This window comes from Phaeobacter sp. QD34_24, assembly GCF_028890115.1.
Taxonomy (GTDB): Bacteria; Pseudomonadota; Alphaproteobacteria; order Rhodobacterales; family Rhodobacteraceae; genus Phycobacter.
Map to the genome: position 1 here is coordinate 56,454 of NZ_JARCJD010000009.1, position 107,019 is coordinate 163,472.

General features: G+C 63.8%; 78 protein-coding genes, 1 tRNA gene and 1 pseudogene (1 of these 80 cut by a window edge). 46 read left to right on the forward strand and 34 right to left on the reverse strand.

From position 1 onward, the window contains the following. The 4 genes from PXK07_RS09135 to PXK07_RS09150 all read right to left on the reverse strand — a co-directional run. Positions 1–348: the beginning of an ABC transporter ATP-binding protein gene (locus PXK07_RS09135; protein ID WP_274847915.1), read on the reverse strand. 408 nt of this gene lie to the left of the window's left edge; the window shows 348 of its 756 coding nt (coding positions 1–348); its start codon is at positions 346–348; the stop codon falls past the left edge of the window. A gap of 12 nt (positions 349–360) precedes the next feature. Next, on the reverse strand, positions 361–1,563 hold the full coding sequence (locus tag PXK07_RS09140) for a branched-chain amino acid ABC transporter permease (protein WP_274847916.1): 1,203 nt from the start codon (positions 1,561–1,563) through the stop codon (positions 361–363). 4 nt (positions 1,564–1,567) lie between these two features. After that, complete coding sequence (locus PXK07_RS09145) at positions 1,568–2,599, reverse strand: branched-chain amino acid ABC transporter permease (RefSeq protein WP_274847917.1); 1,032 nt, start codon at positions 2,597–2,599, stop codon at positions 1,568–1,570. A gap of 145 nt (positions 2,600–2,744) precedes the next feature. Then, positions 2,745–4,091 carry a substrate-binding protein gene (locus tag PXK07_RS09150; RefSeq protein ID WP_274847918.1) on the reverse strand — a complete coding sequence of 449 codons (1,347 nt, stop codon included), beginning with the start codon at positions 4,089–4,091 and terminating at the stop codon, positions 2,745–2,747. A 232-nt stretch (positions 4,092–4,323) separates the two neighbouring features. Between PXK07_RS09150 and PXK07_RS09155 the strand changes: the two genes are divergently transcribed. From PXK07_RS09155 to PXK07_RS09175, 5 genes are all read left to right on the forward strand, one after another. Further along, the gene (locus tag PXK07_RS09155) at positions 4,324–5,622 is read left to right on the forward strand and encodes a helix-turn-helix transcriptional regulator (RefSeq protein ID WP_274847919.1); all 1,299 of its coding nucleotides are present in this window, start codon (positions 4,324–4,326) and stop codon (positions 5,620–5,622) included. Between the two features lie 95 nt (positions 5,623–5,717). Further along, entirely contained in the window at positions 5,718–6,098 is a 381-nt protein-coding gene (locus PXK07_RS09160; RefSeq protein ID WP_274847920.1) for a response regulator transcription factor, read from the forward strand. A gap of 82 nt (positions 6,099–6,180) precedes the next feature. Further along, positions 6,181–6,582, forward strand: a complete 402-nt coding sequence (locus tag PXK07_RS09165) for a hypothetical protein (protein ID WP_274847921.1) — start codon at positions 6,181–6,183, stop codon at positions 6,580–6,582. Next, positions 6,582–9,269 carry a sensor histidine kinase gene (locus PXK07_RS09170; protein WP_274847922.1) on the forward strand — a complete coding sequence of 896 codons (2,688 nt, stop codon included), beginning with the start codon at positions 6,582–6,584 and terminating at the stop codon, positions 9,267–9,269. The genes PXK07_RS09165 and PXK07_RS09170 overlap by 1 nt, the downstream gene beginning before the upstream one ends. Before the next feature lie 82 nt (positions 9,270–9,351). Continuing rightward, on the forward strand, positions 9,352–10,728 hold the full coding sequence (locus PXK07_RS09175) for a FliM/FliN family flagellar motor C-terminal domain-containing protein (RefSeq protein ID WP_274847923.1): 1,377 nt from the start codon (positions 9,352–9,354) through the stop codon (positions 10,726–10,728). Positions 10,729–10,868: 140 nt separating this feature from the next. On the opposite strand, the gene PXK07_RS09180 is transcribed toward PXK07_RS09175, so the two are convergent. From PXK07_RS09180 to PXK07_RS09195, 4 genes are all read right to left on the reverse strand, one after another. After that, entirely contained in the window at positions 10,869–11,294 is a 426-nt protein-coding gene (locus PXK07_RS09180; RefSeq protein ID WP_274847924.1) for a TIGR01244 family sulfur transferase, read from the reverse strand. Between the two features lie 9 nt (positions 11,295–11,303). Next, positions 11,304–11,732, reverse strand: coding sequence for a DUF6691 family protein (locus PXK07_RS09185; protein ID WP_274847925.1), 429 nt, complete (start codon positions 11,730–11,732; stop codon positions 11,304–11,306). Beyond that, a complete protein-coding gene (locus PXK07_RS09190) occupies positions 11,732–12,160 on the reverse strand; it encodes a YeeE/YedE family protein (protein WP_274847926.1) in 429 nt (142 codons plus the stop codon). The genes PXK07_RS09185 and PXK07_RS09190 overlap by 1 nt, the downstream gene beginning before the upstream one ends. Positions 12,161–12,266: 106 nt before the next feature. Then, positions 12,267–13,130 (reverse strand): MBL fold metallo-hydrolase, encoded by an 864-nt coding sequence (locus tag PXK07_RS09195; RefSeq protein ID WP_274847927.1) that lies wholly within the window; start codon positions 13,128–13,130, stop codon positions 12,267–12,269. A 296-nt stretch (positions 13,131–13,426) separates the two neighbouring features. Here PXK07_RS09195 and PXK07_RS09200 point away from each other — a divergent pair, with 296 nt between their 5' ends. Beyond that, positions 13,427–13,642 (forward strand): hypothetical protein, encoded by a 216-nt coding sequence (locus PXK07_RS09200; protein WP_274847928.1) that lies wholly within the window; start codon positions 13,427–13,429, stop codon positions 13,640–13,642. 80 nt (positions 13,643–13,722) lie between these two features. On the opposite strand, the gene PXK07_RS09205 is transcribed toward PXK07_RS09200, so the two are convergent. After that, positions 13,723–13,941, reverse strand: coding sequence for a hypothetical protein (locus PXK07_RS09205; RefSeq protein ID WP_274847929.1), 219 nt, complete (start codon positions 13,939–13,941; stop codon positions 13,723–13,725). Between the two features lie 192 nt (positions 13,942–14,133). Between PXK07_RS09205 and PXK07_RS09210 the strand changes: the two genes are divergently transcribed. The 5 genes from PXK07_RS09210 (at position 14,134) to preA (ending at position 18,609) form a co-directional block, all read left to right on the forward strand. Next, a complete protein-coding gene (locus PXK07_RS09210) occupies positions 14,134–14,397 on the forward strand; it encodes a DUF2312 domain-containing protein (RefSeq protein ID WP_192966339.1) in 264 nt (87 codons plus the stop codon). A gap of 212 nt (positions 14,398–14,609) precedes the next feature. Next, positions 14,610–15,008, forward strand: coding sequence for a RidA family protein (locus PXK07_RS09215; RefSeq protein ID WP_274847930.1), 399 nt, complete (start codon positions 14,610–14,612; stop codon positions 15,006–15,008). Between the two features lie 107 nt (positions 15,009–15,115). After that, the gene (locus tag PXK07_RS09220) at positions 15,116–15,760 is read left to right on the forward strand and encodes a cupin domain-containing protein (RefSeq protein WP_274847931.1); all 645 of its coding nucleotides are present in this window, start codon (positions 15,116–15,118) and stop codon (positions 15,758–15,760) included. A 152-nt stretch (positions 15,761–15,912) separates the two neighbouring features. After that, positions 15,913–17,247: an NAD(P)-dependent oxidoreductase gene (locus tag PXK07_RS09225; protein WP_274847932.1), complete on the forward strand. Its 1,335-nt coding sequence runs from the start codon at positions 15,913–15,915 to the stop codon at positions 17,245–17,247. 57 nt (positions 17,248–17,304) lie between these two features. Then, the gene (gene preA, locus PXK07_RS09230; RefSeq protein WP_274847933.1) at positions 17,305–18,609 is read left to right on the forward strand and encodes an NAD-dependent dihydropyrimidine dehydrogenase subunit PreA; all 1,305 of its coding nucleotides are present in this window, start codon (positions 17,305–17,307) and stop codon (positions 18,607–18,609) included. Between the two features lie 75 nt (positions 18,610–18,684). Here preA and PXK07_RS09235 read toward each other — a convergent pair whose 3' ends face one another. Then, positions 18,685–19,296 carry a TetR family transcriptional regulator C-terminal domain-containing protein gene (locus tag PXK07_RS09235; protein WP_274847934.1) on the reverse strand — a complete coding sequence of 204 codons (612 nt, stop codon included), beginning with the start codon at positions 19,294–19,296 and terminating at the stop codon, positions 18,685–18,687. A gap of 256 nt (positions 19,297–19,552) precedes the next feature. On the opposite strand from PXK07_RS09235, the gene PXK07_RS09240 reads away from it, so the two are divergent. The 7 genes from PXK07_RS09240 (at position 19,553) to PXK07_RS09270 (ending at position 26,542) form a co-directional block, all read left to right on the forward strand. Then, positions 19,553–20,803 (forward strand): Zn-dependent hydrolase, encoded by a 1,251-nt coding sequence (locus tag PXK07_RS09240; RefSeq protein ID WP_274847935.1) that lies wholly within the window; start codon positions 19,553–19,555, stop codon positions 20,801–20,803. Positions 20,804–20,842: 39 nt separating this feature from the next. After that, on the forward strand, positions 20,843–21,163 hold the full coding sequence (locus PXK07_RS09245) for a hypothetical protein (RefSeq protein WP_274847936.1): 321 nt from the start codon (positions 20,843–20,845) through the stop codon (positions 21,161–21,163). A 40-nt stretch (positions 21,164–21,203) separates the two neighbouring features. Then, positions 21,204–22,658, forward strand: coding sequence for a dihydropyrimidinase (gene hydA / locus PXK07_RS09250; protein ID WP_274847937.1), 1,455 nt, complete (start codon positions 21,204–21,206; stop codon positions 22,656–22,658). A 69-nt stretch (positions 22,659–22,727) separates the two neighbouring features. After that, positions 22,728–23,540 carry an ABC transporter ATP-binding protein gene (locus PXK07_RS09255; RefSeq protein WP_274847938.1) on the forward strand — a complete coding sequence of 271 codons (813 nt, stop codon included), beginning with the start codon at positions 22,728–22,730 and terminating at the stop codon, positions 23,538–23,540. 33 nt (positions 23,541–23,573) lie between these two features. Continuing rightward, a complete protein-coding gene (locus tag PXK07_RS09260) occupies positions 23,574–24,491 on the forward strand; it encodes an ABC transporter permease (protein WP_274847939.1) in 918 nt (305 codons plus the stop codon). Beyond that, on the forward strand, positions 24,488–25,333 hold the full coding sequence (locus tag PXK07_RS09265; RefSeq protein WP_274847940.1) for an ABC transporter permease: 846 nt from the start codon (positions 24,488–24,490) through the stop codon (positions 25,331–25,333). Before PXK07_RS09260 ends, PXK07_RS09265 begins: the two co-directional genes overlap by 4 nt. A gap of 222 nt (positions 25,334–25,555) precedes the next feature. After that, on the forward strand, positions 25,556–26,542 hold the full coding sequence (locus tag PXK07_RS09270) for an ABC transporter substrate-binding protein (RefSeq protein WP_274847941.1): 987 nt from the start codon (positions 25,556–25,558) through the stop codon (positions 26,540–26,542). Positions 26,543–26,615: 73 nt separating this feature from the next. Here the strand turns inward: PXK07_RS09270 and PXK07_RS09275 are convergent, their stop codons facing one another. From PXK07_RS09275 to acs, 8 genes are all read right to left on the reverse strand, one after another. Then, positions 26,616–27,128 (reverse strand): flavin reductase family protein, encoded by a 513-nt coding sequence (locus PXK07_RS09275; protein WP_274847942.1) that lies wholly within the window; start codon positions 27,126–27,128, stop codon positions 26,616–26,618. Positions 27,129–27,227: 99 nt separating this feature from the next. After that, positions 27,228–28,649 carry a 3'-5' exonuclease gene (locus PXK07_RS09280; protein ID WP_274847943.1) on the reverse strand — a complete coding sequence of 474 codons (1,422 nt, stop codon included), beginning with the start codon at positions 28,647–28,649 and terminating at the stop codon, positions 27,228–27,230. Further along, on the reverse strand, positions 28,650–29,168 hold the full coding sequence (locus PXK07_RS09285; RefSeq protein ID WP_274847944.1) for a hypothetical protein: 519 nt from the start codon (positions 29,166–29,168) through the stop codon (positions 28,650–28,652). Positions 29,169–29,193: 25 nt separating this feature from the next. Next, positions 29,194–31,017, reverse strand: a complete 1,824-nt coding sequence (locus tag PXK07_RS09290; RefSeq protein ID WP_274847945.1) for a DUF294 nucleotidyltransferase-like domain-containing protein — start codon at positions 31,015–31,017, stop codon at positions 29,194–29,196. Between the two features lie 129 nt (positions 31,018–31,146). Continuing rightward, positions 31,147–32,928 carry a sodium:solute symporter family protein gene (locus PXK07_RS09295; RefSeq protein ID WP_274847946.1) on the reverse strand — a complete coding sequence of 594 codons (1,782 nt, stop codon included), beginning with the start codon at positions 32,926–32,928 and terminating at the stop codon, positions 31,147–31,149. A gap of 3 nt (positions 32,929–32,931) precedes the next feature. Then, the gene (locus PXK07_RS09300) at positions 32,932–33,216 is read right to left on the reverse strand and encodes a DUF4212 domain-containing protein (RefSeq protein ID WP_274847947.1); all 285 of its coding nucleotides are present in this window, start codon (positions 33,214–33,216) and stop codon (positions 32,932–32,934) included. Positions 33,217–33,434: 218 nt separating this feature from the next. Next, a complete protein-coding gene (locus PXK07_RS09305) occupies positions 33,435–34,118 on the reverse strand; it encodes an adenylate kinase (RefSeq protein WP_274847948.1) in 684 nt (227 codons plus the stop codon). A 4-nt stretch (positions 34,119–34,122) separates the two neighbouring features. Next, positions 34,123–36,084 carry an acetate--CoA ligase gene (gene acs, locus PXK07_RS09310; protein ID WP_274847949.1) on the reverse strand — a complete coding sequence of 654 codons (1,962 nt, stop codon included), beginning with the start codon at positions 36,082–36,084 and terminating at the stop codon, positions 34,123–34,125. Between the two features lie 499 nt (positions 36,085–36,583). Here acs and PXK07_RS09315 point away from each other — a divergent pair, with 499 nt between their 5' ends. The 5 genes from PXK07_RS09315 to PXK07_RS09335 all read left to right on the forward strand — a co-directional run bounded on the left by PXK07_RS09315 (position 36,584) and on the right by PXK07_RS09335 (position 41,621). Further along, positions 36,584–37,600, forward strand: coding sequence for a C4-dicarboxylate TRAP transporter substrate-binding protein (locus tag PXK07_RS09315; protein ID WP_274847950.1), 1,017 nt, complete (start codon positions 36,584–36,586; stop codon positions 37,598–37,600). Positions 37,601–37,680: 80 nt separating this feature from the next. After that, positions 37,681–38,352: a TRAP transporter small permease subunit gene (locus PXK07_RS09320; RefSeq protein WP_274847951.1), complete on the forward strand. Its 672-nt coding sequence runs from the start codon at positions 37,681–37,683 to the stop codon at positions 38,350–38,352. Positions 38,353–38,361: 9 nt separating this feature from the next. Then, positions 38,362–39,765 carry a TRAP transporter large permease gene (locus PXK07_RS09325; protein ID WP_274847952.1) on the forward strand — a complete coding sequence of 468 codons (1,404 nt, stop codon included), beginning with the start codon at positions 38,362–38,364 and terminating at the stop codon, positions 39,763–39,765. A gap of 362 nt (positions 39,766–40,127) precedes the next feature. Further along, a complete protein-coding gene (locus tag PXK07_RS09330; RefSeq protein ID WP_274847953.1) occupies positions 40,128–40,535 on the forward strand; it encodes a protoglobin domain-containing protein in 408 nt (135 codons plus the stop codon). A gap of 48 nt (positions 40,536–40,583) precedes the next feature. Continuing rightward, complete coding sequence (locus PXK07_RS09335) at positions 40,584–41,621, forward strand: methyl-accepting chemotaxis protein (RefSeq protein ID WP_274847954.1); 1,038 nt, start codon at positions 40,584–40,586, stop codon at positions 41,619–41,621. 211 nt (positions 41,622–41,832) lie between these two features. Here the strand turns inward: PXK07_RS09335 and PXK07_RS09340 are convergent. From PXK07_RS09340 to PXK07_RS09365, 6 genes and pseudogenes are all read right to left on the reverse strand, one after another. Beyond that, positions 41,833–41,922 (reverse strand) — tRNA-Ser (locus PXK07_RS09340). Positions 41,923–42,116: 194 nt separating this feature from the next. Continuing rightward, a complete protein-coding gene (locus PXK07_RS09345) occupies positions 42,117–44,375 on the reverse strand; it encodes a penicillin acylase family protein (protein WP_274847955.1) in 2,259 nt (752 codons plus the stop codon). Continuing rightward, positions 44,372–46,003, reverse strand: a complete 1,632-nt coding sequence (locus PXK07_RS09350; protein WP_274847956.1) for a hypothetical protein — start codon at positions 46,001–46,003, stop codon at positions 44,372–44,374. The genes PXK07_RS09345 and PXK07_RS09350 overlap by 4 nt, the downstream gene beginning before the upstream one ends. Further along, positions 45,997–46,827: a hypothetical protein gene (locus PXK07_RS09355; RefSeq protein WP_274847957.1), complete on the reverse strand. Its 831-nt coding sequence runs from the start codon at positions 46,825–46,827 to the stop codon at positions 45,997–45,999. The genes PXK07_RS09350 and PXK07_RS09355 overlap by 7 nt, the downstream gene beginning before the upstream one ends. Before the next feature lie 424 nt (positions 46,828–47,251). Continuing rightward, positions 47,252–47,479, reverse strand: a complete 228-nt coding sequence (locus PXK07_RS09360; protein WP_274847958.1) for a hypothetical protein — start codon at positions 47,477–47,479, stop codon at positions 47,252–47,254. Between the two features lie 218 nt (positions 47,480–47,697). Next, positions 47,698–48,999: pseudogene (locus PXK07_RS09365) on the reverse strand (metallopeptidase TldD-related protein); the annotation flags it as partial. Between the two features lie 41 nt (positions 49,000–49,040). On the opposite strand from PXK07_RS09365, the gene PXK07_RS09370 reads away from it, so the two are divergent. Then, positions 49,041–49,868, forward strand: a complete 828-nt coding sequence (locus PXK07_RS09370) for a GNAT family N-acetyltransferase (RefSeq protein ID WP_274847960.1) — start codon at positions 49,041–49,043, stop codon at positions 49,866–49,868. After that, positions 49,865–50,188, forward strand: a complete 324-nt coding sequence (locus PXK07_RS09375) for a hypothetical protein (protein ID WP_274847961.1) — start codon at positions 49,865–49,867, stop codon at positions 50,186–50,188. Before PXK07_RS09370 ends, PXK07_RS09375 begins: the two co-directional genes overlap by 4 nt. A gap of 17 nt (positions 50,189–50,205) precedes the next feature. Here PXK07_RS09375 and PXK07_RS09380 read toward each other — a convergent pair whose 3' ends face one another. Together PXK07_RS09380 and PXK07_RS09385 are read right to left on the reverse strand one after the other, a co-directional pair. Next, complete coding sequence (locus tag PXK07_RS09380) at positions 50,206–51,027, reverse strand: aldo/keto reductase (protein WP_274847962.1); 822 nt, start codon at positions 51,025–51,027, stop codon at positions 50,206–50,208. A gap of 3 nt (positions 51,028–51,030) precedes the next feature. Next, positions 51,031–51,951, reverse strand: coding sequence for a formylglycine-generating enzyme family protein (locus tag PXK07_RS09385; RefSeq protein WP_274847963.1), 921 nt, complete (start codon positions 51,949–51,951; stop codon positions 51,031–51,033). 128 nt (positions 51,952–52,079) lie between these two features. Here PXK07_RS09385 and PXK07_RS09390 point away from each other — a divergent pair, with 128 nt between their 5' ends. The 6 genes from PXK07_RS09390 (at position 52,080) to PXK07_RS09415 (ending at position 76,784) form a co-directional block, all read left to right on the forward strand. After that, complete coding sequence (locus PXK07_RS09390) at positions 52,080–62,561, forward strand: non-ribosomal peptide synthetase (RefSeq protein WP_274847964.1); 10,482 nt, start codon at positions 52,080–52,082, stop codon at positions 62,559–62,561. Beyond that, positions 62,558–64,156, forward strand: coding sequence for a radical SAM protein (locus tag PXK07_RS09395; RefSeq protein WP_274847965.1), 1,599 nt, complete (start codon positions 62,558–62,560; stop codon positions 64,154–64,156). The genes PXK07_RS09390 and PXK07_RS09395 overlap by 4 nt, the downstream gene beginning before the upstream one ends. Beyond that, positions 64,153–66,891: a non-ribosomal peptide synthetase gene (locus tag PXK07_RS09400; protein ID WP_274847966.1), complete on the forward strand. Its 2,739-nt coding sequence runs from the start codon at positions 64,153–64,155 to the stop codon at positions 66,889–66,891. The genes PXK07_RS09395 and PXK07_RS09400 overlap by 4 nt, the downstream gene beginning before the upstream one ends. Beyond that, positions 66,888–74,564: a non-ribosomal peptide synthetase gene (locus PXK07_RS09405; RefSeq protein ID WP_274847967.1), complete on the forward strand. Its 7,677-nt coding sequence runs from the start codon at positions 66,888–66,890 to the stop codon at positions 74,562–74,564. The genes PXK07_RS09400 and PXK07_RS09405 overlap by 4 nt, the downstream gene beginning before the upstream one ends. A 95-nt stretch (positions 74,565–74,659) precedes the next feature. Continuing rightward, the gene (locus PXK07_RS09410) at positions 74,660–74,854 is read left to right on the forward strand and encodes an MbtH family protein (RefSeq protein ID WP_274847968.1); all 195 of its coding nucleotides are present in this window, start codon (positions 74,660–74,662) and stop codon (positions 74,852–74,854) included. 19 nt (positions 74,855–74,873) lie between these two features. After that, the gene (locus tag PXK07_RS09415; protein WP_274847969.1) at positions 74,874–76,784 is read left to right on the forward strand and encodes a RiPP maturation radical SAM C-methyltransferase; all 1,911 of its coding nucleotides are present in this window, start codon (positions 74,874–74,876) and stop codon (positions 76,782–76,784) included. Positions 76,785–76,857: 73 nt separating this feature from the next. Here PXK07_RS09415 and PXK07_RS09420 read toward each other — a convergent pair whose 3' ends face one another. Next, positions 76,858–79,491 carry a DUF2339 domain-containing protein gene (locus PXK07_RS09420; RefSeq protein WP_274847970.1) on the reverse strand — a complete coding sequence of 878 codons (2,634 nt, stop codon included), beginning with the start codon at positions 79,489–79,491 and terminating at the stop codon, positions 76,858–76,860. 381 nt (positions 79,492–79,872) lie between these two features. Between PXK07_RS09420 and dusA the strand changes: the two genes are divergently transcribed. Then, a complete protein-coding gene (dusA, locus tag PXK07_RS09425) occupies positions 79,873–80,871 on the forward strand; it encodes a tRNA dihydrouridine(20/20a) synthase DusA (protein ID WP_274848000.1) in 999 nt (332 codons plus the stop codon). Here the strand turns inward: dusA and PXK07_RS09430 are convergent, their stop codons facing one another. From PXK07_RS09430 to ccmI, 3 genes are read right to left on the reverse strand one after another with little or no spacing between them, the layout of a single operon-like run. Further along, on the reverse strand, positions 80,872–81,138 hold the full coding sequence (locus PXK07_RS09430) for a DUF1289 domain-containing protein (protein ID WP_274847971.1): 267 nt from the start codon (positions 81,136–81,138) through the stop codon (positions 80,872–80,874). It lies immediately after the preceding gene. Next, entirely contained in the window at positions 81,131–81,604 is a 474-nt protein-coding gene (gene ruvX, locus PXK07_RS09435; RefSeq protein ID WP_274847972.1) for a Holliday junction resolvase RuvX, read from the reverse strand. The genes PXK07_RS09430 and ruvX overlap by 8 nt, the downstream gene beginning before the upstream one ends. After that, positions 81,601–82,845 carry a c-type cytochrome biogenesis protein CcmI gene (gene ccmI, locus PXK07_RS09440; RefSeq protein ID WP_274847973.1) on the reverse strand — a complete coding sequence of 415 codons (1,245 nt, stop codon included), beginning with the start codon at positions 82,843–82,845 and terminating at the stop codon, positions 81,601–81,603. The genes ruvX and ccmI overlap by 4 nt, the downstream gene beginning before the upstream one ends. Positions 82,846–83,076: 231 nt before the next feature. Here ccmI and PXK07_RS09445 point away from each other — a divergent pair, with 231 nt between their 5' ends. The 5 genes from PXK07_RS09445 (at position 83,077) to PXK07_RS09465 (ending at position 88,971) form a co-directional block, all read left to right on the forward strand. Further along, positions 83,077–84,321 carry a sarcosine oxidase subunit beta family protein gene (locus PXK07_RS09445; RefSeq protein WP_274847974.1) on the forward strand — a complete coding sequence of 415 codons (1,245 nt, stop codon included), beginning with the start codon at positions 83,077–83,079 and terminating at the stop codon, positions 84,319–84,321. Between the two features lie 133 nt (positions 84,322–84,454). Then, entirely contained in the window at positions 84,455–84,784 is a 330-nt protein-coding gene (locus PXK07_RS09450) for a sarcosine oxidase subunit delta (RefSeq protein WP_274847975.1), read from the forward strand. 49 nt (positions 84,785–84,833) lie between these two features. Then, positions 84,834–87,863, forward strand: a complete 3,030-nt coding sequence (locus tag PXK07_RS09455; protein ID WP_274847976.1) for a sarcosine oxidase subunit alpha family protein — start codon at positions 84,834–84,836, stop codon at positions 87,861–87,863. Then, positions 87,856–88,425: a sarcosine oxidase subunit gamma gene (locus PXK07_RS09460; protein ID WP_274847977.1), complete on the forward strand. Its 570-nt coding sequence runs from the start codon at positions 87,856–87,858 to the stop codon at positions 88,423–88,425. Before PXK07_RS09455 ends, PXK07_RS09460 begins: the two co-directional genes overlap by 8 nt. 135 nt (positions 88,426–88,560) lie before the next feature. Further along, entirely contained in the window at positions 88,561–88,971 is a 411-nt protein-coding gene (locus tag PXK07_RS09465; RefSeq protein ID WP_274847978.1) for a hypothetical protein, read from the forward strand. A gap of 21 nt (positions 88,972–88,992) precedes the next feature. On the opposite strand, the gene PXK07_RS09470 is transcribed toward PXK07_RS09465, so the two are convergent. Continuing rightward, on the reverse strand, positions 88,993–89,763 hold the full coding sequence (locus PXK07_RS09470; RefSeq protein WP_274847979.1) for an FkbM family methyltransferase: 771 nt from the start codon (positions 89,761–89,763) through the stop codon (positions 88,993–88,995). Between the two features lie 134 nt (positions 89,764–89,897). On the opposite strand from PXK07_RS09470, the gene PXK07_RS09475 reads away from it, so the two are divergent. Together PXK07_RS09475 and PXK07_RS09480 are read left to right on the forward strand one after the other, a co-directional pair. Beyond that, a complete protein-coding gene (locus tag PXK07_RS09475; protein WP_274847980.1) occupies positions 89,898–90,497 on the forward strand; it encodes a superoxide dismutase in 600 nt (199 codons plus the stop codon). Between the two features lie 140 nt (positions 90,498–90,637). Next, positions 90,638–91,093, forward strand: a complete 456-nt coding sequence (locus PXK07_RS09480; RefSeq protein ID WP_274847981.1) for a host attachment family protein — start codon at positions 90,638–90,640, stop codon at positions 91,091–91,093. 65 nt (positions 91,094–91,158) lie between these two features. Here PXK07_RS09480 and PXK07_RS09485 read toward each other — a convergent pair whose 3' ends face one another. Further along, positions 91,159–91,704 carry an LOG family protein gene (locus PXK07_RS09485; RefSeq protein ID WP_274847982.1) on the reverse strand — a complete coding sequence of 182 codons (546 nt, stop codon included), beginning with the start codon at positions 91,702–91,704 and terminating at the stop codon, positions 91,159–91,161. Positions 91,705–91,826: 122 nt separating this feature from the next. Between PXK07_RS09485 and PXK07_RS09490 the strand changes: the two genes are divergently transcribed. The 3 genes from PXK07_RS09490 to PXK07_RS09500 all read left to right on the forward strand — a co-directional run bounded on the left by PXK07_RS09490 (position 91,827) and on the right by PXK07_RS09500 (position 96,750). Beyond that, positions 91,827–93,680, forward strand: a complete 1,854-nt coding sequence (locus PXK07_RS09490) for a LysM peptidoglycan-binding domain-containing protein (RefSeq protein WP_274847983.1) — start codon at positions 91,827–91,829, stop codon at positions 93,678–93,680. 141 nt (positions 93,681–93,821) lie between these two features. Next, the gene (locus tag PXK07_RS09495) at positions 93,822–95,639 is read left to right on the forward strand and encodes an ABCB family ABC transporter ATP-binding protein/permease (RefSeq protein WP_274847984.1); all 1,818 of its coding nucleotides are present in this window, start codon (positions 93,822–93,824) and stop codon (positions 95,637–95,639) included. A 37-nt stretch (positions 95,640–95,676) separates the two neighbouring features. Then, a complete protein-coding gene (locus PXK07_RS09500; protein ID WP_274847985.1) occupies positions 95,677–96,750 on the forward strand; it encodes an endonuclease/exonuclease/phosphatase family protein in 1,074 nt (357 codons plus the stop codon). A 49-nt stretch (positions 96,751–96,799) separates the two neighbouring features. Here the strand turns inward: PXK07_RS09500 and PXK07_RS09505 are convergent, their stop codons facing one another. Beyond that, complete coding sequence (locus PXK07_RS09505; protein WP_274847986.1) at positions 96,800–100,594, reverse strand: efflux RND transporter permease subunit; 3,795 nt, start codon at positions 100,592–100,594, stop codon at positions 96,800–96,802. Then, on the reverse strand, positions 100,591–101,862 hold the full coding sequence (locus PXK07_RS09510; RefSeq protein WP_274847987.1) for an efflux RND transporter periplasmic adaptor subunit: 1,272 nt from the start codon (positions 101,860–101,862) through the stop codon (positions 100,591–100,593). The genes PXK07_RS09505 and PXK07_RS09510 overlap by 4 nt, the downstream gene beginning before the upstream one ends. 270 nt (positions 101,863–102,132) lie before the next feature. Between PXK07_RS09510 and PXK07_RS09515 the strand changes: the two genes are divergently transcribed. The 4 genes from PXK07_RS09515 to PXK07_RS09530 all read left to right on the forward strand — a co-directional run bounded on the left by PXK07_RS09515 (position 102,133) and on the right by PXK07_RS09530 (position 106,945). Beyond that, positions 102,133–102,807 (forward strand): hypothetical protein, encoded by a 675-nt coding sequence (locus PXK07_RS09515; RefSeq protein ID WP_274847988.1) that lies wholly within the window; start codon positions 102,133–102,135, stop codon positions 102,805–102,807. A gap of 80 nt (positions 102,808–102,887) precedes the next feature. Then, positions 102,888–104,222: a PQQ-like beta-propeller repeat protein gene (locus PXK07_RS09520; RefSeq protein ID WP_274847989.1), complete on the forward strand. Its 1,335-nt coding sequence runs from the start codon at positions 102,888–102,890 to the stop codon at positions 104,220–104,222. Positions 104,223–104,295: 73 nt separating this feature from the next. Further along, positions 104,296–105,762 (forward strand): ribosome biogenesis GTPase Der, encoded by a 1,467-nt coding sequence (gene der, locus PXK07_RS09525; RefSeq protein ID WP_274847990.1) that lies wholly within the window; start codon positions 104,296–104,298, stop codon positions 105,760–105,762. A 229-nt stretch (positions 105,763–105,991) separates the two neighbouring features. Next, complete coding sequence (locus tag PXK07_RS09530; protein ID WP_274847991.1) at positions 105,992–106,945, forward strand: fatty acid desaturase; 954 nt, start codon at positions 105,992–105,994, stop codon at positions 106,943–106,945. The last annotated feature ends 74 nt before the right edge of the window (positions 106,946–107,019 follow it).

Below are 107,019 nucleotides of genomic sequence, written 5' to 3' on the forward strand. Positions count from 1 at the left end.
GATGGCATTCAACTCGAACGCACCGTCCCGTTTTGCAAAGCAGGGGATCAGCATGTTTTCCATCACCGTGAGATCGCCAAAGATCTCGGGCGTCTGGAACACGCGGGAAATGCCCATCTGGTTGATTTCATAAGGCGCACGCCCCAGCACGGACTGGCCGTCGAACATCACCGATCCGGTGTCGGGGATCAGCTTGCCGACGAGGCAGTTCAAGAGGGTCGACTTGCCCGCCCCGTTCGGGCCGATGATGGCATGAACGGAGTTTTCCTTGACGCTGAGGTTCACATCCGACAGCGCCTGAAGGCCGCCGAACCGCTTACCTACGTTTTTGACTTCTAGGATACCCATTGGTCAGTCTCCTTATTCCGCAGGTTCGGTTTTGTTGCCGGTCGAGCCCTGGCCGGACTTGCGCCGCTTGGCCCAGGCCGCGATGCGCTGACCACCTTCGACCAGACCACCCGGCAGGAAGATCACAACCATCATGAACAGGATGCCCAGGGTCAGGTGCCAGCCCTTGCCGATGAAGGGGTAGAGCACGGCGACGATGAAATCCTCAAGCCCATCGGGCAGGAAGGCAAACCATTCGTGCAGGATGGTGGCGTTGATCTTGGAGAAGATGTTCTCGAAGTACTTGATGAAGCCCGCGCCCAGAACCGGGCCGATCAGGGTGCCGGCACCGCCAAGGATGGTCATCAGAACAACCTCACCCGAAGCGGTCCACTGCATGCGCTCGGCGCCTGCCAGCGGGTCCATCGAGGCCATCAGGCCACCGGCGAGACCGGCATACATGCCCGAGATCACAAAGGCCGCAAGGGTATAGGGACGGGTATTCAGACCGGTGTAGTTCATCCGCTGCTGGTTCGACTTCACAGCCCGCAGCATCATGCCGAAGGGCGAACGGAAGATGCGGATGGCCAGGTAGAAGGCGGCGATCAGCACCAGCGCACAGAAGTAGTAGCCGATGTTGAAGGTGAAGACCCAGCTGCCGATGGCGAGATCAAAGCTGTCGCGCATCTCCAGGCCAAAGAGGCCCGGCACCGGGATGTTGCCTTCTGCCGTCTGGCTCTGGCCAAGGATCCGAGGATCGTCGAGCGCCAGCTGCAGGCCGGTTTCACCGCCGGTGATCGGCGTCAGCACCGAATAGGCCAGGGCGAACATCATCTGCGCAAAGGCCAGCGTCAGGATCGAAAAGTAGATGCCCGAGCGCCGCAGGCTGACAAAGCCGATGAGCAGCGAGAACAGGCCGGCCACGATCACCGACAGGATGATGGCGGGGATGACGTTCATGCTCAGCAGTTTGAACATCCAGACCGCCGCGTAGGAGCCGACCCCCAGGAAGGCCGCGTGTCCGAAGGACAGGTAGCCGGTGAGGCCGAACAGGATGTTGAAGCCGATGGCGAAGATCCCGAAGATCACGAAACGCTGCATCAGGTCGGGGTAGCCCGCGTTGAACTGCGCCATGGCGCTGTCGGCGGGGAAGGGGTTCAGGATGAAGGGTGCGAACAGTGTCAGCACCGCCACTGCGATCAGCAGGGTAAGATCGGATTTTTCCAGATTACGCATTGTCTTAGTCCTCCATCACGCCTTTACGGCCCATCAGGCCACGCGGACGGGTCAGCAGAATGATGATGGCGACCAGATAGATGATGACCTGGTTGATGCCCGGGATGATGTCGATCACTTCGCGCATGGAGGCAAAGCTTTCGAGGACCCCCAACAGGAAGCCGGCCAGAACCGCGCCGGGCAAAGAGCCCATGCCGCCGACAACCACCACCACGAAGGAGAGCACGAGGAAGTCCATCCCCATGTGATAGTTGGGGGAGTTGATCGGCGTGTACATGACACCGGCAAGCCCCGCCACGGCGGCGGCGATGCCGAACATGATGGTGAAACGGCGGTCGATGTTGATGCCCAGAAGGCCGACGGTTTCGCGGTCGGCCATGCCTGCGCGCACGACCATCCCGAAGGTGGTGAACTGCAGGAAGGCAAAGACGCCACCGATGATCACGGCTGCAAAGGCGAAGTAGATGATCCGCCAGTAGGGGTAGATGATGATATTGGGATCAAAGCCGATCATCGCGCCGAAATCGAGCGAGCCCTTGAAGGCCTCGGGGGCCGGGGTCGGGATCGGGTTTGCGCCGTAGAAGTATTTGATCACTTCCTGCAGCACGATGGCGAGGCCGAAGGTCACCAGGATCTGGTCCGCATGGGGGCGCTTGTAGAAGTGCTTGATCAGCCCGCGTTCCATGATGACCCCCACCAGGATCATGATCGGGATCGCAAACAGCACCGAAAGCGGTACCGCCCAGTCTATGATGGCATCGCCAGTGGATACTCCGAAGATGTCGTGCACGTAGGGTACGTCCACTTTCAGCGGATTGCCGAGGAAGTCTTTCTGGGTTTCGTCGATGATCGTGTGGCTCAGTGTCAGGATACGGCTCAGCGTCACGGCACAGAAGGCACCGATCATGAACAGGGCGCCATGGGCGAAGTTCACAACGCCCAATGTGCCGAAGATAAGTGTTAGCCCCAGCGCAATCAGCGCATAGGCCGAGCCCTTGTCGAGCCCGTTCAGGATTTGAAGGATTATGGCGTCCATTGTCCCACCCTTGGAAAGTGTGAGTGCATAAAGCGAAAATGCCCGGGGAGAGGGCGTCTTTGGGGGAAGTGGTCAAAGAGGGCGGGGGCCGTCAGAAAAGAGAGCCCGCCGCCCGTTTGTACACGTTCAGTTCAAGGCGCGGAGATTAGGCGCCGTTGTTGCAGGTACCCAGAGCACCGCCTGCGAACTGCGGGTGGTTCGGATCATAGGTGACCTGAGCCGCCGGGGTGACTTCCACGATCTCCAGAAGGTCGAATTCGGAGGTCGGGTTCTCTTTACCCTTCACGACCAGCACGTCCTTGAAGCACTGGTGGTCGGCGCCACGATAGAGCGTCTTGCCGTTGCCCAGACCGTCGAACTCGAAGTCTTCCAGTGCTTCGGCAACCGCGCAGGGTGCGAAGGAGCCGGCGCGTTCACAGGCGTCAGCATAGAGCAGGGTCTGCACATAGGTGGTGTGTGCGGCCTGGCTCGGCGGGAAGCCGTATTTGGTGCCGAAGGATTTCACGAAGGCCTTGGAGCCTTCATCCTGCAGCGACCAGTGCCAGTTGGTGGAGCCGAAGATGCCCTTCACGTTGGCGCCCGCACCCTTTGCCATCAGGCGGGAGTAGAGCGGAACCACGATCTCGAACTGCTTGCCGTTGACGATCTTGTCGCGCAGGCCGAACTGAACCGCGTTGGTCAGCGAGTTCACCATGTTGCCGCCATAGTGGTTCAGAACCAGAACGTCGGCGCCGGACTGCAGAACCGGTGCGATATAGGACGAGAAGTCGGTCTGCGTCAGCGGAGTCTTCACTGCTGCGACGGTTTCCCAGCCCATGGCCTCGGTCGAGGAGCGCACGGCTTCTTCGGTGGTGTAACCCCAGTTGTAGTCCGCGGTCAGGTGATAGGCCTTGCGGTCTGCGCCATAGGCGTTCTTCAGAACCGGTGCCAGTGCTGCGCCGGACATGTAGGAGTTGAAGAAGTGGCGGAAACCGTTGGCGCGCTTGTCCTTGCCGGTGGTGTCGTTGGAGTGGGTCAGACCCGCCATGAAGATCACGCCGGCTTCCTGGCACAGCGCCTGCACGGCCACGGCCACGCCGGAGCTGGAGCCGCCGGTGATCATGATGGCGCCGTCTTTTTCGATCATCGACTTGGCCGATGCGCGGGCGGCGTCGGATTTGGTCTGGGTGTCGCCGGTGACGTATTTGACTTCCTTGCCGAGGATGCCGTTCCCTTTCAGCGCCTTGGAGCTGAAGGTGTTCATCATGCCGCCGTCGCCGCCGCCGTTCAGGTGCTCAACCGCCAGCTGGTAGGCGCGCAGTTCGTCGGCGCCTTCGTCAGCATAGGGGCCGGTCTGCGGCACGTTGAAGCCGAGGGTTACGGTGCTGCCGGTCGGCTCGTTGGTGTAGGCATGCGCGCTTTGCGCGGTGAAGATCGTCGGCAGTGCCACGCCGGCACCCATCAGCGCACCGGACTTCAGTACCCCGCGACGCGAGACATCAGATTTGGACATATAATCCTCCCTTAAGATTTTAACGCCAGGCAGCTCCTCACTTCCGCGCGGCGTTGGCACGGTTTTCGTGCAAAATCAGTATGACGGCAGCTTGTAAAATCGCGCAATAAATCCCTTGTAAATCAGAGTTATTGTGTAAATAAATGAACAGTATTCCGTGGTGTGCTGTAAACTTTTTTATGCCGCGTCGCGGAAAGCCTTTGAAAAACGGTTGTTTTGGGAAAAGCCTGCAATGACACGGGATACGCTGACTGGCAGCAGAATTCGCGAGCGCCGACTCATCCTGGGGATGCGTCAGGCGGAACTGGCCCGCGCGGCAGGGATTTCCGCATCCTATCTCAATCTGATCGAACACAACCGCCGCAGAATCGGCGGCAAGCTTCTGGTGGATATCGCACAGGTGCTTGGGGTTGAACCTTCAATGCTGAGCGAAGGGGCGGAAGCGGCCCTGATCGCCAGCCTGCGCGAGGCGGCAGTGGACAGTGGCGTGCCGGTGGTCGAACTGGATCGGGCCGACGAACTGGCCGGTCGGTTCCCGGGCTGGGCCGAGGTCCTGTCCTCCAGTCACCGGCGGATCGCCACATTGGAGCGCACGGTGCAGACCCTGTCGGACCGGCTCACCCATGACCCCAATCTGGCGGCCTCGCTGCACGAGGTCCTGTCCACCGCGGCGGCGATCCGCTCTACCGCCTCCATCCTGGCGGAAACCGGCGAGTTGGAGCCGGAATGGCGCGACCGGTTCCACAAGAACCTCAACGAGGATTCGCTGCGCCTCGCCGAAAGCAGCCGCTCGCTGGTCAGTTTCCTGGATGAAAGCAACACCGGAGCCGACCGTCGTGGCGTGCCCCATGAGGAGGCTGAAGCCTATTTCCTGACCGAAGGCTATCATTTTCCGGAACTGGAAACCGGTGCGGCGACCCCCGAGGATCTGGTTGCCGGGGCGCCGGATCTGGTCAGCGATGCGGCACGTCTGATCGCGCGCGGCGCCTTGGAGCAGTATCAGCGCGACGCCCGGCTCTTGCCGCTGGAGCCGTTGCGGGTGGCCTTGCAGGAGCATGGCGTGCGGCCCGGGCTGCTGGCCCGTCAGTTCGGATGTGATCTGCCGACGGTGCTGCGCCGCATCGGGTTGCTGCCCTTTGATGTCTTGGGGCAAGAGGCCGGGCTGGTCATTTGCGATGCCTCGGGGTCGATCCTGGTGCGTAAACCCGTAACTGGCTTTGCGCTGCCGCGGTTCGGGGCCTCCTGTCCCCTTTGGCCGATCTACACGGCGCTGTCGCGGCCGCATGTGCCGGTGCGGCGCAATGTGGTGCAACAGGGGCGCTCGGCGCTGGCCTTTGAATGCCTGGCGGTGGCCTGGGAGCGCACGACACCGGATTTTGACAGCGATCCCCTCTATCATGCGGTGATGCTGATCCTGCCACAAAGCGAGGTGCCGGAGGGGGCGCAACCGGTCGGGGCAAGTTGCCGGATCTGCCCGCGGCGTGGCTGTTCGGCCCGCCGCGAGCCGTCGATCCTGAAGGAAGAGTTTTGACAGCCGGAGGGCTGCGAGGGTAGTCTGGCTCGAAGTTGACGTATGCGCTGGGGTCAAATTGGCCGGGGGAGCGGCGCAGGGAGGACATTCTGCCAATGAGCAGACACGTGATTCTGATTGAGGATGAGCCCAATATCACCGAGGCGATCCGGTTTCTCCTGACGCGCGACGGCTGGAGTGTGGATGCCCATGCAGATGGCACCGACGCCGTGCAGGTCATCGAGGCGGCGGCGCCGGATCTGGTGATTCTGGATCTGATGCTGCCGGGCAAGAGCGGCCTGGAAATCATCCGCGAGCTGCGGGACATCGACCGTTTGAAGACCCTGCCGGTGCTGATGCTCACTGCGCGGGGGCAGATGAAGGACCGGGAGATGGCCGAGCGGGCCGGTGTCACCCGCTTCATGACCAAACCTTTTTCCAACGCCGAGGTTCTGACGGCGGTGCGGGATCTGCATGCCCAGGCCAGCCGCGGATGACCCTGCCGTGGATGACACTGGAGGCGGTCTACACTGGATCTGCGCTGCCGATACGTCCCGCTCCGGCTGAATGGAGCGCCGCATGATCCGCGGGGACGGGGCCGGGCGGCAGGATGAGATCACCGCACCCTTCGTGGAGCGGCGCACCTATCGCCGACGCCGTCTCATGGATATTGCCAGGCTGTTGCCGATCCTGGGGGCTGTGCTTTTTGCGGTACCATTGATGTGGCCGGATCCCGATCCCTACCCGGCGCCGGGCAGCCAGGGGGGGATGCGGATGTCCTCGGCCATCACCTATGTGTTTCTGGTTTGGGCCGGGCTGATCGCCATCAGTCTCGCCTTCGGAGAGGCCGTGCGCCATTGGGCCGAGCATTGGACCGCCGGGGGCACGACCGAAGGCGAAACCGACCCCGCCGCGCTGGCAGAGGACCATGCACATCTGCCAGAGGCCTCCGACCCGGCGCCCGGGATGCGCCGCGACTGATGGCGTCGCTGAACGTTCTTGCGCTGGTCTGCTTGGCCTATGTGGCGCTCCTGTTCCTTGTCGCCTTCCTGGCCGACCGGATGGCCAGCCGGGGGATCAGCGCGTCCTGGATGCGCTCGCCGCTGACCTACACCCTGTCCTTGTCGATCTATTGCACCGCCTGGACCTTCTACGGTGCCGTCGGCTATGCGGCTCGCGCGGGCCTGGAATTCATCACCATCTATTTGGGGCCGACCCTGGTGATGATTGGCTGGTGGTGGGGGTTGCGCAAGCTGGTACGGGTCGGGCGCAGCCAGCGGGTGACCTCGATCGCCGACCTTTTGTCGGCGCGCTATGGCAAGTCCAATATGTTGGCCATCGGCGTGACCTTGCTCGCGGTGATCGGGGTGACGCCCTATATTTCCCTTCAGTTGCAATCGATTACACTGTCGTTTTCGATCTTCGCCGAAGCCGACCCTCTGCGCAGTTTCAACGAGACCACCACGGTTCTTTGGGTGGCGGTGGGGCTTGCGGTCTTTGCGATCCTGTTCGGGACACGCAACCTCAACGCAAACGAGCGCCACCATGGCGTGGTGACGGCCATCGCGCTGGAGGCGGTGGTGAAACTGGTGGCTCTTCTGGCGGTGGGGATCTTTGTGGTCTGGGGCATTGCCGGGGGCGTGACGGAGACCTTCACGCGCATCGATGCCTCGCGCATCGGCCAGTGGCAGGTGGACGGCGGGCGTTGGGCAACGATCACCTTTCTGTCCGCTGCAGCCTTTGTCTGCCTGCCGCGGATGTTCCAGGTCATGGTGGTGGAAAACGAGGACGAACGCCATCTGCGCGTCGCCGCCTGGGCCTTTCCCCTGTATCTCTTGCTGATGTCGCTGTTTGTGGTGCCCATCGCGGCCATCGGGCTAGAGCTGCTGCCGACCGGCGCCAATCCGGATCTTTTCGTTCTGACCCTGCCGCTGCATCAGGGCCAGCAAGGGCTGGCGATGCTGTCATTCCTGGGCGGGTTCTCTTCGGCGACCTCGATGGCGATTGTGGCGGCCATGGCCCTGTCGACCATGGTATCGAACCATATCGTGATGCCGATCTGGTTGCGGATGCAGGGGCCGGGGGCTTCGGTATCCGGCGATGTGCGCAACGTGGTGCTTTTTGCACGCCGGATCACCATCGCGGTGATCATGCTGCTGGGGTATTTCTACTACAAGCTCTCGGGCGGTGGTGCGGCGCTGGCGGCCATCGGGTTGATTTCCTTTGCCGGGGTGGCCCAGATCTTGCCGGCCTTGGTGGGCGGGCTGTTCTGGCGCGGCGCCACCCGCAGCGGTGCCCTGGCCGGGTTGAGCGTTGGCTTTGCGATCTGGGGCTATACGATGCTTCTACCGACGCTGGGGGGCGGGGTGCTTCCCGAAAGCGTCCTGGCAAACGGTCTGTTCGGGCTGTCCTGGCTGCGCCCGCACGCGCTGTTCGGGATAGAGGCGCTCGATCCCACCGTGCATGCGGTTCTCTGGTCGATGAGCCTGAATGCGCTGGTGTTCTGCGCGGTGTCCCTCGCCAGCTTCCCAAGCCCGATAGAGCGCCTGCAGGGGGCGCAGTTCGTCAATGTCTTTGACCATTCATCCGGGCCGCGCGGCTGGACCGGATCCGTGGCGCAAAGCGAGGACCTGATGGTGATGTCGCAGCGGATCCTGGGCGCGAGTGAGGCGCAGGCCTTTTTCCAGCGCGAATTGGCCAGGCAGGGTGGGCGCGGCAGCCTGCCGGAGCCGACGCCTGCCTTTCTGGAACGGCTGGAGCGGGAGCTGAGCGCCTCGATCGGGGCGGCGGCCGCCCATGCGATGATCGGGCAGATCGTTGGCGGCTCTTCGGTTTCGGTCGAGGATCTGCTGGCGGTGGCCGATGAGACGGCGCAGATGCTGGAGTATTCGAGCCGGTTGGAAATGCAATCGGCCGAACTCTCACGAACTGCTCGGAAGCTGCGAGAAACAAACGAAAAACTTACTCAGATTTCAGAGCAGAAGGATGCCTTCCTGAGCCAGGTCAGCCACGAGCTGCGCACGCCGATGACCTCGATCCGGGCCTTCTCGGAGATCCTGCGTGATGACGAGATGCTGGATCATGCAGGCAAGGCGCGCTACGCGAGCATCATCCATGATGAGGCCCTGCGCCTGACCCGCCTGTTGAACGATCTGCTGGATCTCAGTGTGCTGGAAAGCGGTCAGGTCAGTCTCAACGTGACCCGGACAACGCTGAAGGAGGTGCTGGATCACGCGGTCTCTACCGCCTTGGCGGGCTTTGATCGACCGATCCGGGTTCTGCGCGACTGCGAGATCGAGGAGGTGCAGATTTCATCCGACATGGACCGGCTGGCGCAGGTGTTCATCAACCTGATCGCCAATGCGCAGAAATACTGCGATGCGGCAGAGCCGGAGCTGCGCATCGATGTGACGCTTGGCACTGGTCAGCTGATGGTGGATTTCATCGACAATGGCAGCGGTATCGCACCGCAATACCAGCAGATGATATTCGAGAAGTTTTCGAGGGTTAGCCCGGAGCGGGCCGGCGGGGCCGGGCTGGGATTGGCGATTTGCCGCGAGATCATCCAGCGTCTGGACGGTGATATTTCCTATCTCGCCGGGGTTTCGGGCGGCGCCTTTCGGGTCACGCTGCCTGCATTGGGCGATAATGCCACCAAAGTCTCATAAGTAGTCGATAGATAAAGGTATTGGTAACCCTCTGCGGGCTACAACGGGTGCAAGAGGCGGCAAGGTTTCAGGTTCACCACGTATGTCTGATACGACAACACAGGATTCAGCAAGCGGCAAGGCAGGGGGCCTTGCGCGAAAGCTGGCAGCAAACAAGGAGGGGTCAGGTGCGCTCAACGGGTCGCTGACTCTGAAGGCCCTGCGCCGGTCCCTTGCGCGCGCGGCTGCGGAGCTGTGCGATTTGCCCTTGGCAGTCCTGGCGGCACGGCAGGCCAACCGATCTCCGGAAGAACTGCACGAACACCTGTCTGACAAGCATCTTCTGGTGATCCTGGATGGTCCGGGTGGCCGTATCGGGGCCGCCACCATGGATGCCGCGCTGGTCACCGCGCTGATCCAGAAGCAGACGATCGGCCAGGTGATGGGCAAGACTCCCACCGAGCGCCATTACACCCCAACCGATGCCGCGATGACGGCAGAGTTTCTTGAAACCGCGCTGAAGAAAGTCGTGGCGATGCTGGACGGGCAAAAGGACCAGTCCACATTCGCCGGCTATCGATTCGGTGCGCAGATCGAAGACGTGCGCAGTCTTGCCCTGGGGCTGGAGGCGGATGACTATCGCGTGCTGTCGCTGACCGTCGATCTGGCCATCGGTGCGATGCAGGGTGAATTGAACCTGATCCTGCCGGAACCGACCCTGGAAGAACTGGGGATGTCTGGCTCCTCCGGGCCGTCTTTGGGAAGCAACCTGGGGTCGATGCGCGCCGAACTCTCGGCCGTGCTGTGCAAGATGCGCGTGCCTTTGAATGAGTTCTCGGGATTGAAGATTGGCGACGTGCTGCCGCTCGATCAAGCCTTCCTCTATGAAACGGATTTGCAGGCGGTCAGTGGTCAATCCATTGCCCAGGGACGCCTTGGGCAATTGAACGGGGCGCGTGCCGTGCGTCTCAATCAACCCCGCACCCGGCTGGTCGGCGACGCGGATGCGGGCGAAATGGGCTTCTCCGACGGCGTCGGTGCCGATGCCTTGCCATCCCCGGATGAGATGCCGACCATTGATCTGGGCATCGCCGCCGAAGATTTGCAGGATCCGCTCGACAACAGCCTTGGCGGTGGTCTTGGTAGCGAATTTGGCACCGGCGGTCTTGGGGATATGGGCGGCGAACTTGGTGCCGGGCTTGGTGGTGACCTCGGGGGTGACCTGGGCGGCGATCTGGGCGGTGATTTCGGTGGTGGCCTGGGGGCGGACTTGGGTGGTGATCTGGGGGCCGGATTGGGCGGCGACCTGGGTGGCGACCTGGGCGGGGGGCTCGGTGCAGATCTCGGGGGCGACCTCGGTGCTGATCTGAGCGCGGGTCTGGGCGACCTGCCTGCACTGCCAGAGGCGAACCTGGACGGATTTGACCCGGATGATGCTGCTGCGGAAATCTCCAAACTTGCTGGTCTGGGGTCGGGCTGACCGTTTCCGGGCCGCAGGGTCCTGGCCGCGATGGGCGGCCAATGCTCACCAATAGAATCAGAAAACCTCGGGGCTGGCCCCGAGGTTTTTGATGTGGGGCAGGTGGGTTCTCAGTTTCCCTCGAACCCGGTGCCAGGAGGTTACTGGCTGGCCAGAGCCTCCAATGCCGGGCGCAACCCGTCCAGCGCGTAGCCTGCCGCTGCCGTCTTGGCGAGCACCTCGTCGGCGCCCAGGTCCGCGGCATGCCCCAGGGCCCAGACCACCGAACTGCGGGTGCCAGAGGCGCAATAGGCAAGCACCTGACCTTCGGCGCCTTCAAACAGCGCCTTTTGCCGGGCGACATTCTCGGGTGTCATGGTCTGATGGGTCAGCGGCAGTTCTTCGAAGGCCAGACCGGCCGCTTCGGCGGCGGCGCGAATGGTGGCGGCCTGATGGCTGGGCGGCACCTCGCCGTCGGGGCGGTTGCAGATCACCAGCTTGAAGCCGGCCTCTGCGATTGCGGGGATGTCCTCGACCGAAATCTGCGGCGAGACGGCGTAGCGGGGGGTGATTTCACGAGCTTGCATGGCCATCCTTTACGCTTTTGCGGCCAGTCGGTCTAGCTGTCTACCAACGGGCGCCGAGATCAACATGCCCGCGGACATGGCAGCCAGGAACAGAAGGCCTGCCCAGCCATTATAGGTCAGCGAGGCAAGCGCCGGTCCCGGGCAAAGCCCTGCCAGGCCCCAACCCATGCCGAACATCACCGATCCGGTGACCAGGCGGTGATCCAACTCCGGGCGCGCGGTGGGAAATTCACCGCCAACCAGCGGCTGGCGACCGCGGGTCAGGCGCCAGGCAAAGAACATCGGGATAACCGCGCCGCCCATGACAAAGGCCAGGGTCGGATCCCAATTGCCGAAGACATCAAGCCAGCCCTGCACCTTGGTGGTGTCGGTCATGCCGGAGATGAACAGGCCGCCGCCAAACAGGCTGCCCGCGATCAGAGAGAGAATAAGACGCATCAGATCAGCCCCAGAACGTGACGGAAGATGGCAAGGGTCAGACCACCGGCCAGGATGTAGAACACGGTTGCAACGATACCGCGCAGCGAAAAGCGGGAGATGCCGCAGACGCCGTGGCCCGAGGTGCAGCCATTGGCGATCCGGGTGCCCACACCCACCAGCAGACCGGCGGCGATGATGACCCAGACATCGGTGGTCATATGGGTGTCGATCTCGACATTGTAGAGCGGCCAGAGGATCAGCGGCGTGACGATCACGCCAACCAGGAAGGCAAGGCGCTCCCACAGGCTGTTCCAGCCGCTGCCGTCGATGAGGCCTCCGAAAATGCCGCTGGCGCCCATGACGCGGCCATTGCCGAGCAAATAAACGGCGCCGCCAAGGCCGATGATTCCGCCCCCGACGAGGCCCCAGATCCAGTCTGTTTCCATTCTTCGCGTTTCCTTGATGTGCGACGCTGCATCTCTTGACGTGCTGGCAGCGCCTGACCTGTCTTGGTGGCGCAGCGCCCTTCGCGGGGCGCTGCGCTGTGCTGTGTTAGATCTTGTTGACGGGGATCTTCAGGAAGACATCGCCCTGTTCATCCGGTTCCGGCATCTGGCCTGCGCGCATGTTGACCTGCAGCGAGGGCAGGATCAGCCGAGGCATGCCGAGCGTGGCATCACGGGCGTCGCGCATGGAGGTGAAGTCCTCGATGCTCTTGCCTGCGCCGATATGGATATTGAGCGCCTTCTGCTCGCCGACCGTGGTTTCCCAGGCATATTCGTCGCGGCCCGGCGCCTTGTAGTCGTGGCCGACAAAGATGCGGGTGTCATCGGGCAGGGCCAGGATCTTCTGGATCGACTGGTAGAGCGTCGTGGACGAGCCGCCTGGGAAATCGCAGCGTGCGGTGCCGAAATCGGGCATGAACAGCGTGTCGCCCACGAAGGCGGCATTGCCGACCACATAGGTGAGGCAGGCAGGCGTATGGCCGGGCGTGTGCAGCACTTCGCCGCGCAGCTGGCCGATCATGAAGGTATCGCCTTCCTTGAACAGTTGGTCGAACTGGCTGCCATCGCGCTGGAACTCGGTCCCTTCGTTGAAGACCTTGCCGAAGGTGTCCTGAACGATGGTGATATTCTCACCGATGCCGATCTTGCCGCCCAGGCGTTCCTGCAGATAGGGCGCGGCGGACAGGTGGTCGGCATGCACATGGCTTTCAAGGATCCACTCGGTCTTCAGACCTTCTTCCTTGATCCAGGCGATGATTTCATCCGCCGATTGGGTGTCGGTACGACCTGCCGCGTGATCGAAGTCCAGCACCGAATCGACAATCGCACAGGCGCTGCCGTTGGGGTCGCGGACGACGTAGGAGACGGTATTGGTGGCTTCGTCGAAGAAGGCTTTGACGATTGGATTCATGGTGGGACACTCCCTTGCGTTTCCTATTCATATGTTGAAATTGGAATGTGTTTCAAGTCTCGCCGCGCATTTTCCGCAAACATTCCTGTTTTCCGGCGCCATAGGGTGAGCATAGCAGGCTAAAGCGCGACAACGCTGGCAAATCGGTCTGCGCTGCGGGCGGATGGGCCGACTTTTGCGGAAAATATCGGCGCATTGACGCTCAACCGCGGTATCAAGGTGCGAATTTCGGGGCTTCTGCTTTATTTCTGTTTCAATTCCCTGCCACAGTGGCAGGGCAAAGGGGAGGACTTGCAATGAAGACTGCTAATCTGCTGCAAAATGCTGAGCGGATCGAAAAAGAGTTGCGCACGGTGTCCGGACCGACCCGTGACAAGCTGGAACGGGAGTTTCTCAGCATTCTGGCACAGCTGCGCCAGAGCGGTGCCAGGATTTCAGCGCATCTGCGCAGTGTCGAGCACGCGCTGGAAGAAGACGCCACCGAGCGACAGTTCGACAATATGCCGGTCTGAGATCTGAGCTCGTCTGAAATTTAGGCCTGCCTGAGAATTTGGGCGCCGTCGCCAAAGGGCGCGGGGATGGCTGCGGCGTGTCAGGACAGGAAGATGCCGAGCATCACCAGCATCAGCCCGATCACCGACAGGAACAGGGCGCCCAGATTGTAGGGCAGCACCGATTGCACCACGGCGCGCAGCGCCTCGTCGTCCAGTTTCTGACGGCGTGCCTTGGCGACGCGCAGAATGCACCAGATCAGGCCCAGTAGACCGGCGACGGACAGGGCCGCACCGACCCAGACGAGGATTTCAAACATGCCGGTCTCCCGCAGTTGACTGCCGCTGCGCCTAAAGGATTGGCGTAGATGATGCAAGGCCGCGAGGGCGGCCAGCGGGTGCAAATCAACGCGGTAGGCGGGCGGGGCAGCATTCCAACCTTGCGATGATCCCGCCGGGGCGCTATCCCCTCTCTTCGACTGCACTGACATGCCTTGCTGACGGAGCCGGATATGGATCTGACCGAAGACGAAAAAAGCGAAAACTACCGCGTAACCGCTGGAGAGCTGCGCCAGTTCATCGAGCGTTTCGAACGCCTGGACGCCGAAAAGAAGGACATCGCCGATCAGCAGAAAGAGGTGATGGCCGAGGCCAAGGCGCGCGGCTATGACACCAAGGTCATGCGCAAGGTCATCGCCCTGCGCAAGCGTGACAAGGACGACATTGCCGAGGAAGAGGCGGTGCTGGACATGTACAAAGAAGCGCTTGGTATGTAAGCGCCGCTGCGCCAGCACGAATGATCTGCACCAAAAGCATCGCCGCGTTTCCCGCTTCGGGGCGCGGCGTTTGTCTTTCCGGGCCCGTGCCGGTCATTGGGATGCTGAGGGCGCGATACGTTTCAGGTATGAAATTTTAAGCTTGAAGTATTTGACGCTCTGTCGGATATTGGCATGCAACTGTTGACCAGAACCGAGTGAGGAGACATCCCATGCCCGCAATCAACGTGCATCCCGAAGGCTGGAAACCGGCCAAGGGCTATGCCAATGGCATGGTGGCCGAAGGCAAGCTGCTGTTTGTCGGTGGCCAGATCGGCTGGAACGCGGACCAGGTGTTCGAGACGCAGGATTTCATCGGCCAGATGAGTCAGGCGCTGCGCAACATTCTGGACGTGGTGACAACGGCAGGCGGGCAGGCCAGCGACATCACCCGGCTCACCTGGTATGTGACCGACAAGGCGGAATACGTGGCCCATCAGGCGGAGGTGGGCAAAGCCTACCGCGATGTCATGGGCTATCACTTCCCGGCGATGACCATGGTTGTGGTCTCGGCCCTGGTCGAGGACGAGGCCAAGGTCGAAATCGAGGCCACCGCCGTTCTGCCCTCCTGACCCTCGCCAAGAGGCCTGCCGCGCGTGCGGCTCCTCAGAAATGCGTGAAGGCCATTTGAAAACCGCGAGGGATGCCCCACCTGTGTTGCAATCAGATGGAGGGTCTCATGCGGATCAATGCCGATTTCACCAAACGCGTCGCCGTACATTTCGACGACACTCCCTGGGTGCCAAGCCCCGCCGCCGGGGTCGAGCGCAAGATGCTGGATCGTATCGGTTCGGAGGTCGCGCGGGCGACAACCATCGTGCGCTTTGCGCCGGGCTCTTCCTTCACGGCGCATACCCATGACGGCGGTGAAGAGTATTTCGTTCTCGACGGTGTGTTTCAGGACGAGGATGGTGATTTCCCCGTTGGATCCTACGTCCGCAACCCGCCGACCTCTCGTCACACTCCGGCGGCCAGGGATGGCGCCACGATCCTGGTGAAGCTGCACCAGTTTGATCCCGAAGATCGTCAGCTGGTGCAGATCGATACGACCAAGGCAGGGGAAGAGCCACTGCACCTGTTCAGGGACGCGCGGGAAGAGGTGCGGCTGCTCACCTGGGGGCCCGGTGAGGAGGTTTCACTGGATGCACCGGGCGGGGCAGAGGTCTTCGTGCTTGAGGGCGCCTACCGCGAAAGTGGCGAGGATTTCGCCCGCTGGGACTGGTTGCGCCTGCCGCCAGGGGGCACATTCGAGGCGACCGCTGGTCCAGATGGGGCGCGCATCTGGATGAAAACAGGGCACCTCGCGGAAATGCTGAATATCTAAGCACGGCTCTTTATCTCTAAAGATCAAAGTCTTGTCGGTCGTTCTATCGGGGCGGCCGATTTTTTTGCCTGCTTCAAAAATTTTACCAGTTGATAAAAAATCAATCTGTGGCAGTCTGAATCGCAGAAAAAGAACAAACAGGGAGACACCCAATGGCGATGAGCCATCAGGCATCCGGTATCCAGGCTGGACGTTTGTCCGCCCCAGAGATCGCCGATAATTTCGGAGATCTGCATGCCCCATACGATCAGCACGAGGCCGCCGTGGCCGCTGATCGCTGCTATTTCTGCTATGACGCGCCGTGCATGACGGCCTGTCCGACCTCGATCGACATCCCGCAGTTCATCCGCGAGATTCAGGCGGGTCATCCGGTGTCGGCCGCTAAGACGATCCTGGAGCAGAACATCCTGGGCGGCATGTGCGCCCGCGTCTGCCCGACCGAGACGCTGTGTGAAGAGGTCTGCGTGCGCGAAACCGCGGAAGGCAAGCCGGTCGAGATTGGACGTTTGCAGCGCTATGCCACCGATACGCTGATGGCCCGGGGGGTGCACCCCTTCACCCGCGCCGAAGCGACGGGCAAGCGTGTTGCGGTTGTCGGTGCGGGGCCTGCGGGCCTGGCGGCAGCGCACCGGCTGGCGATGCTGGGCCACGACGTGGTGGTCTATGATGGCAAGGACAAGGCCGGCGGGCTCAACGAGTTCGGGATCGCCGCCTATAAATCCACCAATGATTTTGCCGCGCGCGAGGTCGAGTGGTTGCTGCAAATCGGCGGCATTTCAATGGAGTACGGCAAGAAGCTGGGGCAGGATCTGTCGCTTGATGCGCTGAAGGGTGACTTTGACGCGGTCTTCCTGTCGATCGGTCTGGGCGGCGTAAACGCGTTGCGCAGTGCAGGCGAAGACAAGGATGGCGTGCGCGATGCGGTGGACTTCATCGCCGAGCTGCGCCAGGCCGAGGATCTGAGCGCGCTGCCCGTTGGGCGCAACGTGGTCGTGATTGGTGGCGGCATGACAGCGGTGGACGCCGCGGTGCAGTCCAAGCTGCTTGGTGCCGAAAACGTCACCATCGCCTACCGTCGCGGCCGCGAGGCCATGGGCGCCAGCCGGTTCGAACAGGATCTGGCCGCCTCGAAAGGCGTCAAGCTGATGTTCAACGTGATGCCCAAGGCGATCCATGGCAACGGTGCCGCAGCCGAGATCGAGCTGGAATACACCGAGGTGAAGGGCGGCCGCGTGAGCGGCACCGGCGAGACGGTGCGTCTGGTGGCCGATCAGGTCTTCAAGGCCATCGGCCAGACCCTGGAAGGCCAGCCCGAGGGGCTTGAGATCGAGGGTGGCAAGATCAAGGTCTCCGAGACCGGGCAGACTTCGGTCGCCGGTGTCTGGGCCGGGGGCGACTGTGCCTCGGGCGGCGAGGACCTGACCGTGACCGCCGTGGCCGAAGGCCGCGATGCCGCAATGGACATTCATTCCAGCCTGATGGGCTAAGCCAGCCAGCTGTCCCTGAAACGGGGACGGCAGGCGAGCATGAAAAGGAACAGATAAATGGCTGATCTGACAACTGAATTTCTGGGGATCAAATCTCCGAACCCGTTCTGGCTGGCCTCGGCCCCGCCGACCGACAAGGAATACAACGTGCGCCGCGCCTTCGAGGCCGGCTGGGGCGGCGTGGTCTGGAAGACCTTGGGCTCCGAAGGGCCGCCGGTGGTCAATGTCAACGGGCCGCGTTACGGCGCGATCTGGGGCGCGGACCGGCGTCTCTTGGGCTTGAACAACATCGAGCTGATCACCGACCGCAGCCTTGAGACCAACCTCGAGGAAATTACCCGCGTCAAGAAGGACTATCCCGACCGCGCGGTGATCGTGTCGATCATGGTGCCCTGCGAGGAAGAGGCCTGGAAGGCGATCCTGCCCAAGGTCGAAGCCACCGGTGCCGACGGGATCGAGCTGAACTTCGGCTGCCCGCACGGCATGGCCGAACGGGGCATGGGCTCTGCCGTGGGGCAGGTGCCGGAATACATCCAGATGGTCACCGAGTGGTGCAAGAAATACTACTCCAAGCCGGTGATCGTGAAGCTGACCCCGAACATCACAGATGTGCGCTTCCCGGCCCGCGCGGCCAAGGCGGGCGGCGGCGATGCGGTCAGCCTGATCAACACCATCAATTCGATCGTGTCGGTCGATCTCGACAGCATGGCGCCCGAGCCGACCATCGGCGGCAAGGGCACCCATGGCGGCTATTGCGGCCCGGCGGTGAAGCCGATTGCCATGAACATGGTGGCCGAGATCGCCCGTGATCCGCAGACCCATGGCCTGCCGATTTCCGCCATCGGCGGCGTCACCACTTGGAAGGACGCCGCAGAATTCATGGCGCTGGGGGCTGGCAACGTGCAGGTCTGCACCGCGGCCATGACCTATGGTTTCAATGTGGTCAAAGAGATGATCTCTGGCCTGTCCAACTGGATGGATGAGAAGGGCTACACCTCGACCCAGGACTTCATCGGCATGGCGGTTCCCAATGTGACCGATTGGCAGTATCTGGATCTGAACTTTGTCACCAAGGCCAAGATCAGCCAGGACGATTGCATCAAATGCGGCCGTTGCTATGCGGCTTGCGAGGATACCTCGCACCAGGCCATCGCCATGAGCGAGGACCGCACCTTTACCGTGAAGGATGAGGAATGCGTGGCCTGTAACCTTTGCGTCAATGTCTGTCCGGTCGAAGGCTGTATCACCATGGAAGAGGTCCCCGTGGGCGAGGTGGATCTGCGCACCGGCAAGGTGGTGACCGGCGAATATGCCAATTGGACGACCCATCCTAACAATCCATCGGCAACCGCGGCTGAATAAGCTTCGCTCTGCAAGATGTTGATAAAATGTAAAAAGGCGCCCCGTTCGGGCGCCTTTTCTGGTTTGGGCTCTTGCTTAAGCGGGGGTCAGCATCCGCCGGTAGAATGTGTCCAGGAAATCCGGTGCGGCGTCGAACGGATCCTCTGATCCCATCAGCGTGCGCACCTGAACGTCGAAATCGGCGTAATGCTGGGTCAGCGACCAGATCGAAAAGATCAGATGCTTTGGATGCGACGGCTTCAGCCGACCTGCTGTCATCCAGCCTTCGATCACGGCGGCTTTTTCCTCGACCAGGTCTTTCAGGTCGGTGGACAGGGCCTCCAGCATACGGGGGGCGCCTTGGACAATTTCATTGGCAAAAAGGCGGCTTTCGCGCGGGAAATCCTGGCTCATCTGCAGCTTGCGCTGCACATAGGCGAGCATCTCTTCCAGGGGATCTCCTTCGGGATCAAGGGCGCGTAGGGGATCCAGCCAAGTGTCGAGAAGTTCGGACAAAAGTGCTGTGAAAATCGCCTCTTTCGAGGGGAAATAGTAGAGCAGGTTGGGCTTTGACAGCCCGGCCTCGCTGGCGATCTGATCTACCGTTGCGCCCCGGAACCCATGGGCAGAGAACACTTCCAACGCGGCCTCCAGGATGGCGGCGCGATTCTTTTTCTGGATACGGGTGGCGGGGCGATCCTTGGGCATGGGCGACTGTTGGGGTCCTTGACTGGCGCGGCATCTGCAGATCGCCTGTATTTCACACATTTCAACAGTAAACCAAGTGTTTTCGCCTATGATCTGACGCAATTTCTTGACTGACTGTGCCCGGATGGTAGCTTGAGTTTGACCAGTTGGTCAAATCCGGTCGGCACAAGATCGGGGCCAACCAATCAAAGCCACCGATAGGGCGCAAAGCCAAAATAACCCGCGCATAGACGGGATTGACAGGAAGGAAGCTGCGATGACGTCGCTTGGACAGAATTTGAAGATCAACGGCGATCGGCTGTGGGACAGTCTGATGGAGATGGCCAAGATCGGCCCCGGTGTTGCCGGCGGCAACAATCGCCAGACCCTGACCGATGAAGACGCCGAAGGGCGCGCCCTGTTCCAGAAATGGTGCGAGGATGCGGGCTGCACCATGGGGCTGGATCAGATGGGCAATATGTTCGCCCGTCGCGAAGGCACCGACCCGGATGCGCTGCCGGTCTACGTGGGCTCGCACCTGGATACCCAGCCGACCGGTGGCAAGTATGATGGTGTTCTTGGTGTGCTGGGCGGGCTTGAGCTCATTCGCTCGCTCAACGATATGAATATCAAGACAAAACACCCCATCGTGGTGACCAACTTCACCAATGAGGAGGGCACCCGCTATGCCCCGGCGATGCTGTCGTCGGGCGTGTTTGCTGGCATTCACACGCAGGACTGGGCCTATGATCGGGTCGATGCCGAGGGCAAGAAATTCGGCGATGAGCTGAAGCGGATCGGCTGGCGCGGCGAAGAGGAAGTCGGGGCGCGCAAGATGCATGCCTTCTTTGAGCTGCACATCGAGCAGGGTCCGATCCTGGAGGCCGAGGGCAAGGATATCGGCGTGGTCACGCACGGCCAGGGCTTGAGCTGGACGCAGGTCACCATCACCGGCAAGGATGCCCATACCGGATCGACCCCGATGCCGATGCGCCGCAATGCGGGTCTTGCCATGGCGCGGGTTCTGGAAACCGTGGATGAAATCGCCTGGTCCCATGCACCGCATGCGGTGGGGGCGGCCGGGCATATCGATGTCTATCCGAACTCTCGCAATGTGATCCCGGGCAAGGTTGTCTTTACCGTCGATTTCCGCAGCCCGGAACTGGCAGTGATCGAAGACATGGAAAACCGCCTGCGCCAAAAGGGCCAGGAGATCGCCGATGCCATGGGCGTTTCGATCGAATTCGAAAAGGTTGGCGGCTTTGATCCGGTGAAATTCGACGACGCCTGCGTCACCGCCGTGCGCAGCGCTGCCGAGCGACTGGGCTATTCCCATCTCGACATCATTTCCGGCGCGGGCCATGATGCGTGCTGGATCAACCGCGTGGCACCGACCGCCATGGTCATGTGCCCCTGTGTCGACGGGCTAAGCCACAATGAAGCCGAGGAAATCAGCAAGGAATGGGCCGAAGCCGGGGCGAATGTCCTGTTCCATGCCGTCGTCGAAACTGCTGAAATCGTTGAGTAACCCGGTGAAAGACGTGCTGTCGCAGCGGGCTGATCTCCAGTGATCGAATCCGGCCTCTCCATCCCCGATCGGATCAAGCATCTGATCGAGACGGAGATGGCCGAGTTCAATGTCACCAGCGAGGTCGGCCTTGCGACCCTCTATGCCTTTCGCGCGGCGCTGTGCGAGCCGGAAGCGGTGACGGTGAATTTTTCCGGCGGTCTGACGCAGGAGTGCTGGGCCGTCACCCATCCCAACGGCGACTACCGGGTCATCTATCTGCCACTGGCGGGGTATTTCTCGCTCTGTGTCGACTCGGTTTTCGGCCCGCTCGACATCGGCGTCCATGGACATGCAATCGGCTGTTTCAGCTCCGTCTGAGAAAGGCCGAATACAACAATAAAACAGGGAGTTAATAGACATGAGTAAAGTCATCAAGAACGGGACGATCGTCACGGCTGATCTCACCTACAAGGCGGATGTTCTGATCGAAGACGGCGTGATCACCCAGATCGGCGCCAACCTGAAAGGCGACGAGGAGTTGGACGCCACCGGCTGCTACGTGATGCCGGGCGGGATTGACCCGCATACCCACCTCGAGATGCCCTTCATGGGCACCTATTCCTCGGATGATTTTGAAAGCGGCACCCGGGCCGGCCTTGCGGGCGGCACCACCATGGTTGTCGATTTTGCCCTGCCGAACCCGGGCGAAAGCCTGCTGGATGCGCTGAAGCGCTGGGACAATAAATCCACCCGCGCCAACTGCGATTACTCCTTCCACATGGCCGTGACCTGGTGGGGCGAGCAGGTCTTTGACGATATGAAGACCGTGATCGAAACCCGCGGCATCAACACCTTCAAGCACTTCATGGCCTATAAGGGCGCGCTGATGGTCAATGATGACGAGCTTTACGCCAGCTTCCAGCGTCTGTCTGAACTTGGCGGTATTGCCATGGTCCACGCCGAAAACGGCGATGTGGTGGCGGAACTCAGCGCCAAGCTGCTGGCCGAGGGCAACAATGGCCCAGAGGCGCACGCCTATTCCCGCCCGCCGCAGGTCGAAGGCGAGGCCACCAACCGTGCCATCATGATTGCCGATATGGCGGGCGTGCCGCTTTACGTGGTGCATACCTCCTGCGAGGAAAGCCACGAGGCGATCCGCCGCGCCCGCATGCAGGGCAAACGCGTCTGGGGCGAGCCGCTGATCCAGCACCTGACCTTGGATGAAAGCGAGTATTTCAACCAGGATTGGGACCATGCCGCGCGCCGCGTGATGTCGCCGCCCTTCCGGAATAAGCAGCACCAGAACAGCCTGTGGAACGGTCTCCAGTCCGGTTCCCTGTCTGTGGTGGCGACCGACCACTGCGCCTTTACCACCGACCAGAAACGCTATGGCGTGGGTGATTTCACCAAGATCCCGAACGGCACCGGCGGCCTTGAGGACCGGATGCCCATGCTCTGGACACACGGGGTGAATACCGGCCGTCTGACGCCGAATGAATTCGTTGCCGTAACCTCAACAAACATCGCCAAGATCCTGAATTGCTATCCGAAAAAAGGTGCCGTTCTGGTCGGTGCCGATGCCGACCTGGTGGTCTGGGATCCCGAAAAGACCAAGACCATTTCGGCCGCGTCGCAGCAGTCCTCGATCGACTACAACGTCTTTGAAGGGCATGAGGTCAAGGGCCTGCCGCGCTTTACCCTGACCCGCGGCCATGTGGCGGTGCATGATGGTGAGATCCGCACCCAGGAAGGCCATGGTAAATTTGTCGAACGTGAGGCAAACACCACCGTGAACAAGGCGCTTTCGACCTGGAAGGAACTGACCGCCCCCCGCCCGGTGGAGCGGACCGGCATTCCGGCGACAGGCGTGTAATCTGGCTATAATCCGAAGGCGGGCCGCCCCAGGTGGCGGGCCGCACTTCCGTCCGACTAAGGCAATGACATGACAAATGAAACGACACCCCAGGCCAGTTCATCCCAGGCCGTCGTAGAGGCGCGCGATCTGAACCTCGTGTTCGAGACCAACGATGGTCCGGTGCAGGCGCTGAAGGATGTGAACCTCACCATCAACAAGGGCGATTTCGTCAGCTTCATCGGCCCTTCGGGCTGCGGCAAGACGACCTTTTTGCGGGTGATGGCGGCGCTGGAACACCCCACCAGCGGCTCGATCACCGTGAACGGCATGACGCCGGATGAGGCGCGTCAGAAGCGGGCCTATGGCTATGTGTTTCAGGCGGCGGGGCTGTACCCGTGGCGCAGCATTGCCAAGAACATCAAGCTGCCGCTCGAGATCATGGGCTATTCCAAGGAAGAACAGGATAAGCGCGTCGCACAAGTCCTTGACCTGGTGGAGCTTTCTGGATTTGGCGGCAAATACCCCTGGCAGCTGTCGGGCGGCATGCAGCAGCGGGCCAGCATTGCCCGCGCGCTGGCATTCGATGCCGATATCCTGTTGATGGACGAACCTTTCGGGGCGCTGGATGAGATCGTGCGCGATCACCTCAATGAGCAGCTCTTGAAGCTCTGGGCGCGCACGGACAAGACCATCGGTTTCGTCACCCACTCGATCCCCGAGGCGGTGTATCTGTCGACCAAGATCGTCGTGATGTCGCCGCGCCCGGGCCGGATTACCGATGTGATCGAAAGCACCCTGCCAAAGGAACGGCCGCTCGATATCCGTGACAGTCAGGAATTCATCGACATCGCGCACCGGGTGCGCGAGGGTCTGCGCGCGGGGCATAGCGATGATGCATAAGCGCGCGTTTATCCCGAACCGGGAGGGCAGGGCATGAAGAATATCCTCGCCGTTCTCACCGTTGTCGCCGCCATCATCGCCTTCTGGTATGCGGCTTGCGTACCGATGAACATCAAGGGCGTTCTGGATCAGGCCGAGCGGGCAGGGGCCACAGTCACCCCCGCCACCGCCAAAGAGCGCCGCGACATGGGCAGTTTTGGGCTGGTAGCCACGAACACCTTTGCCATTGCCGATACCTGGGCGCAGGACCGCCCGCGTCTGCCCGCGCCGCATCAGGTCGCGGTGGAGCTGTGGAAGACCACGGTGGAGAAGAAGATCACCTCCAAACGCAGCCTGATCTACCATGGGCAGGTGACGCTTTCGGCGACGCTCTTGGGCTTTGCCATCGGCACCGGGCTCGGCATCCTGCTGGCCGTCGGGATCGTGCATTCCAAGGTGATGGATATGTCGGTGATGCCCTGGGCCATCGTCAGCCAGACCATCCCGATCATCGCGCTGGCGCCCATGATCATCGTGGTTTTGTACTCCATCGGGGTGCAGGGGATTTTGCCCAAGGCGATCATCTCGGCCTATCTCAGCTTCTTCCCGGTGGTTGTGGGCATGGTGAAGGGGCTGCGCAGTCCCGATCACATGCAGCTGGATCTGTTGAAGACCTACAACGCCTCCACTTCGCAGGGGTTCTGGAAGCTGCGGCTGCCGTCCTCGCTGCCTTATCTTTTTGCCTCGCTCAAGATCGGTATCGCCGCTTCCTTGGTGGGTGCCATCGTGGGCGAGCTGCCAACCGGCGCGGTTGCGGGCCTTGGCGCGCGCCTGTTGGCGGGCAGCTACTACGGGCAGACGGTGCAGATCTGGTCGGCCCTGTTCGCAGCGGCCATCCTGGCGGCGCTACTGGTGGCGCTGCTGGGGCTGATTGAACGTCTGGTTCTCAAACGCATGGGGATGAGCGCATGATCGAAGTTCTCTTTGCCGTTATCGCCTGGCTTGTGGGCTGGTGGATCAACAGCCGCCTTGCCAATAGTCCCGCCGCCAAGACCAGGCCTGTGAAACTGGCAGTGCCGCTGATCTTTGGCGTCACCATCCTGATTGTCTGGGAGCTCTTGGTGCGGGGGCTTGAGGTCTCCATGGTGATCCTGCCGGCACCCACTGTGATTGCCGAACGCTTCGCCACCTCGATCCCGATCCTGTGGCAGGATTTTGCGCAGACCTTCATCAAGGGGGCGCTGTCGGGCTACCTGATGGGCTGCATTGCCGCCCTGGCCATGGCCGTGGCGGTGGATCGCAGCGATTTCCTGCGCCGGGGTCTGTTGCCGGTGGGCAATTTCGTGGCGGCCCTGCCCATCGTCGGCACCGCGCCCATCCTGGTGATGTGGTTCGGCTTTGACTGGCAGTCCAAGGCGGCCGTTGTGGTGGTTATGGTGTTCTTCCCGATGCTGGTGAACACGGTTGCGGGCCTGAGCGAGACCTCTGCCATGCAGCGGGACCTGATGCGCACCTATGCGGCCAGCTATTGGCAGAGCTTTTTCAAGCTGCGCCTGCCCGCCGCCTTGCCGTTTATCTTCAACGGGTTGAAGATCTCCACCACGCTGGCATTGGTTGGCGCGATCGTGGCCGAGTTCTTCGGCTCGCCCACCGTTGGCATGGGCTTTCGCATTTCAACCAGCGTTGGCCAGCTGGCGCTGGACATGGTCTGGGCCGAGATCCTGGTCGCCGCGCTTGCCGGATCGGCCTTCTATGGCGTGATCGCCCTGATCGAGAAATCACTGACCTTCTGGCACCCCTCGCAGCGGGGGTGACAGCCGCAATTTCATCGCTCCGGGCAGGGTGTTCGGGGCGATGAGACCACAGGGCAACGGCCCGGTCTTTCCCAGCCCGAAGGAGGCATAAGGGAGGCATCAGACCAGCGCCCAATGCTTGCGCAGACCGACAAAAAGCCAGGCAATGGCACAAGAAAAATCTTTGAACAAATGGTCAAATTCGCGCAAGCTGCAACCATAACCAACAGGGAGAACCTACCAATGAAACACATTCTGACAGCCGCCGCGCTGGCCCTTGGTGCCGCCGGAGCCGCTCAGGCAGCAGACGACGTCAAGCTGCAGTTGAAATGGGTGACACAGGCACAGTTCGCTGGCTACTACGTGGCGCTCGACAAGGGGTTTTACGAAGAAGAAGACCTGAACGTCACCATTCTGCCCGGCGGTCCGGACATTGCCCCGACCCAGGTGATCGCAGGTGGCGGTGCCGATGTGACCGTCGAATGGATGCCCGCCGCACTGGCTGCCCGCGAAAAGGGCCTGCCGCTGGTCAATATCGCCCAGCCGTTCAAATCCTCGGGCATGATGCTGACCTGCTGGAAGGACACCGGCATTGCCGAGCCCAAGGATCTGGCGGACCGCACCCTGGGTGTGTGGTTCTTCGGCAATGAATTCCCTTTCATGAGCTGGATGAGCAAGCTGGGCATCTCCACCGAAGGCAAGGGCGAGATGGGCGTCGAAGTCCTGAAGCAGGGCTTCAACGTGGACCCGCTGCTGCAGCGTCAGGCCGACTGTATCTCCACCATGACCTATAACGAATACTGGCAGGTGATCGATGCGGGCGTCTCCCCGGACGAACTGGTGACCTTCAAGTATGAAGACCAGGGCGTCGCGACCCTGGAAGATGGTCTTTACGTGCTGGAAGACAAGCTGAGCGATGCGGAATTCGCGGGCAAGATGGAGCGTTTCGTGCGTGCCTCGATGAAGGGCTGGAAATACGCCGAAGCCAACCTGGATGAAGCCGCCGAGATCGTTCTGGACAACGATGCCTCCGGTGCGCAGACCGAAGAGCACCAGAAGCGCATGATGAGCGAGATCGCCAAGCTGACCGCAGGCAGCAACGGCGCGCTGGATGTCGCCGATTATGAGCGGACCGTTGCGACCCTCTTGGGCGGTGGCTCCTCGCCGGTGATCACCAAGGCTCCGGAAGGCGCCTGGACCCATGCCATCACCGATGCCGCGCTGAAGTAAGCGGATCGTATATCGAAGAATTGGCCCGTCCCTGATGTCTTGGGGGCGGGCTTTTTCGTTTCAAAACTGTACTTTAGCTTTGTTCCAGGAAGCCGCCGTAAAGCCCCTGCTTGAAGATCAGACCCTTGCCCGGGCGGGTGGCGAAACGCTGGACTTCGCCCAGGATGATGGTGTGATCCCCGGCCGGGTGGCTGGCATGGGCATTGCAGTCGAACCGCGCCAGAACCCCGTCCAGATGCGGCGTGCCATCTTCGGCCTGCTGCCAGCGGACGGAGGTAAAATCATCACCGCAGCGGGCGAAATGGATGGCAAGATCCAGCTGGTCTTCGGCCATCACATGGATCGAAAAACGCTCTGCCGCGACAAAGGCATCATGCCGCAGAGAGGCATGGGCAGGGCACCACATCAAGAGCGGTGGATCCATCGATACCGACGAGAAACTATTGGCGGTAAAGGCCAGCGGTCCTTGCTCCGTCCCGGTGGTGATCACGGTGACGCCGGTCGCAAAGCAGCCCAAGGCATCGCGATAGGCCCGCTGTGTCTCGGGCCCAGGGGTGAAGCCCGGGGTCAAGGTGGTGTCTGGCATGGTTCGCGCCCTTTGTCAGAGTGATCCGTCAGATCTAAAGCGTGTTTCGAAGTCATTTCTACGCAACACGTTCTAGGCCCCGACCTGCCACGGGCCAGTCTATTTGTCCACCGGGTTCAGATCTTCCAGCAGGCGCCCATGGGCGCGGGTCTGTTCGATGACGTCGCCCAGGGTGGCAAAGCCGCGCGCCTCCAGCATCGGCAGCATTCGGCACAGCACCTCGGCGGTGGCACGGGCATCGCCCAGGGCGGTGTGGCGCAGGGCGGTAGGGATTGTCACATCCAGCCGGTCGCACAGCGCATCCAGCGTATGCGGCACCGAGGCGCCGAACAGGACCGCGCTCAACAGCACCGTATCCAGCACCGGGTGATCCCAGCTGAGGTCCAGCCGCTTGGCTTCGCGGTGCAGGAAGGCCATGTCAAAGGGCGCGTTATGGGCAACGATCACCGCATCGCGGGAAAAGTGGTGGAAGGTGCGGGACACCGTGGCGAAATCGGGCGCACCTTTCACCATCGCGTCGGTGATCCCATGCACCTTGGTAGAGGCCTGTGGGATCGGGGTGCCGGGATCAACCAGCAGATCCAAAGCCTCTCCATCCACGATCCGGCCTCGCAGCACCCTGAGGGCGCCCAGCTGCACCACGTGATCCTTATGCGGCAGCAGCCCGGTGGTTTCCGTGTCAAATACCGCAAATGACAGATCCGACAGGCTCCGCTCCTCGATCTTGCGGGCGACCGGATTCAACAGACCGAAATCATAGATCAAAGGCCGGGCCGCCTCGGGGGCGATCCGGGCCTCGGCGCTGTCGAAGATCAGCACATAGCCTGCCGCGTCCCCTAAGGGTTTCAGCCGCAAGCCATAGGTTTGCCGTCCGTCGCTGCCAGTGATGCGGGCGGCGATCTCCTGACCGCTGCGGACCATCTTTCCGTAAGCGGTCTCCAGGGCGCTTGCCTCCAGGTAGTCGCCAAGGGCTGCGCCCAGGCGGGCCGGGGCGATCTGCGACAAGACGCTTGCGGCCTGCGCATCGTAAAGAACGATACGGTGATCCGGCGACACCATGACCGTTGCCACCGGCACTTCGGACAGAAGGGTGGTCAGCCGTGCCTTTTCCGCCTCCAGCCTGGTGGTTTCACGGGCAATCGCCGCGGCGGTGGAGAGATTGGCCTCTCCCAGCTTGCCCAACAGGCTGGAGGCTGCCGGGGCCAGGTCACCCAGATAGCGCGCGGCCTCCGGATCCAGGGAAGAGGTCACCCCGCCATGGGCGCGGGCGCGCAGGCCAGCCGCCAGCCGCTCAATCGGCTTGGCGACGTTTTCATCGAACAACAGCCAGATCCCGGCCGTGATCCCGAGGATGGCAAATAGGCTGAGCGCGCCGGAAAACACGAAGGCATCAAACAGCTCAGGCTTTCCTGCGCGGCCGTAGCCGATCCAAAGCGCGCATTCGACCGCGCTGATCGAGGCGGCAGCGATGAGACAGAAGAACAGGAAGATGCGGATCCTGAGGCTTAACCGTGCCAACATCTAAAGACCTCCGCAGAATGTGGATAGTAGCCCGTCCCCCTCGGATGGGGAGACCCAGTCGATTGCCAGGCCATCCCCCGCGCCAAAGCTGCTGTCGGAGGTGACGACAGCGCGGCGCCAGCCGGTGCAGTCCAGCCGCACGCTCAAGGCGCTGACAGGGGCCCAGCGGCCGAAGAAATACACCTCTGTCAGATATTGGCCGGGCACGCCGGGATGGGTCTTGGCCGTTGATGTATCAATGGCGGCAAAGCGTTCCACGAAAGGCACCAAATAGGTCCAGGGACGGTAGAGACTGCGGTTTTCGCCGGTTTCGGCCACCACGACGCCCTCGGGCAAAGAGGCGCGGGTGCGCTCGTACCAGCCGTATTCCGAGGAGATGGTGACCGCGATCATCGCAAGGCCCGCAGCCACCGGCGCCAGCCATTTGGGGAGCCGCCCACCGCTGGCCCGCCCGATCAGCATCACGACGCCTGCGACGGCAAAGCCTGCAAAGATGGTGGCGATCAGTTCCAGAAACATGCCTTTGTCCTCTTGTGGTGCCGGGTCAGCCCAGCATGCCCTTGCCATGGCCAAGCGCGGATTGCATGGTTTTTACCACGACAAAGGCGTCGCGGAGATGACTTCGCTCAAAGTCCGACAGATCCGACGGGGCCAGGAAGTTGTCCGGAGCCACGCCAGTGCGAATCTGGTCGGCCTGATGTTGCAGGCGGCTCTGGGCAATCAGATCATAGGCATCCATCAGGTCCCGCGCGCCCGAGGGGCTGAGCACGGTTGTGTCTGCCGCAGCCTCCAGCCGGGCCCGGGTGTTCACCGGCGCAAGCCGCGCCTGCAGCGCGTAGATCCGCCCCAGGTCCACGATCGGCACCACCCCGTTGTGTTTCAGGTCCAGCGTGTTGCGATGCTCGCCCGAACGGATGGTGGCAATCCCGCGCAACAGCCCCAGCGGCGGCGTGTGTTTCAGCGAGTTCGAAATCATATGCGCCACAAAGATCGAATTGGCGCTGGCGGCCTGCAGCACTTCCTCTTGCAGCCCCGTAAACAGGGCGGTGGTGCCGCCGATGGGGCGCAGGTCGAACATCACCGAGGCCAGCATCTGCGCCATGGGATCGGGCGTCTTGATCCAGCCTTCGAAATACTGCCGCCAGGTGCTGAGCGGCTGGCGCCAGCGCGGGTTGCTCGCCATCATATCGCCGGGGCAATAGACATAGCCGCAGGTATCAAGACCATCGCAGACAAACCGGGCCAGATCCTCGAAATAGGCAGCGTCACCCATTTGCATCTCATCCGATATCATCAGGCAGTTGTCCTGATCGGACACCCCCGTCTGTTCCTGCCGCCCCTGCGATCCGCAGGCCAGCCAAAGGTAGGGGACGGGCGGCGGGCCAAGGCGCTCTTCGGCCAGCGCAAGCAGACGCCGGGTGGCGGCATCGGCGATATCGGTGATCAGGCGGGTCACCACCTCGTGCCGGTTGCCGCCGGCAACCAATTGCAGCAGCAATGCGGGAATGCGCGCGGTGACACGGGCCATGGCTGTGGCATCCGTGGCGCGGGCGATGTCCGCGATCATTTCGGCGGAGCTCATCGCCTGCAGGCGGGTCAGGTCGGTCTGGGTCACGATCCCCGACAGCCGTCCTGCATCCACCACCGGCACATGGCCGATCCGGTGTTCCATCATCGCATGCAGCACGTCCGATGCAATGGCGGAGGAGGGCAGCGTCAGGGGATCTCGGGTCATGATCTGCGCAACCGGGGTGGAGATCGGCAGTCCCTGGGCCAGCACCTTTTCGGTCAGGTCACGATTGGTGAGAATGCCCTCCAGGGCATCGCCCGAGGTGACGCAGACCGAGGAGATATGGTGGTCGCGCATCAGCTGCGCCGCCCCCTGGCAGGTGAGGCCGCTGGAGCAGGTCACCGGGGATTTGGCCATGAAATCCGCAACCCGCCGGGTGGCCAGGCTGTTCTGCGCTGCGCTGCCGGGGCGGCGGCGGTCAAAGAAGCGCGCGACCTTCGGTTCGCTTTGCATCAAGGCGTCGAAATCGGCGCGCGGCAGCAGCAGCAGGGCGCAATCGTCATTGGCGCGGGCCGTGGTAACGGCGATGCCGTCGCGGGTGAGACCGCGCTCGCCAAAGGAATTTCGCGGCCCCAGGATCGAGACCGTCATGCCGTTCTCGTCGAAAACTTCGACCTCACCGTGATGGACAAGGTAAAGCCCCTGCATCGGAGTCCCAAGCGTGTAGATCTCGTCTCCGGTTGCGGCGTGGATCACCTCGAACTTCGGGGCCAGTTCCGCAAGGCGTGCTGCATCAAGGCTGTCATAGGGGTGCACCGTCTTCAGGAACTGGATCAGACCATCGGGGGAAAGGGGCATGTCAAAAGCCTGTCTGCTAAGCCGGGATAAAAGTCATCCTGCCCGAGTGTGCCCGGACAGGATGGTGAGGAAAAGAGGGGCGGGCCAAGATGTCGAGGGAGGCGGCCCGCCCCGGGGGGAAACCCGTGATCAGTGATCCTGGGCGGCACCCGCACCGCGCGGGATGCGGACGCTTTCCACCAGCTCTTCGATCTCGGTCGGGATCGGGTCGCTGGATTTGGAGACCACATAGGCCACCGCGAAGTTCACCATCGCGCCGATCGCACCAAAGGAAGTGGACTTGATGGTGCCCAGCAGCGGATCCGCATCGGTGAAGCTGTTGGTGCCGGGGATGAAGAACCAGCCCTTGTGCAGGAAGATGTAGATCAGTGTCACCACCAGACCTGCGATCATGCCTGCAACCGCGCCCTTGTTGTTCACCTTGGTGAAGATGCCCATCATCAGCGCCGGGAAGATCGAGGCCGCCGCCAGACCAAAGGCCAGCGCCACGGTCTGCGCCGCAAAGCCCGGAGGGTTGAGGCCCAGATAGGTGGCAACCGCGATGGCAACCGCCATGGCAACACGGGCCGACAGAAGCTCGCCTTTTTCCGAGATATTCGGATTGATCGAGCCTTTGATCAGGTCGTGGCTCACAGCCGAGGAGATCGCCAGCAGCAGACCCGCCGCGGTGGACAGCGCCGCCGCCAGACCGCCCGCAGCCACCAGACCGATCACCCAGCCGGGCAGGTTGGCGATTTCGGGGTTGGCCAGAACCAGGATGTCACGGTTGAACTTGGTCAGCTCGTTGCCCTGCCAGCCGTTTTCAGCTGCCTTGGCCTGCATATCCGCATTCTTGTCGTTGTAATACTGGATCTTGCCGTCGCCGTTCTTGTCTTCCCAGTCCAGCAGACCGGTTTTCTGCCAGGTGGCCATCCAGTCATAGCGGGCGTCGTTTTCGATCTGCTCGACCGAGACCGCTTCGCCGTTTGTGCCATTGGGCCACATCATGTCGGTGATGTTGAGGCGGGCCATGGCGCCAACTGCCGGGGCAGTCAGGTACAAGAGCGCGATGAAGACCAGCGCCCAGCCGGCGGACCAGCGTGCGTCGGACACCTTGGGAACGGTGAAGAAGCGCATGATCACGTGGGGCAGGCCGGCGGTGCCGATCATCAGCGACAGGGTGAAGAGCACCATGTTCAGCGTGTCGGCGTGGTGGGCGGTGTATTCATTGAAGCCCAGCTCGCGCACGATGGCGTCGAGCTTCGCCAGAAGCGGCTCGCCCGAGGCGGCGTGATCACCAAACAGACCCAGCGCCGGGATCGGATTGCCGGTCAGTTGCAGCGAGATGAAGATGGCCGGGATGGTATAGGCCATGATCAGCACGACGTATTGTGCAACCTGGGTATAGGTCACGCCCTTCATGCCGCCGAACACGGCATAGGCGAAGACCACACAGGCGCCGATCAGCAGACCCGCGGTGTTGGAGACCTCAAGGAAGCGGCCAAAGGCCACGCCCACGCCGGTCATCTGACCGATCACGTAAGTTGTTGAGGCCACGATCAGGCAGATCACCGCCACGATGCGCGCGGTGGGGCTGTAGAAGCGGTCGCCGATGAACTCGGATACGGTGAACTTGCCGAACTTGCGCAGGTAGGGCGCCAGCAGCAGCGCCAGCAGCACGTAGCCGCCGGTCCAGCCCATCAGGAAGGAGGAGTTGTCATAGCCGGTAAAGGCGATCAGACCCGCCATCGAGATGAAGGAGGCCGCAGACATCCAGTCCGCCGCCGTGGCCATACCATTGGTGACGGGGTGAACACCCCGGCCAGCGGCGTAGAACTCCGAGGTGGAGCCGGCACGCGCCCAGATGGCGATACCGATATAGAGCGCGAAGGAGGCGCCCACGAAGAGCAGGTTGATGGTAAACTGATCCATGGCTTATTCCTCCTCGACGCCGAATTCACGGTCGAGACGGTTCATCCGCCAGGCGTAGAAAAAGATCAGGCCCAGGAAGACCAGGATCGATCCCTGCTGGGCAAACCAGAAGCCCAGATCGCTGCCGCCGACCGAGATGCCAGAGAGCATCGGGCGCAGCAGAATGCCAAATCCGAATGAAACGACAGCCCAGATCACCAGGCTGATGAGAATGATGCGCACATTGGCCTGCCAATAGCCCTTATCGGACTCGGCAGCCTTTGCGGCATTTGTTGTGTGGTCCGCCATGGCGGCTCCTCCTTGCTACGGGTTCTGCCTGCCCTGGCTTTGGACGCTGGGCAGACCTTCTCTGTTTGCCTGCGCAGCGCGATTGGACATCGGGCAGACATCAGGCATTACTCCTTTGGTCGCCAAAGCGGGGCTTTGGCGGTGCCATCGGGTATTTCGGGTCTTGAGGCGGGCGCCCGGCGGCAGCTAATGGCCGGGCGTCCGAAGTTTGGCCGGGCCTAGGGCGCGGCGGTCTTTACAATCGCGGCAAGGCCCTTGGCGACCTCGTCGATCTGGCCCATGGCGTCGATCTTTTGCAGCACGCCCTTGTCGCCGTAATAGGCGATCAGCGGGGCGGTCTGCTCGTGATAGGCCGCAAGACGGCTTGCCACGGTTTCAGCATTGTCATCGGCGCGGCGCTTCATCTCGGTGCCGCCGCATTTGTCGCAGGTGCCTGCCTTTTGCGGTTGCTTGAAGCTGTCGTGGTAGCCTTCGCCGCAGCCCGCGCAGGTGTAACGCCCGGCAACGCGGGTCACCATGGCATCGTCGTCCACCTCAAGGCTGATGGCGGCGTTGATCTTCTGGCCGGTTTCGGACAGGAGCGCATCCAGCGCCTCTGCCTGAACCGCGGTGCGGGGGAACCCATCAAGGATCACGCCCTTGGCGCAGTCGGGTTCGGCGAGGCGGTCGCGCAGGATGGCGATCACGATCTCGTCCGACACGAGGCCGCCCGATTCCATCACCGATTTCGCGGCCTTGCCGGCCTCGGTGCCCGCAGCCACGGCGGCGCGCAGAAGGTCGCCGGTCGAAAGCTGCACAAGACCAAAGCTTTCTTCCAGCATGCGGGCCTGGGTGCCCTTCCCGGCGCCCGGAGGGCCGAGAAGGATCAGAACGGCGGGGCGGGTCATCACGTCTGTCGTCATGGCCTTATCCCTTGTTCGCGCGGTTGGCGATCAGATCATCCACCACCGAAGGATCGGCGAGGGTGGAGGTGTCGCCGAGCGAGCCAAAGTCGTTCTCGGCGATCTTGCGCAGGATGCGGCGCATGATCTTGCCGGAACGGGTCTTGGGCAGGCCGGGGGCCCATTGGATCACATCGGGGCTGGCGATCGGGCCGATCTCGGTCCGCACCCAGGTGCGCAATTCCTTCATCAGCTCGTCCGAGGGCTCGCGGTCGTTCATCAGGGTGACATAGCAGTAGATGCCCTGGCCCTTGATCTCGTGCGGATAGCCCACCACGGCGGCCTCGGCCACGGCGGCGTGGGCGACCAGCGCGCTTTCCACCTCGGCAGTGCCCATGCGGTGACCGGAGACGTTGATCACGTCATCGACGCGGCCGGTGATCCAGTAGTCGCCGTCTGCATCGCGGCGGCAGCCGTCACCGGTGAAGTAATAGCCCTTGTAGTCCGAGAAATAGGTCTTCTCGAAGCGCTCATGATCGCCCCAGACGGTGCGCATCTGGCCGGGCCAGCTATCCTTGATGCACAGAACGCCCTCGACCCCGTTGCCGTCGATCTCTTCGCCGGACTGCGGATCCAGAACCACGGGCTTGACGCCAAAGAAGGGTTTCATCGCGGCGCCGGGCTTCAGCGCATGGGCGCCGGGCAGGGGGGTCATCAGGTGGCCGCCGGTCTCGGTCTGCCACCAGGTGTCGACGATGGGGCATTTGCCCTTGCCGACCACGTCATTGTACCAGTTCCAGGCCTCGGGGTTGATCGGCTCGCCGACGGTGCCAAGGAGGCGCAGATCCGACTGATCGCATTTCTCGACCCATTCATTGCCCTGCCCCATCAGCGCGCGCAGGGCGGTGGGGGCGGTGTAGAACTGGTTGACCTTGTGTTTCTCGCAGACCTGCCAGAAGCGCGAGGCATCCGGGTAGGTCGGCACGCCTTCAAACATCAGCGTGGTCGCACCATTGGCCAGCGGGCCGTAGACGATATAGCTGTGACCGGTGACCCAGCCCACGTCGGCGGTGCACCAGTAGATATCACCATCGTGATAGTCGAAGGTGATCTCATGGGTCATCGCCGCATAGGTGAGGTAACCACCCGAGGTGTGCACCACGCCCTTTGGTTGCCCGGTGGAGCCGGAGGTGTAGAGGATGAACAGCGGATCCTCGGCGTTCATCTCGGCGGGCTTGCAGTAGTCGTTCGCCTCCAGCGCCATTTCGTTATAGTCGTAGTCGCGTCCGTCGATCCAGGTGGTCTGACCGCCGGTGCGTTTCACCACCAGGCATTTCACCGTGTCCTGGCAATGCAGTAGCGCCGAGTCGGCGTTGGATTTCAGCGGGGTCTTGCGACCGCCGCGCGGGGCTTCGTCGGCGGTGATGACGACCTTGGCATCGCAACCGTTGATCCGGGCCGCCAGCGCGTCGGGGCTGAACCCGGCAAAGACGATCGAGTGGATGGCGCCGATGCGGGCACAGGCCAGCATGGCATAGGCGGCTTCGGGGATCATCGGCAGGTAGATCACCACCCGGTCGCCCTTGCGCACGCCCATCGATTCCAGGATGTTCGCCATCCGGCAGGTGCTGCGGTGCAGATCCTTGTAGGTGATGTGCTGGGCGGCCTCGTTTGGATCATCCGGTTCCCAGATGATGGCGGTCTGATCGCCGCGGGTCTCCAGATGGCGGTCGATACAGTTGGCCGAGACGTTCAGCGTGCCGTCCGCGTACCAGTTGATCGAGACCTCGCCGAAATTGTAGTTGACGTCCTTCACCTGCGTGAAGGGTTTGATCCAGTCGATCCGCTTGCCCTGTTCGCCCCAGAAGGCGTCGGGGTCGGCGATAGAGGCTGCGTACATGTCTTGGTATTTGGCCGCGTCCACATGGGCGCGAGCAATGACGTCGTCTGACGGCGGATACACTTTGCCTTCAGGCTGCGTGGTCATCTGGTGTCCTCCCTGACTTCTCCTCAGTTTGTCACCCGACAGCGCGGTGGCGCAGGTGTCAAACCGTTTCCTTCCTCGGCCGCCATAATAAGGAAAGTTGAAAATAAGTGAATAAAGGACGCAAAAACAGAGGTTTGTTTGTAAATGAATTTCCTGCTTGTGAATATCCTGTAAACAATCGCGGCGAAGCGGCTGAATAATGATTTTTTTTGCAGTGTCTTGCCTGTCAACGGCTTTGCGGCTGTTTCCGGTGGGCGGCGGCGCCAATGACGAGATTTTTCCGGATGCACGCGTCCGCAGGGCGATACAACCTGCGGCAAAACGCGCAGCTTGTGCGGCGCCGCGATCCTTTGGGTGGAGACAGGCGACTCTGCCTGTTGCCGGGAATTTGAGCGTGCCGGGGCTTGGCAGGCCCGTGCCTTACGGTTAGCTTGTCCGCCAAGCGCCCCTCGGGACGAGGTCCGAAAACTGCAAGGGCGCAAAATGGGAGAGAAAAACCATGAATAAACTTCTGACTGCCGCTGTCGCGGCTTCCGCTGGCTTTGCGATCGCCGGAGAGGCCGCAGCCACGGAATGGAATGTTTCGGTCTGGGGCAAGCGTCGCGCCTTTACCGAACATGTGGAAAAGCTGGCTGAGCTGGTCAGCGCCAAGACCGATGGCGCCTTCACCATCAACGTGAGCTACGGTGGCCTGTCCAAACCGCGCGAAAACCTGGATGGCATTTCCATCGGTGCCTTTGAAATGGCGCAGTTCTGCGCGGGTTACCACCGCGACAAGAACCCCTCGATCACCGTTCTGGAACTGCCTTTCCTGGGCGTGCAGAACCTGGAAGAGGAAGTCGCCGTCAGCCACGCGGTCTATGCGCACCCTTCGGCAGCCAAGGATCTGGCCCGCTGGAATGCGAAGCTGCTGATGACCTCTCCGATGCCGCAGTATAACCTGGTTGGCACCGGCGAGCCGCGCGATGAACTGTCCGAATTCGAAGGCATGCGCGTTCGCGCAACCGGCGGTCTGGGCAAGGCCTTCGAGGCCGTCGGCGGCGTGCCCACCTCGGTGCCTGCGACCGAAGCCTATAACGCCATGGAATCCGGCGTTGTCGACACCGTTGCCTTTGCCCAGCACGCGCATCTGTCCTTCGGCACCATCAACCGGGCCGAATGGTGGACCGCGAACCTGAACCCCGGCACCGTGAACTGCCCGGTGGTGGTCAACACAGATGCCTATGATGCGCTGAGCGATTCCGAGCGGGAAGCGCTTGACGGCTCCATCGACGAGGCAATCGCCTACTACCTCGAAAACTACGGCAAGCTGCTGACCAAATGGGACAGTGTTCTGGCCGAAAAAGGGGTCGAGAAGGTGATGATCTCCGAAGAGCAGCTGGCCGCGTTCCGCGCCAAGGCTGCCGATCCGATCCGCGAACAGTGGATCAAGGACATGGAAGCCCAGGGCATCCCCGGTCAGGAACTCTATGACCTGGTGGTGACCACCCTGGAGAAGACCCGCGCGGGCAACTAAACGCGCATGTCAGAAACAGGCCGGGATCACTCTCCCGGCCTGTTTTTGCTTTCTGGACACTCTAACGAAAGGTGGGGGCCATGGCGGGAAACGCCGCGGTAATAGAAGACGACAGCCTGGTCAGCCGATTGGACCTGGGGCTGTTGCGGATTGAGCAGGTGCTGGCGCTGGTCAGCGGCCTTGCGGTATTTTCGCTCATGGTGCTGGCGGTTGCCTCGGTCGGGGGACGCTCGGCCTTCAACGCGCCCTTGCCGGGCTATGTGGACTGGATCGAACAGGCGATGCCGCTGATTGCCTTCATGGGCATTGCCTATGTGCAGCGCGACGGCGGCCATATTCGCATGGACATCCTGATCGGTTCCCTGCGGGGACGCGCCCTGTGGCTGTTCGAACTGTTTTCGGTCCTGTTGATCCTGGCGCTGATGCTGCTTTTGGTCTGGGGCAGTTGGGCGCATTTCTCCCGCTCGTTCGATTTTGCAGCGCCACTGTGGAGCCGCGACAGTTCGATCGATATCGGTATTCCGCTTTGGCCGGCCAAATTGCTGGCGCCGGTGGCCTTTTCGGTGCTGTGCCTGCGGCTCCTGCTGCAGGTCTGGGCCTACGGGCGGGCGCTGGTGCTGGGGCTGGAGTCTCCGGCGGCCGTGCCACTGATCCAGGATGCCGCCGCCCAGGCCGCCCATGAGGCGGATGTGCTCACAGGTCATGACGATGGCCATGACGATAGCGCGACTGCGCGCAATCCCAAGGAATAGGACGCGCCGATGGAACCGATTGAAATTGGCCTTTGGGTCACCGGCTTTCTTCTTGTCCTCGTGGTGACCGGCATGCGGGTTGCCTTTGCCGCCGCCCTGGCGGGGTTGGTGGGGCTGACCTGGATCTTCTGGGCCAAATTCGGCTATGATCCGGCCCGCTTTACCAAGGCGCTGACCATTGCCGTGAAAACCGCGGGGCAGGTGCCCCATTCCAAAGTGTCGAGCCAGGCGCTGTCGCTGATCCCGACCTTCATCCTGATTGGCTATCTGGCCTATTATGCCGGCCTGACCAAGGCGCTGTTCGAGGCGGCCAAACGCTGGATCGCCTGGTTGCCCGGGGGGCTTGCGGTTTCGACCGTCTTTGCCACGGCGGGCTTTGCCGCGGTATCCGGCGCCTCGGTTGCGACCTCTGCCGTTTTTGCCCGTATCGCCATCCCGGAAATGCTGGCCATCGGCTATAACAAGAAGTTCGCCGCAGGTGTGGTGGCGGCCGGTGGCACGCTGGCCTCGCTGATCCCGCCCTCGGCGATCCTGGTGATCTATGCCATCATCGTGGAGCAGGACGTGGGCAAGCTCTTGTTGGCCGGCTTCATTCCCGGAGCCTTCTCGGCCATCATCTACGGCGGGCTGATCGTCGGTATCGCCATGGTCTTCAAGACCGTTGGCCCGCCGGTCAAGGGCTTCACCTGGGGGCAGCGGTTCGCCTCCTTGCCGGGGGCGCTGCCGATCATCCTGGTGGTGCTGATCATCATCTGCTTTGTCTACAACCCCTTTGGCGAGCAGGCCTGGGGCACCCCGACCGAGGGCGGTGCTATCGGCGCCTTCATCGTGTTCCTTTACGCGCTGAAGGAGGGCATGAAGTGGTCCGAGCTGAAATCCGCATTGTTGGAAACCGCGAAACTCTCGGTGATGATCTTCTCGATCATCTGGGGCGTTCTGATCTACGTGCGCTTCCTGGGGTTTGCGGATCTTCCGGGCGCGTTTTCGGACTGGATCACCTCGCTGGATATGTCGCCCATGGTGATCCTGATCTGCATCCTGCTGGCCTATGCGGTGCTGGGGATGTTCATGGATGCGATCGGCATGCTGCTGTTGACGCTGCCGGTGGTCTACCCGGCGGTGATGGCGCTCAATGGCGGCGAAGCGGTCTCGGCCGCGGACAGCGCCTTTGGCATGAATGGCACCATGTGCGCGATCTGGTTCGGGATCCTGGTGGTGAAGATGGCCGAGTTCTGCCTGATCACCCCGCCGATCGGTCTCAACTGCTTTGTTGTGGCCGGTGTGCGGGATGACCTGAGCGTGCAGGATGTCTTCAAGGGGGTCACCCCCTTCTTCATCGCCGATGCGGTGACCATCGCCCTGTTGGTCGCCTTCCCGGGGATCGTGCTCTACCTGCCGTCGCTGGCGGGCTAGGCGGACTGAAACCTTTGGGCTGCGCCTGTCCCTTGGGCGCAGCCGACACGCCTGGGTTCGGCCGTGCTGGCGGTTTTGGGCGCAGGTGCGGGCGTTGAGGCTGCACAGCCCGTCTTGAAACCGATTGGCTCAGCGGCGACTGCCCCTTGTAAATAAGGGTGATTCGCCTAAATAGACATATTCTGCACATGTTAAATGTTCGATAATTGTAAGTGCTCTTCGTAGTATTGGCCGCGCGTTTTGGGCGAATTGGGCGAAACAGACAATTATCAGGATGTTAATGCGTCATACGCACGATACCGTAAATTCTCCATAAATCTCATGTTGAGATCTGGAGGCGTGTATTGTTGCGAGGAACACTGATGACACGTGATACGCAGGACACCCTGACAAAATTTGGTCTGACCGGAGACGATCGTCAAAGGCTGGTCAAGGCGGGCAAGCTGGTTGAACCCATTCTGGACGACGCGCTGGAGTTCTTTTACGCCTTCGCCAAATCCGACCCCGAGATTGCCCAGTTTTTCCCGAACGAAAGCACCATGGCCCATGCGCGCGCGGCGCAGAAGGTTCACTGGCAGAAACTCATGTCGGGCAGCTTCAACGAGGAGTACCTCGCCTCGGCGCAACGTGTCGGAACCGTGCATTTCAACATCCAACTGCCCTTTTCCATGTATCTGTCCGGCTACGGCCGGGCGAGCGAGTATATTCAGAAACGGGTGCTGGAACGCTCTGGCGCCTTGGTCGGCAAATTCGCCAGACGCCGGGTGTGAGATACCCTTGGCGTTCTGACCCGTGCCTTTGCCTTTGATACCTATCAGGTGATCGCGGCCTATTTCGCGGCACAGAAGGAGGAGCAGGACAGGGCCTTCAAATATCTTAGCGAAGGGATCGACCGGGTCGTCGCGCGGGATCTGTCCACGCCGATCCCCGGTCCCGAGCAAAGCGATTTCCCCGAACGCTTCAACGAGGTGCGCCTGTCCTTCAACGATCTGATGTCCTCCACCCGCAATGTGATCATGACCATCCAGGAGTCGACCGACAATCTCAATCGGATCGCAAATGAGGTGAACCAGTCGGCCGAGGATCTGTCGCGCCGCACCGAAACCCAGGCGGCGACGCTGGAGGAAACCGCAGCGGCCGTGGAAGAGATCAACAGCTCGGTGCAGTCCTCGACCGAGTCCACCAACAAGACCGAGGCGGTTGTCCTGCAGACCCGCGACAATGCCGCCAAGGGCAACGATGTTGCGGATCAGGCGGTCGCGAAGATGCGCGAAATCTCAGAATCGTCGGCGCAGATCTCGCAGATCATCTCGGTGATCGACGATATCGCCTTCCAGACCAATCTCTTGGCGCTGAACGCGGGCGTCGAGGCGGCGCGTGCGGGCGACGCCGGTCGCGGCTTTGCCGTGGTCGCCTCCGAAGTGCGTGGCCTGGCCCAGCGGGCAGCCGCTTCCGCCAAGGAGATCAAGGCCCTGGTTACGACCAGTACACAGCATGTGGATACCGGCGTTGCCATGGTGGATCAGGCCGGTGCGACGCTGACCAGCATCGTGCGGGACATCGAGATGGTCTCGGATCTGACGGCCGATATCGTCAATTCGGCCCGCGAACAGTCCACCGGCCTGTCGGAAATCGCCGTTGGGGTCTCTCAGCTGGATACGGTGACACAGCAGAACGCCGCCATGGTCGAACAGACTGCCGCCGCCATCATGTCACTGCAGCAGGATACCCAGGTGCTGTCGGAATTGGTCGGAACCTTCACGGTGACGGCGGGCAGCAATGTGCGCAGTTTTGACCCCAGCCAGACCCGGGGCAGACAGCCTGAAGATCCGATGCAGGCCGCGGTCGGTTTCTAATCGCTTTGGCGTCAGTGCGTCGCTGGGTGTATCACAGGATTCTACCACTGGGCTGTCGGATCAATCCCTGATCCGGCAGCCCGTTCGTATCAGCGTATCGCCTGGGCGTCGCACAGAGCGTCCGCGCGATGTTCTGGGGCGCAGCGCTTGCGACAGTCTTGCAGACGTGCAGCGCGTCGCCGCGATAGGTGCTATTCATTTGTGGGGGTTATGGCGGAGAGACAGGGATTCGAACCCTGGAGACGGTTTCCCGCCTACACACTTTCCAGGCGTGCGCCTTCGACCACTCGGCCACCTCTCCGTGGGGCGGATATGTGACGGATCGCCGGGGAAATTGCAAGAGGCTAATCTGCAAAAAGTTCAGTCATTTTTCGACCGCGATCAGGGCGGTTTTCAGGGTGCGCAAATGGGAGAGGATAGCCCGGATTGCGGGGCATGATCGCCTCACGTCAGAGCTGTGCGACTGGCCAGGGGGCGCGTGTCGTGGCCTGCAGATCAGTCCTGATCCTTGGCAGGGATCAGCCTGATCCCTCCGCCGACACCCGGACGGCCCATGGGGAGGGCACGACCTTGCCGCCAGGCGCGGATCTGGCTTTGGGCGGCAGGATCCAGCGGCCAGCCTGATTGTCCGGGCGGTATCAGGTAGTGAAGCGGTCCAGAGGGACCACCGTGAAGCATCAGCCGCAGGGCAATGCCGGTGTCCGGTGTCGTGCGCCAGACCGCGCCTTCCGCGCCGGGAGATACGCCCTTCGGCCAGCGCAGTGCAGCACCCAGCAGGGGCAGGGCCGGTGACAGCGGATGCGCCGGGCGCGGAGCGTTGACAGCGCCCCAGCGTGGATCATGCCTGCCATGCCGGGCGCACAACGCCCTGCGGGCCTTGGTCAGCGCCTCGGCCAGCAGTGTCGGCCAATCGGCCTGTCCGCCGGGCACCGGATCGGGGCGGGCGGCAATCACAGCCAAGGCCGGGCTGTCCAGATCATTCAGCCGCAGGATGAAACCGGGATCTTCCGCCACACAGGGCCAGAGATAGGTGCCAAGGACGCGGGCCCTGGCCTGTTCGGCAAAGGCCGTGATCCAGGCCGTGGCCCGGTCGCCCGGATCCGCCGTTTTCGACCATGACCTCAGCAGATCTTGATCGCTCGGCGAGAGGCCCGCCTGCGCGGCGGCTTCCAGGCTCAGGCCATGCCAGGCCTCCAGCACCGGCAGGGTCAGATCGCGGGCGCTGGCCTCCAGCGTTTCGGGCGTCAGCGGGCGGTCCGCCCGCAGCAGCGCCTTGAACCGTTCACCGCGACCGGGGTGCGAGGGGCTGAGGGACAGGGGATGCGGCCCGTTGGCACAGACCAGTGGCCGGTTGGCCGTGGCCTTGGCCACCTCCTGCGGGGCAGCTGTGAAACGGGTGGCGCCGCGTCCGGCACGACCTTGGGCGTCGATCACGACAAGTTCCAGCGGCGGGGCTGCCGCCTGCGCGGCGTGGCTCAGCGCCCGGGACACCGAAGTGGCCCCAAGAACATCGGCAAGGCGCAGATCGATCCCGTCGGGTCTCAGTATGTCCAGCTGCAGCCGCCAGCGCCCTTCCGGGCCATCTGGCACCGGCCAGCCCGCGTCCAGCCACAGGGCCGCCTCCTGCGGGGCACCTCCCCGCTGCTGCAGCGTCACCGGGTGGCAGGTTGCCGGGCCATGGCGTGCGCTCGCGCGGCAGGTCACGGCAGCTAGGCTGGTGACACCAAAGGCAATCTGCTCGGATCGACCCGCGACCAGAACCGGCACCCCGGGGAACAGCGCTCCGGTCATCTGCTGGTCGGGCAGCTCGATCTGCAGCATGAACAGCGCCCCCGGCAGGGTCAGGGGCAAGTGCAGATCGTTGATCAGCGCCGATTTTCCATCCTGCATGGCGCCAGCGGGGAGTGCTGCGGCATTGGAGGCGGCTCCGGCTGGCGGCGCCGTTAGCGGCGCAGCGGGTGCGCCAGCGGGTTGGCGGGCCAGAAGTGCCGACAGGGCGGCCAGCGGCGGCTTGGCATCCTGGCCGCTGAGGAAGCGACGTATTTCGGCAGGCAGTGTCTGGTCCATGATCTGGTGCATACGCGCGGCCTCCGGCCCTTCGCCCAGGGCGACATGCAGCCCGATCAGGATCGAAAGCGAATCCGCAGGGGTCCAGGGGGCGGGCCTGCAGGCCAGGACGCGGTACTCAAAGGGCAGCGGTGCATCAGGGGCAGTCAGGTAGGCGTTCACCCCATCGCTGAAGGCCTGCAGCAGGGCGCGGTCTAATGGTGACAGGCGCGGCAGCATCGCCTCTGCAGCGGCAGACAGGCCGAGGCGCACCGTCTTTCGGTCACTGTCCAAGGCCAGAGGCCCCAGCAGTTCGGCCAAACGGGCAGAGGTGCGTCGCCGGGCGAGATCCATCTGAAACAACCGCTCGCTTGCCAGGACCAGACCGGCGGCGTGCCAGGCATCGGTTTCGGTTCGGGCGCGGATGGTGGGCAGGGCGTGGATGTCGAAGCGGACATCAACCGGCGCGCTGACACCGGCGCGGATCGTCGCGTTGCGGCGGCGCAGCGGGCGGCGGCGCATGGCGAGATAGGCCAAGAGCTGTACCCGCCCCGCCGGAGAGCGCCAGAGTCCAAGAACCGCAAGACCAAGGCCACAGGCCAGAAGGCCAGCCGCCACTGGGCCGGATGCAACCAGCGTGGCAAGGCCGATCGCCGCCAGGATCCATTCACCATGGCGCAGCAGGGCAAGATGCAGCCGGTCCTTCATCGTTGAGGTCCGGAGGGAACGCCAGTCCGGGCAAGGGTCACGAGCTGATCAATCTCCAGCGGGCCTGCCCCAGGCGTGGGAGCAGACAGATGACAGGCCGCAAGGCGCGCATCGGTGTCTTCTCCAATGCAGGTATCGACCTGGGACAGGGGCACGCCTTTTGCCTCCGTACCAAGCCCCAGACAGAACAGAGAAAGATCTGGCCGGTCCAACAGGGCGTCGATGCTCTGCGTCAGAGGCAGGGCGCTGTCCGGTGTTTCGAACCACACCTGTCCCTGCGCCATCCCGCCCGCCAAGATCCCGGCGCTCGCGAGCGCTGTCTGGATCGGGGCAAGACAGTGCGGCGCCTCGGCCGGATAGGCGAGGACCGGGACACGGACCGGGCCGGGAAACAGCGCCTCCAGAAGCGCATTGGCCAGGTCGGCTCCGCTACCAGGGGTTAGATCTTCGTGGATCGCAAAACCGGGGGCAGAGGTCACCTCGATCACGGCGGCAGGCGGCATGAGCGGTGCGCTGGGGGCCGGCAGCAGAAGATCCACACCCAGGGCGGGGCTGGGAAAACGTTCGGCGATGCGCTGCAGGGCGTGGCGGGTTTGCGGGTGCAGCCGATCTGCAACGTCTTCCGGTTGCCCGTCACTGGCATAGCCGACGGCAAAGATCTGCCCTGGGTCAGGCACTGAGTTGGGTGATAGCCCCTGCGGCGCCAGCACGTTGGCGATATGCTCTTGTCCCTCTGCCGGGCAGGCGTCGAAATCCGTTTCAAAACCCAGGGCGCGGGCACATAGCGCCCCCGCCGGGGTGGTCCCATCGCCCCGGGTCATCGGCACCTCCGAGGCGTAGGCCGCCAGCAGGCCGTTGATCAGCGTTGCTCGCAGATATGTGCCCTCGATATGGCGCTCGATCAGGAAACCGTCAGCCTCCGGGTTTTGCGCCAGAGCCCTGCGCCAGGCCGTGGCAAGTGCAGATGGCGCCCCGATCTTCACATGGACCGATTTCTGTGCCGCGCCTGCCCGGGGTTTCAACACCACCGGAAAGCCAAGCACGCGGGCGGCCTCCTGCGCTTTGGTGAGACACTGCGCCCAGTGACAGCCCGGGATCGGCAGCCCCATGTCTGCCAGGGCCCTGATGGTGGAAAGCTTGTCGTCGCTGTCCGGGCGGGCGGGATCATTGTCGGTGTAGCCTGCCCGGATGTGGCGGCGAAAACGACCGGTGCCGAGGGCCAGGTGGCTGCCGTCGCCGCTGGGCCAGCGCACAGGTATGCCCCTCGCCAGGGCAGCCTGTGCCACAAGCGTCGCTTCGCGCGGGTTCCACCATTGGGCCAGCAGCAGGCCCATTGCGCTTTGCGCCGCTTTCGGGCGCATGTCGGGTGATGCGCCAAGCACCGCGTTCAATCCAGCCTCGATGACAGGAGCGAGGTCGGGACGGGGGCAGGGCAGGACCAGGGCGCCCTTGTGCAGACGGGCCGCCAACCCAAGGTTCAGGGGAGAGAGAAGCCCATCTCCGATTGCCTGCAACATGTCCATGGGCCAGCTCTGATCCTGCGCTGCAAAGGCCGCAGCCGGGAAGGGGGCCAGCGCGGATGGGCCGTCGCTCAGGTGGTGCAGGGTCAGCCGCCCGGATGTCACCATGGTGTGGCCACCACGTCGAGATCCGGCAGATAGAAATCCTGTTGATCCAGATGCTGCGCCTGCAGCAGGGCGCCGCGACACTCCGGAGCAGCCAGTGCGTCGCCGAGGTCGTGCAGGGAGAGACGGAACCGGCGGGTTCCGTGCTGCGGTGTGGCGGCAGTCAGGTGCAGTGCTTCTGCGGCCTGTTCGATCCCATTCAGGTGCAGGGCCAGGGGAGCAACGGAATTCGTCGGCGCGGTTCCCGGTGGCACCGTCACATGATCCGGGACAGGCCAAGGCCCTGCGCTGCCCTCACCCAATCCGGGTGGTTGGGCTGGCAGGAATGTCAGGGCGCTGGGGCCAAGCCAGCCCAGAACCTGCGCCAAGACATGGGCGGACAGGCGGATGGCACCATGCCATGCCTGCGCCGGGCCATTGTCCGATAAATGCGCCAGATGTGGCGCCGCGGCCTTGAACAGATCCTCAATCGGCTCATCCCCCGGCCTGAGGTGGCGCCAGCTGAGGCCGCATTCGGCGGAAGATGTGCAGGGGGGCGCAAATTCAGCCCCGGTCAGCACCCGCTGACGTGCGCCTTGCCACGGGGGCGTGCCGCTCCAGGCCACGGTGATCTGCTGATTTTGGACGTGCCGCCACAGATCCAGGAGGCCCAAATCCCGCGCGGCCTCCGGATAGGCGTGATGCAACAGGGCCGCGATTTGGCGTTTGTCCGGCATCGGGGGGAGCGGGTGCGAACACCACCCGGCCTCTGCCGCGCGGCTCAGATCAGGGGGCGTGCCTCGGGGGCGGGCATATGTCGGATCGGGGCCGGATGGTGCTGCAGCCATTATTGAGGCCCGACCCGTTCTAGCCGCCTGACCCGCTCGGGGTATCCAGCCCTCTGCTGTCGTCCGATCCAATGTCGATGCCTGTATCTGGGCCTCTGACCGAGAGCGAGGAAACTTCTTCAGGCAGTCTTTGACAACAGCCTGTGCCTGCGCCTCATTTTCCGGTGCGGGGCGATTAAGACGCAGCGGTTGAATTGCGCCATTTTGCCCGTCACAGGGGAACTCCAAGGCCAAGGTTGCCACCCTACGGCTCGTAAAGGAGAGCTGGGCCTCGCCCATGGTCACACAGGATAAATCACCCTGGTACAACGCAGCGCCGTAAAGGAGGCCGTAGCGATCAAGCGCGGCCAGCAGATGGCTGAACGCGGTGTCGCAATCCGGCTGCCCCGCCGCAACGGCGGGCCCGCACAGCATCAAACCGGCGTTATTGACCGATGATCCGGGGATCGGTGGAGCGCAGGGTCGATGCCAGGTCGCGGAATTTGACCAGGGTTTGCAGGTCTACCAGCGACTGCAGGGCGTGTTTGCCCTTCATCGCACGGGCCTTCTGCATACCTTCGGCAGCAGAGGACAGGTCATCAAGAATGGACTCGAACTCGCGCTGCATGTCTTCGCTGGTGGTGAGTTTTTCAGTGTCTTTGTTTTTGGCCATTGGTTTCTCTTTGGGTTGAAAGTTCGGTTGTTTTAATGACCTCAAATATACCGCAAAGTTGCGCGAAAGCGAAGGGGTGATGCACGTTATGGGGGTGTTGCGCCGTTTTTTGCGGTCACAGGGAGCGGATTTGCGATGAGCGGATCGCTTGGCTAGCCGATCTGCAGCGCATTGAAACGCACCGCCGGGCCAGAGATGCCGGTGCGAAGGATGCCGCCCTTGCCGCAGGGGACCACCTGGTCGCACAGCTGTGCCTCGTCTCCGATGGCGGTGATCCCGCGCAAGGCAGCACTGACCGCGCCGGTGACACTGACGCCGCGGATCTGCTCGGCCAGCCGACCCTTGCGGATCATCCGCCCTGCTGCGATCTCGATGCCGAACCGGTCAGCGCCTGCATCCATCCAGGCTGGACCACATTGATCAAGCCACAGCCCGGTCTCGATCCCGTCGAGCAAGGCGTCTTGTGGTGTGGTGCCTGCGGCAACGGCAAGGTTGCGCATGCGTGGCTCTGGCGCGTGGCGATAATCCTGCCGTCTGCCGTTGCCGGTTGCGGGCAGGCCAGCGGCCTGCGCGGTGTCGCGATCAAAAAGGCTGTCCCTTAGCCTGCCTTCGGCGCAGAGGGTGACAGAACGGGGCGCTGTCCCCTCGTCATCCATCGGCAGGTGACCGGGCCCAAAGGCGAGATCCGGCAGATCCCGGATCACCAGGTCCGGCGGCAGCCCGTCGAGGCGCGACAGCTGGTCGGTGGCGCGGGCGCGTTGATCCGCTTCGCACAGATGGCCCACCAATTCGTGAAAGATCACAGCGCACTGGCCGGGGCCGCTGACCAGCGGCAGGCGGCCGATTGGGCCGGAGTTCTCTGGCGGATCGTCGCGCAGGATCTGCGACAGGCGCGCGGCCATTCGCATAAGGGTATTGTCATTGGCGGTTTCACTGTCGAACTGCCATTCGCGCACCATCACGCTGCCATCGCTGCGCACCGCCTGAAGGCGCAGGGCGCGATAGCGGAGGGGCCAGACTCCGCCCGCATCGGGCGCCGGGCAGCAGCCCCTGTAACCATCCAGCAGAACGGTTGACAGGGAGAGATGCATGACATGCGCGGGCCAAGGCGCCAGCCGGGACCAGAGCTCTTGCAACGCGGCGCGACTGTCGTCAGAGGGACGGGGCGCTGGCAGGTCGGCGTCAAGCCCGGCGGTACTGGCGTAGCCTGTGCCGGCAATCTCGCCCACGGCCTGCGCCAGCGCCTGCCCCGACAGGGTGCTCTGCTGCAGGCTTTGCCGCAACACGCCTGCCCGGTGGCTGAGGTCAAAGCCGGTGACCTCTTCATGGATCGTTGCTGTCTCGGGCCGGTTTCCCGGACGCGCTGAGATCTCATGCCGCAGCAATCGCTCGTTCATCCAAAACAGGGATGCGCTGCCGGATCTGCCATTGGCTGCGGCGACGGCCTCTTGGGCCGCGCGCGGCGCAGGCCGCAGTACTGCTGCGTGTTCGGGTTCGCCTTCAACGCGAGAATCGTGCATATTCGGAAGGTTACCACAGGATCCGAAGAGGAAAAGCCGGGATGCCGATCTCTGAAAACCCTGCGCATGGCCTGTACTATCCCTTTGGCGCCGAGGATTTTCTGCGCTTTGATCTGGCGGATCGGGACTTTACCCGTTTCAACACCGAACGCTCCCTGCGCGAGGCGGAGGGGGAATTCGTGACCCGCGATTTTGGTGCCGGGATCTGCGGCATGCGGGATCTCACCCGGGAGGCGTCCTATTACAATCGTGCAATCGGCCTGTCGTACGCCGGGTTGGAGCGGCTGGAGGAAGTCATCGCCTGGTATCACGAGGCGTGGCGCGACTGCCATCTGACGCTGACGCCGGAGCGGGCCACGCCCGAGGTGATGGAGGCCCTGGCCGGGCGCGGCTTTGCGCTGGTATCGCAGGATTGGTTCTTTGCTCAGGCCTGCATCATGGCAGAGCCGCCCAAGGCAAAGATTGCGATCCGGCGCGCCGGGGAGGAGGATCTTGATACGGTGTTCGATCTTTGGGAAACGCCGGATGATCCCATTGAACAGGTGGTGCGGGATCTGCGGCGTGCAGCGCATCTACATCCGGATTTTGCGCTCTATATTGCGGACCTTGATGGGCGGCCTGCGGCCATGGCCAGCAGTTTCATCTCCAACGGGATCGCCTGGATGGGAAATGCCAATACCCTGCCGGAGCTGCGTTGCCGGGGCGCCCAGCAGGCGCTGATGGCGCAGCGGATGTGGGACGCGCGCCAGGCGGGCTGTCTTTGGGCGCTGACCGATTGCGAATTCGGCAGCACCACCCATCGTAACGCGGAGCGTATGGGCATGCGGATGGCCTTTGCCACCCTGGAGCTGAGGCTGCCCGTACCATGACCGAGCATTCGCCTGGCACAGCCCGCGACACCAGCATGGATTTCCGCTATCGGCCCCGTGATGGCAGTGCGGTGCGGGCGATGCTCTGGCTGGCCAGTCCTGGCGACGAACCCCCCCTGCGCAGCTATGCGGAAAGCCATGGCATGCAGTCCGTGGTGACCGGCAGCGATGTGGCCGCGGTGTTGCGCGCCGCCAGGGCAGGGGAGATCAACCTGGTGCTCGTCTGGCGGGTTGAACGGTTGGGGGATCACCCGCTTTGTGCAGCGCTTGCCGATCTTCGGGACATGGGGGTTGAATTCATGAGCGTGCTGGAGCTGTAGGGCCACGAGGCCAAGGCTCACGCCTTCGGATGCGCTGCAATCCCCGCCGCAGCGTTGATTTCGGCCAGCGCCTTGGTCGGCAGCTGCAGACCGGCGGCGGCGGCGTTTTCCGCGATACGGCGGCGATTGCGGCTTTTGGGGATGGCGATCACCCCCGCAGGATTGTCAGACCGGTTCACGCACCAGGCCAGGGCGACCTGCGCAGCGGTCTTGTCCAGCCGATCGGCCCAATGCTGCAGCGCGCGACCGGCAGGTGATGCCAGCAAGGTCTCCATCCCCTGGGCCAGCGGGCTGTAGGCGATCAGGGACAGCTGGTGTGCCTGGCACCAGTCCTGCAGGCCGGTCTCCCAGAAGGGCTGCGCCGCGTTGTGTAGCAACTGGTTGCTTTGAATGCCGTGACGGCTGAGATCCCGTGCCTGTTGCAGCAGGGAAAGGGAAAAGTTGCAAACCCCGATGAAGCGCACCTTGCCCGCATCCACCAGCTCATCCATGGCACCGAGGGTGTCCGCCAGCGGCACGCTCTCCGAGGGCCAGTGCAACTGATAGAGATCGATATGGTCTGTCTTCAGCGCGCGCAGGCTGCGCTCGGCGGCGGCGGTCAGATCCTCGGGGCGGGCATTGGCGGCAGAGACCTTGGTGGCGACAAAAGCCTCGGCGCGGCGCTTGGCAATGGCGGGGGCGATCTGCTGCTCGGTGCCATAGCTTTCGGCGGTGTCGATCAATCGGATGCCTGCATCCAAGGCGGCACCGATTGTCCCGGCGCCGCCCAGGAATTCCGCAGTGCCAAGGCCAATGACGGGAAGATCGATGCCAGTGGAGCCGAACCGGGTGCAGCGCATCGCTCAGACGTCCCGCGCCGGGCGCAGGCCCAGATCGAAACAGCGGTAGTTGCGCGGCGCATAGACCCGGCAGGTGACATGGGTCCGCTCGGGCGGTTCGCAATTGGAATAGAAGGAGCCGCCCCGGATCACCCCGATATCCAGTTGATTGATCAATGCGCGAAAGGCCTGGGGGAGTTGGCCGGTCTCGCGCATCTCAGTGACCATGTCTTCCACCCCCGCATGAATAGCGAACTCCGCCATCATGTCGTCGATGAACTCCTCCGGGATCCGGCCCTCCTCTTCCGAGGCGGGGATGGGATAGGCAAGATAGCGCGACGAGGTCCACTCCCAGGCATTGCCCACCGCGTCCAGCAATCCAAAGGGGCTGGTGGCGGCTGGATAGGCGCCCACGGGTGTGGTGTCGCCAACCTGCATGGCGCAATTGCAGTCCCCAGACCCCGGTGGTGCATCGCCCCAGGGGTTGCGCTGCCCATCCGCACCACGGGCGGCAAGCTCCCATTCCGTCTCGGTCGGAAGACGGGCGCCGATCCAGTCGCAATAGGCTGTGGCATCCCGGTAGGACAGGTGGGTGACCGGGTGCAGCGCCTTGGCGCGCACATCGTCGTCGCCGCGCGGTCGGTGCCAGCAGGCGCCTTCCATCTGGACCCAGAGCGTATCGTTGTCGGGCCAGACGTCCTCGGGAATCTGCCCGGTCCAGACCTGGCTCCAGCCGTCCTGCTCGGCCTCTGTCCTGTAGCCCGTTGCCTTCACGAAACGGGCAAAACCGGCAACGGTCAGCGGCGATCGGGCGATCTGGAACGGGCCGGTTTCGGCCCGGTGTGCGGGGCGGACATTGGCCTCAAGCGCCGGATCATCGCTGCCCATGATGAAGGCGCCACCGGGAATGGTGATCCAGTCTATGTCAGCGCCAAATTCCCGCATAATGCGTTTGCCTATGAGGTGGTTCGTGTCATACGGTAGCTAAGAGAGATCATCATTTTAAGTCAAGCTCTGCGTTTTAAAGGGTTAGTCGATTGTCTGAACTGCGAAACCAGCAGGATGTGGCATGCTTGTCGCTGACACGGTTTCTATCCGAAGCGCCCGATCAAGATGCCTTCCTGTTCCTGGGGGCGGATGGCAGCCTGAGCCAGACCTTCAGCCGGGCGGGGCTGCTGGCGGCCGTGGCGGGATATGCCGCAGCCCTGGCCCCCTATCGTGGCGCGCGGGTGATCCTGATGGCGGCAACCGGGCCCGAGTTCGTGGCAGGCTTCCTGGGCTGCCTGCAGGCAGGCGCGATCGCGGTGCCGGTCCCGGCCGCGATCCGCCGGGCGCGTTTGCGCGCCATCGCCGAGGATTGCGCGGCCACCGGGCTGATCGGTCGTGTAACCGCAGGTCTGGTTGCCGCCGCCGGGTTGACGCGGATTTCCCCGGTCTCCGCGCCCGCCTATCAATGGGCTGACTCCCGCGCAGAGGATCTGGCCTTCCTGCAATACACCTCTGGCTCCACCGGCAGGCCCAAGGGGGTGCGCATCCGCCATGGCGACATCGCCCGCAATGCCGCCGCCATCACCGAACGGTTCGCCATGACAGATCGGGACACCATCGTGTCCTGGCTGCCGCTGTTTCATGACATGGGGTTGATGGGCAGCGTGCTGCAGGTGCTGTTCAGCGGTGGGCGCGCGGTGCTGATGCCGCCAGAGACCTTCCTCAGGCGTCCTGCGGCGTGGTTGGAGGCCATTTCCCGCTATGGCGGTACCGTCAGTGGGGCGCCGGATTTCGGCTATGACCTGGCCTGGCGCAATATCGGAGAGGCAGAGCTGGCCGGGTTGGACCTGTCCAGCTGGCGCGCGGCCTTCAACGGGGCAGAGCCGATCAGACCGGAAACCCTGAGCCGCTTTGCCGAGCGCTTCGCCCCGGTGGGATTTCACGCAGAGGCTTTCCTGCCCAGCTATGGCATGGCCGAGGCCACGCTATTGGTTGCAGCCGAGCGGGCCGGGCAGGGGGCGCATCAGATCACTGTTGATCCCACCGCGCTGGAGCAGGGGATCCTGCAGCTTGCGGCCGAGGGGCAGGAGCTCGTCTCCTCCGGCACCCCGGGCCTTGGCAGCGAGATCCGCATTCTTGATCCCGACAGCGGCGCCGTTTTGCCAGCCGGTCGGGTGGGGGAGATCGAACTCTCCAAGGGCAGCCTTGCCGGAGGATATTGGGGGCAGACAGAGCCGGGGTTTGCCGAGGGGCGGTTTGCCACCGGTGATCTTGGTGCGTTCCTTGGCGATCGGCTGTTTGTGCTGGGGCGACGGGACGACATGATCCAGCTGCGCGGCCGCAATGTTCTATTGGGAGAGGTCGAGGCTGCCCTGGCGGAGGTCGACCCTGATCTGGCGCGGCAGCAGGTGATGGTGATTGCGCCCGGGGACGGGGCGGACAGGCAGTTGGTGGCCTTGATCGAAACCGCTGACATGCCGCCGCCAGACATGCCCACGCGGCTGCGCTCGGCGGTGCTTGATCGCTTTGGCCTCACCTTGGATGAAATCCTCTGGCTGCAGAACGCCAGCCTGCCACGCACCACCAGCGGCAAACCCCGGCGGGCCGAGGCCGTGGAACGATACGAGGCAGGCGGTTTCAAGCTGCGTGCCCAAAGCGCCCTGGCCCAGGGGGATCTGACAGAGACCCTGACGGGCGCGGCGCCGCTGGTGGACCGTCTGTGCGGCGCACTGGCGATCTGGTGCGGCCTGGCGCCAGGGGCTGTCCGCCCGGATCATAGCTTTGCGGATCTGGGGATGGAGTCGCTGTCGGCGGTGCGGCTGCTGCATGAGATCGAGGCGGTTCTGGGGTTGCGATTGGGATTGGAGGCCGCCCTGGGGGCTGCGGATATCAACACGCTGGCAGAGCGTCTGGAGGGCGCAGCCCCCGCGACAGCGATCCCGCAGGACGGGGCAGCCCCCCGGCTGTCATCCAATCAAAAGGCGCTGTGGCTGTTTCAGGATCTGACCTCGCCAAATGCCGCCTATACGATTGCCGAGGCCCTGCGGCTGGACGGTTTATTGGCGCCCGAGGATCTGCGCACGGCGATCGAAACGCTGGTGGATCGGCACGAACAACTGCGCGTCAATCTGGAATTGACCGATGCAGGCGTGCAGCCCCGCCTGCAGCCGCAGGGGTGCGGATGCGATTTCGCTGTGCACGAGGCAACGGGCTGGACAGCGGCAGAGCTTCAGGCGGCCCTCGATCGACGTGCCCGGGTCCCTTTCGATCTGGGCCAGGACCGGCTGTTGCGGGCCGATCTGTTTCACTTGGGCACAGAAGAGCATGTGCTGCTCATCTCGGTGCATCACGCGGTCTGCGATCTGTGGTCCCTGGCCCTGCTGGTGAAAGAGCTGTCCCTGCTGCTGAACGGCAAGGCGCTGCCGCCGCTGCGGGCGGGATATCAGGACCATTTGCGGGCCGCAGCCGCCTGGTGCGCGGGCCCCGAGGCGCAACGGGCGCTGGACTGGTACCGGAACGAACTGGCCGGTGACCTGCCGCATCTTGGTCTGGGCCATGACCGTTTGCGCCCCGCGCGCCCGGCCTTCCGGGGCGCGCGGCTGCCATTCGGGCTGCCGCCAGAGGTTGGCCAGGCGCTGGGCGGGGTGGCGGCAGAGGCAGGCACCACGCTGCACAACCTGCTGCTGTGCGCCTGGGCGCTGTTCCTGCGCCGGGCCACGGATCAGGATGAGGTGCTTGTCGGCGTGCCATGCGCCAATCGCCGCCATGGGTTTGAGGCGGATGTGGTGGGCTATCTGGTCAACCTCGGCGTGCTGCGGGACCGCTCGGCTCTGACCCAGCCCTTCACGGAATACCTGGCCGAGACCACTTGCCGGATCGAGCGGCTTCTGGAGCACGCGGCGCTGCCACTGGCCGATATCGCCGCCGCCGTGGCCCCGGACCGCGGCGATGGTCACAGCGGCCTGTTTCAAAGCGTGTTCAATTACAATGGTTCAGGCCTCCCGGGAGAGGCGGCCCTGGCGACCTCTGGCTTGGCCGAGGGAAGAGCGCTGTCGCTTGGGCCCCTGCAGGCGCGCACCATGGCGGTGGAAACGGGGGCCACACAGTTTGATCTAAGTTGCACCATGGCCTCGGGCCAGGACGGAGCCCTTTTGGGGGCCATTCAATATGACTGCGCCCTGTTCGATCCGGAGACCGTCACGGGCTTTGCGCGCGCCTTCGAGGCGCTGTTGCGCGGCATTGCCCGTGACGCGAACCGCCTGGCGGCGGATCTGCCCCTGATGCGCGCCGACGAGGAACAGGCCTGGCGCCGTGCGGCACTGGGTGCGGAAACGGGCTGTGCCGTGGATTTCCGTCTACGTTTCGAAGATCGTGTGCAGAAAGATCCCGAGGCCATCGCGATCCGCGACAGCGCACAGGTCTGGAGCTATGGGGCGCTAAACCGCTATGCCAATGCCCTGGCCGAAACCCTGGCGGAGCTGGGCGCCGGTCCGGGGCGCATCGTGGCCCTGCGCGCGGCACGCGGCGCGCCTTACCTTGGGGCGATGCTGGCGATTGCCAAGACGGGCGCCTGCTACATGCCGCTCAGCCCACGCGATCCCGCGGCGCGGCTGAGCGGTATCCTGAAACAGGCCCGCCCTGCGGTGGTGCTGACCGATGGGGAAACGGCATTGCCCGATCCCATGCCGGAACCTGAGCGCGGCGAAAAGGCCGCCGTGGTCCTGCCTTTGCCCGATACGCCGCCGGAGGATGCGCCTGCCGATCCGCCCTCGTCGCTCAGGGCGCAGGATCCGTCTTATGTGATCTTCACCTCCGGCTCCACCGGGTTGCCCAAGGGCGCCGTTGTCCATGCCGAGGGCAACGGCAATCACCTGGAGGCCATGGTCGATCTGCTGCAGTTCGACGCTTCGGATGTGATGGCGCAGACCGCCTCGGTGGCCTCTGATATCTCGGTCTGGCAATTCCTGGTCATGGCAACCGTGGGGGGGCGGGTCGAGGTCTTCGAGGATGCGCTGATCGAACAGCCCGCCGAATTCCTGGCCGCGCTGGAGGCGCGTGGGGTCACGATGCTGCAGGTGGTGCCCGCGGTACTGGAGATGCTGGCGGTCGAACTGGAACGCCCCGGCGCGCCGCCGCCGCCCCGAAGTCTGCGCTGGGTGTCGTCCTGCGGCGAGGCGCTGGCCCCGAGCCTGGCGCGGCGCTGGATGGCGGCAGCTCCCCATGCGCGGCTAATCAATGCCTTTGGTCCGGCGGAATGTTCCGATGACACCAGCGTGGCGCTTTATGATACCCCGCCGCCTGCGGATGCGGTGACGGTATCCATCGGGCGCCCCTTGCGCAACCTCGCCTGCTATGTGCTGGACCGGCGCGAACATCCCTTGCCCCCTGGTATGACGGGGGAATTGTGGATTGGCGGGCGCGGCGTCGGGCTGGGCTATCTGGCAGACCCCTTGCGCACCGCCGAGGCCTTTCGCCCCGATCCCTTCTCGGCCACACCCGGCGCGCGGCTCTATCGCACCGGCGATCTGGCGCGGCGGCGTGCCGATGGCAGCCTCGATTACCTTGGGCGGCGCGATTCCCAGGTCCAGATCCGCGGCTTCCGGGTCGAGATTGGCGAGGTCGAGGCGGCCCTGCGCGCCTTGCCCGGCGTGCGCCATGCGGCGGTGGGCCTGCATGAGGGTGCGCGACCTGCCTTGGTGGCCTTGTATGCGCCAGCGGATCTGACGGGGGCAGAGCTGCGCCGAGCCTTGGGCAATCATCTTCCGGGCTTCATGGTCCCGGACCTTTGGGTGCCGATGTCGGCGCTGCCTTTCAACATGAGCGGCAAGATCGATCGCAAGGCGCTGCCAGCCCCGACGGCGCGTGCGCAAGACACCGTGGAGCCCCCGGTGAGCGAGGCGGAGCGCAGCCTTGCCGCGATCTGGCAGACCCGGCTTGGACATAAAGAAATCGGGCGTCACGATAGTTTCTTCGATCTGGGCGGGCATTCCCTGATGGCGATCCAGATGATCGCTGATATCCGCGCTCAGCTTGGCATGCGGCTCAGCCTGCGGGATGTGTTTGACACCCCCCGGCTCAGCGATCTGGCGTTGCGGCTGGTCGAGGCAGGGCGCGGTATCGGGAGCCTGCAAACGGATTGGCCCCCGGCGCGGCAGGCTTGCCCGGTGCCGCTCACGGCAGCCCAGCGGCGCATGTGGTTCCTGCATCAGCTGAACCCGCAGGATCGGTCCTACAGCATGACCGGGATGCTGCGGTTCAAGGGTGAATTGGACAAAGAGGCTTTGCGCGGCGCGCTGGGCGATGTGATGGCCCGCCACCGGGTGCTGCGCATGCGGGTAGAGAGTTCTTCTGATGGTCAGCCCCGGATGGCAGAGGGGCCGTGGCCCGAGGTGCGCGACAGCGATGAACCTGCCGCACGCATTGCCGCGCGCGAGGCCGAGACCGGTTTTGACCTGGCGGCGGCGCCCGTGCTGCGCTTGACCCTGACGCAGGCGAATGCGGAGCCGGCCCTGGTGGTTGCGGTGCATCACATCGTCTTTGATGGCTGGTCCATTGCCACCTTCCTGGAGGATATTTCCGCCCACTATCGCGCCCGCATCGGCCAGGGGGATGCGCCAGCAAAGCTGGCCTATGATTTCGTCGATTATGCCGCCTGGTGCGACCATCACTGGACGCCCGAGGCCTTGGATCGTTCCTTAAAGGCCCGCAAGGCGCGTTTCGGAACCGGTCTGACGCCGCTGGACCTGCCCTATGATGCCCCCGATCCCGGCCCCGGCGCGCGGGTCGCGGGGCAATATCGGTTCGAGATCCCGCAGGCGCTGAACGCGCAGTTGCAGGATCTGGCCGGGCGCAGCGGCGTGACACCTTTCCTGATCCTCCTGGCCGCCTTTCAGATGCTGCTGGCGCGTATCACCGGAGCACAGCGGTTCGATGTGGGGACGCTGATCGCGGGGCGCGCGCGTCCGGGCATGGAGCAGTTGATCGGCCTGCTGATCAACGTGCTGCCGGTGCCTGCCGATTTCTCCGGAAATCCGGATGGCTATGCTCTGTTGGCGCGGCTCAAACGCGATTGGCTGGACCTGCAGCGGGTCTCGGATCTGCCCTTCGATGCGCTGGTGGCCGCCGAGACGGGCGAGCAGGCGGATCCCGCCCAGGCGGGGCTCAATTGCTTCTTCGTGATGCAGAACCAGCCAATGGGGCCGCGTGATCTGGGCGGCGGTCTGCGCATGGTGCTGGAAGAGCTGCCCCCGGTTCATGCGCCCTATGATCTTCTGTTGGATATGGAGCCGCAGGCGCAGGGGTTCAACGCGTGTTTCCGCTACAGCGCTGCCCGTTTTGATGCCGCAACCGTGCGCTCCTTCGCGGATGCCTTCCTTGCCCTGCTCCAAGGGCTCTTGGAGACACCCGAGCGCGCCGTTGCGGATCTGCCCGCCCAAGGGGCGGCGGCGGGGCAGCAGCAGGCGCATGTCCTGACCGGAGCGGATCGGGCCCTGCCGGGAGAAGGCCGGCTTTTCCCGGCGCTGTTTGAGGATATGGCGCGAAGACATCCGCAGGCCCGCGCCGCAGCTGATGGGGAGGAGTGGCTCAGCTATGGCGACCTGCTGGCACAGGCGGACCGCATCGCGGCGGCGCTGCAGGCGCGGGGGATTGGCCCCGAGGATGTCGTCGGCGTGCATGGGCGGCGCTCGGTGGCGATGCTGGTGGCGCTCTTGGGGATCCTGCGCGCCGGGGCGGCCTATATGCCGCTGGATCCGGGTGATGCGCCCTCGCGCCTGGCGGAAATGCTGGAGGAAACCGGGGCCAAGGTGGTGCTGACCTGCGGGACCATGCCCGATCCTGCGCTGGGGGCGGGGCGGGACCTGCTGGAGGTCGATGCCCTGCGTCATGGTATCGGCCCGGCGTTACAGCCTGTGACGCTCAGGTCCGATACGCTGGCCTATGTGATCTATACCTCCGGCTCTACCGGGCGCCCCAAGGGGGCCATGGTCACGCATCATGGCATGTTGAACCATCTTTGGGCCAAGGTGGTGGATCTGGATCTGACGGCAAGGGACCGGGTGGCGGAAACCGCTCCGCAAAGCTTTGACGTCAGCATCTGGCAGTTCCTCTCGGCCCTCCTGGTGGGGGGGAGCATCCATGTCTTTGACGAGGAAACCGCCGTGGATCCTTCGGGCTTGCTGGCAGGGCTTGCACGCGCCCATGTGACCGTGGCCGAGACGGTGCCGGGCCTGCTGCGGGCGATGAACGATGTGCAGGAGGTTGGCGCGGTCACGCCGCTGCCCGCATTGCGCTGGATGCTGGTCACCGGAGAGGCGCTTTCGGCGGATGCGGCCCAGGCCTGGCGTCAGCGATATCCCGCGATACCGTTGATGAACGCCTATGGGCCGACCGAATGTTCCGATGATGTGACCCATCATGTGATCGATCGCTCCCTTGCGCCGGGGCGTTCGGTGCCCATTGGCAAGACTATCCTGAATACCCGGCTCTATGTGCTGGATGCCCGTCTGATGCCCGTGCCAAAGGGGGCGGCGGGGCGTCTCTGGGTGGGCGGTGTCGGTGTGGGGCGGGGCTATGTGGCGGCGCAGGGCAAGACGGCCATGGCCTTCCGCCCCGATCCCTTTGCCCGAACCCCGGGCGCCCGCATGTATGATACCGGCGATATCGTCCGGCTGAACGCGGCGGCAGAGCTGGTCTACCTGGGCCGCGCCGATCACCAGATCAAACTGGCCGGACAGCGGATCGAACCCGGAGAGATCGAGACCTGTCTGCGCAGGCTGCCCTTCGTGCGCGACTGCGTTGTGATGCTGCGGGGCGCGCGTCTGGTGGCCTATGCAGTGCTGCGCGATCCGCCGCCCAGGGCCGAGGCGCGCCTGCTGGCCGAGGCCGCCCAGCATCTGCCTCGCCATATGGTGCCCGCCGGGGTGATGACGCTGCCCGCCTTGCCGCGTACCGCCAATGGCAAGCTGGACCGGGCCGCTCTGCCGGACTGGCAGCCTGAGGTTCTGGCAACTGCCGATGGCGCTCCCGCGACCGAGACAGAGCGCCAATTGGCGGAACTTGCGCGCGATGTCCTTGCGATTGCCAAGGTGCCGGTGACGGCGGACTTCTTTGCCATTGGCGGCACCTCGCTGCAGGCGATGCAGCTGATCGCCCTGGCGCGCAGGCGCTTTGCCGTGGATCTGCCGCTGGCGGGATTTTATCGCAGCCCCAACCTCAGGGCGCTGGCCATTGCGATCGAGACCGGAGGGCCGATCATGGCCGATGGCGGCAAGCCCCTGCCGCAGGGCGAGCTGCCTTTGACACCCGCACAAGAGCGGCTTTGGATGCTGCAGCAACTGGAGGGGGAGCGGGAAACGGGGATCTACACCATCGTCTCCCCTCTGCGCCTGCACGGGCCCTTGGACCTGGACCGCTTGCAGGGGGCGCTGCAAGCGGTGCTGGCGGCCCATCCGGCGTTGCGCCTGACCTTTCACGACACACCCGACGGCCCGCGTCAGCGCATCGGAGATCGGTTTGCCGTCTCATTGGACATCGAAGAGGTCGCCGATCTGAGCGACGCGACACTCGATATGGCGGCAGGGCAGGAAGCCGGGCGCCCCTTTGATCTGAAGACCGGTCCGCTGTTGCGGGCGCGGCTTCTGCGCAAGGGCGCCGAAGAGGCGGCCCTGGTGATCGCCTTGCACCATATCATCGCCGATGGCGCCTCGATGGATATCCTTCTGCAGGATCTGGCCCGGGCTTATGGTGGAGAGCGCCTGGAGCCGGTGGATACGGCCCGCTGGATCACCGCAGCGCCGCTGCATCGGCATCCGGGTCGGGTGGTGCGGCGCTTGCAGGGGCTGCCGCCGTTTCTGGATCTGCCCGGCGACCGGGAGGGTCATGACCACCCGGACAGGAGCGCAGGCAATACCGGCTTCTGGCTGCAGCCCGAGCAGGTCGCGCGCCTGGATGAGCTGTGTCGGAATCACGGCGTGACGCGGTTCATGGCGATTTCCGGCGTGGTGGCGGCCGTCATGGGGCGCATTGCCGGGCGCAAGGACATGGTTTTCGGCACCGACACGGCGGGGCGCGACGGGCCGGGCAGCGACAGTGCCGTGGGCTTCCTGGTCAACCAGCTGCCGATCCGTCTGGATCTGTCGGGGGAGCCTGACCTTGCCGCCCTGTTGGCGCGCAGCCGGGCGGCGGCGCTTGCGGCTTTCGAGGATCAGGATGTACCCTTTCAGGAGGTGGTGCGCGCGGTGAAGGCGCCGCGCCAAAACGGACGAATGCCGGTCTTCCAGTTGAAGATCATCGACCGTGGCACACGGCCAGAGGCCTTGCGGGCCGCAGAGCTGGAGCTGCGCCCGCATTATGGCGCAGAGCCGCGTGTCGAAACCGATCTCATGGTGGAACTGGCCGAGATCGGCGGGGGGTTGAAGATCTGGCTCACCTATCGGGCGCATCTGTTTGACAGGGCGCGGGTCGAAAGCTGGCGCGATTGCCTCAAGGCGGCATTGTGTGGGGTTCTGGAGCAGGGCGAGCAATGGGATATCGGCCAGATCCTGCCACCTGCAGAGCCCGCAAAAGGCAATGCCTCGAAATCTCCGATGCGCCTCGCGTTTCGACGCCCAGCCGATCCGGGGCGTGGCGCTTGCCCCGAGGTGCTGATCCCGCCGGTGCGAGGTGCCAAGCTGGCTCATTGGCTGCGGGAAAACCGGGAAGAGATCGATCGCCACCTCTATCGCGCGGGCGCGGTGTTGCTGCGCGGGGCGGGGATCACGGATGCCGCCGAGTTCGAGGCCGCCGCCGCCAGCCTGTCGCGCGAGATGATCCACGAGAATGGCGAACACGAACCGGTGGCGGCCTCGGATGTGGTGCAGACACCGGTGCGATACCCTGCGGATGTGCCGCTGAGGGCGCATAACGAGAATACCTTCAACCGGATCTGGCCGGGCAGGATCATGTTTGCCTGCCTCACCCCGGCCGAAACCGGTGGGGAAACCACGGTGCTGGACGGGCGGCGGATCTATCAGGCCCTGCACGTGGATCTGCGTGATCGCTTTGCCCGTGAAGGCATCCGCTATCGCCGGGTCTATCAACCGGGGCTGGAGAAAAGCTGGCAGCAGGTCTATGGCACGACGGATCCTGCCGAACTCGCCCGCGCCTGCGCCAAAGAGGAAGCCGAACTCAGCTGGCAGGGGGATGTACCGGTGACCGAGGCCTGGCGCCCGGCCGTGGCCCGTCATCCGGTGACGAATGAGATGACATGGGTGGGGCAGGTGCCGATCTGGCATCCCGCCTGCCACGATCCGGAAACCACAGCGGCCCTGCGCAGCGTCTTTGCGCCAGAGGCCCTGCCGCGCACATGCTGGTTCGGCGGTGGCGGTGAGATTTCGGATGCGGATGCGCAGCTGATCGCCCGCCTGTGCGCCGAGGCAGAAACCCCCATCGCCTGGCAGCAGGGTGATATGGCCGTGGTGGACAACCTTCTGGCGGCCCATGGGCGCAGGCCCTACACGGGACAGCGCAGGATCCTGGTCGCGCTGAGCGATCCCGTGGAGGGAAAATCCCTGGCGGGTGCCCCATGACGGCGCCGCTCGATTGCCTGGTGATCGGCTATAACGAGCCCGCCACCGCCACCCATGCCGCGGCGCTGGCGCGGATGGGCAAGACCAGCCCGGCCTATAGGGATCTTGCGCTCTCGGTGATCGAGGGGGAAGGCGGCGCGCGCTCCTATATGGATCTGCTTGATCAGTTTCGCCCGGCGGGCAGCCCGCCGATGCGCTGTGGCGCAATTCCGAACCTGGCGGCGGTTTACCTCGTCAACATGCTGCAAAACTCAGGGCTCAGTGCCGATTGGATCAACCTCTTCCAGGATGAGAAGGATCGCCTTGCCATGCAGCTTGCGCAGGGTGTGCGCTGCGTGGCGATCACCACCACCTTCTATGTGACCAATGCTCCGGTGCATGAGATTGTCGCCTTCATCCGCGCCCGCTCGGATGCGCGGATCGTCTTGGGCGGTCCCCTGGTGACCAATCATCTGCGCAACAGCCAAACGCCCGAAGAGCTGGCCGTGGCGCTGGGCGATCTGGGTGCCGACATCTATGTGGCCGATCCAGAGGGAGAGAGCACCCTGTGCCGCCTGACCCGGACCCTGGCGGAGGCGGGCGATCTCTACCAGGTGCCCAATCTGATCTTTGCCGATGGCAGCAGAACCCTGATCGCGCCAGAGGAAAACCCGATGGATCAGCGGGTCATCGACTGGCGGCGGTTTGCGCCCGCCCGGCTGGGCCCGGTGGTGCAGACCCGCACCGCCCGCAGCTGCGCCTTCAACTGCTCCTTTTGCAGCTATCCCATTCGCGCAGGGGCTCTGGCCCTGACCAGCGTTGAGAGGGTGATCGAAGAGTTGCAGGCTTTGGCGGCGCTGGGCGTGCGGCAGCTGGTGTTCATCGACGATACCTTCAACGTGCCCTTGCCACGGTTCAAGGCGCTGTGCCGGGCGATGATCAAGCGGGATTGGGGGTTCGAGTGGTACTCGTACCTGCGCTGCTCCAACCTGGACGAGGAAGCCATCGCGCTGATGGTGGAGGCAGGCTGCGGTGGCGTCTTCCTGGGCATTGAATCCGGCAGCCCGGCGATCCTGAAGGCGATGAACAAGTCAGCCAGAACCAAACACTACCGGCGTGGGATCAAGGCGCTGAAACAGGCGGGCGTGCTGACCTTTGCCTCCTTCATCCTGGGCTTCCCCGGAGAGACCGAGGAGACGGTTGCCGAAACCCTGGCCTTCCTGGATGAAACCGCGCCGGATTACTATCGCATCCAGCCCTGGTATTCTGAACCCGGCGCCCCGATCGAGGCACAGCGCGAGCGCTACGGCATCACTGGCGGCGGTTTTGCCTGGCGCCATGCCACCATGGACAGCGCGACGGCGCTGGATCTCATCGAGGAGGCGTTTATGGAGGAGCGCAGCGCGCTGTGGCTGCCGCAATGGTCCTTCGATTTCTGGTCGATCCCCTATCTGCGCGGGCGCGGCATGTCCTTTGGCGATCTCAAAGGGTTCATGCGGCGCGCAAATGCGCTTCATCGCCAGCAGTTCCAGATGCAAAGCCAGGCGGCGGCGCAAAGGGCCCATCGCGATGCCCTGGCGGACCTGCGGCTGCACACTTCGGAGGTTCTTGCATGATGCAGTCTGACCGGCTTCACTCCTGGTTTGCAGCGCGCGGGGCTGCGCCCTCCTGCCTGAAGGCGCGGGTCGCCAAGGCCATATCGCCCGAGAGGCTCTGCCAGACGATAAGGGGATTGGCAGATTTTGGGGCGGATCTGCGTGTGGATCTGCAGGCGGAGGCACGCGGGGTGCGGGTCTCCCTTGAAGCACCGGCCGCACGCGCCGATCCGGCTTCATTGCTGTTGCTCCTTAAGGCCGCCTGTGAGGGCCAGACAGCCTGGCCTGCCGAGGTGCCATCGCACGAGGATTATCTGGCGTGGCAGCAGAGCCTTTTGGGCGATGGCAGGGCTGAGGAGGGGCAGCGCCATTGGCAGGCGGTCTTGCAGGATCGCTTGGTCGCGCCACCAAAGGTGCTGCGCGCAACCCCGGTTCTGGCCCTGTCGAATACCCCCGGCGAGGCCGAAGTGCTGAGCGCCTGGCGCGCGGTCCTGGATCGCTCCTTTGACGCAGCGCCGGATCTTGCCGTGCTCTGTGATCCGCGCGACGATCCGGGGCTTGCGGGGGCCATCGGTCCTTTTGCGCTGCCGCTGCCGCTATCTTGGGTGCCCAAACCGGGGCAAAGCGCCGCTGCCCGTTCGGCTGCGGCGGCAGAGGCGCTGGCGCTTACACGGGCGCATCAATCCACCTATGTGCCGCCAGAATCCGGAGCCTCGCCGGGCACGGCTGGGCTTCTGTGGCACCGGTTGCAGGCGGTGCCGGGGATCGAGGTGCTGGAGGCCTCGGCTCCGGCGCTGGCGACGGGCTGTGATCTGGAGCTGTTCGAAGCCGAAGCGCGCCTTCACATGCGGCTGCTGTTTGATCCCGAACGGCTGCAGGATCAGCAGGCCGCCTGGATGCTGGAGCGGCTGCAGACCTGGATTACCGCGCAGCAGGCGCCGGATCTGCGGCCGGTGCTTGGTAGCAGCGAGTTTGCTTGGCAGCGCCGCCATCTGGATGGGCCGCCGCTTGAAGAGCAATTCCAGCCGCTGTTCGACAGGCTTTCGGCATTGGCCGCAGCAGCGCCGGATGCCCTTGCGATCTCCGGACCGCAGACGGAAAGCCTGGCCGCGCTTCTGGTTCAGGCAGATGGTCTTGCCGGGGCGTTGATCCGCGCGGGTGCCGGGCCGGGCGCGCGCGTCGGGGTCGCCTTGGGAATGGGGCGCGACTGGCTGTGTGCGGTATTGGCGATCCTGCGGTCCGGCGCCGCCTTCGTGCCGTTGCCGCCCGATCTGCCCGCGCGTCGCCGTCAGATGATGGCCGAAGATGTCGGAATTTCACTGCTGGTTTCAGATGGCAGCGGGGAGGGCATTATCGCGGGGATCGCTATGATTCCACTGACCGCCCGGGCCGAGAGACCGACCGATGCCCCCAGCCCGCACTCCGCCGATCTGGCCTATGTGATCTTCACCTCCGGCTCCACCGGCAGGCCCAAGGGCGTGTGCATCTCCCATGGGGCCTTTGATCACTACCTGCACTGGGCCCGCTCTGCCTACCGCCTGTCCACTGAGGCATCCAGTCCGGTTCATGCCCGCACCGAAGCGGACATGGGGCTGACGTCACTCTTCGTACCATTGTTACAGGGCAAGGCGCTGCGCTTTCTGCCGCCCGATCCGCCGGGTGCCGCCCTGGTCGATGCCCTGACAGGGGCGGGGGATCTTGGATTGGTCAAGCTGACCCCGTCGCTCCTGGCGGCGGTGCCGTCATCAGAGGGGGAAGGCCCGCGGCTGGGCTGCCTGATCCTGGGCGGCGAAGCCTTGCGCGCGGAACAGCTGCGCCCCTGGCTTGGGGTCGCACGGATCGTGAACGAATACGGCCCGACCGAGGCCACGGTCGGTTGCGTTGCCCATGAGGTTCCTGCCGCCGCCCCGCTGCCTGACCTCATCCCGATTGGCCGCCCCATCGCAGGGGCGCGGCTTTATGTGCTGGATGACAGGGTCTGCCCGGTTCCGCAGGGCAAGGCCGGAGAGCTGTTCATCGCGGGGCCCATGCTGGCAGAGGGCTACCATGCCCGCCCGGGCGACACGGCCTGCGCCTTTGTGCCAAACCCCTTTTCTGAGATGCCGGGCGAGCGCATGTATCGCACCGGCGACCTGGTGCGGCTGGATCTGGACGGGGTGCTTCACTATCTGGGGCGCCGCGATGACGAGGTGAAGATCCGCGGCCATCGGCTGCACCCGGCCGAGGTGGAGCAGGCCTTGGAACAGCACGCAGCTGTCAGGGCTGCCGCAGTGGTTCCTGCGCCCGACCGACAAAGCCTAGCCGCCTGCGTCGTGCTGGATCAGCCGCTGCGCCCCCGCGCCCTGCAGCGGCACCTGGCCGAGCGTCTGCCCGAGGCCCTGATCCCGGCTCCGATCCTGCCCGTCGAGCAGTTGCCGCTAGGAGCCAGTGGCAAAGTGGACCGCAGGGCCATTGCCGCGCTGGCCTTCCCGGAGCCTGCCGCCCCGGCAGAGGTGCCGGGTGATCTGGATCCCAAGGTGGCGGAGGTCATCGCGATCTTCTCCGATCTTCTGGGCGGTGTCGCGGTGGGGCCTTCGGACAACTTCTTTGAACTGGGCGGTCATTCGCTGCTGGCGATCCGCATGGTGGCCGCGTTGCGCAAATCCGGGTTCCCCGACCTGCTGGTGCGCGACTTTTTTGATCACCCGACACCAGCGGGTCTGGTCGCAGCAGTGGGGCTGTCGCAGGGGGTGCCACGAGAGGAGGGCGTCTTGTGAATATCGCCGCCCCTGCCTCAGACCCTCTGGCAGAGCTGTTTCGGGATCTGGCCGCGCGGGATATTCATTTGCGGCTGGACGGGGGGGCATTGGCCTATTCCGCGCCGCCGGGGGGGCTGGATGCGGGGCTCAAGGCGCGGCTGCTGGCGTCCCGGGGGGCGGTTCTGGAGCGGCTCAGAGCCTGCCGATGGCCGCCGGATGAAAGCGCGGAAGGCCAGGCATCGGCCAACCAGGCACCCGACAATCTGGCACCTGACAATCTGGCACCCGCGAGCCTGGCACAGGAGCGGATCTGGGTCAGTGAGCGCCTGTTTGAGGCGGGTGCGGCCTTTCACATCACCGCCGGATTGCGCCTGCCAGCGCGGTTCGACCCGGGCCGGATCCGCGCGGAGCTGAGCACGGTTGCAGCACGGCATGCCACGCTGCGGACCCGGTTTCGCCAAAGCGATGGCGTCCTGTACCAAGTGAGCGATCCGGATTGCGACGTGCCGCTGCTCCGCTTGCAAGATGAAGACGAGGCGCGCCAGATCGCGCAGCGCCCCTTCGATCTGGCGCAGGACGCGCCCTGGAGGGCGGCGCTTGGCCCGCTGCAGAAGGGCAAGCGGTTCTTGGTGATCGTCTTGCATCATATCGCGGTGGATGGCGTCTCGCTGGATGTGCTGCTGTCCGAGTTCACGCAGGCTTTGGAGGGGGCCAAGGCACCTGAGGCACAATCCCCGGTGTCGCCGACAGGTTTTGCCCGCTGGCAGCGCGCCTGGCTCAAGAGCCCCGACGCCGCCCATGCCGAAACCTATTGGGCGCAGCAGCTTACCCCGCTGCCGCCGCCGCTGGATCTGTCCCTGGCTGGGCCCCGTCCCGTGGCGCGGAATTTTGCGGGCGCCACCGAACAGCGCCCGCTTGCCCCCGATCTTGCCGACGCATTGCGATCCCATGCCCGGGCGCGCGGCATGGGGATCTATACCGTGGTTCTGGCCGCCTGGGCGGCGCTATTGGCCCGGATGAGCGGGCAGCAGGATTTCTGCATCGGCGTGCCGATGGCGGATCGCTTCGATAGCGGGCTGGAGCGCGCGGTGGGGCTGTATCTCAACATGATGCCGCTGCCGGTGCGCGGGTGCTTGGGGCAGAGTTTTTTCGGGCTGAGTGATGCCCTGCGTGATGCTTTGGCCGGGGGGATCACCCATGCGCGGCTGCCTTTTGAACGGCTGGTAGAGCGGTTTGGCCGCGACACGCCGCAAGGCTATTCGCCGCTGTTCAACGTGGCCTGCACCGATGCGGGCGACACGCCCAGACCGCGCCTTTTGGATGGCGAACCGCTGGAGATGGTGGAGATTGCGCCCGCCGGTGCGAAATATGACCTGACGCTGTTCCTGCGCCGCGATGGCGACAGGCTGTGCCTTGCGTTGGAGTATCGCAGCGCTCTGTTCGACCGCGAGGGGGCAGGGCATATCCTGGATCTGCTGGAAGCCTTGCTGACGGACGCCCTGGAGCATCCGGACCGTGCGGTTGCCGATCTGCGCTTTCCCGGACTTGCACCGCGCGTTGCCGCCCCACCGGGGCCTGACCTGCCCCGGCAGAGCCTGCCTGCCCAGTTCCAGGCGATGGCCGCAAGGCTGCCGGATGCCACCGCGATCAGCGACGGCGCGCAGCGCCTCAGCTATGCAGAGTTGTTAGACCAGGTGCGCGCCATGGCTGCAGGGCTGCGCCGCGCCGGGGTGGGACGCGGCGATGTCGTCGCCATCGCCCTGCCGCGCTCGGTCGATATGGTGGCGGCGCTTCTTGCGGTGCTGGAGGTGGGGGGCTGCTATCTGCCGCTTGGCGATGCGCCCCCGCAGGAGCGCCTGTCGCGGATGCTGGCGCAGGCCGCTGTCAGGCTGGCCATTGCCCCGGCTGGCGCGGATCTCCCCTGCGCCAGCATCACGCCCGAGACCCTGCGTGGGGCTCAGGAGGATGGCCAGCGGTGCCCTGCAGGGCCGGGCGATCTGGCCTATCTCATCTTCACCTCCGGATCGACGGGGCTGCCCAAGCCGGTTGCAATCAGTCACGGCAATGTCGCGGCGCTGATCGCGGCCACGGCCGAAGGGTTCAGGTTTGCCGAAAAGGACGTCTGGACGTTGTTTCACTCCAGTGCGTTCGACTTTTCGGTCTGGGAGATATTCGGCGCGCTCCTGACCGGGGGGCGGCTGGTCGTGGTGCCTTACGAGGTCAGCCGCGCGCCCGAGCGGTTCGTGGCCCTGTTGGCGACAGAGCGGGTCACCGTGCTGAACCTGACCCCCTCGGCCTTTCGCATGCTGCAACCTGCGGCCATCGATCAGGCGGACCGGCTGGGGGCGCTGCGCCTGGTGATCTTTGGCGGAGAGGCGCTGGTGCCCGATCATCTGCGCGCCTGGATTGCGCGATTTGGCCTGGACCGCCCCCAGCTGGTGAACATGTACGGGATCACCGAAACCACGGTGCATGTGACCTGGCGCCGTCTCACCGCAGAGGATCTTTCGGGTGGGATCGGCGCACCGCTGCCGGGGGTGTCGCTGCGTATCTGCGATGCCCGGGGGCATGCGCTGCCGGCATGGGTCGTGGGCGAACTGGTGGTTGGCGGGTCCGGCGTGGCGCGGGGCTACCTGGGGCGACCTTCTTTGACGGCGGAGCGGTTCATTTGCGATCCCTGCCAGCCCGGCGCCCGTCTTTATCGGTCTGGTGACCTTGGGCGGGCGCGCCTGGGTGGGGATTTCGATCACTTGGGGCGCAACGACCGCCAGATCAAGCTGCGTGGCTTTCGGATCGAGTTGGGAGAGGTTGAAGCCGCCCTTGAAGATCATCCCGGTGTCGCCCAGGCGGTTGCCGCCGTGCAGCAGGACGGGCAGGCAGGCGCCCTTTGGGCTTGGGTGGTGCCCGCGGGCGGCGCAATTGACGAAGCGCAGCTTCGTGCGGCGCTTTCTGCGCGGTTGCCCGTCTATATGATCCCCGCCCGCATCCTGGCCCTCCAAGCGCTGCCGCTGACCGGCAACGGCAAGGTCGACCTGGATGCCCTGGCGGTGCGGCCTCTGCCACCGGAGCCGCAGCCCCGTCCCGAGGCAGAAGGGTTCGCCTCTGCGCTGGAGCGCCGCATCGCCGGGCATTTCGAAAAGGTGCTGGGGCGGGCAGTGCCGGACCGCAACGCGGATTTCTTCGTTCTGGGTGGCGATTCCATGCAGGTGGTGACACTGGCCGGGCATTTGACGGCAGCGGGGCTGCCGGTCGATCCCGGTACGCTTTACCGGATGCGCAGCGTTGCGGCCCTGGCCCAGGCGTTGGAGGGGCACGCGGCGGTCGGGCAGGGCAAAGAGCGGCCCGAGGCAGAAACCTCCCGCGAGGCTCCGGTGCGCTATCCCATGACGCTGCTACAGCGGGGGATGCACTATCACATGCAGATCACCCCCGAAGAGCCGGTCTACCACTGTGTCCTGGGGTACGGGCTGCAACTGGCCGCCGATCCCGTGGCCTTGCAGCGGGCCCTGGCGGATGTGACCGCGCGCCACGCCATTCTGCGCAGCCTGTTCGATCTGGCTAGCGACCCGCCGCAACAGGAGGTGCAGGCACGGATCGATATCCCCTTTGCCTCTGTGGATCTGCGCGGCCTTTCCGCCGACGAGCAGCAGCGGCAGGTGTCACAGTTCCTGAACGCCGAACGCGGGCGCCGCTTTGACATCGAGAGGGAGCCGCCCTGGCGTATTACGGCGCATCTTTTGCAGGTGGATCGCTTCTGGATCACCTTCACCCATCACCATGCCCTGTTGGACGGTTGGAGCGTCAACCTCTTCCTGGGCGAGCTGCTGGAGCGCTATCGGGCCTATCTTGCCGGGCAGCTGCCCGCGCTTGCGCCGCCACCCGCGACCCGGTTTGCAGATTACGTGGCGCGCGAACGGGCGGCCCTTGCCGACCCTGAGGCGGCTGCCTTTTGGCAGGCGCAACTGGCGCAAGGCGATGCGCGCCCGCTGCCAAGCCTCTTTGGTCCGGCAGGCGCGGGCGAGCGGATGCGCGAAATTCCCTTGCCGCCCGATCTGCTGGCCGGGCTTCGGGCGGCGGGCGACCAGCTGGATCTGCCGCTCAAAAGCCTGCTGCTGGCGGCGCATGTGGTGGCGGTGGGATATCTGACCGGGGCCAAGGTGGTGCGCACCGGGCTGACGGTCGGCGTACGCCCGCCGGGACCGGGGTCTGACGCGGTTCTGGGGCTTTTCGTCAACACCTTGCCCCTCTGTGTGTCCTGGCAGCGGGCGCGCCGCAGTTTCGCCGCCCTGGCGCAGGATGTCTGGCAGGCCGAGTGCAGGCTCATGGAGCATCGGTTTTTCCCCGGCTCCGAAATCCAACGGCAGGCGGGGGGCGCGGAACTGTTCCCCAGCACCTTCAACTTCACCGATTTCCGCACCACGCGGGCGCGCATTGCCGGGGGCGATCTGGCGCTTGAGGCGGTAGAGGAGGTGGAATACACCCATTACCCCTTTGGCACCAATTTCACCGTGGATGTGGCGCGCGGTCATCTGCGGCTGCTGATCGAGGCGGATCCGGCGCGCTATGGGGCTCGCGATATTGCCCGGTTTGCGCGCGTCTTGCGCCGGGTGCTGCTGGCGGTGGTGCGGGATCCCGCAGCCGGGCTGGATCTTGAGGCCTGTCTCGACCGCCGGGAACGGGACCTGATCCGTGGCGCCTCGGTCAGGGGGCGCGCGCCGCGCGCGCAGGTGCCGCGTCTGTTGCGGTTCTTCGAGCACGCGGCGCTTCACCCGGAGGCCCCGGCCCTGATTGACGAGGGGCAGAGCATCGCGGCCGGAAGGCTCGCACGAGAGGCCCGTGCCGTGGCCGGGGCGCTGGTTTCGCGCGGTATCGGCGCGGGCGATATCGTGGCGTTGGATCTGCCGCATGGGCGCGACCTAGTCACGGCGCTCTTGGGCGTGCTGGCGGCGGGGGCGGGGTTCATGCCGCTGGACCCGGGCGATCCACCGGCCCTGCGCCAGGAGCGGCTGTCGCTGGCCGGTGCCAGCCTGGTCCTGGTGCAGGGCGATCGCCCGCCTATGGCTGGCATCCCCGTGCTTGGCCTTGACGCGGCGCGGGCAGCCGACCCGATCCCCCCTCGCAGCGCAGCAGAGGCCGCCCCTGCCTATGTTTTGTTCACCTCGGGTTCCACTGGACGTCCAAAAGCGGTGCAGGTATCGCGCCGGGCCCTGGAGCTGCGGCTGCAAGCCGGGGCGGAGTGGCTGGCCCTGCGTCGCACGGATCGCCATTGCCTGACCACGGCTGCGGCCTTTGATCCCTTCGTGTCGCAGGTGCTGGATACGCTGACGGCCGGTGCGGCGCTGGTGGTGCCGCCCCTGGAGGCGCTCAGCGATATGGCGGCCCTGGCCCATATCCTGGTGCAGCAGCGCTGCAGCGTGCTGGATCTGCCTCCCTCACGGGCCGCACGGCTGGCCGAGGTGCCGGGGGTGGCTGAGGCGCCCCTGCGGCTGCTGCTGATCGGGGGAGAGGCGGTCACCCGCGATTTGGCGAACCGCTTGTTGCAGGTCTGGCCCAAGGGGCGCCTGTTCAATTGCTACGGGCTGACCGAAACCACGATCGATGCCTGCAACATGCCGGTCGAGCCGGGGGATGGGCCGCTGCCGGTCGGGTATCCGACGCCGGGGGCTGCGGTGTATCTGCTGGATGCCGCGGATGAACCGGTGCCGCTTGGCGTTGCCGGTGTTCTGCATGTGGGTGGCGGGATGTTGGCCGATGGCTACCTGGGTGCGCCGCGCAGGACGGCCAAGGCGTTTCGCCCGGATCCCTTTTCCGGGGTTCCCGGCGCGCGGCTCTATTGTAGCGGCGATCTTGCCAGGCGCGATGCGGCAGGCGCGCTGGTCTGGCTTGGCCGGGGAGATCGCCAGATCAAACTGCGTGGCATCCGGCTGGAGCCGGGACAGCTGGAGGCAGCGCTTCTGGCGCTGCCCGGGGTGACCGGTGCGCATGTGATGCTGACCGGCGGGCGCCTGATGGCCTATCTCACCGGCGCGCGGAGGACGGACAGTGAGATACGGGCGGCGCTGCGGGCGCGGGTGTCCCGCTCGGTACTGCCGCAGGGCTTTTTGTGGCTCGATGCCCTGCCTGTGACGGCGGCGGGCAAGATCGACGAACAGGCGCTGGCGCAGATGCAGGTGGCGGAGCAGGCCACAGGGTCCGAGCCACCCCGCACCCGGCAGGAGACCGCCCTGTGCCAGATCTGCGGCGAGGTGCTGAAACTCGACCCGCCGCCGGGGCGGGATGCGGGTTTTCTGGATCTTGGCGGCCATTCGCTGGCGGCGGCAGAGGTGGTGGCGCGGCTGCGGCTGCGCCATGGTCTGGCGCTGCCCCTGCGGGCGCTTTTGGAAGCCTCTGCCCTGTGGCGCGCGGCCGAGACCTGCCTGCCCGCCGCCCGGCCAGAGGCGCCTCGGGGCGGCGAAGAGGCACCGGCGACCCCGGGTCAGGAGAGTTTTGTCGCGGTGCAAGAGGCGCTGGGTGAGACGGCTTTTGCCAATATGGCCGGGGGTATGCGGCTCAGTGGCGCGCTTGACCCGGCGCGGTTGCAGGCTGCCCTGACCGCTCTGGTGGCGCGCCACAGCGCCCTGCGGAGCCGGTTCCTGCGGCGTGAGGGGCAGCTTCTGCAACAGGTTCTACCGCTGACAGAGGTGCCGCTTCCCATCGAAGAGATTCCCGCGCAGGATTGGCAGAAGCACACGCTTGTGGCGATCCGGCAGGAGGTGGAGACCGGCTTTGATCTGGGGGCGGGGCGGATGATGCGGGTCCGGCTGTTGCGGTTGGGGCCGGAGGACCACATTCTGGTCCTGGTGCTGCACCATGCGGTGTCGGATGGCATATCGGTGGGCATCCTGGCGTCGGACCTCTGGGCGCTTTATCGCGGCGAACGCCTGTCTCCGCCCGGATGGCAGATGATCGATGCGGCGCGCGCCCTGGCGGCCTGGCGGCAAGGCCCGGCGGCAAAGAAGAGCCTGTCGTTCTGGCAAGGGCGCCTGGCCGGGCCGCGTTACGTGCAACTGGGCACGCCAGAGGCCGAGCCCGCCGCGCCGCGCCGGATGGCGGTTTTGCCCTGGCATATCACAGATCTGCCAAGGCCATCGCAGCCCGGGCAGAGCACGCCCTTCGCCCGTGCCCTGACAGCGCTGGCCCTGGCCCTGCATCGGGTGTTCGGCAGTCGCGATATCCGCATTGGCACCATGGTGTCCGGTCGCGACCGGCCCGAGGCCATGGGCACCATCGGCCTGCTGGCCAATACCGTTGTCCTGCGCCTCGCGCTTGACGCGGGCCAGCGCGCCGCAGATCTGTTGCCGCGCGCCCAGCAGGCGGTGCTGGAGGCCCTGGCGGAAGGGGCATTGCCTTTCGAGGATGTCCTGGCGGGGCTGGATCTGTCGCAGGGGCCGCCGTTTGAGGTGATGCTGCTTTATCAGGATGCAGCCGCTCCGATTTCCTCTGGCACATTGCAGGCGACGCCCTTTCTGCCGGGAAGCCGGATCTGGGAGGTGGCGCCGGTGACCACCTGTCGGCTGGTGGTGATCCTGACCCCGCAGGGCGCGGGATACGCCTGCCATATCAAATACGACGCCGATTGGCGCGATGAAGCGGGGATCCGCCCCCTGGCCGAAGCGCTGCAGGAGACCATGAGCGAGGTCCGCCGTGTCTGAAGGGGGCGTAAAGGAAACGAGAAATCAGACGGAAAACGCCCGCCCAGGCTGATTTCGCAAATTGCTTATTCTTTAATTTCCAAAGGAGAAACACCATGTCCGATCCATTTGAAACCTACCTTGTGGTCGTGAACGACGAGGAACAGTATTCGATCTGGCCCGCCGAGCGTGAGCTGCCCGCAGGTTGGCAGCAGGTGGGGGAGCCGGGCAGCCGGGAGGCCTGTCTGGATCATATCGAGGAGGTCTGGACCGACATGCGGCCCAAGAGCCTGCGGGAGGCGATGACATGACCCGTCCGGCAGCCGGGCCATGCTGAGCCTGATCTCGCTGCCCTGGCGCTCGGTCCGGGTGCCGCCCATCGATATCGGCAGCCTCGCAGCCTATCTGCGGCAAGAGGAACCGGGCTGGGACGTCGATCTGCTCCCCGCATTTCTGGACGGGGCCGAGACCGTCGGAATGGCGCCTTATGAGGCGATCGCGGTAGAGGCGGAGAAGAACTGCCTGGGCGATTGTTTCTTCACGGGGCGGCTGTTTCCCGAGCGAGCAGAGGCGGCAAGGGTGCATTTTCTGGACGCGGTGGGCTGGATGCCCAATGTGGCGGCGGCTTTGCAGGATCTGCCGGTGCCGCTTGACCAGGCCTTTGATCATATCGGGGCTGCGTTGGAGCGGACCCTAATGCAGGTTCTGGACCGTCTGCAGGCGCTGTGGGCACCGCGGGGCAGGGCGCCCGTGGTGGGGTTGACGACCACCTATACGCAGTTGTTTTCCAGCCTATACTTTGCGCGGCTGTTGAAGTCCCGGTTTCCGGGCGCAGTGGTGATCCTGGGTGGCACCAACGTGGGTGCGAAGATGGGGCCGACGATCCTGGCCAGTTTTGAAGAGGTTGATTTCATCGTCCAGGGTGAAGGTGAAGCGGCGCTGCTGGCGCTTTTGCGGGGGCTGCAGCAGGGAAGGATCGCAGACATCCCGGGTGTTCTGTCACGGCAAACCGGCGGGAAACCGGGCCGGTTCACGCAACTGCCAGATCTCGACAGCCTGCCGGTGCCGGAATACGACAGCTACTACGCGCATCCCCTGATCCGCAGCGCGCCGCAATGGGCCAAGGCCATCGCGGTGGAAGCCAGCCGGGGCTGCGTGCACAAATGCAGCTTCTGCTCGGTGCCGACGGAATGGGCTGGCTACCGGTTCAAATCGCCTCAGCGCATCCGGGACGAACTGGCCGCACTTGCAGATCGCTATGGCGTGGCCTGGTTCTATTTCATGGACAACGATCTGCCCGGTCCCAAGATGCGTGCCTTTGCCGATGCCATCGAGGGCGCGCCGGGCAGCTTTCGCTTTGCCATTCCCTTTCGCGCGACGGTCACCCCTTATGAGATCCTGCGCATGCATGATGCCGGGTTGGAGACCGCGCAATTGGGGATCGAAGGCTTCAGCAACGCCTATCTCAAACGTCTCAATAAACGCACCACGGTGATCCATAACCTTCAGGCCATGAAGACCTTCTTTGAGCTGGAGATCGTGAACTACGGCAATCTGCTGGTGGGCTATCCCGGTACCACCCAGGAAGAAGTGGATGACAACCGCCGGATCATTGCCGACTACGCCTATGCCTATCAGACGCTGTTCCTGGCGGTGTTCCAGCTGCACCTTGGGTCAGGCGCCGACCAGCAGCGCGCGGCGCATGGCATCTACAACGTGCGCAATGACGATTATTACGCCACGCTGTTGCCCAATGAGATCAACGCGGGCCTGTGTCTCTACCAACTGAGCTGGGACGAGCGGCAAGAGGGCCCCGATTGGAGCGGTTTGGTGCAGACGTTGGAAACCTGGCGAGAGGTGTCCGAAGGTCGGATTGGCGAGCGCCCTTTCCTGCAATATCATGACCTTGGCCGCAGCCTGGTGATCGAGGATCAGCGCGGCCGCAAACCCCGTCAGCATCGTCTGCAGGGGGCCGAGCGGGATCTTTATCTCTGGTGTTGCCAGATCCGCCACCTGGCCGAATTGCGACGTGCCGGGTTCTTTGCAGAGCAGGAGGATTTGCGCAGCACCCTTTGCAGCCTGGTGGAGCGCAAGCTGATCTACCGCGAGGGGGACCGCTACCTCTCCCTGGCAGTGGCGCCGGATCCACGCGCCGCAGCGCGCCGCATCCGCGCCCAGGAGGTCGCACGTGGGAACAGGGGAACGCCCCAACCGCCGACGATAACGCTGGCCCGGGTTTGACCTAGACCACCGATCTTGAGGGTGCGCCTGTGATGGCTCTGTCCAGTGCAGGGCGGTTCCTACCCTCAACCGGTCACGCGGTCTCATCCACGGGGGCAGTTTGTCCGGGACGGAAGACGTATCGCTGGTAGATGCGGCCGATCCCGATCAAGGCCAGGCCCAGCCCCAGGAAGGAAGCGACCCGGAACAGACCCGTCAGATCGGACATGTCGAAAAGGAAGACCTTCGCCACGGTGATCAGCAGAACCGCCAGGGAGGCATAGCGCAGCGGGACCGACACCCGCAGGATGCCGATTGCCAACAGGCACAGGGCAAAGAGGATCCAGACGGCGGAATAGGCATAGAACTCCAGATTGCTGGGCTGTGTCGTATCGGTCAGGACAATCACCGATCCCCAGAAGGCGCGCCGGGTTTCCAGGGTGATGTAGAGGAACAGCAGCCCCCCGGCTGCCCCGGGAAGAAGCCGTCGCAACCTGTCGGTCAACTGAAATTGCCTGCTGCGGCCAATCACCAGCAGCAGAATGGCCGGGACCAGATAGGCCAGCGCCAGAAGGTTCAGCAGCGGCAGGCGCCCGACCGGTTCACCGGTGAGCAGCGGCGACAGGCTGAGGACCGCGCCAAAGACGATCGTGCCTAGCGCAAGTAGTAACAGCCCCATGCCCGCCGGATAGGGCCAGCGCCGCTGCCCGCGTCGGGCTTCAAAAAGCAGCAGACCGGCGGCCACCAGCCACCAGATCACCTGTACCGACTGGTCGAACAGGGCCCAGTTTGCCGGGGACAGATCACCCGAGGTCCAGAGCTTGAACTGCAGCGCGACCATAAGGAAGGCAAAGCCTGCGGCCGCGATCTCGCACAGGGTGCGGGTCAGATCCGTGGGGCTGCCGCCAAAGAGGCGCGCGGCGACAAGACTGGCCGCCGCCGGCAGCCCATAGCCGTAGATCACCCAGCCAAAGAGGCCAAAGACATCGCCCTCATAGTCCAGGATCATCGGGTTCAGCGCCAGTCGGGCGATCACCACCAGGGTGACCAGCGCGGCGATTGTGCGAAGGGGCTGCAGGCGCACGCGCGTCCAGATCCAGGCCAGCGCCAGCGTTTCAAAACCCAGCGCGACAGTGAGCCAGGCCTCTCGCAGCAGGCAGGTAAAGGCCAGCGCCAGCGCTGCGGTCGCACCTGCCGCAAAAAGGGCCGTGGCAAGGTCGCTGCCGGGGCCATGATCCGCCCATCGCCCCGTTCGCACGGCAGCGGCCACGGCCAGAAGGGCCAGGGCGCCGCCAATCAGGGCCCAGGCGACATCGGTCTCCAGCCCGCCGATCCGCCAATAGCCGATCACGAAGAACAGCAGTGGCATCAGGTTGGCAATCCCGGCCCAGACGGCCTTGCTGCGCCCCCAGCGCATGCCGATAAATCCGCCAACTCCAAACAGCGCGGCAAAGGTCCACAAGGCATGGGCATAGACCCGGTACTCAGGCGGGACCAGGAAGGGGCCGAAGCCGCGATCCGGCAGATCCTGTGCGGCGATGGCCGGGGTCACCTCCACTGGTGTCGGCCAGAGCAGGACCGCCGCCAGGGTGATGGTGGCCGAGGCCAGCAACAGGCTTTCCAGCGCCGCGCGGCGTGTCGCCATCAGGAGCGCGGCCGCCCCGTAGGCACCGATGAAGGCAAAACCCGCCCCGTTGAAGCCAGTCGCTGCCGCAACAGCTAATAGCAGCAGACCTGATAGCGCAAAGCCAAGCCCGGATGTATCGGCCAGCATCTTGACCGCCCATCGCCACAGGGGCGTTTCGGGCCGTTTGATCGGCAGTCCGGTCGAGAGCAGCGCAAACAGCAGCGCCAGGCCAAGGGCATAGCTGCTCAACACGCCCTGATCTCCAAGTGTCCAGCTGCCCTCCAGCCACAGAACCGGCCACACAAGGGCACCGGTCAAGGCCAGGTAAGAAAACCACCACCATTTGCGCCAGACCATCACCAGTAGGCATCCGGCAGTCAGCACAAAGAGGTAGAGAAACAGCGGCATCGCCTGCGGTACCGGCGTATCCACGAGGGCGGGCACCAGATACCCGGCAACTAGCCCCAGCAGCGCCACAAAAGGTCCCTGGCGCAGAGAGAGCAGCAAAGCGGCATAGGAGGTCAGCGCCAGGGCGACAAAGCCGGTGGTCGGCGTCAGCAGTCCGAAAATGCCATGGGCCGCATATAGCGACACAAACACCGCAAAGATGCCCGATCCGGACAGGGCCGGGGGCACGTAATCCGGGTTCACCGCCCGCTCTACCGCCTTGACCGGATTGCGCATGGCCCATTCGCCAGCCGCCAGCAATGCCCCCCCGAGCAGCAGGCCCAGGATCACCCGTGTCATCGGCGTCAGCCAGCCCTGATCGACCGCATAGCGGAACAGGAACACCGCGCTGAGCGCAACAGCGATGGCCCCCACCCAGATTAGCCATTGCGAGGCCAGGGTTTCCTCCAGGCTGCGGCCAGGAACATCCACGGGGTCTTCGGGGGGCTGTGACCGGGTGATGCCCCAAGGCGTATTGCCACCTGCCGGTGTCCGAGAAGTTTCTTCTGCTGCTGGACCTTCGGACTGTGCCTCTGCGGCAGGCACGGCCTCGCGCCTCTGTTCCTGCTGGTCCGACATTTCGGCGTCTTCTGTCGCAGCGTCGATGTGATCGGCAGCAGGCTTGACCACGGTCTGTTCTGTGTCTGGCTGCATCCTGGCGGGTGGGCTGCCTGTTCCAAGTGCGAGTTCGTCAAGCGCCTCTGAGAGCCGACGTTCCAGCGCGTCCAGTCGGTCTTCTTGTTTGCGTAGCAAAATACGCAGATAGATCGGGGCCGCGATAATGAAAACAATGATAAGGAGAATGATCAAAGGAAATACAGTCATGAAGACACCCTTTCACCTCATGCGCTTGCAGGCAATAGCTCTGCTGGGCGGCCAAATCGGTATGCTCTTGCCGCCAAGACCGTGCCGCGCGGATTTGCTCTTGCACATCCTGCGCAAGCGGTGTTTTGGCCTCTGCTTGTCAGCTTCTGCATGCTATTGGAGGGGCGGGGAAACAACCGGGGAAGCAACGAGGTGCGCCAAGTGTCTGACATTGCGAGAAACGACCTGAGACGGCACGCACGCCTTAGTGTCGCACCGATGATGGACTGGACCGATCGCCATTGTCGCTACCTGCATCGCCTGCTGAGCCAGGAGACCCTTCTATATACGGAAATGGTAACGGCCCCGGCGCTGGTGCGCGGGGGGGCGTTGCATCTGCTGGACCACAGCCCCGAGGAACATCCGGTGGCCCTGCAATTGGGCGGATCCGAACCGGGGGAGTTGGCCGAGGCTGCGCGGCTGGGGGCCGAGGCTGGCTATGATGAGATCAACCTCAACTGCGGCTGTCCCAGCGACCGGGTGCAATCGGGGGCCTTTGGCGCGGTGCTGATGAAGACGCCGGAGCTGGTGGCCGACTGCGTGGCGGCCATGGCAGAGGCGGTCGCGGTTGAAGTTACTGTCAAATGCCGTATCGGTGTGGACGATCAGCAACCCGAAGAGGTGTTGCCCGGTTTTCTGGAGAAGATCCGCGCGGCGGGTTGTCAGCGGGTGACGGTGCATGCGCGCAAGGCCTGGCTGCAGGGGCTGTCGCCCAAGGAAAATCGCGATATCCCGCCGCTGGATTACGACCTGGTGCACCGGATGAAGGTGGAATTCCCGGATCTGCATATCTCGATCAATGGCGGTATCGCCTCGCTGGAGGCCGCACAGGCGCATCTGGATCAGGGGTTGGATGGTGTGATGATCGGCCGTGCCGCCTATCATCAGCCTGCCGATATCCTATCTGCCGCCGACCCGGTGATCTATGGCTGTGGAGAGGTGCGCGATGCGGTGGCGGTGGTTCACCGGATGCTGCCCTATATCGAAGCTCATCTGAGTGCCGGTGCACGGCTGCACCAGATCACCCGGCACATGCTGGGGCTGTTTGCCGGGCGTCCCGGCGCGCGCGCCTGGCGGCGCATCCTGTCGGAAGGGGCCAACCGCCCCGGGGCGGGGCCGGACCTGGTGCTGGAGGCCTTGGCTCAGGTTTCGGACCGCTCTGCGGCCTGATCAGCTCTGTGTGTTTTTCTGCGCGTTTTGCTGTATCCGGGCCGCGCGCCCTCCGCGGCGTTTCTTGAGAAGAGAGGCGCGGTCCGGCAGCTCTTCCATCACTGTGGCGCGTGCCTCGGGTGACATCTTCGACCAGCGGGTGATTTCATCGATGGAGCGATAGCAGCCGGTGCAGATGCGGGCCTCCGGGTGGACCACGCAGAGTTTGATGCAGGGCGACTGGATTTCCTGCCGCATCCAGATCTTGTCCGTGGGGTGGTCAGCCATTGTTCAAATGCCTCATGCGGTCCAGCGCTCCCTGCAGGATATAGGAGGCTGCCACGTGATCGATCACCTCGGAACGGCGTTTGCGAGACGTATCCGCCTCGAGCAGCGCCTTTTCGGCGGCGACCGTGCTGAGGCGTTCGTCCCAGAACCCGATCGGCAGATCGGTCAGCCGGGCCATGTTACGGGCAAAGGCACGGGTGGATTGGCAACGCGGTCCTTCACTGCCGTCCATGTTGCGGGGCAGGCCCAAAAGGATGCCGCCCACATCGCGGTCCTTGATGATCTTCAGGAGCCGCGCGCTGTCGAGGGTGAATTTCTTGCGCCGCACGGTTTCCAGCGGGGTGGCAACCGCGCCGATACGATCGGAAACCGCAACGCCGATGGTCTTGTCCCCCAGATCCAGTCCGATCAGGGCCGTAAACCCGGGCAGGGCGGCGGCGAAATCTTCGAAACTCTCATGGATCATTCGGCGACCCCGGCCTGACGGGCAGCGGCGGTGATCAGCTCCAGCGCGGCGCTGTCCCCCGTGAAGGTCTGTTGCGCCTCCTGGTAGATGGCGCGGGCCTGTTCTGTATCGCCAAGAACCCCCAGCGCGCCGATGAGGCGAGCCCATTCCTGCACCGTGCCGCCTTCGGTCGCAAGCCGGTCCGACAGCCGCGCGACCATGCCGCGCACCATCTCGGCGCGGTCCTCATCACTCATGGCGGCGGCATTTTCCACGTCGGCCGCATCGGGGCCGGGCAGGGCACCGGCAAGGGGCGGTTTCCCTTGCGGCGTGATCGGTTGGTATTCGACCCCGGCGCGGAAGGCCATGTCCTCGATCTGCCGCTGGATGCCATCGACCCAAGGATCGCCTGGTGCGCTGGTCCGCAGGGTCTCGGCCCAGATCTGATAGGCGCGGTCCGGGCGGTCCAGCTGACCCTGCATCAGCCCGTAGTAATAACGCGCCGCCCCGTTTTCGGAGTCACGCTTCAGGGTCTGGACCAGCGCGGCCTCTGCCTCGGGGGAGACATAGCCACCGGTGGCCATGATCATCAGCTCGGCCAACTCGCCGAAATCGCTGGCCCCCACCGCGCCGGACATGAGCTCGATGAACCGGGCCTTGGCCTGATGGGCGGCGGTGAAATTGCCCAAGTTCGCCTCGTGCTGCGCCAGCAGCGCATGGCCCTGAGCGTCATCGGGGCGTTTGGCCACGGTCTGGCGCAGTTGTTCGACCAGTTGGCGGTAGCTGTCTTCCACTTCGGGCGCCGGGAACGGGGGCACCTGGGCTTCGGCCTCTGCCTGAGAGGGGCGGTTTTCGGCGCGTTCCTCTGCCATGGCGATACGGGTCTTGAGCGCCAGATCGCCATAGCCAGGCGCGCCGAGGTTGGCATAAAGCGCCAGGGTGCCGCCGCAGAGTGCCAGCACCAGGATCAGCGCCATGCCGCGGGACAGGCCCGCAGGCTGATTGGCGCCGCCGCCGTCCTTTTGCAATTGCGCATCGGCAGCCAGAATGCGGCGCGACACCTCGGTGCGGATGCGGCCCGCGTCGGCTTCATTGATGACACCGCGCGCCAGATCCTTGTCCACGTCGCGCAATTGCTGGCGATAGACGCGCAGGTCATAAGCCGCGGGCGGTTCACCCATATCGCGGCTGCGCAGCAGAACCAATGCCATCAATCCGGCAACGGCCAGGGCCATAAAGGCGGTCAGGATCCAGAAAACCATGCTCACTCCGATGTTTCACCCCCATCTATATCTCCAGTGCCCGCGAAAAAAGGCCTAACTGCTGCGTCACCCTGTCTGCACCCTGTCTGCGCCTGGATCTTGCCAGGATGTCTCTGGGGATTTCCGATGATCGGTGATGTCGCATCTATACAGAAATGCGACGATAAACGGCACCGCTCCGTGCCTGCCCTCGGGCATACCAAGAGAAGACGGGAACCAGTGGATTCGCTCATGAAACGCTATTCAGCCTTTGCTGTCGCGCGGGAGGCCCTGCGCTATCACACCGGATGGGAACGCGCCTGGCGCAATCCTGCGCCGAAACGCCAGTATGACGTGATCATCGTTGGCGCCGGCGGACACGGCCTTGCGACGGCCTATTACCTGGGCAAGAATTTTGGCATCACCAATGTGGCGGTGCTGGAAAAGGGCTGGCTGGGCGGCGGCAACACCGGGCGCAACACCACCATCATCCGCTCGAACTACCTGCAGGATCCGTCTGCGGCGATCTATGAAAAGGCGCGGTCCCTTTATGAGGATATGAGCCAGGATCTGAACTACAACGTGATGTTCTCCCCGCGCGGTGTCATCATGCTGGCCCAGACCGAGCACGAGGTGCGCGGCTACAAGCGCACCGCCCATGCCAATGCCCTGCAAGGGGTCTCGACCGAGTGGATCGAACCTGCCCGCGTCAAGGAGCTGGTGCCGATCATCAACCTGGCCGGTCCCCGCTATCCCGTGCTGGGCGGTCTTTGGCAGGAGCGCGGCGGCACCGCGCGCCATGATGCGGTGGCCTGGGGCTATGCGCGGGCCTGTTCGGCTATGGGGATGGACATCATCCAGCAATGCGAAGTCACCGGTGTGCGCAGCGAAGGCGGCCGCGTCATCGGTGTCGATACCACCAAGGGCGCCATCGATTGCGACAAGCTGGGCATGGTGGTTGCGGGCAACTGTTCGCACCTCAGCCAAATGGCCGGTTTCCGCCTGCCGGTGGAAAGCGTCGCGCTGCAGGCGCTGGTTTCCGAGCCGATCAAGCCTTGCATGGATGTGGTCGTCATGGCCAATACCGTGCACGGCTACATGAGCCAGTCCGACAAGGGCGAAATGGTGATCGGCGGCGGCACCGACGGGTTCAACAACTACACCCAGCGCGGATCCTTCCACCATATCGAGGAAACCGTGCGCGCCCTGATCGAGACCTTCCCGATGGTCTCGCGCCTCAAGATGCTGCGCCAATGGGGCGGGATCGTTGACGTGACCGGCGACCGTTCACCCATCATCTCGAAAACCCCGGTGCAGAACTGTTTTGTGAACGCAGGCTGGGGCACCGGCGGCTTCAAGGCCATTCCGGGGTCCGGCTGGGCCATGGCCGAGCTGATGGCGACCGGCCATTCACCACTGGCCGAAGAGTTCTCGATGATGCGTTTCAAGGAAGGCAAGTTCATTGATGAGAGCGTCGCTGCGGGGGTGGCGCATTGATGGCGTTGGCGATCCTTCCGACCAATGCGACGCAAAGCGTCGCATCGCGCCCGACCCGCCCCCATGGGCGGGCGCGTTCCGCCCCCGCCCTCGGTCCGGGCGCTGTAGACCAGATCAAACCGGAGCATGGCCCATGCTAATCCTTGAATGCCCCTATTGCGGCGTCAAAGCCGAGGAAACCGAACTCCACGCCGGTGGCGAGGCGCATCTGAAACGCTTTGGTCCCGGCTCCTCGGATGATGAGTTTCACGACTACCTCTTCATGCGGGAAAACCCCAAGGGCGTGCATTTCGAACGCTGGCGGCATGTGACCGGCTGCGGCAAGTGGTTCCACGCGGCCCGCTGTACCATGACGCTTGAGGTCTTCGGCACCTACACGGCGCAGACCAGCGCGCCGCCGCAGGAGATCCGCGATGCGATCACCGCCAAACGCCCCGGCTGGAGCTGGAGGGAGTTCGAATGATCCGCCGCCCAACCCCATCTGTCGCCGTCTTTTGCAAAAGGTCCGCAGCATGAGCACCCGTCTTGCCACTCAGGGGCGCCTGATCGACCGCTCCAAACCCATCGAGTTCACCTTCAACGGCACGCGCATGACGGGCTATGCCGGGGATACGCTGGCCTCGGCCCTTTTGGCCAATGATCAGCTCTTGGTGGGCCGCTCGTTCAAGTATCACCGTCCGCGTGGGCTGGTGGCTTCGGGCGCGGAAGAACCTAATGCGCTTGTTGGTCTTGGCACGGGCGACCGGTTTGAACCCAACCAGCGCGCCACCACGACCGAGCTGTTCTCGGGCCTCAGCGCCCAGTCGCAGAACCACTGGCCAAGCCTTGAATTCGACGTGGGCGTGGTCAACAACAAGCTGGCGCGCTTCCTGCCTGCCGGTTTCTACTACAAGATGTTCATCCACCCCAAACCCTTCTGGAAACACGTCTACGAGCCGATCATCCGCAAATCCGCGGGTCTGGGGCAGGCGCCGGACCGGGAGCTGAAGGATGCCGACACTTACGAGCATTTCTATTACTTCTGCGATGTGCTGGTGATTGGCGGCGGTGTGGCCGGCCTGCAGGCGGCGCTGGTGGCGGCAAAATCGGGCGCCAAGGTGCTGGTGCTGGAGCAGAACGCCCATTGGGGCGGGCGTGCGCCGGTCGACGGCGGCACCATTGATGGCGACTACCCCGAGGCCTGGGTGGAACAGACCCTGGCCGAACTGTCAGCGATGGAGAACGTCACCCTGCGCAACCGTTGCATGGGGGCGGGCGTCTACGATCACGGCTATGCGCTCGGGTACGAGCGGTTGACCGATCACGCGCCGGGGCAGGGTGGCCCGCGCCATCGTATGTGGCGGATCCGTGCAAAACAGATCGTCACCGCAACCGGCGCGATCGAACGGCCCCTGTCCTTTGCGGGCAATGATGTGCCGGGCGTGATGTTGGCTGCGGCCATGCGCGACTATGTGGTGAACTGGGGCGCAACGCCGGGTAAACGCGTGCTGGTCGCTACCAACAACGACGATGCCTATCGCACCGCGCTGACACTCCACGCAGCCGGGATCGAGGTCGTGCGGGTGCTGGACACCCGTGAAACCGGCGGCGGTGCTCTGATGGAAGAGGTGCGCGCCCTGGGGATCCGCGTCGAATGCGGACGCGGCATTGCCAAGGTCAAGGACGGCAAATGCGTCACCAGGGTCGCGATCTGCGCCCAGAACGGCCAGGGCGGCGCCCAGGAAGAGGTAGAGGCCGACGCCGTCGCCATGTCCGGCGGCTGGTCGCCGGTTGTGCACCTGTGGTCCCATTGCGGCGGCAAGCTGACCTGGGATGACGCTCAGGCGCATTTCCGCCCCGATCCCGCGCGTCCTCCGCTGGGGGCTGACGGGGCCGGTTTCGTGGTTGCAGCCGGGTCTGCGAATGGTCCGCTGGGGCTTGGCGCGGTCCTGAGCGACGCTGCCGAGGCAGGCGCAAAGGCCGCCGCGGCCGCAGGGTTCAAAGCCGAAGCCAAACCCGCAGCCGGCGTGGCGCAGGACGAGGCGCCGATGCAGCCGGTCTGGCTGATGCCCGCCCGCGCCGAGATAGACCTGCGCATGAAGGCCTGGCTGGATTTCCAGAATGACGTGAAGGTCTCGGACGTGCAACTGGCGGCGCGCGAAGGTTTTGAAAGTGTCGAGCACACCAAACGCTACACCACGCTGGGCATGGCGACGGATCAGGGGAAACTCAGCAATATCAACGGTCTTGCGGTGCTTGCCGATAGTCTGGGTTCCGAAATTCCGCAGGTGGGTACCACCACCTTCCGGCCGCCCTATCACCCCATTTCCATGGGCGCAATCGGCGGAGAGGCGCGGGGCGAGATCTTCCAGCCGCTGCGCAAGACCCCGATGCACGACTGGCACGATGCCAATGGTGCGGATTGGGAGCCGGTGGGCCACTGGCGCCGCCCCTATGCCTTTGTCCGCGCGGGCGAAAGCGTGAAGGAGGCGGTGAGCCGTGAAATCCTGAACACTCGCCAGAATGTGGGTCTCCTGGATGCCTCGACCCTGGGCAAGCTGATCGTCAAGGGGCCGGATGCCGGGCGTTTCCTCGACATGATGTACACCAACATGATGTCGACCCTGAAAGTGGGCAAATGCCGCTATGGTCTGATGTGCAGCGAGAATGGCTTCCTGTCCGACGATGGCGTTGTCGCCCGCATCGACGAGGAAACCTGGCTCTGCCACACCACCACCGGCGGTGCGGACCGTATCCACGCCCATATGGAGGAATGGCTGCAGACCGAATGGTGGGACTGGAAGGTCTATGTCGCCAATGTGACCGAGCAGCTGGCACAGGTCGCCGTGGTCGGCCCCAAGGCGCGGATGCTGCTGGAAAAGCTGAACGCTGAGGCGGGCGGCGGCATGGATGTCTCCAAAGAGGCGCTGCCCTTCATGGAATGGAAGGACGGAGAGATCGGCGGTTTCAAATGCCGCGCCTACCGGATCTCCTTCTCTGGTGAACTGTCCTATGAAATCGCGGTGCCTGCCTCGCAGGGTCAGGCCTTCTGGGATGCGCTGATGGCCGCTGGCGCGGAATTCGGCGTCATGCCCTATGGCACCGAATGTCTGCACGTGATGCGCGCCGAAAAGGGCTTCATCATGATCGGGGACGAAACCGATGGCACCGTGATCCCGCAGGATCTGGGGCTGAATTGGGCGATTTCCAAGAAGAAGGAAGACTTCATCGGCAAACGCGCGCAACAGCGCAGCCATATGGTCGATCCCGACCGCTGGCAGCTGGTGGGGCTGGAAACCTTGGATGGCGCCGTGCTGCCGGATGGTGCCTATGCGGTGGGCAGCGGTGTCAACGCCAATGGGCAGAAGAACACCATTGGCCGGGTGACCTCGACCTATCATTCGCCGACTCTGGGCAAGGGGATTGCCATGGGGCTGGTCAAACACGGACCAAAACGCATGGGCGAGGTGATCGAATTCCCCGGCACCGATGGCACCGTCTACAAGGCAAAGATCGTCGATCCGGTCTTCTACGACAAGGAAGGGGAGAAGCAGAATGTCTGATCCGTTGAGCGCCCTGCCGGGCGCCCGCTATGCCGGGCTTGCCACCATCGAGGAATCCGGGCTGCAGGGCATGATCACCCTGCGTGGCGATCTGTCCTCCAAGACCTTGCAAAAGGCGGTGAAGGCCGCAACCGGTGCCGATGTTCCGAGTCAACGCCAGATCGCAGTGGCCACAGGCGGCGCGGCCGCCTGGATGTCGCCGGATGAATTGTTGCTGCTGGTACCTTATGACGAGGTGGAGCAAACAACCTCCACGCTGGCCGAGGCGCTGTCAGGTGAACACGCGCTGGCGGTCAATGTCTCGGATGCGCGGGCTTTGTTTTCCCTGTCGGGCGCTGGCGCGCGTGAGGTTCTGGGCAAGATCTGTCCGGTGGATTTCGATCCTGCCGCCTTTGCCCCCGGTGATTTCCGCCGCACCCGCATGGCCCAGGTCGCCGCCGCCTTTTGGCTGGATGAGGCGGAGACCTTCCACATCGTCTGTTTCCGCTCGGTTTCCCAGTATGTCTTCAACCTTTTGAAGACTTCGGCGCATCCGCAATCAAGGGTTGGCGTCTACGGCTGAGGTGACTTTAGGGTTGTGTGAGTTGCCGTGATTTTATAGCGTGCCCGAACCTAAGGGCACGTCTTTGCTAGTTTTGTCGGTGTTCGTTGCCTGCTCTTGGAAGCTGGTATGTAATTGAACAGACAAGATATTCGAATGAGCAAGAAAATCCTGGCGGCCGCGATCGCGCTGATCGCGCTGCCCCTTGCAGCGAAAGCTGCGCCCATCGCCTATGAATGCGATTTCAAATCCTACACGGCTTATGGTGGTATTCCGCCGAAGTCGATCTTCGTGGTGGATGCTGTCGGGGGCACGGCCATGGTCTATGATGGCTATATCCACAAAGTCTTCAAAGCCCCGATCGCTGCGGATTTTGAAGAATTGGGGGCTCATAAGTACAGGCTGAAGTGGACCTTGAAGGGCTTTCCCTTGCGCGGAAACACATCGGACAGCGCCAGCTATTCCGTGCGCCTGGATACAGCGAGGACCACCGCAAATATCCAGATGAACCTTCACGGCGACGATGCCGACCGGCGCGGAACAGGGTCCTGCAAGCGGATCAAGTGAACGGTTCGGCAGCGCGGCGCATTATTTGAACAGGAAGGTCGGGAACTGGGTCAGGGCACGCGGTCTGGTGAGGGCGTCAAAGCCTGCCTCTGCGCCATTGTCCGGGTGGCACTCCCCATAAAATGACAGAAGATCCGCCAACTCGGCCATCCGGGCGTTGCGGGTCTCTTCGGGCAGGAAAGGCGCGTGGGTAGAGAGATAGAGCGCGGGGCGTTGCTCTTTCAGCCAGGAGATCATCTGCGGCAGCACATCGAATTCGGCGCCTTCGATATCGAGTTTCACCAGGGATACCCGTGACAGGTCGGCCTGAGCCTCGAAATCCTGCCAGCCGATGGTCATCACATCCGAGCCATGCGCCCCGTCATTGAGGAGGCTCGACATGCTGTCACCCGCCTCACCGCCGAAGGAAGCCATGCGCGCCAGGCCAAAGCCATCACTGATGGCCACTGAGAAGGCAGAGACGTTGTCGATGCGGTTCAGCTCAAGGTTCCAGGCCAGATGGCGAAAGGCGGTCGGGTCAGGCTCGAAACACATAACCCGACGTGCCTTATGCGCGCCGTATAGAACCGTGGGGCCGATCCAGGCGCCGATGTCCAGATAGTCATGATCCTTGTCCAGATGCGCATCCAGCACTGCAAAGGTCTCGGGCTCCCATTGCCCGGCGGAGGCCTTGCGCCAGAACTTGGAATGATAGGGATCCAGCCGGAAGGGCACACCGTTCAACTGGCCCGAATAATAGCCACGCAGGCGGTAGCAGGCTTTGCGTGCACGGATCCAGGCCTCTGCAATCATTTTGGTCTCCCCAATTGGCGCACATAGACCTTGCGGGCATTTGGCGCGGATTTGTTACCTTGGCCCTTGACCTGCCGGGGGCTGCGCCGCATGTATCTGCACAGGAACGCAACAAAATTTGACAGGGGTCCGATATGGCTTTTGAACTTCCCGATCTTCCTTATGCACATGATGCGCTGGCTTCCAAGGGCATGTCCGCGGAAACCCTGGAATACCACCACGACCTGCACCACAAGGCCTATGTGGACAACGGCAACAAGCTGATCGCCGGCACCGAGTGGGAGGGCAAGACCCTCGAAGAGATCATTGTCGGCACCTACGACAAATCCGCCGTGGCCCAGAACGGCATCTTCAACAACATCTCGCAGCTGTGGAACCACAACCAGTTCTGGGAGATGATGGGCCCGGGCGAGAGCGCAATGCCCGGCGAGCTGGAAAAGGCTCTGGCCGAAAGCTTCGGCTCGGTCGATGAGTTCAAATCGCAGTTCTCCGCCGCGGGCGCAGGTCAGTTCGGCTCTGGCTGGGCCTGGCTGGTGAAAAACGCTGATGGCTCGCTGGCCGTCACCAAGACCGAAAACGGCGTGAACCCCTTGTGCTTTGGCCAGACCGCACTTCTGGGTTGCGACGTGTGGGAACACTCCTACTACATCGACTTCCGCAACAAGCGCCCGGCCTACCTGACCAACTTCCTCGACAACCTGGTCAACTGGGAAAACGTCGCTTCGCGCATGTGAGCGCTGCACATCCCCAAGGGATGGAGAGATCAGAACCCGCGCCACAACCGGTGCGGGTTTTTTCTTGTGCATTTGATACGCATCAAGGCCCGGTGACCGCGTCTGAGTGTCTTCTGACAGGCAGAGGGAAAGGAGAGCCGATGTTGAGATTGCCAAAAGGACTTTGGATCCTGGTTGCAGATGGCCAGAAGGCCCTGTTCCTGGAGAATGTCAGTGACACCACCGATGCGGATTTGCGGGTGATGCGGGTCGATGAGATCGACAACCCCGCGACTGCGGCGCAGGGAAGCGATGCGCCGGGACGGTTCAGCGGCGACTCGGGGGCCGCGCGGGGGGCGGTGGAGCCAGCGGATTGGCACCAGATGGGTGAAGATCACTTTGCCGCCGGAGTAGCAGCGCTGGTGAACAAATGGGTGGCGGCGGGTGCCTGTTCGTCCCTTGCGGTCATCGCGCCGCCCAAGGCGCTGGGTGCGCTCCGCAGCGAACTGAGTGACAAGGCTCAGAAGCTTGTGATGCTGGAACTGGCGAAGGATCTGACCAACCATCCGGTGCCCGAGATCGCCGCTGCGCTGAAGTCAGCGCTTGCACCCGCCTGACCCGGCCAGGTTTGAAAGGCCACTGCGGACCTCTTTGAAAGAGGTCCGGCTGGACGTCTGGCGGCTCAGAGGGCGGTCAACTGCGCCAGGGCCTCTTCCGCCGTGTCGACCCAGGTCAGATAGTCCTGAACGGCGGCATCCGCGAATTCCTGCGCAACCACGTGATCCAGAAGATCGCGCAGCTTGTCCCAGTATCCATCGGTATTGATCACGAAGATGGGTTTCTGGTGCAGGCCCAACTGGCGCCAGGTCAGCACTTCGAACAATTCGTCCAGGGATCCCGGTCCGCCGGGCAGAACCACCACCGCATCGGCATTGTAGAGCATGACCTTCTTGCGCTCGTGCATGGTCTCGGTGACCACATAGGTGGTGAGATCCGATTTGCCGACCTCGCGCCGCTCCAGATGCACGGGGATCACGCCAAAGGTTTCACCCCCCGCGGCCTGCGCCGCACGTGCCACGGAGCCCATCAGGCCGACGTCTCCGGCACCGTAAACCAGCCGCAAACTGTGTTCTGCCAGCCCTTTTCCCAGACGCTCGGCGGCTGCGGCATAGCTGGGCATTGCCCCAAAACGGGATCCGCAATACACACAGACGGATTTTATGCTCATGGGATGACCTTTCATCAGGGTTTCATCGGCAAACAGCCATGCTGTTTTGACCCCAGATACCCCCATTGTTAGGTTGGCTCAACCAAGCGAGAGAGAACATCTCGTTCAAGGGAAGGAACACAATGGCGCAGACATCTGGAACTGGGGGCATCAGCTCTCTGGCAATAGGGGGTATTGCCGCTGTTGTCGTGATCGTTGGAGGTGTGGTCCTGGTGCAGCTTGGCGTGTTCGAGGGGGAGGATCCCTCCGAAGGTCAGGCGCTGCGTCCTAACAGCCAGGCGGAGGTCGCGCTTTCGCCTGCAACGGGACGGCCGGTGGTGGTGCCAGGAACGGATGCTGCTCAGGCCGAAGCGGCTGATGGGGAGCAAAGCTCCGGCGCAGCGACAAGTGCAGGGACAGATGGCGTATCCGACCCGGGCGAAGACAGTGCCGAGGCGCCCGATGTGGCACCCGCCGCGTCCGAGGCCGCTGAGCCGACAGAGGCCGCAAAGGCTGAGACCGCAGCGACTGAGACCGCCGCACCCGAACCTGAAGCTGAACCGTCGGCCGAGGCACCGCAAGAGGCGGGCGCGGATGTCCAGACTGCCGGGACCGCAGCAGAGCCTCAGGATACCGCCCAGGAGGGGCAGACCGACACGCAGGCCGCGGATCCTGAAGACAGCCAGCCCGTGACAGAGACCGTGACCGCGCTGGCGCCGCCGCAGCTGGACCTGGTGCGTGTTGATCCCGATGGCGCCGTGGTGATCGCCGGGCGGGCCGTGCCTGGTGCAGCGATCTCGGTGCTGCTGGACGGAACGGTACTGGAACAGGCTTCGGCTCAAGGCAGCGGTGAATTCGTGATCTTCGCCAGTATCCTGCCCAGCCAGCAACCGCGGGTGATTTCCCTCTTGGCCCGCCTGGGTGAGCAGGAGGCCGCATCGCTGGATCAGTTCATCCTTGCACCAGCCGCCCCCGTGCCTGCGCCAGCCCCTGTGCCGGATGTCGCCGAAGCGCCGGTCTCCCAGCCCGAAACCGTGGCAGAGACCAGCACGGAGCTTGCCTCGGCTGCCGTTGAGACCGCCGGGGAAGAGGGGGGGACCGTCTCTGCACCGGAGCAGGAAACGCAAGTCGAACCGGTCCAGACCGCACAGGCGAGCCCCGAGCAGACCTCCGATACGGGGGACGCACAGGAGACCGCACCACCGGTAGAGGCCGATGCCGACGGACCCGCGCAACCGTCAGAGGGAGCCACGGAACAGACCAGCACGGAACAGATCGCCCTCAATACCACCGAGAGCGATACGGCCGAGACAGCACCGGATGCAGAGCAGAATATGGGGTCGAATACAGCGCCGAATAAAGCGCCGACAACCAGCACCGCTCAGAGCCAGGGTGAAGAGGTGGTCCGGGCTGAAACCGAACCGGCTCCCGAACCGCAGGCCACATCCGTGGCCGTGCTGCGCGCCGGTGCGGATGGGGTCGAACTGGTCCAGCCTGCGGCCCCGGTCCTGGGCGGTAAGGTGGCGCTGGACACCATCAGCTATTCCGACAGTGGCGACGTGGTGCTGGCAGGCCGGGCGCGCGCGGGTGCGCTGGTGCGCGCCTATGTGAACAATGCTTTGGCGGGCGAAATGCCGGTGGGCGAAGACAGCCGCTGGGGAGGCGCCCTGGTCGGCATCGATCCGGGGATCTACACGCTGCGCCTGGATGAGGTGGACGCAGCGGATGGCGCGGTGCTCAGCCGCCTGGAAACCCCCTTCAAACGCGAGGCACCCGAGGTGCTGCAACCGCCAGCGCAGGCGCCGGGCACGGCTCCGGATCAGCCGGTGCCGCTGGTGCGGGCCGTCACCGTCCAGAAGGGCGATACGCTCTGGGCGATCTCGCAGGAACGCTATGGCAGCGGCTTCCTTTACGTGCGGGTGTTTGAGGCCAATCAGGACGCGATCCGCGATCCCGACCTGATTTATCCGGGGCAGGTGTTCAATCTGCCCGAGTAGATCGGAACGGCGCAAGCCACGACACACAGGGCCGCGCTCCTCTTGTGGGGGCGCGGTTTTTTCTTTTCCCACCTCGCATTCCCGCGATCACGGGGCTATCTGTGCCTCTAGCGCCAGTCACAGCTAGCGGTCAGGAACTTCATGAGACGCAATCCCACCACCATCGGCAGCATCTCCGCCGAAGAGCGGCGTTCCAGCCTGCGCACCCTGCGCAAGGTCACCCCCTACCTATGGCCCAGCGGCAAGACGGGCGTGAAAACCCGCGTCGTGGTGGCGCTTGCGGTGCTGGTGCTGGCCAAACTGGTCGCGGTCTACACCCCTGTCCTTTACAAGGGGGCAGTGGATGCGCTGGCGGGTGACGGTGTGTCGCCGCTGGCCTTGGGGGCGGTGGGGCTGACCGTGGCCTATGGCGTGGCGCGGGTTCTGACCATCGGCTTTCAACAGCTGCGCGATGCGGTCTTTGCTCCGGTGGCACAAGGGGCCTTGCGCTCCCTTGCGCTGGAGACCTTCCGTCATATCCATCACCTGTCGATGCGCTATCACATCACCCGCAAGACCGGCGGCCTGTCGCGGATCATCGAGCGGGGCGTCAAGGGGGTCGAGTTCCTCCTGCGCTTCTTGCTGTTCTCGATCGGGCCATTGGTGCTGGAACTGGCGCTGGTGGCCGTCATCCTGACGGTTCTCTTTGATGCGCGCTATCTGCTGGCGGTGGGGGTGACCATCGGGCTTTATGTCTGGTTCACCCTCGCGGTGACCGAATGGCGGGTGAAGCTGCGGCGCGAGATGAACACCCAGGATACCGACGCCAATCAAAAGGCGATCGACAGCCTGCTGAACTTTGAAACCGTGAAATACTTCGGTGCCGAAGAGCGCGAGGCCGCGCGTTACGATGTTGCCATGCGTGCCTATGCCCAAGCCGCGCTGAAGACGGCCTATTCGCTGGCCTTCCTGAACTTTGGCCAGAGCCTGATCATCACCGCCGGTCTGGTCGCAGTCATGGTCATGGCCGCCATTGGCGTGCAGGACGGCAGCCTCAGCGTTGGCGATTTTGTCATGGTCAACGCCTATATGATCCAGATTACCGTGCCCTTGAACTTCCTTGGGTCGGTCTACCGTGAAATCCGCCAGAGCCTGGTGGACATGGGAGAGATGTTCGATCTGCTGGAGCAGCCCGCCGACGTGACCGACCGCCCAGGCGCGCAGGATCTGAAGGTCAGCGCAGGGCATATCCAGCTCAAAGATCTGCGCTTTGGCTATGATCCGGCGCGGGAAATCCTGAAGGGGATCACCCTGGATGCACAGCCCGGGCAGACCGTTGCCATTGTCGGCTCTACCGGGTCGGGGAAATCCACCATCGGGCGGTTGTTGTTCCGCTTCTATGACGTCACCAGCGGCGCGCTGATGATCGACGGGCAGGACGTGCGGGATGTGACCCAGGCCAGCCTGCATGCGGCGATCGGCGTGGTGCCGCAGGATACGGTGCTGTTCAACGACACCATCCGCTACAACATTGCCTACGGGCGCGACGCGGCAACCCAGGAAGAGGTCGAGGAGGCCGCGCGCGCCGCGCAGATCCATGATTTCATCCTCAGCCTTCCCGAGGGCTATGACACCCAGGTGGGAGAGCGGGGGCTGAAACTCTCGGGCGGTGAAAAGCAGCGGGTCGGCATCGCCCGCACCCTGTTGAAGGACCCTCCGATCCTCTTGCTGGACGAGGCCACCTCGGCGCTGGATACCGATACCGAACGCGAGATCAAGGAGGCCCTGGCGCGGGCCGGGCAGGGGCGCACCGTGATCACCATCGCGCATCGCCTGTCCACCGTGGCCGAAGCCGATCAGATCGTGGTCCTGGAACAGGGCGAAATCTGCGAAGCGGGCACTCATGAGGAGCTGTTGCGCAACCAGGGCCGGTATGCCCACCTGTGGCAGGGGCAGCAGGCGGAACAGAACCTGGCCTAGGGCGCGGAGGCCGGGATAGCCCAGGGGAGGCAGCGACATGGATCTGAATGCGGCGCTCTACCTGCTGGCCTGTTTGGTGCCGCTATTGACCGTGCCGCCGCTCTTGCGGCACGAGGCCTGGTGGGTGCGAGGATTTGAGTTTCCCGCTGTGCAGATCGCAAGTCTCACCTTTGTCGTGCTGCTGCTGTTCATTTGGGGCATTGGCTGGCAGACAGGTTGGGACAGGGCGGTGATCCTGGCTCTGGCGGTCAGCCTCGCCATCCAGATGAGGCGCGTTCTGCCCTATTCCATGCTGTTTCCGCACCAGATCCAGACGGCGCGGCAATCCCGGCCCAAGGATCAGCTGAACCTCCTTGTGGCCAATGTTCTGATGACCAATCGCGATGCGCGGCCTTTGCTGGACCTTGTCGAAAGACAGGCGCCGGATCTGCTGTTGACGCTGGAGACGGACGACTGGTGGCAGCAGCAGCTTGCGGGGATCGAGGAGAGCTATCCGTTCGTCGTGAAATGCCCCTTGGACAATCTTTACGGCATGCATCTTTATTCCCGGCTGGAACTGGCCGGGGCGGATATCGCCTATCTGGTGGAAGAGGGCGTGCCGTCGATCCATGCCGATGTCATCCTGCGCTCCGGTGCGCGCGTGCGCCTGCATTGCCTGCACCCGGCGCCGCCCAGCCCGACGGAAAACGCAACCTCCGCCGAGCGCGACGGGGAGCTGCTGCGCGTGGCGCGGGATGTGGATCCGGGTGCCGGGCCGGTGGTGGTCATGGGCGATCTCAACGATGTGGCCTGGTCCCCCTCAACCCGGTTGTTTCAGAAGGTGAGCGGCCTTTTGGATCCGCGCATCGGGCGGGGTCTGTTCAGCACCTTTCACGCGGGCTATCCGCTGTTGCGCTGGCCTCTGGATCACGTCTTTTGTTCGGGAGACTTCACGCTGGTGCGGATCGCGCGGTTGGCGCACATCGGTTCGGATCATTTCCCGCTCCAGGTGGTGTTGCAGCACACCCCGGGCGCCCGCGCGTTGCAGCCGGAACCCGAAGCCAGCCCCCAGGAGGCCGAGCGCGCCGAGGAAAAGATCGCGCAGGTGGGGGCCGGACCAACACCCCTGTAAAGAAAAGGCCCCACCGTGGCGGGGCCTTGTTGAGGATATGGACGCGGATCTATTCAGCGGCCCGCAAGGGGGCGGTCTGATCCGTGCCGGGAAGGCTCTGTCTCGGCTCCAGAGGCGGCACGCTGTCCCACAACAGTTCGGTGGTTGGCAGCTTGCGGGCCTTTCTGGCCAGACGCATGTCTTTCGCGATCCGGCTGGAGCGACCCCCCGTGAGACGCGCCAGCAGGCGGCCCATCCAGGACATATAGGTCGAAAGCCACACTCGGATCGACAAGAGCGAGGGTGTCACCACAAGGGTCAGCACGGTTGCAATGCCAAGGCCAAAGACCACGGCGGTGGCAAGCTGCTTCCACCACAGGGCGGTGGGGCTGTCGATGGAATAGCCGCCGTTGATGAAATCGAGGCTGATGCCGAACATCATCGGCGCCAGGCCTGCCATGGTGGTGACCGTGGTCAAGAGCACCGGGCGGATGCGCGCCTCGGCGGTGCGGATGATCGCCTCGATCCGGGGCATGTGCTGGCTGAACTCCTGATAGGTGTCGATCAGCACGATATTGTTGTTCACCACGATCCCCGCCAAGGCCACGATGCCGGTGCCGGTCATGATGATCGAAAACGGCTGCTGCATCACCAGCATGCCGATCAGCACGCCCGTGGTGGAGAGAACCACCGCCAAAAGCACCAGCACCGAGTTGTAGAAGGAATTGAACTGAGCCAGCAGGATCACGAACATCAGCCCCAGGGCCCCGGCGAATGCCTTGGACAGGAAAGCACCGCTTTCCTCTTGTTCCTCCTGGTCACCGGTCCATTCCCAGGTGATGGTGCCGGGGAAGGGGCTCTCGTTTTCCAGCCAGGTGGTCAGTACCGCAATACGCTCGTTGGCATTGATCGGTACGATCCGACCTCCGTCGTCCAGTGCGGCCTGCACTGCCTCCACAGTCACGGCCTCGTCAACGGCAAAGAGGGTGAACTGCTTGCCATTCGGGGCGGTACTCTCACCCGTGGCACCTTCCGGCACGGATTTGATATGTGCCAGGGTTTTGTCTTTACCCGTTTCGGGATCGGCAATCACCACCTTGTTGAGGCCCGGCTCCACATCCGCCTTCACATCGTAATAGCGCTGCTGTTGCACGCGGGTGATCTGGGCGAGTTTGGGCACCGGCTTGCGGGTGATGAAATTGCTGAGCGGCACCAGGCCATCTGCGGTGCGCACCTTGAGCGTGTCCAGCGTTGACAGGACGCGGTCCTCGTCGGGCAGGCGCACGCGGATCTCGATCTCCTCGTCGGAACTATCGACCCGCATGGTGTCCAGAAGGATGCCGCGCGTCACCAGCTGCACCATGGCGCCCACGGTGGCCACATCGGCGCCGTAGCGGCCGGCCTTTTCCACATCCACATCGATCTGCCAGTCGATGCCGGGCAGGGGCAGGGTGTCTTCCACCAGCGTGAGGCCGGGCATGGCATTAAAATGCGCCCGCGCGGTTTCGGTGGCGGCTGTCAGATCCTCCCAGCCGTCGCCCTTGATGCGCAGGTGGATGGGTTTGCCCGATCCGGGACCCTGCTCCAGCGCGCTCAATTCGGTGATGAAGCCGGGAAGCTTGTCCAATTCGGCGCTGAGTTCATCCAGCACCGTGTTGCCGTCAAAGGCGGTGGCGGTGACCTCACGCGTCAAGAGGCCGAAGAACCAAGTCTCGGTCTGCTTGGGGCGGTCTTCCCAGGGGATGATCTCGAACTGGACCTGGCCGACGGTGTCCTGCGGCTTCTGCCCGCCGCCGGGGCCGCCGGTGTCCAATCCGCCTTCACCGGCGAAGGAGAAGACATTGACTACCGCCGGATGCGCCTTGATGACCTCTTCGGCCTGGCGCACCATCTCGTCCTTCTCATGCAGCGAGATATTGCCCCGCGCCCGCACATAGGCCGTGGCCTGCTCGGGTTCGGAGGCCACGAAGAATTCAACGCCGAGGTTGTTTTCGCCAAAGGTCTTGAACACCGTCGCGATGCAAAAGGCGACCGCCACCACGGTTACCAGCGGCATGATCGGATTGCCCGCGATGAACTTGATGAAATAGCCAAAGGGCGTGTGGCGGTAGCCTGCGGAGACCGATTTCGGCTTGCGCTGGATGCTGGTGGCTCCCAGCGTGATCGAGGCGGCAAAGGCCGACAGCACAAAAACCAGCGCGCCAAAGGTGGCTGTCAACGCGCCCGGCATGGTGTCGGCGGCAGCCTCCGGCAACAGGTAGGCCGGGTTCAGCATCTGCATCAGACCGGCGAACATGCCCCAGATCGCGGGCGGCACCAGAAGGGCACGCAGCCACCAGGGCAGCACCGCACGCAGACCTTTGGAGGTGCCGTCAAACACGCGGCTGATACGCCCCGAAACGCCGCCCATCACCGGCAGGTAGACCAGCGCCACCACCAATGATGCGGACAAGACGAAGATCAGCGTCACCGGCAGCATGCCCATGAATTCACCCGGGACACCCGGCCAGAACAGCATCGGCAGGAAGGCGCAGAGTGTGGTCGCGGTCGATGACACCACCGGCCAGAACATCCGCTGCGCGGCTTCGACATAGGCGTGCATCGGGCCGGAGCCTTCACTGATCCGCTTGTCGGCATATTCCACCACCACGATGGCGCCATCCACCAGCATGCCCACGGCCAGGATCAAACCGAACATGACGATGTTGGAGACGGAAATCCCCATCAGAGCCAGAAGCGCAAAGCAGAGCAGGAAGGATGTCGGGATGGCAAAGCCCACCAGCAAGGCGGCGCGGCTGCCAAGCGAGGACAGCACCACGATCATCACCAGCGCAATCGCGGTCAGCACGGAACCTTCCAGCTGGCTCACCATGGATCCCACCACGCGGCTCTGGTCGTTGGAGGTGCCAAGCGAGATCGCCGCGCGCAGTTCCGGCGGCCATTTCGCCTGGGCCTGCGCCAGGGTCGCCTTCACCTCGTCGACGGTGTCGATCAGGTTGTACCCTTTGCGTTTCACCACCTGCAGGGCGACGGTATCCTCGCCATCAAAGCGCGCGGTGCCTTCGCGATCCTCGAAGGTGTAGTTGATCTCGGCCAGCTCGCCGAGCTTAACCACCCGGTCGCCGTTGGTCTTGATCGGCAGGGCGTAGATATCGCGCACATCGTCAAAGGAGGACGGGATCTTGATCGAGAAGGTGCCCTGTTCGGTCTCCACCTCACCGGCGGCGATCAGCTGGTTGTTATTCTGCACCACGTTGATCAGCTCGATCGCGGTGACGTTGTAGGATTCCAGCCGCAGGGGATCGATCACCACCTCGACCATCTCGTCCCGGTTGCCCGCGATGGGCGCCTCAAGCACCGAATCCAGCGCCTCGATATCGTCCTGCAGCCGCTTGGCGATACGGGCCATGGTGCGTTCCGGCACATCGCCGGTGAGATTCACGATGACGATGGGGAATTCGGAAAAGTTGATCTCGTTGATCACATATTGTTCGGCGCCATCGGGAAAATCCGCCTGGGCCGTGTTCATCGCATCGCGCACATCGGCGATGGTGGCGCTCTTGTTCCAGCCAAAATCGAATTCCAGCAGCACCCCGGCATAGTTCTCCGCCGCGGTGGAGCTCATCTCCTTCAGCCCGTCGAGATCGACCAGCTCGGATTCCATCGGTTTGATCAGCAGGCTTTCGCTGTCTTCGGCGGAAATGCCGGGAAACTGCACGGAGACATGCAGCATCGGGATGTCGATATCCGGCTCGCCCTCTTTCGGCAGGCTCACATAGGCGAACCCGCCCACAAGGAGCGAGATCACGATGAAGGCGAGAATCATGCGGGCGCGGTCAGCCGCCCAGGAGACGACGCCGATCATTGGCTGGCCTCCCGGTAGGTGGGCCGTACCGGCACACCATCTGTGACGAAGTCCTGACCGACAACGATCACATCGGCCTCATCCGGCAGGCCACCAACCCAGATCCCGTCAGAGGTGTCCCGCAGGACATCGACACGTTCGAAACCGGCAGAGTGGTCGGCGCGCACAAGGCGCACGCCCAGACGGCCCTCATTGTCCAACGTCAGCGCCGATTGCGGCAGCTTGTGTGCCTTGCGGCCTTCGGCAGCGATGGCGATATCGGCGGTCTGGCCGTCGCGGATGCGCAGATCGGTGTTGTCGACGGCGATTTCGACCTCAAAGGTGCGGGTGTTGGGGTCGGCAGAGCGGCTGACGAAGGTTACAGTCCCTTGAACGCGCATGCCGTTGGCCAGTTCCGCTCCGGCCAGTGCGCCGACCTCGATCCGGTTGACCTCGGTTTCCGGCACGTAGCCCACCACTTTGATCGTATCCAGCTGGATCACCGTCGCACAGAGGCTGCCGGGCTGCATCAGGCTGCCGATCTCGGCGGTGTCGCTTTCCAGCAGCCCGTCAAAGGGAGCGGTGATCCGCAGGCGCTGGATTTCCTTTTCGGTGGAGGCGACGGCGGCCGCGGCCGATTCAATGCCCGCACGGGAGGTTTCCAGCCCGCCCTCTGCGGTGGCAATGCCTGCCACGGCAGAGCGTTCGGCGGCCCGCGCAGCGGCCAGGCGGGTTTCGGAGGCATAGCCATCGACCGAGAGCTTCTCGGCGGCGGTCAGGTTGATCTGGGCTTCGCGCAGCCGCGCCTTGGCCTCTTCCAGCCGGGCTGCGGCTTCCGGCGCCTGGGCGCGCGCCTCGATCAGCCGCGCCTGGGCTTCCTGGTGGGCGGCATGGCGCGTGCCAGCGTCCAATTCGCACAACAGGTCGCCAGTCTTCACGTGATGACCTTTGCGCAGCGGTTCGGAAATGATGGTCGAAGAGGTCTCGGCGCGTACCTCGACCTGACGGGCGGCTCTGGTCTGCCCGCGCAGGATCACAGCACTGTCAAGCGGGCGCGCCTGGCTGCGCAGGACGACGACGCCGATGCGGTTGTCCTGTGTCTCGGCGGCAGCCTCGGGCGAAGACGGATCAGCCGCGGGCGTTTCGGCCTTTTTGTCGGCATCACCTGTGGAAATGGTCTCGGCCTGGGCCTCGCCTCGGGCGAAGGCAAACAGATCTTCCCTTTGGAATACAAGGAAATAAAGCCCAACACTTACCGCAACGGCTGTCAGGAGGGGTATCAAACGCATTTCGGGCCTTTCTCAAAGCAACGATCAATCTCCGGCCAAAGCCGGGCTTTTCAAGAGGGTTCCGCCAGACACCCGTGGGAAGTCATAGTATTCATGTAGGCATTGTCCACACTAAACAAAGCAGTTCAGTTCATATTTTTTCGGTTTTTCCCCGACTTGCTGCGTCGATGATCGCAATTGTGGCACTTGGCTTGGCTTTGCCGGCGGGTTAAGAGAGGCATCAAAAGGCCACAACGTCGCGGCAGAGCCGGGCAGATCAGGGGTATTTTCATGAGCGATACCGACAGCTTTATCGATGAGGTGACAGAAGAGGTCCGCCGGGACCGGCTGTTCCTTATGCTCAAACGGTATGGTTGGATCGGTGGTCTTGCCGTGGTGCTGATCGTCGGCGGTGCAGCCTGGCGCGAGTATAGCAAGGCGCAGGAGCAGGCGGCGGCGCAGGCCTTGGGTGATGCCATGCTGGCGGCTCTGGAACCCGATGCAGCGGCCGAACGGGCTTCGGCCCTGGCCTCGGTGGCCGCGGGCAGCGGTGCGGGGGCGGCCCTGGCCAAGATGATGCAGGCCGGTGCACTGGCCGAGGCCGATCAGGCCGAGGCGGCGGTTGCCGTTCTCGATCAGATCGCCGCGGATGGCGACCTGCCGCTGATCTACCGGCATACCGCCACCTTCAAATCGTTGGGGCTGCAGGCGGATGTCCTGAGCGTGGACGAGCGTCGCCTGCGCTATGAGGCGCTGGCGCAGCCAGGCGCGCCCCTGTCGCTGCTGGCCGCTGAACAACTGGCCCTGCTGGATATCGAAGCGGGCGACAGTGCAGCCGCGATCACACGTCTGCGGGCCATCATTGCGGATGCAACGGTGCGCCAGGACTTGAAAGAACGGGCAACTCAAGTGATTGTGGCTCTTGGTGGAAACCCGGAAGAGGCAGAGGTCGCCTCCGAAGGTTGAGACCGGAAGGTTTAGACGGGTCGCGCAGAAGTGGCGCGGTTCAGGATTGTGACTTGCAGGGCAGGGTGCGGGGCAGGGTAATGACGTCAGCTATTTCCATTTCTAGCGCGGGGGCGCTGGTGAAGGCGCTTGTGTGCAGCACTGCGGTGATCACGCTCTTGTCCGCGTGTTCCGAACCGGAAGTTGTCCTGCAAGGAAAACGCGAAAACATCCGTGCGGATGCGCCGACGAAGGTTGTCAACCAATCGAGACCGATCTCGCTGCCGAAACAGACAGTCAATGCGGCCTGGGCACAGACCCATGGGCTGCAGGCGCACAGGGTTGCGCATCCGGCGCTTGGCGCGGCCCCTCAACTGGCGTGGTCGGTATCGATCGGTGAAGGCGACGGTCGCCGTCAGCGGATCACCGCCCGCCCCGTTGTGGCGGATGGCCGGATCTACACTCTGGACAGCGCAGCGCAGGTGTCTGCGGTGTCCCCGGGTGGGCAGCTCCTGTGGCAGACCGACCTGATCCCCTCGCGTGAAGGTGGCGGGCAGGCGACCGGTGGCGGCCTCGCCTACGATAAGGGCGTGCTCTATATTTCCTCCGGCTACGGGGTTCTGACCGCGTTGGAGGCCTCCAGTGGCAAGCAGATCTGGCGCCAGGAACTGGAGGCCACCGGATCCGGCGAACCCATCATCCAGGATGGTCTGGTCTATCTGGTCGCCGGGGATGATACCGGCTGGGCGGTCAACGCCTCGGATGGTCGCATCGCCTGGCAGGTGGAAGGCGTCGCCAGCCCCTCGAACGTCCTGGGCGCGCCTGCGCCGGTGGTTGCCGGGGCCTATGCAATCTTTGCCTTCGGGTCAGGCGATCTGGTCGCCAGTTTCAAGCGCGGCGGCGTGCGGCGCTGGAATGCCTCGGTCGCGGGGCAGCGGGTTGGCTCCACGCTGGCGCGGATCAGTGATGTGACCGGTGCCCCGGTCGTGGTCGGAAAGCGTGCCTTCGTGGGCAACCATTCGGGCCGCACCGTTGCCATCGATACCGACACGGGCGAACGGATCTGGACCACCCAGGAAGGCGCCATTGGCCCGGTCTGGCCGGTGGGCGGCAGCCTGTTCCAGCTGAGCGACCGCAACCAGCTGCTGCGTCTGGATGCGGCCAGTGGCGACGTGATCTGGGCGGTCGATCTGCCGGGATTCCTGAAGGATAAGCCGGGTAAACGAGGCGCTGTGGTGGCTCATTATGGCCCCGTTGTTGCCGGTGGGCAGGTCGTGGTTGCCTCCAATGATGGGGTCATCCGGCTGTTCGATCCCCGTGATGGGAGCCTCGCGCGCAGTGTCGTAGCCCCCGGTGGCGCCACCACGGCGCCGGTGGTTGCGGGCAGCACGCTTTATGTGGTTTCGACCAAGGGCGATCTGCTCGCCTTCCGCTAAAGAACCGATCAGCCCTTTCCCAAAGGCACCAGATGCGCTATGGGGCGCGTCTGAATCGCAAAAAGTTGGTCCGATGTCCTTTACCCTCGCTATCGTGGGCCGCCCGAACGTGGGCAAGTCCACCCTGTTCAACCGCCTCGTGGGCAAGAAGCTGGCCCTGGTCGATGACCAGCCGGGCGTGACGCGTGACCTGCGCGAGGGCGAGGCGCGTCTTGGCGACCTGCGGTTCACGGTGATCGACACCGCCGGCCTTGAGGATGCCACCGACAATTCGCTGGAAGGACGCATGCGCCGCCTGACCGAGCGTGCAGTGGATATGGCCGACATCTGCCTGTTCATGATCGATGCGCGCACCGGCGTTACCCCGGTGGACGAGATGTTCGCCGAGATCCTGCGCAAGAAATCCGCCCATGTGATCCTGGCCGCGAACAAGTCCGAAGGGGCCGCCGCCGATGCAGGCGTGCTGGAGGCCTATGGTCTGGGCCTGGGTGAGCCGATCCGCATGTCCGGTGAACATGGCGAGGGGATGAACGATCTCTATTCCGAGCTGTTGCCGATTGCGGAGAAGTTCGAAAAGACCGCCGAGGATCATGCGCCCAGCACCGATGTCTCCGTGGACGAAGACCTGACCGAGGAAGAGGCCGAAGAGGCCGCCCCGGTTCCGACCGTGGACAAACCCTTGCAGGTGGCCGTGGTGGGCCGTCCCAATGCGGGCAAATCCACCCTGATCAACAAGATCCTCGGTGAAGACCGCCTGCTGACGGGCCCCGAAGCCGGGATTACCCGTGATGCGATCTCCTTGCAGATCGATTGGTCCGGCACGCTGATGCGGATCTTTGACACTGCTGGAATGCGCAAAAAGGCCAAGGTGCAGGAAAAGCTGGAAAAGCTTTCCGTCTCGGATGGCCTTCGCGCGGTGAAGTTCGCCGAGGTCGTGGTCGTGCTGCTGGATGCAGAGATCCCCTTTGAGCAGCAGGACCTGCGCATCGCCGACCTGGCCGAGCGCGAGGGGCGCGCGGTGGTCGTTGCCGTCAACAAATGGGATGTCGAGGACAACAAGCAGGAAAAGCTGAAAGCCTTGAAAGAGGCCTTTGCCCGCCTGCTGCCGCAGCTGCGCGGCGCTCCTTTGGTGACGGTCTCCGCCAAGACCGGCAAGGGGCTGGATCGGCTGCATGATGCCATCCTGCGCGCCTATCAGGTGTGGAACCGCCGGGTGCCGACCGCGGCGCTGAACCGTTGGCTGACGGGCATGCTGGAGCAGCATCCGCCCCCGGCACCGCAGGGCAAGCGGATCAAGCTACGCTACATGACCCAGGCCAAGACCCGCCCGCCGGGGTTCGTCGTGATGTGTTCGCACCCGGACAAGATCCCGGCCAGCTACACGCGTTACCTGGTCAACGGCCTGCGCGAGGATTTCGACATGCCTGGCACGCCGATCCGCCTAACCATGCGCGGGCAGGGCGACAAGAACCCCTACAAGGGCAAGAAAAAGGCGGCACCGTCCAAGCTGCGCAAACATCTGCAAGGGCGCCGGGATTAGACCCTGCGCACGACCGGCGGTATTGCAGGCACATCCCCTACCGGTTTGCGGGCGGGTGCTGCGTTTTTACACGCCCTGCCTGTGCGGTTGTTGAAATTCGTTAGCAAGTCGTTAAATTTATAGCGGTCGGCCGTCCCCTTTGATGGGGTGCGGTGGCTATTGAACCTATTGAATGCATCCGCCTCACCGATTTCACAGGGGCGTCACAGAGCGTATTTAAGGGGGTCTCATGGACCTGAGAGCTTACACGCGTGATTATACCAAGAAGGACAACCGCCTGGCGTCCTTGAGTTATTTTGGCACCTTCGCAGTCTACTTCCTGTCGCTATACCTTGCCATCGCCTATGTGGAGCAGTGGTATGTGCTGCTGCCTGCGGGCATGGTCTTTGCCTTTGCGGCGGTGCGGCTTTACGTGCTGCAACATGACACCGGCCACCATTCCCTGTTCGAAACCCGCCGTCAGAACGAGATCGCCGGTCATGTTCTGTCGCCCTTCACCTTTGCGCCTTTCGAGGTGATGAAGCAGAACCACAATCTGCATCACGCCAATATCGGCAATCTGGAACATCGCGAAACCGGCGAGATCCACACCATGACCCTGCGTGAATGGCAGGAAGCGGGCTTTTGGGAGCGTTTGACCTATCGTCTTTATCGCAACCCGCTGATCCTGGTGCCGGTGGGATCGGCCTTTACCTATTTCATCCGCTATCGCTGGCCCAAGAATACGACGCAGTTCGGTATCATGGGCGTGATGCTGCACAACCTGGTGATCATCGCCCTGATCTCGCTTCTTTACTACGTGGCTGGAACAACCGGTGTGCTGGTCTGGTTCACCTTCTCTTTCCTCGGCGGCATGCTGGGGGTCTTCCTGGTCTACCTGCAGCATAATTTCGAAGACACCTATTGGGACCGCCGCCCGGATCTCAATCCGCAGGTGGCAGCGCTGCAGGGATCCTCCTGTCTTGATTTCGGCTGGTTCTTCGATTTCGCGGTGGCCAATATCACGTTGCATGACATTCACCACTTCAACGCGCGCATTCCCAGCTACCGCCTGCGCCAATGCCATTACAACCTGCCGCCCGAGGTGGCTCCGCGTCGTATTTCCTTTGGTGAAGCTTTGCGCGCCCTGTCACTGAAACTCTGGGATGAAGAGCAAAAGCGTCTTGTGCCCTTTCCGGCCTAGGGTCAGGACCCATTGATTTCCGTCCAGCGGCGTGATTCACGGTTCGAAAATCGAGCGGTAACATGTCTGATCTA

Coding starts and splice junctions, on each gene's coding strand:
- PXK07_RS09140 (WP_274847916.1), bottom strand. CDS start 1,563: ATGCGTAATCTGGAAAAATCCGATCTTACCCTGCTGATCGCAGTGGCG.
- PXK07_RS09145 (WP_274847917.1), bottom strand. CDS start 2,599: ATGGACGCCATAATCCTTCAAATCCTGAACGGGCTCGACAAGGGCTCG.
- PXK07_RS09150 (WP_274847918.1), bottom strand. CDS start 4,091: ATGTCCAAATCTGATGTCTCGCGTCGCGGGGTACTGAAGTCCGGTGCG.
- PXK07_RS09155 (WP_274847919.1), top strand. CDS start 4,324: ATGACACGGGATACGCTGACTGGCAGCAGAATTCGCGAGCGCCGACTC.
- PXK07_RS09160 (WP_274847920.1), top strand. CDS start 5,718: ATGAGCAGACACGTGATTCTGATTGAGGATGAGCCCAATATCACCGAG.
- PXK07_RS09165 (WP_274847921.1), top strand. CDS start 6,181: ATGATCCGCGGGGACGGGGCCGGGCGGCAGGATGAGATCACCGCACCC.
- PXK07_RS09170 (WP_274847922.1), top strand. CDS start 6,582: ATGGCGTCGCTGAACGTTCTTGCGCTGGTCTGCTTGGCCTATGTGGCG.
- PXK07_RS09175 (WP_274847923.1), top strand. CDS start 9,352: ATGTCTGATACGACAACACAGGATTCAGCAAGCGGCAAGGCAGGGGGC.
- PXK07_RS09180 (WP_274847924.1), bottom strand. CDS start 11,294: ATGCAAGCTCGTGAAATCACCCCCCGCTACGCCGTCTCGCCGCAGATT.
- PXK07_RS09185 (WP_274847925.1), bottom strand. CDS start 11,732: ATGCGTCTTATTCTCTCTCTGATCGCGGGCAGCCTGTTTGGCGGCGGC.
- PXK07_RS09190 (WP_274847926.1), bottom strand. CDS start 12,160: ATGGAAACAGACTGGATCTGGGGCCTCGTCGGGGGCGGAATCATCGGC.
- PXK07_RS09195 (WP_274847927.1), bottom strand. CDS start 13,130: ATGAATCCAATCGTCAAAGCCTTCTTCGACGAAGCCACCAATACCGTC.
- PXK07_RS09200 (WP_274847928.1), top strand. CDS start 13,427: ATGAAGACTGCTAATCTGCTGCAAAATGCTGAGCGGATCGAAAAAGAG.
- PXK07_RS09205 (WP_274847929.1), bottom strand. CDS start 13,941: ATGTTTGAAATCCTCGTCTGGGTCGGTGCGGCCCTGTCCGTCGCCGGT.
- PXK07_RS09210 (WP_192966339.1), top strand. CDS start 14,134: ATGGATCTGACCGAAGACGAAAAAAGCGAAAACTACCGCGTAACCGCT.
- PXK07_RS09215 (WP_274847930.1), top strand. CDS start 14,610: ATGCCCGCAATCAACGTGCATCCCGAAGGCTGGAAACCGGCCAAGGGC.
- PXK07_RS09220 (WP_274847931.1), top strand. CDS start 15,116: ATGCGGATCAATGCCGATTTCACCAAACGCGTCGCCGTACATTTCGAC.
- PXK07_RS09225 (WP_274847932.1), top strand. CDS start 15,913: ATGGCGATGAGCCATCAGGCATCCGGTATCCAGGCTGGACGTTTGTCC.
- preA (WP_274847933.1), top strand. CDS start 17,305: ATGGCTGATCTGACAACTGAATTTCTGGGGATCAAATCTCCGAACCCG.
- PXK07_RS09235 (WP_274847934.1), bottom strand. CDS start 19,296: ATGCCCAAGGATCGCCCCGCCACCCGTATCCAGAAAAAGAATCGCGCC.
- PXK07_RS09240 (WP_274847935.1), top strand. CDS start 19,553: ATGACGTCGCTTGGACAGAATTTGAAGATCAACGGCGATCGGCTGTGG.
- hydA (WP_274847937.1), top strand. CDS start 21,204: ATGAGTAAAGTCATCAAGAACGGGACGATCGTCACGGCTGATCTCACC.
- PXK07_RS09255 (WP_274847938.1), top strand. CDS start 22,728: ATGACAAATGAAACGACACCCCAGGCCAGTTCATCCCAGGCCGTCGTA.
- PXK07_RS09260 (WP_274847939.1), top strand. CDS start 23,574: ATGAAGAATATCCTCGCCGTTCTCACCGTTGTCGCCGCCATCATCGCC.
- PXK07_RS09265 (WP_274847940.1), top strand. CDS start 24,488: ATGATCGAAGTTCTCTTTGCCGTTATCGCCTGGCTTGTGGGCTGGTGG.
- PXK07_RS09270 (WP_274847941.1), top strand. CDS start 25,556: ATGAAACACATTCTGACAGCCGCCGCGCTGGCCCTTGGTGCCGCCGGA.
- PXK07_RS09275 (WP_274847942.1), bottom strand. CDS start 27,128: ATGCCAGACACCACCTTGACCCCGGGCTTCACCCCTGGGCCCGAGACA.
- PXK07_RS09280 (WP_274847943.1), bottom strand. CDS start 28,649: ATGTTGGCACGGTTAAGCCTCAGGATCCGCATCTTCCTGTTCTTCTGT.
- PXK07_RS09285 (WP_274847944.1), bottom strand. CDS start 29,168: ATGTTTCTGGAACTGATCGCCACCATCTTTGCAGGCTTTGCCGTCGCA.
- PXK07_RS09290 (WP_274847945.1), bottom strand. CDS start 31,017: ATGCCCCTTTCCCCCGATGGTCTGATCCAGTTCCTGAAGACGGTGCAC.
- PXK07_RS09295 (WP_274847946.1), bottom strand. CDS start 32,928: ATGGATCAGTTTACCATCAACCTGCTCTTCGTGGGCGCCTCCTTCGCG.
- PXK07_RS09300 (WP_274847947.1), bottom strand. CDS start 33,216: ATGGCGGACCACACAACAAATGCCGCAAAGGCTGCCGAGTCCGATAAG.
- PXK07_RS09305 (WP_274847948.1), bottom strand. CDS start 34,118: ATGACGACAGACGTGATGACCCGCCCCGCCGTTCTGATCCTTCTCGGC.
- acs (WP_274847949.1), bottom strand. CDS start 36,084: ATGACCACGCAGCCTGAAGGCAAAGTGTATCCGCCGTCAGACGACGTC.
- PXK07_RS09315 (WP_274847950.1), top strand. CDS start 36,584: ATGAATAAACTTCTGACTGCCGCTGTCGCGGCTTCCGCTGGCTTTGCG.
- PXK07_RS09320 (WP_274847951.1), top strand. CDS start 37,681: ATGGCGGGAAACGCCGCGGTAATAGAAGACGACAGCCTGGTCAGCCGA.
- PXK07_RS09325 (WP_274847952.1), top strand. CDS start 38,362: ATGGAACCGATTGAAATTGGCCTTTGGGTCACCGGCTTTCTTCTTGTC.
- PXK07_RS09330 (WP_274847953.1), top strand. CDS start 40,128: ATGACACGTGATACGCAGGACACCCTGACAAAATTTGGTCTGACCGGA.
- PXK07_RS09345 (WP_274847955.1), bottom strand. CDS start 44,375: ATGAAGGACCGGCTGCATCTTGCCCTGCTGCGCCATGGTGAATGGATC.
- PXK07_RS09350 (WP_274847956.1), bottom strand. CDS start 46,003: ATGGTGACATCCGGGCGGCTGACCCTGCACCACCTGAGCGACGGCCCA.
- PXK07_RS09355 (WP_274847957.1), bottom strand. CDS start 46,827: ATGGCTGCAGCACCATCCGGCCCCGATCCGACATATGCCCGCCCCCGA.
- PXK07_RS09360 (WP_274847958.1), bottom strand. CDS start 47,479: ATGGCCAAAAACAAAGACACTGAAAAACTCACCACCAGCGAAGACATG.
- PXK07_RS09370 (WP_274847960.1), top strand. CDS start 49,041: ATGCCGATCTCTGAAAACCCTGCGCATGGCCTGTACTATCCCTTTGGC.
- PXK07_RS09375 (WP_274847961.1), top strand. CDS start 49,865: ATGACCGAGCATTCGCCTGGCACAGCCCGCGACACCAGCATGGATTTC.
- PXK07_RS09380 (WP_274847962.1), bottom strand. CDS start 51,027: ATGCGCTGCACCCGGTTCGGCTCCACTGGCATCGATCTTCCCGTCATT.
- PXK07_RS09385 (WP_274847963.1), bottom strand. CDS start 51,951: ATGCGGGAATTTGGCGCTGACATAGACTGGATCACCATTCCCGGTGGC.
- PXK07_RS09395 (WP_274847965.1), top strand. CDS start 62,558: ATGACGGCGCCGCTCGATTGCCTGGTGATCGGCTATAACGAGCCCGCC.
- PXK07_RS09400 (WP_274847966.1), top strand. CDS start 64,153: ATGATGCAGTCTGACCGGCTTCACTCCTGGTTTGCAGCGCGCGGGGCT.
- PXK07_RS09410 (WP_274847968.1), top strand. CDS start 74,660: ATGTCCGATCCATTTGAAACCTACCTTGTGGTCGTGAACGACGAGGAA.
- PXK07_RS09415 (WP_274847969.1), top strand. CDS start 74,874: ATGCTGAGCCTGATCTCGCTGCCCTGGCGCTCGGTCCGGGTGCCGCCC.
- PXK07_RS09420 (WP_274847970.1), bottom strand. CDS start 79,491: ATGCAGCCAGACACAGAACAGACCGTGGTCAAGCCTGCTGCCGATCAC.
- PXK07_RS09430 (WP_274847971.1), bottom strand. CDS start 81,138: ATGGCTGACCACCCCACGGACAAGATCTGGATGCGGCAGGAAATCCAG.
- ruvX (WP_274847972.1), bottom strand. CDS start 81,604: ATGATCCATGAGAGTTTCGAAGATTTCGCCGCCGCCCTGCCCGGGTTT.
- ccmI (WP_274847973.1), bottom strand. CDS start 82,845: ATGGTTTTCTGGATCCTGACCGCCTTTATGGCCCTGGCCGTTGCCGGA.
- PXK07_RS09445 (WP_274847974.1), top strand. CDS start 83,077: ATGAAACGCTATTCAGCCTTTGCTGTCGCGCGGGAGGCCCTGCGCTAT.
- PXK07_RS09450 (WP_274847975.1), top strand. CDS start 84,455: ATGCTAATCCTTGAATGCCCCTATTGCGGCGTCAAAGCCGAGGAAACC.
- PXK07_RS09455 (WP_274847976.1), top strand. CDS start 84,834: ATGAGCACCCGTCTTGCCACTCAGGGGCGCCTGATCGACCGCTCCAAA.
- PXK07_RS09460 (WP_274847977.1), top strand. CDS start 87,856: ATGTCTGATCCGTTGAGCGCCCTGCCGGGCGCCCGCTATGCCGGGCTT.
- PXK07_RS09465 (WP_274847978.1), top strand. CDS start 88,561: ATGAGCAAGAAAATCCTGGCGGCCGCGATCGCGCTGATCGCGCTGCCC.
- PXK07_RS09470 (WP_274847979.1), bottom strand. CDS start 89,763: ATGATTGCAGAGGCCTGGATCCGTGCACGCAAAGCCTGCTACCGCCTG.
- PXK07_RS09475 (WP_274847980.1), top strand. CDS start 89,898: ATGGCTTTTGAACTTCCCGATCTTCCTTATGCACATGATGCGCTGGCT.
- PXK07_RS09480 (WP_274847981.1), top strand. CDS start 90,638: ATGTTGAGATTGCCAAAAGGACTTTGGATCCTGGTTGCAGATGGCCAG.
- PXK07_RS09485 (WP_274847982.1), bottom strand. CDS start 91,704: ATGAGCATAAAATCCGTCTGTGTGTATTGCGGATCCCGTTTTGGGGCA.
- PXK07_RS09490 (WP_274847983.1), top strand. CDS start 91,827: ATGGCGCAGACATCTGGAACTGGGGGCATCAGCTCTCTGGCAATAGGG.
- PXK07_RS09495 (WP_274847984.1), top strand. CDS start 93,822: ATGAGACGCAATCCCACCACCATCGGCAGCATCTCCGCCGAAGAGCGG.
- PXK07_RS09500 (WP_274847985.1), top strand. CDS start 95,677: ATGGATCTGAATGCGGCGCTCTACCTGCTGGCCTGTTTGGTGCCGCTA.
- PXK07_RS09505 (WP_274847986.1), bottom strand. CDS start 100,594: ATGATCGGCGTCGTCTCCTGGGCGGCTGACCGCGCCCGCATGATTCTC.
- PXK07_RS09510 (WP_274847987.1), bottom strand. CDS start 101,862: ATGCGTTTGATACCCCTCCTGACAGCCGTTGCGGTAAGTGTTGGGCTT.
- PXK07_RS09515 (WP_274847988.1), top strand. CDS start 102,133: ATGAGCGATACCGACAGCTTTATCGATGAGGTGACAGAAGAGGTCCGC.
- PXK07_RS09520 (WP_274847989.1), top strand. CDS start 102,888: ATGACGTCAGCTATTTCCATTTCTAGCGCGGGGGCGCTGGTGAAGGCG.
- der (WP_274847990.1), top strand. CDS start 104,296: ATGTCCTTTACCCTCGCTATCGTGGGCCGCCCGAACGTGGGCAAGTCC.
- PXK07_RS09530 (WP_274847991.1), top strand. CDS start 105,992: ATGGACCTGAGAGCTTACACGCGTGATTATACCAAGAAGGACAACCGC.